Source organism: Pseudoalteromonas sp. NS-SX12 (assembly GCF_057367955.1).
Map to the genome: position 1 here is coordinate 403699 of NZ_CM170634.1, position 115343 is coordinate 519041.

Consider the following 115343-nt stretch of genomic DNA (forward strand, 5'->3'; position numbering starts at 1 on the left):
AATCGGTGAGCATTTCCGTACCTTTAAACTAATGCCTAAGCAATTTGACCGCATGGTTAAAAACATGCGCGACATGATGGACCGTATTCGCGTTCAAGAACGCATCATCATGAAGCAAGTTGTTCAAATTGCTAAAATGCCAAAGAAAACTTTCGTTAAAAACTTCGCAAATAACGAAACGGATTCGGCATGGTTAGACCGTGAAATCGCATCTGGCGAACTATACTCAAACAAACTTGCAGAAGTGAAGTTTGAAGTTGAGCGTTGTATTAACAAACTACGCCAAATGGAAGAAAGCACAGGTCTAAACCTAGAACGTATCAAAGACATCAACCGTCGCATGTCAATCGGTGAAGCAAAAGCACGCCGTGCGAAGAAAGAAATGGTTGAAGCGAACTTACGTCTTGTAATTTCAATTGCGAAAAAATACACCAACCGTGGCTTACAATTCCTTGATCTAATCCAGGAAGGTAACATTGGTCTAATGAAAGCGGTTGATAAGTTTGAATACCGCCGTGGTTATAAGTTCTCAACTTATGCAACATGGTGGATCCGTCAGGCAATTACACGTTCAATTGCTGACCAAGCACGTACTATCCGTATTCCAGTACATATGATCGAAACGATTAACAAACTAAATCGTATTTCACGTCAAATGTTACAGGAAATGGGTCGCGAGCCGTCGCCAGAAGAGCTTGCTGAACGCATGGTAATGCCGGAAGACAAGATCCGTAAAGTACTGAAAATTGCAAAAGAGCCAATCTCAATGGAAACACCTATCGGTGATGATGAAGATTCGCACTTAGGTGATTTTATTGAGGATAGCACCATTGAATCACCGGTTGATTCAGCAACAATGGAAAGCCTCAAAAATGCAACACATGATGTACTAGCTGGCTTAACAGCGCGTGAAGCAAAAGTACTGCGTATGCGTTTCGGTATCGATATGAATACTGACCATACATTAGAAGAGGTAGGTAAGCAGTTTGACGTAACCCGTGAGCGTATTCGTCAAATCGAAGCGAAAGCACTTCGCAAGCTTCGCCACCCTTCTCGTTCAGACTTACTGAAAAGCTTCTTAGACTTTAAAGGCTAAGTAACCAGTTAAACTAAAAGGCCGCACATTGCGGCCTTTTTTCTTACAGGATAAAAATTATGGCGTGGGTACAAATCCGCATTAATAGCACCAAAGAAAATGCCGAAATCATCAGCGATGAGCTAATGGAACTAGGCTGTCCTTCGGTGACCTTTGTCGACGCAAAAGACACTCCTATTTATGAGCCAAAACTTGGCGAAGTGACACTTTGGGCTGACACAACAGTAATTGGCTTATTCGATGCCAGTGTTGATATGCAAGCAATCACCGAACACCTTGCGCAAATGCCAATATTACAAGAAAACTTTGTTTGTAAAGTAGAGCAGCTTGAAGACAAAGACTGGGAACGTGAATGGATGGATAATTTCCACCCAATTCAATTTGGCGAACGCCTTTGGATCTGTCCAAGCTGGCGCGATATTCCTGACCCAAGTGCAGTGAATGTGTTACTTGACCCAGGCCTTGCTTTTGGTACTGGCACACATAACACTACAGCACTATGTTTACGCTGGCTAGACAGTTTAGATTTAAGCGGCAAAACGGTTGTCGATTTTGGCTGTGGTTCAGGAATTTTAGGTATTGCCGCACTTAAGCTTGGTGCAAAGCGCGTTATTGGTATCGATATTGACCCACAAGCATTAGAAGCGAGCCGCGATAACGCCGAGCGTAATGGCGTGGCCGACCAGCTAGAAGTTTATCTTCCTGAAGATCAGCCTGAATTTGAAGCCGATATTTTAGTTGCCAATATTCTTGCGCAACCTTTACGTGAATTACATCAAGTTATTTTAGGCTTACTTAAATCTGGTGGCGAGTTTGCGTTGTCGGGTATTCTTGAAGAACAAGTGACGTCTGTTGAAGATATTTATCGTCAATATGCCGAGCTTGAAACAAGCCAACAAGATGGCGAGTGGATGCGTGTAGCAGGTAAAAAGCGCTAAGTAGTATCACGCTGCGCCCCTTTAAAATCCTTAGCTCAACACAATTTGAGTTAAGGATTTGTTACTTTTGCTAACAAAAATCTTCCTTTTTTTTCGCTCGATAGCCAGTTACAAAAAGTCAATATCAAAAGTTTAAAAAAAAACCACTTTTGTATAAATAATAGGCTTTGATTTTTGCAAAAAAAACCGTAAACTTAGCGCCCCTTGATTGGTGACCCAGATTTATTGTGCAGATAGGCCCTTATCAGTTAGAAAATAACCTAATGGTTGCTCCTATGGCAGGAGTAACAGATAGACCGTTTAGACAGCTTTGTCGTCGACTCGGAGCTGGTCTTGCTGTATCTGAAATGTTGTCATCCAATCCTAAGGTTTGGAAAACCGAAAAATCAATGTCTCGCATGGATCATTCCGGTGAGTCTGGTATTCGCAGTGTGCAAATTGCCGGCGCTGACCCACAACTGATGGCGGAAGCTGCTCAGTTTAATGTCAAAAACGGCGCACAAATTGTGGATATCAATATGGGTTGTCCAGCAAAAAAAGTGAATAAAAAGCTCGCAGGCTCTGCCCTTTTGCAGTACCCCGAACTGGTCACAGATATCGTTAAAGCTGTAGTTAATGCAGTAGATGTACCTGTTACCTTAAAAATCCGAACAGGATGGGATACTGACAATCGAAATGGTGTAGAGATTGCGCGCATCGCTGAACAAAATGGTATTCAGTCATTGGCGGTTCATGGCCGCACACGCTCTTGTATGTACAAGGGTGAAGCTGAATATCAAACAATTAAGGACATTAAAAGTTCAGTCTCCATTCCGGTGGTTGCTAATGGTGACATTACATCACCACAAAAAGCGAAACAGGTTTTGGAATATACGGGCGCAGATGCTTTGATGATAGGCCGTGCAGCACAAGGTCGCCCTTGGATTTTTAGGGAGATAAACCATTATCTCACCACTGGAGAATTACTACCGGAGCCAGCAATGGACGAGGTACAAAGTATTCTTATGGAACACTTAGTAAATCTTCACGCATTTTATGGTGATGTAATGGGTGTGCGAATTGCGCGTAAGCATGTCTCATGGTATTTGCAGGCTCATGACCGTGAAGGTCAATTTAGGCGAGTATTTAATGCTATCGACTCTCAGCAAGAGCAAATCGATACGTTAGAAAAGTACTTTGAAACACTAGCAGATAATTAACAAAGAGTAAGAAAGACGATGTTCGAACAAAACGTGACTTCTCCATTTATTACTAACGCACATGTTCAGTCTCAAGAGAAACCACAACCATTACGCGACGCTTGTAAAAAAGCAGTGCACAACTACTTAAAGCAACTTAATGGTCAAGATGTACAAGATGTTTACGAGCTAGTTCTTTCAGAACTTGAAGCGCCGTTACTTGAAGAAGTAATGACATATACTCGCGGTAACCAAACTCGCGCAGCAATCTTACTAGGTATCAACCGTGGTACTCTTCGTAAGAAGCTTAAAAAGTACGGTATGAACTAATTAGCACCTTACGGTGCAATAAAAAGCACCCTTGGGAATCCTCGGGTGCTTTTTTGTTTTTCTAACCCCGAAAAACACACTAAATTAAATTCACGTTCAAATTTAATTTAGGTAAAGACCAGCGCTACAGGTCTTGTTTATAAAAGCGACAAATGGTCGTCGAGTTATAAGCAAAAGTAAGTTAAAATATTCGTTTAAATTAAGTGTTTTCTCGCACTATCAATCAAATTTTGAGGTAATCAAAACTACCATGGATACATTACGTCCAATTCGTCGCGCTTTATTAAGCGTTTCAGACAAAACCGGTATTGTAGAATTTGCTCGCGCGCTTTCTGAGAAAGGCGTTGAACTTCTTTCAACTGGCGGTACATGTAAGCTACTTGCAGACAACGGCATCGCAGTAACAGAAGTTTCAGACCACACAGGTCACCCTGAGATCATGGATGGTCGTGTTAAAACATTACACCCAAAAATTCACGGCGGCATTTTAGCGCGTCGCGGTACTGACGAAGGTGTAATGGAAGCAAATAATATTTCTGCAATCGACATGGTAGTTGTTAACCTTTACCCATTCGCACAAACCGTTGCAAAAGAAGGCTGTTCACTTGAAGACGCTATCGAAAACATCGATATCGGCGGCCCAACAATGGTACGCGCTGCGGCTAAAAACAATAAAGACGTAACCATTATTGTAAATGCCGGCGATTACGACCGCGTTATCGCTGAAATGAATGCAAACAACGGTGCAACAACGTATGAAACACGTTTTGACCTAGCAATTGCTGCATTTGAGCATACTGCACAGTACGATGGCATGATCGCGAACTATTTCGGTACGCAAGTACCAGATTACAGCGAAAATGCTGCGGAAACTGAAGAGTCTAAGTTCCCACGCACTATCAACTTCCAATTCACTAAAAAGCAAGATATGCGTTACGGTGAAAACTCGCACCAAGATGCTGCATTCTATGTTGAAAACGACATTGAAGAAGCATCAGTTGCGACGGCAAAACAGTTACAAGGCAAAGCGCTTTCGTACAATAACATTGCAGACACAGACGCAGCACTTGAGTGTGTTAAAGAATTTGACGCGCCAGCATGTGTAATCGTTAAGCACGCTAACCCGTGTGGTGTGTCAATTGGCGACAACCTACTTGACGCATACGACCGCGCTTTCAAAACTGATCCGACGTCAGCGTTTGGTGGCATCATTGCATTTAACCGTGAACTAGATGCTGATACAGCAGAAGCAATCGTGTCACGCCAGTTTGTTGAAGTTATCATTGCACCAAGCGTATCAGATGCAGCGGCACAAATTGTGTCAGCAAAACAAAACGTACGTTTACTTGAGTGCGGCCAGTGGTCAAACAAAACAACGGGCGTTGATATCAAACGTGTTAACGGCGGTATCTTAGTACAAGACCGTGACCAAGGCATGGTTGATATGGGCGACCTACGCGTAGTATCTAAAAAACAGCCTACTGAGCAAGAATTAAAAGACTTAATGTTCTGCTGGAAAGTGGCTAAATTTGTTAAATCAAATGCAATTGTATATGCAAAAGACAGCATGACAATTGGTGTAGGCGCAGGCCAAATGAGCCGCGTTTACTCTGCAAAAATTGCGGGCATTAAAGCTGCCGATGAAAACCTAGAAGTAGCAGGTTCTGTAATGGCATCTGACGCTTTCTTCCCATTCCGTGACGGTATCGACGCGGCTGCTGAAGCGGGTATTACTGCGGTAATTCAGCCAGGTGGTTCAATGCGCGATGAAGAAGTTATCGCTGCTGCAGATGAGCACGGCATGGCAATGGTATTTACTGGCATGCGTCATTTCCGCCATTAATATTTACTTGCAAACTTATTAGTGCAAGCACTTTTCTCGCTTGCACTAAGCTGTTAATTTTACTTAATGTTGCTTAATAAAAATAAAAACTAGGAAGAAAATGAAATTCACAGTAAAAGCCTTAGTAACTGCCCTGTCGCTTACTTTAGCTGGATGTGCATCGACCGATATCGATACATTACTTACCAAAACTGCGACTGCTGAAAATCGTTCAAACGATAATAAAGCGCGCGATCAATACCGTCACCCAAAAGAAACATTGGAATTTTTTGGCCTACAGCCAGAGATGACCGTTGTTGAAGTATGGCCTGGTGGCGGTTGGTATACTGAAATACTGGCGCCAGTATTACAGCAAAATGGTCAGTATTTCGCAGCTCATTTTCCTTCCGATTCAGAAGTAAAATACTATCAACGCTCGCTTAATCAATTCCAAGATAAATTAGCAAGCGATGATGTATATGAAAACGTTACACTTTCTGAGTTTTATCCTGGCACCCACCATAACATTGCGCCTGCCGAAAGCGCTGATATGGTACTGACCTTTCGCAATTTACATAACTGGTATATGCAAAAAGACATTGAAGGCATTAACGAAGCCTTTAAAGCATTTTACAGCGCATTAAAACCAGGCGGCATTCTTGGCGTTGTTGATCATCGCCTACCAGAAAACCGCGATAGCGCAAAAGCCAAGCGTTCTGGTTATGTAAAACAAAGCTGGGTTATTGAGTATGCCGAAAAAGCAGGGTTTGTTTTAGAAGCCGTAAGTGAAGTTAACGCCAATCCATTAGATACAGCCGATCACGAAAAAGGTGTTTGGACCTTACCACCACGCTTAGCCTTGGGCGAAAAAGATATCGCCAAGTACCAAGCAATTGGTGAAAGTGATCGTATGACATTAAAGTTTAGAAAACCTCAATAGGTAGGATAGTCCAATGAACGTATTAGTAATTGGTAGTGGTGGTCGCGAACACGCTCTTGCGTTTAAAGCGGCGCAGTCAGCGAAAGTAAACACGGTATTTGTAGCTCCAGGTAACGCAGGTACAGCGCTTGAGCCTAAGCTTGAGAACATCGCAATTGGCGTAGAAGACATTGATGCACTTGTGGCATTTGCTAAAGAGAACAATGTTGAACTGACCATTGTTGGCCCAGAAGCACCGCTTGTAATTGGTGTGGTTGATAAGTTCCGTGAAGAAGGTCTTGCGATTTTCGGCCCAACAGCCGCAGCTGCACAGCTTGAAGGTTCTAAGTCTTTCACTAAAGATTTCTTAGCACGCCATAAAATCCCAACAGCGGATTATCAAACGTTTGAACAAATCGAACCAGCACTTGCATACCTAAAAGAAAAAGGCGCGCCAATTGTTGTTAAAGCCGACGGCTTAGCAGCTGGTAAAGGTGTAATCGTTGCCATGACTGAGCAAGAAGCTGAAGATGCAATTCGCGATATGCTTGCAGGCAATGCGTTTGGCGATGCAGGTAGCCGCGTAGTAATTGAAGAATTCTTAGAAGGTGAAGAAGCATCATTTATCGTAATGGTAGATGGCGAAAACGTACTTCCGTTTGCTACCTCTCAAGATCATAAGCGCGCTTATAACGAAGACAAAGGCCCAAATACTGGCGGCATGGGTGCATATTCACCAGCACCAGTTGTTACCGCTGAAATCCACCAGCGTATTATGGACGAAGTAATCTACCCTACTGTTAAAGGTATGAGTGATGAAGGCCACCCTTACACTGGTTTCTTATACGCAGGTTTAATGATTACTGCGGATGGCACGCCTAAAGTAATTGAATATAACTGTCGTTTTGGCGATCCTGAAACACAGCCTATTATGCTTCGTTTACAATCAGACTTAGTTGAATTGATTGAAGCTGCTAACCGTGTTGAACTTGATAAAACTGACATTCAGTTTGATTCTCGCGCAGCTGTAGGTGTAGTACTAGCAGCCGCTGGCTACCCTGGCTCTTACCCGAAAGGCGACGCTATCTCTGGTTTACGTGTTGATTATGCAGAAGGTACAAAAGTATTCCACGCAGGCACGAAACAAGATGGCGACAATGTTGTTACTGCAGGTGGTCGCGTATTATGTGCCACAGCACTTGGTAACACAGTAACAGAAGCGCAGCAAAACGCTTATAAACTGGTTGATGAAATTAACTGGCAAGGTGTTGAGTTCCGTACCGATATCGCTTACCGCGCTATTGCTCGCGAAAATAACAGCTAATAGCCGCTATTCACGAGTTTAAAAAATCAACCTACACTGAGTAGGTTGATTTTTTTTGTCTTAAAAGCACACAACAGTCACGCTAAATTGGTATTATTCGCTACCTATTTAATTAAAATTCATCTAACCTTTAAAAAGCCTTAAATATCAAGGAAGCCCATGAATCAGTTAAAGCCTATTTTTTTGTTTATAGCATGTTTGCTATTTATGGCTTTATCCTTAGTAATAGGCTCATTACTTTTTAATATTGGCGACCCAACAACCAACTCAATTGAGCGTACCCATGCGATTTATTTAAACTCATCGTATTGGATTGATGAGCAGAGCAACGCCACGCTTGATGATGCCTTAAAACAAAAATTTCAAAATTCAGAAATTGCCGATATTCCGTGGCAATTTGGCACGCAGAGTTACTGGGTAAAAGTAGCAGTAACCAATCGTACCGATGCAACAGAGATCCTCACTGCACATTTTGACAACCCAATGCTTGACCAACTTGAGGTTTGGCAACTTGATGAAAATAATCGGGTCATAAATCATAAGCAACTAGGTGATACAGTTGCCAATTTAAATATTCACCAGCAAGCATTCCCACACCTTGAATTTTCCCTTGCAGCGAAAGGCAATACCAGCGTTTTGGCGCGTATTAAAACCAGCGGAATTAGCAAAACCCCCATTTACATCTATCAAGTAGATAATTTTCAAAGCGTACGAAAGTTTAGCTATTTGATCTGGGGGCTATTTATCGGCGTAGCCGTAATGATTGCGCTGTATAACCTAATTTTGTTTATCAGTATTCGCGACAGTGTTTATCTCGCGTATATTGGCTATATCATTTCTACCTTGATGATGATGGGCTCGGTGTTAGGGTTTGGCTATTATATTTGGCCGACTTCTATGCAATATCTATTGCAAAAATACGTGGTAACCAGCAACTTTAGTGTGGCTATCTGCGCGTTGATTTTCGGCTCGTTGTTTTTACGCTATGCCACCATTAAAACAAAACTCAATACACTGATCCGTGGCACCTTAGTTATTTTATGTCTTGGCGCACTAGCCAGCTTAGTATTACCTGAATACCAAGCCGCACCGGTATTTTTTGTATGTATGGTACCGCTTTATATCACTATCGTACTTATCGTATTTAACCGCTTGCTTACCGACTTTGTGTGGGCAAAGTACTACTTCTTTTCTTGGTTACCACTCATTATTAGCGGTGCAATGCAGCCTCTTGTTTTAGTAGGCGTGCTCGAACACACCTTCTTAACTCGTCATGCATTCTTAATTGGCGTACTGCTTGAAGTACTGTTAATGGCAATGGCATTAGCTGATAAGTTCTCACACCAACAGCGTGAAAGCTACTTTAAAGCCACTCACGATTCGAGCTCGCAGCTGCCTAATGAAACCCTGTACAAATACAAAATCACCCAGTTGATTGAACAGCAACACAACTTTATTACCTGCTTTATTGAGCTGAAAAACTTTGGCCAGTTTATCCCTTATATGGCCCCTAAAGCGAAGAAAGATTTAGTTAATCAGGTGTGTTCTTCGCTGCAACCTATTTTAAAAAATCATTCCAGTGTTTTAACCATTGAAGAGCAAGGCCTAAACACAGTAAAGCTCGCTTATTTACGTGATGGTGTATTTGCGCTACTGCTCAACCATGGCACTAACCGTGAAGCGTTAAATAAACACTTACAGAATATTCAAGCGCATATCCCGTCATCGCTTATGATTGATGGTATTTTGCTTAATTTATCCAGCCATATTGCCACGTGTTCGAGTATTTATAGCAACCAACGTAGCGGTTTATTGCTGCGTAAAACATGGCAAACGCTGTTTCAGGCAAAACAGCAAGGCGTTGCGCTATTACACTATAAAAAAGAAAGCGGCACGGATATTGGGCAACAATTCAATCTTGCCTCAGAGTTACACAACGCCATAGAACAAAAACAGCTAACATTAAGTTTCACTCCGGTCTATCACGTAAAAAATAAAAAACTAGTGTCAGTCAGTTGCCAGTTTGCTTGGCCGCATGAAGAGTTTGGCGAAATTAGCCAACAAGAAATTATAAAACTCGCGATTGATACCGGTTTAAATGTACACCTTAATCGCTGGTTATTTTCAGAGCTGTTTGATGCGATATCAACATTAAAAGACAGCCATTTAAACTGTCAGTTGTCGCTTACCTTGTCACTTAGTCAACTAAACCATAGCGGCTTTGTAGGTTGGTTATCTGAAAAGGTAACGCATATTGATACTGAAAATATCATGATCTACACCCAACAACCGATCAACAGTGAAATGAGCCAGTTAAAAGAGACACTGCAAAAACTCACTGATTTAGGCTTCAAATTCGGTTTAGACAATTTCCACGGTGACCTAGACCGCTTGTTCGAAGCGCCAGACTCAGGCTTTAGTGACGTCAGAATTGGTCACTTATTTACCAAAGGTAATATGCAAGGCCATAAACTTACCCTATTACTTAGCGCAATGGTTGAAGTTGCCAAAGGGCTAGATTTAACCGTAACCGCCATCGATGTTGATAACCAAGAATTTGCCGATATTGTCAATCAGTGTCAATGTGACTTTATGCAAGGTGAGTTGCTTGCACCAACCATGAACTTTAGAGTTTTAAACTCATTTCTGCTGACGCAACAATCTCGCATTGGTAATCTCAGCGAGCTTTGATACGATAGCCTTTTTTGCTTGATTAGGGGCTATAAATGCAAGCAACACCAATAACCGGCACTTTGCGTAAAATGCAAAGCAGTCTTACTTCGCCGATCAGTTACCAATTACCGGTGGGCGATCAAACCGTTGACTTAAACGCCTTAATTGGCAAATCCATCACCCTGACCTACAACGGTAATATCTTTTGCAGTAACTGTGGCAAAAAAACCAAAAAGAGTTATTCACAAGGCCATTGCTTTGTTTGTATGCGCAAACTCGCTAGTTGCGATATGTGTATTATGAAGCCAGAAACCTGCCACTTCGACCAAGGCACCTGTCGCGAGCCAGAGTGGGGCGAAGAAAACTGCATGATCCCGCACTATGTGTATCTTGCAAATACGACTGCGATTAAAGTAGGTATTACGCGCCATACGCAAATTCCAACGCGTTGGATTGACCAAGGTGCAACTCAAGCTTTACCTATTTTTAAAGTGGCAACACGTCATCAATCAGGTTTATTAGAAGTTGCTTTAGCTGAGTTTATCGCCGATAAAACCAATTGGCGCAATATGCTCAAAGGGAATGGCGAAGTAATCGACTTAAAGAGCCAAGGCGCAGCGCTTATCGAGCAAATTAGGCCAAAGCTAACAGAATTAAGCGAACTCTTTGGCGCAACGGCCATCACTGAACTCGACGAAGAGGTAGTTGAACTGGATTTCCCTATATCAGAGTTCCCAAGCAAAATTAGCTCGTTTAATTTTGACAAGAACCCTGAAGTAACAGGCGTATTAAAAGGCATTAAAGGCCAATACCTAATCTTCGATACTGGCGTGATTAATATTCGAAAATTTACCTCGTACGAAGTTACTGTGAGTTATTAGAACTCAAATCCATTTGCTGTTTTGCTGGGCGATGCGCCTCGCAAAACAGCTCAAATTGCTGTGCCGTAAGCGGTTTACTAAAGAAATACCCCTGAATTGCATGACAATCTAGTTCTTGTAAAAAAGCCAGCTGATGGGCTTGTTCCACCCCTTCTGCGACAAGGTTTAATTCTAAACTATGTGCCATTGCCACAATCGCTTTCACTATTTGGCTATTACCGTATTCGTCTGGTACTTTGGCAATAAAGCTGGCATCTATTTTTAACGTATCAATCGGTAAACGGGCTAAATAGCTCAGCGCCGAATAACCTGTACCAAAGTCATCCAACGATAAGCTCACACCAAGTTTTTTTAGTGCTTTAAGCACTTTTTTCGCGTCTTCTAACGAGCGAATAAAGCTACTTTCGGTTATTTCAATTTCAAGAAAACGCCCATCCACCTGCCAGATACTCAGTGCATTTTTCACTGTTTGTGCCAAATCACCTTGCGTAAAGTGAAGCGCCGATACGTTCACGGAAATACGTTTATCAAAAAGGCCATTTTTTTGCCAAATTTGAATTTGTTTACACGCAGCATTAATTACCCAAATATCAATATCCACAATTAAACCTAGCTCTTCCGCTAAAGGGATAAAGTTTGCAGGCGAGATAAAACCTAACTCATTATCATGCCAACGCAATAAGGCTTCTGCGCCTACTACGTGATGAGTAAAACTGTCTATTTTAGGTTGGTAATAGAGACTGAATTCATTATTGATTAGGGCATGCTTTAGTTTGCTCTCAATTGCCATCCGCTCTAATGAGCGCGCATTCATCGCAGGTTTATACAGTTGAAATGAGTTGCGACCAATTTCTTTTGAGCGATACATGGCAATATCAGCATGCTTTAATAGCGTTTCTGCGTCTTCACCATCGTCGGGATAAACCGCCCCACCAATAGAGGTAGTGATCACAATTTCCGTATTACCCACTTGAATTGGCGCTTTTAATGCTTCAATTAAATTGGCGGCACAGCGATGGATGTTTTTCACCTCATCAATTTCAGTAAGTAATAAAGTGAACTCATCACCACCTAAGCGCGCCAGCGTATCGCCTTCATGCATGCAACTTTGTAAACGTTTTGCCACTTGTTTAAGTAATAAGTCACCAGCGCTGTGGCCTAATGTGTCATTAACTTGCTTAAAATGATCGAGGTCGAGAAACATCACCGCTATTTTTGTGTCATCGCGATGTGCCGTTGCCAACGCCATCTCTAAGCGGTCGTTAAACAAGCGGCGGTTGGGTAAGTGAGTTAACTCATCAAAATAAGCGAGCGTTTTAATGCGTTTTTCATTGCGCTTTCGCTCGGTAATATCACTAAAAATTGCCGCGTATAGCGCCTCTTCTTCATCGCTTTCGCGAATACAGATAATTGTTAGCCATTCTAAATAGGTTTCACCATTGCGCTTGCGATTGTAAATCTCTCCTTGCCACACCCCTTTTTGCCTTAATTGCGCCCACATTTTATCGTAAAAGTTTTTGTCATGACGGCCAGAGCTCAGCATTGACGGTTTTTGACCGAGCACTTCCTGCTCGCTGTAACCAGTAAGTTGGGTGAAGGCTGGATTGACTTGCAAAATGGTGTTGCGCGAATCCGTAATCATAATGCCATCAGGCGATGCATTGATGATTTGCTCGGCTAAGTACAAGTTCTTTTGTGACTTTTGCAACGCTCTGTCGCGTTGATGTAATACCGTTTCTAGCTCCTGCATATACGCAGATTCAATTTCGCTGAGAATATTACGAAGCGCTAATACGCCCAGTATTTTGCCATTGTCATCTTCGACAATTAGATGACGTATTTGCTTTAGCTTGAGAATTTGATAAGCCTTATAAAGGCTTGTTTGATAATGTACCGTTAAAAGAGGCCAGCTCGCATAATACCACGCTTGCTGGTCAACTTGTTGACGACTAAGCATAGTAAGTAAGTCGCGCTCTGTAATAATGCCGGTTTGACCTACCGCGGGATTATCCAATAAAACAAAATTAGAATGGCGCTGACGCATAATTTCGCTAATCTGGGCAATTGGTAAATCACTTCTCGCAATAGGTACTTCTGATACGTAGCTACTTTCTATGGTTTTAAAGTGAAGATAATGCTCAAGACCCTGACTACGCACAACATCACTTAAACTAATAACACCTACAGGTTCACTGCCCCCACCTTTCATCACTAATAAATGACGAAAACCATAACTATGGAACAGAACAGTTACTTCAGATAACTGAGTTAGATGATCAACCGTTTTAACTGGTGATGTCATATGCGCTTTAACTGGCTGATGAAAAATGCTTGGATCCGAAAAATCCACTTTAGCGCAATCCCCTTCGGTCCACACCCCAATGATCTTGCCATCGTGTTTAACAAAAATAGAGCTTACATTATCGTTTCGCATGCGGCATGCACAATTGGCGAGGCTTTGCTCGGGGTCGCATACCAGGAGCTCAGTTGACATAACATCTTCAACACGCAACTTTTTGCTTGATTGGGGCATAGTAGAAACCAATTAAACTTTGTCAGGTAATGGGATTCTACGTGGAATTACTGAGATTAAATTTGATACAGAACAAGTAACGCCAATTTTATAAATTATACAGCGATTGCGTAATAGAAAGGTGTACCTAACTAGGGTCTATAAGTTGAGAGATTAGAGTTCAGCCAACGCCTTAACATGCGTGGCAACAGAACGTCCGAGTGCTGAATTATTGTAGCCGCCTTCCAGCATCGAAATAATCCCCTTGCAGTTTACTTGCTTACATAACGATACCACTTGTTCGGTAAACCAAGCGTAGTCACTTTCAACAAGCTGTAAGCCACCCATATCATCTTCGTAATGGGCATCAAACCCTGCGCTGATAAAAATAAGCTCAGGCTCAAACTGCTTTAACTTTGGAAACCACGTATCCAAAAGTGCACGTTCAAAATCATCCCCCGCCATACCGGCAGTCATGGGGGTATTAATCACATGCTCATTACTGTCAATTGCGGTATTAGGGTAAAATGGATGCTGGAAAATAGAACAAAACAACACATCCATATCGTCGATAAAAATATCTTGTGTGCCATTGCCGTGGTGTACATCAATATCAAGTATCGCAATGCGCTTGATGCCCTGTTGCTGAGCATAACGTACCGCAACCGCAACATTATTAAAGATGCAAAAGCCAGACGAGGTTGTTTTGGTCGCATGATGACCTGGCGGTCTTACTGCACAAAATGCTGCATCTAACTCACCTGCTAAAATCTTATCAACGGCTAACAAACCAGAGCCCGCTGCTCGTTTTGCCGCAAGCAAACTATCAGGACAGAGCCAAGTATCACCATCAAGATCAACCAACCCTTGCTCTGGAATTTTATCTTCTACAGATTTAATCAGGCTTTCGCTGTGTGCCATCAATAATTGTTGGCGCTCAACCAGTGGTGCATCTAAGTGCGTTAAAGCGATATCTATACCAGCAGCTAAAATACGATCATTGATTGCATCAAGCCTTGAAGCACACTCTGGGTGGTCTTCAATCATCTTATGCTTTCGACAGTCTGTATGTGAAATTATCGCGGTGCGCATGCTGGTCTCCAAACCTTATGTCGCGGCTCAGTGTAGCAAAGTCAGGTTATCCCGACTTTGCTACTTTGGTCGGTTAAGACTTGTCGCTTTTGACTGGCGTAAGGTGCAGATTATGAAAATCAAAACTGAAGTCAGTTACGCTTGGTGCTACAGCGTGCATTTTTGCGCTACGCACTTGATTTGTTGGGCTCATTTCAAACTCAATAAATGCATCAGCTTCAAGTAGTTTTTCCTGCCAACGTACAATAAAGGTATTACCGTTAAAGTGTTCTAGCGTACCTTTTAAACGTGCTGAATGGGTAAAGTCGATTGTCAGCTTGCCATTTTGCTCTGCAATCACAATATCGCCATACCAATTATCGTTGTACCTTGTGGCATACGCTGACAATGGTAAGGCTTTTTGAATCTGCTTTGGCTGTTCTACTTCCGCTTTTTCGTACGCTTTCTTTTTACGTTCAAAATGCTTTTTAGCAAGATCTTCAACCCAATCTTTATTTGGTAAATCAAGCGCATCTTCTAGTACTTCGTGAGTAATTGCACTTAAAGCACTAAACGCTTGTTGGTTCGACAACACAACGATACCTAATTGCTTCTCTGGCACTAACGTAACTTGTGACACCATACCTAAAATACCGCCGCCATGGCCGACTTTTTTATAGCCTTGATAGTCTTCAATAGACCAACCTAAGCCGTAACCGCGAAATTGTTGACGATAGTCATTAAACGCATTTTTTGATGCCATGCTTGTAATATGCGGATGCCACATTTGTGCTTGCTGTTTTTCAGTAAACAGCACCTTACCAGATGGCATTTCACCACCCGCTAATTGTGTTTTTAGCCAATTAGCCATTTCATCAACATTTGATGCAATTGCCCCTGCCCCTCTAAAATCTTCAAGATAATTAACAAAGAATGGGTGTAGTTTTCCGTCCATCGGAATATGGCCGGTTGCCCAATTTTTATTAGATTTTGGAATTCGTGAAAAGCCCGCTTTTGAAAGCGGCATACCAAGCGGGGCTAGCATTTCTTGCTCAATAAATTCTTGCCACGATTTTCCCGATACACGTGCAACAACTTCACCGGCAGTTACAAACATTAAGTTGTTATAGGTATACTTACTGCGAAAGCTTGAAACTGGCTTTAAATAGCGAATGCCATGAATTACGTCTTCCACGGGTTTGTCGGTATCTGGCCAAATGGTTAAATCACCCGCCCCTAAACCTAGTCCGGCACGGTGACTTAACAAATCGCGAATGGTCGCTTCACGTGTTGCATATGGGTCGTACATACGAAACTCGGGTAGGTGATCAATTACTTTGTCATCCCAGTTTAATTTGCCTTGGTCAACAAGCATTGCAAGGGCTGCAGCGGTAAATGCTTTGGTGTTTGACGCTATACCAAATAAAGTATGCTTATCTACCTTTTCACCTGTGGTTAAGTGTCTAACACCAAACCCTTTAGAAAATACCACTTCACCATTTTCTACAACAGCAACCGCCATACCCGGTACATCAAAGCGCGTCATTGACTGTGTAATGGTCTGTTCAAGCTGCTTACTATCAATTGCCGCGTACACCTGACTCGACGCGATTACGCTAAGAGCTAGGGTTAATTTACTCACTAATTTTTTCATAATGTTCTTATTTATATATTGAAAATTCACGTTCTGCGCGCGCGGAATCGGTATCTGTTTGTGTTGCTTGCGCGCGAATATTGTCGATGTATTGCTGCGGTAGTTTTGCCTCTAAGGCTCCGGTTAATACATGTTTTAAATACCAGTCATACGGTAAGTGTTGCTGGCACAGCGTATTGGCAACATAGCAATATGCATTAAATTGCTTACCACATTCATTGGTTACAACGATTTGCTGGTTGTCGTAACGCGGCCCTTCTATTTCATCAAGAATCGCTTTTTCATCACTGTTAATTTGATACAGCACACCGTATAACACATCATCGTGATTATCGGTTTTCAGCGCATTACATTTACCCGAGCCGTCAAACCCTTGCTTATCAAATGTTAAGGTAAATCCTGTTACAGTAGATACACCAATACGGGTAGCATTAGGCAGCCTTGCTAATAGCCGGTTGAGCGACATATTGGAACCATACGCTAGGTTGTAATAAATCATACCCACACCACTCTAATTGCCAAACCAATTAACACCACGCCGATACCGCGATCAAACCAATGCCCCGCACGTAAGAAAAACGCACGCACCTTTGAGCGACTCAAAATAATGGATAAAAAGCTAAACCACACTAAAGTTGCAACAGCCATATATAATCCATAGCCCACTTGCACTGTAATCGGTGTTTCGACACTGATTACCAAGGTAAATAAACTTAAGAAAAACAAGGTTGCTTTCGGATTAAGTGCATTAACTAAAAAACCACGGCTAAACGCTTTAACCATGGATTCGGCCTGTGTATTACTTGGTACCTGCTGCGCTTGCTGATCTGCAGGCTTCGCTCGCAACGCCATGACACCAATATACGCTAAGTACGCCGCCGCCAAATATTTAAGTGCTGCAAACACGGTAGGTGATTGCGAAATCACAATCGCCACACCGAGCACACAATAACTTACATGCACTAAAATCCCTGTTGCGATGCCCGCGCTTGTTACAAGCGCATTGTTTCGCCCCTTTTGAATGCTCTGCTTGAGCACGAGCGCAAAATCAGGGCCTGGACTTGCGACTGCAAAAAAGTGACTAATTGCAATTAGTAAAAATTCGTCGAGATAGTTCACTTAACCTCCGTTAATGCGATCAGCATTGGATTTGCCGATTGCTCTATAGTGTTCTCTAATTGTTTATTTGCACGCTTTAACATGGCACGTAGATGCGGCTTCAAGTGCGATGAAATATGCGATAACGGTAATTTTTTGGCCTTTAACAACAAAGCCAAAATATAAATTAGCTCAGATTCATTCAAGGTCGCACTGCGATTGGCATACGGGTTGTAACACGAACCACAGCCACCACGAAATTGATACGCCGTATTTGCCATCATCACACCAAAGCCCATAAAGCACGACAACAAATCAACCGCTTGTGGCACAAATTCCTGACCGCCTGGTGGCAAGCTTCGATTTTGCAACACATTGATATGCGCTAACGATTGTGAAAAAGACGCGATTAAGTCTTGCGGCTGATTTATTTGATTGGGATTGAAAGATATATTTAATGAACCGCTTGCAGCGATCAGCTCTGCGCTTTCACCGCGTTTAACATTGGCAAATTCTAAACGTGGAAAACTTTGTTCTGATATTTGATGTGGCGCCACCAGCTGAATAGGCCAAGCCTGCATACCGGCATACTGTTTTACCTGAGTAAAAACATAGCTGGCCATTTGCTCAATACTACTGACCTGCTCGGGGAAAAACTCAGCATTTGGTAAAACAAAACGCATATCGTTTAACAGCACATCACCATCAAATTCTTGATATACCCATAAAAATGTATCCAAGATCCATGCTTCGCTGTGCTGATCCACCACAGGTTGGGTTTTAATAATATTGAGTAGTGTATTTTTGAATCCAGAAATCATAGCGTACAACGTTTTAAAACCTAGTTATTCATATTAATCCAGCCTCACCGCGAAAATAAACCTTTTACGACAAACAGGCTGAAATTTTATTCAAAAGCGTATACTCTTCATTACGTTGAGTATTTTTAGGAATAGGAAATCAGATGCGCGCTAAGCTTTCACTCGCCACTATTTTGCTCGCTTTGAGTTTTTCGAGCACCGCCGACATTGCCATAGCAGGTTATTATGGCCAATTGTTAAGCCAAGAATTAGAAACAGAAAACGGCACAAAGATAGACATTAAAGACGATGCTAACTTTGGCTTTAGCCTTGATAAACATGATGGTATTTCTAAATACGGTTTATATTACTCGCGCATGTCGAGCAGTCAGCGAAATGCAGCTAACTATGAGCTAGACCTAAATTATTTATTATTTCAAAGCGCAGTTGTTTTACCTGTTAATAAACAGCTTTCAAGTTACCTTGGTGCGCAATTGGGTGTTAATCATATTTCATCTAACTTTTCCGATTCAGATAGCTTTTTTGCCACCGGTTTATATGGCGGCTTAGAGTATAAAATTACCGACAACATCATTGCATTAGGAGAAGCCCGTTGGTTAGCCACTATTTTAAAAAATGATTCAACCACCGTATGCCAAATCGACCCAAACGGCACACAATGTGATTGGTATTTTGATGGTGAGGTACTAAACCAATTCCAGTTTAATTTAGGCTTGATGTACCGCTTCTAAAAATAGACAAAAAAGGGGCTTAGGCCCCTTTTCTTTTAATCATAGTCTTTGCGCATTCGTTTGATATCGACTTGCGGCGATTCATAACCTGTAAACAACAACCACTGTTTAGTTGGCACAAAACTCATGCCGCGCGAGCGCGAGAATGCACGCTCAGGCACACGCAATACGTCTTTGTCTTGATTACTAGCAAAGTCATAAAAACTTAAACGATAATCATGGCCACGCACTTTAAAGTAATAAATCCCTTGTTCAGTAACATGCCAACCTGTGCTATTTGCCAACTTTAAATTCTTAATCAATGGCTGTTCGTCAATTAATTCGCCGTTAATTGATACCTGCCATAATCCTTTACCTTCTTTGTAAACAATCAATTGATTTTCTTTTACTTCTATTGCATGCGCCCCGCGAGTAATTCGTGTCGCAATACCAGACTCAATTTCAATGCGATAGATGTCCCCAACCGATGCCGAATACAGCGCGCTACCATCTTGCGACCAACGTGCTTTACCATAATAATTAAGCTCTGTTTTGATTTGCTTTAGCTGACTGGTTAGCGCATCAAGTACATACAACCGGCTTTCTTGACCATTGTTTGCGGTAAATGCGATTTTCTTACCGTCGGGTGACCAAATAGGATTACGAGCATGAAATTTTAACTGAGTTAACTGCTTGCGCTGGGTACCATCAAGACTTGATGTCCACACTTCATCAAAACCTGACTCATTAGAAATAAACGCTAACTTGTCTGCAGCTTGAGAGTAATCGGGATAACGAAAATCGAACTCAGATTGAATTAGCGGAAATGGAGACGCAGCAACATCACTATCAAGCTCCAAACGCATAATTGAGGTATCTATTTTCCAATCGTGATAATAAAGGTTACCTGCTCTATCAAATGCCGGATAGCTAAACCCTTCAACATTTAAATTGGTTTTTTGTTTGCCAGTTAAGTCCAACTCAAACCCATGGCGGTTGCCATGCATTATGGCTGAAAATACAATTTTCTCAGCACCAGGTTGCCATGCTAAACCACGAATATCAGGGAGCCCGGTCACTACTCGCTGCTCTGTTTTAGTTTCTAGATCGTAGATAAAAATATCTTCGTTACCATTTGCCAAATTACGCGAGATAGCTAATCGCGTGCTATCGGGGCTAAAATCAATTGCTTCGCTTTCCCCCGATTCACAATTGTTACAACGAATACGTCTTGCGGGCTCATTTAAATCAAGTTGTTTAATGTACACACCACGCGTGGTGTTTTCAGGGTCAACACCCACATAAGCGAGCAATTTACCATCTGGCGATACCGCCACATCATTTGATGAATTTGAACATTCGCCATGTTTTTCAATAGCAAAATCACTCATATTGACGCTTAGTACTTCGCAGCGTGAGCTTAGTCTTCGGTAATAATAGAGTTTTGAATCATCATGGGCCCATACTGAGCGAGACTCACTGCCGGGAGTATGTGTTATTTTTGTGTGTTTAAGATCTGGCTGTTGTAGGTCTTTACGATAAAGGTCTATTTTTCGGTCCATTTGTCGCCAAGAATAAACCAGGTAGCGGCCATCATTTGATACGCTAGGAAATAGCTCTCGCCCGGGATACTGAGTTATCAACTCAGGTTGTTGATACACTTTTTGTTGTGGTTCAGGCCAAAGTAGCCACGCAAAAACGATACTCAGTACAAAACCAATAAATAAGCCTAGCTGCTTAATATTGCGAGAAGATATTTGCAGAAAAACAGTATCTTGCTGCTCAGCAAATACTGGCGCTACCAGCAGTCGATAACCTGACTTTCGCACTGTTTCAATAAACTCTTGTTCGCTATCGAGCTCTTTTAGTGCTTTTCGCAGGTGCCAAATCGCATTGGTAAGCGCTTTTTCACCAACGTAATTATTACCATCCCACACATGATCAATAATTTGCTGACGCGTCAATAGCTCAGGCTGTTGCTCTGCCAAATAGCAAAGTAACTCTATAAACTTTGGTTGCAATGAAATGATTCGTTCATCACGCACTAAAGTGTGTTCTAACGGGTTAACTTCTACCCGACCTAAAAAATATGGCGCAGCGCTATTCATTATCGATTTAATCTTCGTTTTTATGCATTCAAGCTTACCTAAAAATACTGTTTAGTTGCAAAATTATTGCGTCTAACTGCATATTTTATGTCTGTTTCCAAATCAATTACACACCACAAAAATAAAACTAACCATCTGTTATAAATAGAAAATATTCAAATAGATATTAAATAGACATTAAAAAGTGGAAGAATAGAGAGCCTGAGTATTGAGCTCAGATAACCGCTGTTTTAAAACCATGATAAGCCTCCTTGGCCCACTCAAATCATTTATGTAGCGCAAATGTTTTGAGCTGACTAGTAACAGCAGCATCACAGTTAACAGCAACGATATGCTGTTACTAGTCAAATTTTACAATAACTAAAATGATTGCTCTGGCAAACAGGGCGAACAAATCCTCAAGGGGAAATCAACGTGGGAATTAATACTAAAAAATGCTCAATTGCAGCAGCAATTGCATTTGCTATCTCTGGCAATGCATGGGCTGATGCAGAGGTAGAGCGTCAAGCTGTTGCACAATCAAATAATGTGCCACAACAAACCAGCGAAAAAGACGCACCAGAAAAAATTACCGTTACTGGTTCACGTATTAAACGTGATAGCTTTTCAGTTGCAACACCATTGGTAACAATGGATAAAGCAGCAATTGAAGACACAGGTCTTGGTAGCTTAGCTGAAATTCTTGTTGAGAATATGCCAGCGATTAACGCCACATTAAGTAATACTACGACTCAATCAAGCGTAACAGGAACAGGTTTATCAACCATTGACTTACGTGATCTTGGTACCGACCGTACACTAACCTTGATCGATGGACGCCGAGTAGTTTCAAACAGTTATAATGGTAATTACGTTAGTTTGAGCACCATACCAAGTAGCATGGTTGAGCGAGTTGAGGTAATTACTGGTGGTGCTTCAGCAACATATGGTTCGGATGCGATTGCGGGTGTTGTTAACATCATTACCGAAAAAGACAAAGTTGGTACCTCATTCTCTGTAAAATCAGGTCAATCTACTGATGGTGGCGCAGAAGAATTGTCATTCGATTTTGATCATGGCAGCACATTTGCCAATGAAAAAGGCTACGTATTCTTTAGTTCATCTTACGACCGTGATTTTGGTTTATCGTTCTATGACCGTAAACGTGCACAAGTAGAAGATTCATATTTATACGACTTCGATGAAATGTGTAACACCATGCTAACTGCTGACGGTCGTGAGTGTATGCGCGATATTACACAAGCTGATTGGGTAAGCAAAAGTGATGGTACATTAGGTGGTGTTTTCTTAGAAAACAGCCGTAACGACAAACAATTTTGGTACGACGGTCAAACATTACGTGATGACTGGAAAGGCAATGAAGAAATCTATGGTTTAAATACACAGCAATACGTTCAACTAAAAGTACCACAAGATAACTTATCGGCGGCAGTTAAAGTAGATTTTGAAATTACAGATGAAACAAAAGCCTATGCGCAAGTTCATTACAGCCGCAGCGAAACGTTCAATCTAAAATCACCAGAAGATGACTACGAAGGCGCAGCCGTTTCAGTACTAGATCCTGAAACAGGCGACCCAGCGGGCTTTGTAAGCCCTGGTTATATTCCAATTGATAACCCTTATGTGCCGCAAGAAATTCTTGATAGCAACCCGTATCGCGACCGTATTTATTGGGACCGCCGCTTTGCTGAAGTTGGCCCGGTATCAACCGATAATACCCGTGAAACTATTCGTACTTGGGCTGGCTTACAAGGCTATGCGTTTAATGGCGAATGGGAATGGGATATTTCGGTAGGTTACGGTAAATTTCACCAAAACCAAGTACGCTTAAATGAACTTGATATCTTCAAAGTAAAAGAAGCGTTAAATGCAGAGCAACTTGCTGACGGCACAATTCAATGTAAAAACCCAGACGCACGCGCTGATGGATGTGTTGCACTGAATCTATTTGGTGAAGGTTCAATTACCCCAGAAATGGCAGACTACATTCGCGTAAACCCAACGCTTGATAACTACAACGAGCAAATGAATGCCATGGGTTATATTACGGGTGATTTGTTTGAGTTACCTGCCGGCGCTGTTTCTGCAGTATTTGGGGCAGAATATAGAAAAGACACCCAAGAAATGAAAACTGACGCAGCAATGAAGCGCGGCGGTATTACTTGGAACGTTGTACCTGCGTTTAAAGGCAGTGTTGATGTGCGAGAAGCATTTGCAGAATTCTCTGTACCGCTTTTACGTGACCAATTTGCAGCTAAAAACCTATCTGCAGATGTATCAGCTCGTTTTGCTGATTACAGCTGGTCAAACACAGGGTTAGTACAAAGTTATAAAGTTGGCTTAATCTATGAGCCGTTCGATGGTTATATGTTGCGCGCAAATTGGGCAACAGCTCAACGCGCTCCTTCAATTACAGAATTGCTTTCACCTGAACGTGGTGACTATGACTCGTTTGACGATATCTGTGAGGGATTAACAGCAACATCAACTGCACCAGGTCACGATGCATGTCGTCAAGAACCTACTATTGCAGCACAGTTAGCTGAAAACCCTGATTTTGAATTTGAAGATGAAAATAGTGGTTATTCACCAAACGTGGGTAACGACCAATTAAAAGAAGAAAGTGCGACAACTATTACTTATGGTTTAACACTGAGCCCTGAGTTTTTAGGTGGCGTTCGCTTGGCAGCTGATTACTACGACATTACCGTTGAAGACGTAATTTCAGTATTAAGTAATGAGCGTATTTTAGAGCTTTGCTACGACTCAAGCATTCCTTGGGGCGGCGACAATACCTATTGTAACGATGTAAGTCGAGACTCTGAAGGTCAAATTCAGAAAATTGTACAACGTGAATATAACCTCAATGAGTTAACTTCTCGCGGTGTTGATTTCTCAGCAGCTTATAAGTTTGATTTGAATGATTTTGGCTCACTATCATTTAAAGCAGATTACACCCAAGTTATTGAAAATGCTTTAACTAATGAAACGTCAGCAGGTATTGTAACTGACCATTATGCTGGCTTCGGTTCACCAGACAAAAAAGGCTCAGCATCACTAACTTGGCGCTATAATGACTTACGTGTTCGTTGGAGTACGAAGTACCTTGGTGAGTTCAAAATGAGCCAGTCTCTCGAAGAGGATTACCAAGAAGCGTTACTAGCAAATACAGAGGCGTGCTCAAATCAAGCTGACTCATGTATTGCTAATCCAGAAGCACTTGCTTTCCAAGATTATGGTTCGTATGTTCGTCACGATCTATCAGTATCATATAAGCTGGATTTAGGTGGTTCGGAAGTACGTGTATACGGTGGTGTGAACAACCTAGCAAATAATTATGGTCGCTTCACGCCAAGTGGACGTGGTAACTACTATAGCCAATACGGCGGTGGTCGCGGTCGCTTCGTTTACTTAGGTGCACAATACAGCTTCTAATTTAACATTTCCCAATGTTTGTTGCTTAAAAGCCAGTAAAGCTAAGCTTTACTGGCTTTTTTTATATCTCTGCGTATACTCCCGCTATTATTTTTGGTTCCGTAATAAGCACTGCCATGACGATTAAATTCCCTTGCCGCCTTGATAAATTTTTAAGCCATTTTGCCGAAGTGCCGCGCTCAAAAGCAAAGATAGGTATTAAAAGAAAACACGCAACAATTAATGGCGAAGTGATTATCAAAGCCGATACACAAGTAACTCGCGATGACGCTGTGACTTGGTATGGTGAAGAGATCACCGCAGTGGGTGAGCGCTATTACATGCTGAATAAACCGGAAGACTTTATTTGCGCCAATAGCGATGAAATGCATCAAACCGTCTTTGATCTACTCGATGAACCTATGATGGATAAACTCCATGTTGCAGGGCGACTTGATATCGATACGACAGGGCTTGTGTTAATTACATCAGACGGCGACTGGAGCCACAAAATCACTTCACCGCGCCATCAAAAATACAAAGTGTATTTAATTGAAACAGAGCAGCCAATTACAGACGAAATGTGCGAACAACTAACTGATGGCGTGATGTTACATGGTGAAAAAAGTGCAACAAAGCCAGCTATCGTTGAAAAAATCGCTGATTATTCTATGCGCCTTTCAATTTATGAAGGTAAATATCACCAAGTTAAACGCATGCTAGCTGCTGTTGATAACCGCGTAGTGGCGCTTCATCGTGAAAAAATTGGCACTGTGGCGCTTGATCCAAACTTAGCACCTGGTGAATATCGCCCACTAACTCAGCACGAAATTGAAACAATTTCCAGTTAGTAACACTACTTTGGGAACATGAAATTTAACCATCGATTAACGCTTGATTAAACATTAACGAGCAGTTAGTGTTTAATCAAACGGTATCTAAGAATTGATTAAATAAAAATTAAACTTCAACAAAATTAATCAATTCCTCTCTCACTTTGCATACCACAACAGGATGGCGCTAACAGCAGCTTAGCGACAGCGCTATGATGTACCACTTATAAAGGTAGATGTGAGGAAACGCCTATGAATTCACTAACCTTAAAGAATAAAATAGTCATTTTTACGGTTGTTTTATTTCTCTCGCTAATTTCACTTGCAGGGCTAGGTTTAAAAGCCTTACGACAAGCCAGTGAAATGGACAATATCGCACGTATTAACCAGCTGATGAAAAGCACAGTTAATATCGTCAACCAATTTGAACTCGCCAGCAAAAATGGCACGCTCAATGAAGAGCAAGCAAAACAACTCGCCACTCAAATGCTCAGAGAAAACAAATACCACGACTCTGAATACGTTTATGTGGTAGATAAACAACTCAATTTCGTAGCCACGCCACACGACCCTCAACTACACGGTACAAGCTTTAACGACTTTAAAGATGCCAGCGGTGGCAGTATTGGCGCTATGGTAGAACGTTTAGTTGGCAATAAAACCGGACAAATCATTACCTACCATTGGGATTCTGAGCGCGAAGGCGAAGTGGTCGATTTAACGTCTGTAGTACAAAAAACAAAAGATTGGGGCTGGTACATAGGTACCGGAATTAGCTACAAAGAAGTAGACGAGCGATACTGGCAAACGGCAAGTTGGCTACTTACACTGTCAATTTTCATAGCCGTTGTGCTATCAGTCGTACTTGCCAAATTTGGCCTAGATTTAAATAAATCTTTGGGTGGTGAAATTAACCATGTTCAATCCGCCGTAATGAGCGCCTCTCGCGGTAACTTAAAAACGACCCATGCATTTCAAAGCGCAGATGAAAACAGTGTCGCCGGCGCAATTAACTATATGCAACTCGGTTTGCAAGAAGTGGTTGGTGGTATCAAAAATGTATCTGATGCGCTGCAAGATGAAGTGCGCGCTTCTGAAACACGTTCGCAAGAGCTCGATCAGCTCACAAATTCACTGAGTAAAGAAACCCATGTGGTTGCTTCTGCAATTACCGAACTAACTGCATCAGCCGCAACGGTCGCCGACCACGCTGAGCAAGCTGCGTATTCAGTAAAAGAAGCTGAAGAACAAGGTAAAAGCGCGAATATTCTTACTAAAGAAGCAGCCAAAACAATTGAGCTGCTCGAAAAGCAAATTGAAAATGCAGGCGATAATATTCAAACCTTAGATGACGAAGTAAATAATATCGAAAGCGTGTTAAGTGTTATCCAAGGCATTGCTGAGCAAACCAACTTACTTGCCCTTAATGCCGCAATTGAGGCAGCCCGTGCAGGCGACCAAGGACGCGGTTTTGCGGTTGTTGCTGACGAAGTACGTCAGCTAGCCCAGCGTACCCAAGCCAGCACTGAAGAAATTCAACAAATGATTGCTAAACTACAATCGGCAACCAAAGATGCCAAATCATCGGTAACGCAAAGTATTAGCACCAGTGAGGAAACCGTTACCAAATCACAAAAAGCCGCCGAAGAACTTACGCGTATTGCTGAGTCGCTCTCGGCGATTACGGAAATGAGCCATCAGATCTCTGTTGCAGCAAAAGAGCAGCTGCAAGCAGGTGAAGATACAGCGCAGCGAGTAGTGCATATTTCTGATACCGCTGAAAATACTGCGCGCGTTTCACTCGATGCGCATAAAGCCACAGATCAAATTAAATCATTTACTAAAAATCTGGAAAAAGAAATCGCCAAATTTGAAGTATGACGTTAATTCAAAGCCGAAAGCACTAATTGCTTTCGGCTTGTAATGAGGTAATCAGATTATACAAACCCGTTAAGCAGTTAACTTGATAGGTAGCACCTACCGTATCTAATTCTTTTTCACCCGCATGATTAATCCAGCAAGTATCAAGGCCCGCATTTTTACCACCTAAAATATCTGAACTCAACGTATCACCTACCATCAACACGTTTGATTTATCTGGATTGCCAAACAGCTGCAGCGCATGGTCGAAAATCGCAATATTCGGTTTTGCCACACCCACTTGCTCAGAGATAATGACATGCTCAAAAAAGTGCGTTAACTCAGTGCGAGCTAGGCGCACCTGCTGCAGTGCGGTAAAGCCGTTAGTGATAATCGCAAGCTTTGCTTTACCATGCAGTAACTCAAGTAATTTACGCGCCCCCGGCAAACACTGACAAATATCAGCCATGGCTTCAATAAATTGTTGATTAAGTAATTCAGGTGCCACGTCTAACGTTTCACCCCAACGTGTGAAACGCTTTATTTGTAATTCTTTAGCGGTAATTGTGCCATTTTGATAATCCACCCAAAGCGGCTTATTAACGGCTTGAAACTCATCAAAATCAGACTTTTCAAATACGATATCGTAGTTTGAAAATAGCTGTTTTAAACCTGCAAATGCATCAAAATGAAACAAGGTTTCATCGGCATCAAAAACGATCCATTGGTACTTCATTAATTATCCAATTTACAATTTAAACAGTTGTTGATTAACAAATGGTGCAAGCGCTGTAGTAATCGCCATGGTGTAAACGCTCTCTCGGGTGACTGAGTTATTCGTTAACAACGCCATTGCCCCGCCCTTTTGTTTAATATTCTCAGTGTCAAATAACCTATCCATTACATGACCCAGCTCTTCACCGTCGCAAAGCGCAGAATAAACCACATTTGGCATAGGTAAATTGCTACTGCGGCCAACTTGCACATGCTGTTTGTTATCAATCACAATGTAAGCAAAGGTCGCAGGACCATAACTAAAGTTATCTACACCGCCCTCTATCGCAACATACCAATCCGCCTGAAAATGCGCTTTTGTGTAAGCAACTCGGTTTTTTGCACCAAGTAAGGTTTCTTCTGCGGTCATTGGTTGGTCTGCCACCTCGGATGGTGCAAATACACCTTCACAGGTAAATTCAATGTTTGGAAACATGGCAGAAAATGCATTGCTTACTGCATTTATTTTTACGGGATTAGTCGACCCAACAATAATTTTTTGGCTTTCTTTACTCATTTCTTACAATTCTTTGTCAATTAAAAGTCGCCTATCGCTTTCTAAATGCGCTGCGAGTTTTTATAATATCGCCATTGTGCTGACTGCCTACTGAATTAGCAAGTCGGTGGTTTAGCGAAACTTATGTTTTAGGAAAGATTATGAGCCAAGCTCGTGGTAATTTGTTTATTTTGTCAGCACCTTCTGGTGCAGGTAAATCAAGCCTTATCAACGCACTGTTAGAACGCCATAGCGATATGAAAGTATCGGTATCACACACCACACGCTCACCTCGTCCGGGTGAAGAAAACGGCGTGCACTATCATTTTGTAACGCAAGATGAATTTAAACAAGTCATTGCTGATGATGGCTTTTTTGAATGGGCACAAGTGTTTGATAACTACTATGGTACGTCAAAACAAAGCATTGAAACGCAATTAGCGAATGGCATCGATGTTTTTTTAGATATTGATTGGCAAGGCGCGCGCCAAGTAAGAGAGCTTGTTTCAGATGTACGCACTATTTTTATTTTGCCACCATCAAAGCAAGAACTTGAAGCGCGTTTAAATAGCCGAGGTCAAGACAGCGCCGAAGTCATCGCGAGCCGTATGGCAAAAGCACAATCAGAAACCTCTCATTACAATGAATACGATTATCTCATTGTGAATGATGATTTTGATACGGCACTTTACCAGTTGGAAACCATTGTCTTTGCCTCGCGCTTGGCACAAACCAACCAAACGCATAAGCACCAGCAATTGCTGAACGACTTATTAGCGGATTAAATTAATCCAAGTATTGGCTATTTTCTTCGCATCAAGTAAACTACGCTTTTGCGAATAATAAATTTTTGGAGTGCCTGATGGCTCGAGTAACTGTTGAAGATGCAGTAGATAAGATTGGTAACCGTTTTGACCTTATTTTAGTTGCGGCTCGCCGTGCGCGCCAAATCGCAACTGGTGGCAAAGATCCTATGGTTGATGCTGAAAACGACAAGCCAACTGTAATCGCACTACGTGAAATTGAAAAAGGTTTCATCACCAATGATTCTTTAGATTCACTAGAGCGCGAAGATCAGCAAAACCAAGAAGCGGCTGAGCTAGCTGCGGTTGCTGCTATCGTTGGTGGTGGTCACCAATAAGCAATAATTATTGCTCCCTACTCACGCTTTCCTTAGCTGAGTAGCTTTTCCAGCGACTGTTCGACTTTTTAATAAGAAACAGTCGTTGGCAATCCCTTCCAATTCATCGTATATTGTTATCAATTCCCCTCTATAGCTAGTATTGGAGCATCAATGTATCTTTTTGAAGGTCTTAAAAAGAACATCTCAGAATATTTAACGCCAGAGCAAGTTGAACTTGTGCAAAAGGCCTATGTGGTTGCGCGTGACGCACATGAAGGTCAAACACGTTCAAGTGGTGAACCCTATATCACCCACCCTGTTGAGGTGACACAAATACTTGCCAATATGCGCTTAGATCACGAAACCTTAATGGCTGCATTAATGCATGACGTGATTGAAGATACCGATTTCAGCCAACAAGACCTTGCTGAAATTTTTGGCGATACCGTTGCCGAACTGGTTGAGGGTGTGTCAAAGCTCGATAAACTCAGCTTTAAAGATCAAAAAGAATTCCAAGCGGAAAACTATCGCAAAATGATTATGGCAATGACGCAAGATATTCGCGTTATTCTTATCAAGCTTGCAGACCGCACACACAATATGCGAACACTTGGCGCACTGCGTCCTGAAAAACGTCGTCGCATTGCCCGTGAAACACTTGAGATTTTTGCCCCAATAGCCAACCGTCTTGGTATTCATGACATTAAAAATGAATTGGAAGATTTAGGTTTTCAAGCGCTTTACCCAATGCGTCACCGCGCGCTAAAAAACGAAGTCACTAAAGCACGTGGCAACCGTAAAGAGATTATTCAAAATATTCAAAATGAAATTATCTCGCGCATTGAAGAATCGGGCATTGAAGTTGAAGTATCAGGCCGCGAAAAACACCTTTATAGCATTTACCGTAAAATGCTAAACAAAGAGCTGATGTTTAACGAAGTAATGGATATTTACGCGTTTCGCATTGTCGCCAATTCAATGGACACCTGCTACCGCGTACTTGGGGTTGTGCACAACCTATACAAACCAATCGAAACGCGCTTTAAAGACTACATCGCCGTACCAAAAACCAATGGCTATCAGTCTTTGCATACCTCGCTTGTAGGTCCTCATGGTATTCCCGTTGAAATTCAAATTCGCACCCATGAAATGGATCAAATGGCTGATAAAGGGGTTGCCGCACACTGGCTTTACAAAAAAGCGGGTGATAGTGCGGGTAATACGGCGCAACAACGCGCTCGCCAGTGGATGCAAAGCTTACTTGAATTACAACAAAGCGCAGGCTCATCATTCGAATTTGTTGAAAACGTTAAAACAGAACTTTTCCCTGAAGAGATTTATGTATTCACGCCAGATGGTCGCATAATTGAATTACCAATGGGCGCCACAGCGGTCGATTTTGCCTACGCAGTTCACACCGATGTTGGTAACACTTGTGTTGGCGTGCGGGTGAACAGAAAGCCTTACCCACTAAATGCGGCGCTTGATACCGGCCAAACGGTTGAGGTTATTACTAGCTCAGGTGCTCACCCTAACGCGACTTGGCTTAACTTTATTGTTACCGCAAAAGCACGTATGGGCGTGCAAAAATACCTTAAGAAGCAAGAGCACGAAGAAGCACTGCAATTAGGGCGTCGCCTTTTAGATTCAGCACTTGGCGAGCACCATTTAAGCGATGTAAGTGAAGAAGCGCTGGCACGCACAGTGGAAGAACATAATGTTGATTCACTTGATAAATTATTAATAGAAATTGGTTCAGGTAACATTTTAAGCCTACTGGTCGCAAAGCGTTTGCTACAAGAACAAGGCGAAGATGTCGGCGAACTAAACCACAACAAAAAAGCGGCCATTATTGGTACTGAAGGGATGTTAATTAACTACTCTAAGTGCTGCCGCCCTGTTCCTGGCGATGAAATTGTTGCGCATATTAGCCAAGGTAAAGGCCTTACTGTTCATCGCCAAGAATGTAAGAACATTCGCGGTTGGCAGCAAGAACGCTCTAAATATTTTGTTGTGAAATGGGAAGACAACCCAGAAAAAGAATATATTGCAGCACTACGTGTTGAAATTATAAACCACCAAGGCGCACTCGCTAAATTAACGAATTTAGTATCAACGACCGCGGCAAACATTGTTGAAATTAGTACCGAAGAAAAAGAGAGTAACTTATACCTAATCGATCTAGGTATCACAGTGAAAGACCGCATCCATGTCGCTAACATAATGCGCCGAATTCGAGTAATGCCAGATGTACAAAAAGTATATCGCCGAAAATAATTAAGAAGATAAATTATGACAAAATCAATTATTAGCACTGATACAGCACCTGCAGCAATTGGCACCTATAGCCAAGCAGTAAAAGTAGGTACAACGGTTTACCTTTCAGGCCAAATTCCACTGGTTCCTGAAACCATGGAAATGGTATCAGACGATTTCACTGAACAAACACACCAAGTATTTAAAAATCTCGTGTCTGTATGTCAGGCTGCTGGCGGCGAAATTCAAAACATGGTTAAAGTAAATATTTTCCTAACCGACCTATCTAACTTCGCAACCGTAAATGAAGTGATGAGCCAGTATTTTAACGAACCGTATCCAGCGCGCGCTGCGATTGGCGTTGCTGAACTGCCAAAAGGTTCACAAATCGAAATTGATGGCATTTTAGAGTTACCATCAACTAATTAATTTAATTCATTAATAAAATAATGAAAAAATTAAATATAAAGGGCTGTTATGCCCTTTTTTTTATGCTAAAAAAACATGTATAGTTTGTTAATCATAATGGCCTAGGAGCTTAAGTGTTTACTCTTAATAACGAAAATCAAGTTGTACTGACAGTTTCTGAGCAAACGCCCATGCCGCCGAGTGCTGACTTTGTCTTTCAAGCACTCGCTAACTCTGAATTCGCCGATTGTTATGTTTTAACAAAAGAAGTGAAAGAGGCTTTTCGCGATCCCGACTTTGACGAACTGATTGTTGCGGAAAAACACGATGCAACACTGACAGTGTCGGTCAGTGAAGACAAAATGGCTGCAACCGCCGTGTTAACCACTGCCTATGGCGGTGAATTGATGAGCATGGAACAGGCCGTTGAAATCATTAAACAAGCCAACATCACCCGAGGTTACAAACAAGTTTGGTTAGAGTCGTTACTAGGTAAGCAATTTGAGGCAATGCCAGGCAAAGAGCTTTCGAGCGTAATTGCCAAAGGGCAAATTCCTGTTGCCGGTAAAAACGGTTCGCTTGAAAAGAATGTACAAACTCTTGCCGACCGCGTGCGTCAACCGAAGCGCCGCGAAGATGGTTCTGTAGATATGCGTGATTTTGGCGCACTCGCCAGTGTAAAACCCGGTGATACCCTAATGACGCACCACTTTGCCACATTAGGCAAAGACGGATTTAACGTACTTGGTGAAACACTAAAAGCCAAACCGGGCGATGAAGTAAAATTAATTGCAGGTGACGGCACTGAACTAAGTGGCACCGACGATAAGTACCTAGTTGCTACTATTGCCGGCGTTCCTGTTGATGACAAATACGGTATGCGCGTTGACGATGTATTTACCATTCCTAATGTAGACGTAAAATCAGGCCATATTGATTTTGACGGTTCAGTAATCATTACCGAGAATATTGAACCGGGTATGAAAGTAACCGCAAAAGGCGACATTACCGTATTTGGTAGCGTTGAATCTGCGGAGCTAAACGCCACAGGCAGCATAGAAATTAAAGAAGGCTGTTTAGGCCACCACAAAGAGAACGATGAGCTTTCGAATAAAATTAGCTGTGAAGGCAACTTAACCATCAGCTACGCACAATATACGTACTTATCTGGCAATCAGGTTAAAATTAAAAGCCAGGCAAGCCACTGCCACATTAAAGCGAAAAACGAGCTAATGATCGGCAACCCTGAAAAAGGGGATGGTAAACTCATTGGCGGTAAAGTGCTTGATGCTAAAACCATGATCTGTGGTGAAGTGGGCACCGACAAAGGTGCGCATACAGAAATTCACTTAGGTCATGCAGCTGTATTATTGAAAAACCGCACCGACGAAATTTTTGAACAAGTGCGCTTATGTAATCAGCAGCTAGAAGCGCTCGAGTCTGAGTTTGATAAAGCACTGTCTATCGAAGATGCCGATAAACAACAAAATCTATTAATTGAAATCTCTGATAAGCAAAACCTAAACGAACAGCTAATTGAGTTACTGCCAAATAAAGCCGCCAAGCTAGAACGTGCCATTCATATGCTCCGTGATTACTGCTATCTCGAAGTACAAAAAGCACTACACTCGAACGTAGAGCTGCGTATTTTTAACAAAGTACTCAAAACGGCGCGCACTTACCCACCCCTTACTGCACGTATTGATAAAAACAAAATCGAATTAGAGTTTAAAACAACCTAACCAAAATTATGACCCAATACAAAATGGATAATCTCGACAAATCGATTCTGCACGCGTTGATGGATAACGCGCGCGTGCCTTATGCTGAGCTAGCAAAAAAGTTTGAAGTCAGTGCTGGCACAATTCACGTACGTGTTGAGAAAATGAAACAAGCCAATATTATTACCGGCACAAAAGTTTCTATTAACGAAAAAAATCTAGGTTACGACGTATGTTGTTTTATTGGTATTAACTTAAAAAATGCCAAAGATTATCCCGACACTATCAAGCGCTTAGAAGCGTTAGAAGAAGTGGTAGAAGCCTATTACACCACAGGTAATTACAGTATTTTTATTAAGGTTGTGACACGTTCAATTGATCACCTGCAAGACGTGCTAATCAATAAAATACAAGCTATTGATGTAATCCAATCAACCGAGACCTTAATCTCCTTACAAAACCCAATTAACCGAGATGTAACGCCATAACATTTCACTGCGATGCAGAATAATTGCGAGAGACACACCAGCTAGGTATAATCGCCGCGAATTTTCCGGAGAATAACCATGGCCGACAACCGTTACAAACGCGTAAAATCTGTACTCGACAAACGTCAAATTGATTTAACTGTGTGCTTAGACGAAGTGCACAAACATCATAATTTATCAGCAATTGTTAGAACCGCTGACGCTGTTGGTTGTCACCATGTCCATGCGGTTTGGCCAAGAGAACAGCGCCGTTTAACTAATAATACATCGGGTGGCAGTAAAAACTGGGTAGAAACCCATATGCACGATGATATTGATGATGCGGTAAAAGCACTTCGTGAACAAATTCCAGGCGTGCAAATTTTAGCGACCAACCTATCAGATAGCGCCGTTGATTTTCGTGAAATCGATTACACTAAGCCAACTGCCGTTATTGTTGGCCAAGAGCGCGATGGTATTTCCGACAAAGCACTCGCTCATGCAGACCAGCATATTATCATTCCAATGGAAGGCATGGTGCAGTCATTAAATGTATCCGTTGCCGCAGCGTTAATTCTGTATGAAGCACAGCGTCAGCGTGAAAACGCAGACATGTATCAACCTAATGACCACTTAGATAAAAACACCAAGCACACATTACTATTTGAAGGCTGCCACCCTATTATCGCGCAACAATGCCGACAAAAAGGCCTAGCTTACCCAAAACTCGATGATGAGGGTGAAATTGTCGCTGACGAAGCGTTTTGGAATACCCTACGCTTTGTCAAAAAAGCTTAAGCCAAACACTGGTTATTTTTACAGTTATCTATTGCAACTTTAAACTTAACCTGTTAAAAACCAAGGACGGTAAAAACGAAAGGATAGCTATGGCAATTGATCTTGCCTCATACCCCATCACTGAACTGAAAGGTGCTGGGCCTAAAATTGCAGAGCGTTTAGCAAAGCTGCATATTTTTACCGTACAAGACTTACTCTTTCATTTACCGCTGCGCTATGAAGATCGCACTCGCATTTACCCTATTTGCGAGCTGCAAGCGCACTATCATGTCAGCATTGAAGCGACTATTGAAAATACCAATATCAGCTTTGGTAAACGCCGCATGCTTAATTGCCAAGTTAACGATGGCACAGGCAGACTAACCTTACGCTTTTTCACTTTTACCGCTGCGCAAAAAAATAATTTAACTGCGGGCAGTAAAATACGCTGTTTTGGAGAAATTCGCCGTGGTAGGAACGGCTATGAAATGGCTCATCCCGAGTATAAAATCATCGATGAGCATGCGACAAGCCAAGTTGAAGAATCACTTACGCCCGTTTACCCAACAACGGAAGGCTTAAAGCAGCTGTCGTTACGCAAACTAAGTAGCCAAGCCGTAGCTTTACTAGAGCGCTATGATATTCAAGAACTCTTGCCAGCTCAGTATCAACCACAAGGGTACAGTTTACAAAAAGCCTTACTAACGCTTCACAAACCAAGTCCTGAGGAAAGTACGCTATTGCTTGAACAAGGGCTTCACCCTGCTCAGCAACGACTCGCATTTGAAGAAATACTGGCACAAAATTTAAGCCTTTTAAAACTGCGTGCCAAAGGGCAAGTGCATCATGCGGTAACCTTGCCACCAACAAATTCTCTTGAGCCACAGCTACTTGCCCAGCTACCTTTCACACCAACTAATGCGCAACAGCGTGTAGTGGCAGAAATTAAACACGATCTGACTCAGCCCTACCCTATGATGCGATTAGTACAAGGCGATGTTGGTTCGGGCAAAACGTTAGTGGCAGCAATGTCAGCACTTACGGCAATTAGCCAAGGTTATCAAGTTGCCCTAATGGCACCTACCGAGATTTTAGCCGAGCAGCACGCTAACGCTTTTCGAACTTGGTTTGAGCCGTTAGGGATTAAAATTGCGTGGTTAGCGGGTAAAACTAAAGGCAAAGAACGCACTGTAGCACTTGAGCAAATAGCCTCCGGCGAAGCACAAATGATTGTCGGCACCCATGCGTTATTCCAAGAACAAGTGAGCTTTAATAATCTCGCACTGATTATTATTGATGAACAACACCGCTTTGGCGTACACCAACGTTTAGAATTACGTGAAAAAGGTCGTAATGGCAATTGCTATCCACACCAGTTAGTTATGACCGCAACCCCTATTCCACGCACCTTAGCAATGACCGCCTATGCCGATTTAGAAACATCGATTATTGACGAATTACCACCGGGCAGAACACCTATTACAACGGTGGCTATACCAGATACCCGCCGCCAAGACATTATTAACCGTGTACAGCAGTCGGTGCTACAAGACAAGCGTCAGGTTTATTGGGTGTGTACGCTAATAGAAGAATCTGAGGCATTGCAATGTCAAGCTGCGGAGGATAGCGCAAAAGAATTAGCTAAAGCGCTACCTGACGTTGCTATCGAATTGGTACACGGCCGCATGAAACCAAGTGAAAAGCAGTTCATCATGTCGGAGTTTAAAGCGGGCAAAATAGACGTACTGGTTGCTACAACCGTAATAGAAGTTGGGGTAGATGTACCTAACGCTAGCTTAATTATTATTGAAAACCCAGAACGTTTAGGGCTTGCCCAATTACACCAGTTACGCGGCCGTGTTGGCCGTGGCTCAGTTGCATCGCATTGCGTACTACTGTATCACCCTCCACTATCTAACACAGGTCAGAAACGCTTAGGAGTGCTGCGCGATAGCAATGACGGCTTTGTCATTGCAGAGCGAGATTTGGAGATCCGTGGGCCCGGCGAAGTGCTTGGTACAAAGCAGACGGGACTTGCAGAATTTAGAATTGCTGATCTTGTGCGAGACAAGGCCCTAGTAGAACAAGTTAGGCCCGTCGCTAAACGCTTTTTAACTGAATATAGCGACCTTGCTGAGCAAATTATTGCCCGTTGGCTGCCCGATAAAGAGCAGTTCGCACAAGCATAATCGTTAAGTTACATGGCGTTCTATTTTTTGGCGCGAGCTAAGGCGCTCGGTGGCATTTTTTCAGCGAGCAATGCCAGCTTTTTCGCGACTTCTTGATGGCGCTTTTTATCGTAAATTAAAGCGCTATTAAGCCAGCGGTATGCATCTTCAAAATCACGAGGGCTACCAAGCCCCGCGTTAAACAAATCAACAAGCCTAATTTGTGCATTTAAATTACCAAGCGATGCGGCCTCGCGTAGATAAATAATGGCTTTATTGATATCGCGCTGCACTAATTGACCTACATGGTAATAGCGACCAAGTTGCTCTAGTGCCGCCGCTAAACCCTGATCTGCCGCTTCGCGCATGTAATACACGCCAAGATCAACATCGCGTTCTACACATACTGCATACGCCAACATATCGCCATATAAAAACTGGTATGCAGGGATTTTCATTTTACTTGCACGCGCTTCGATATCTTGCACAAGTTGGCAATCATCGAGCTTTACTCGTGTTAAATGTTCATTTTTATTTATGAGTTTAATGAGTTCATCTTGGCTGTAGATTTGCACTGCTTGAAGTTCAGGGTTTTCGGCAAGTACATTTGCAGAGCTAAAAAGTAGCCCTGTTGCAGCAAAGGTTTGACACAATGTTCGCATAAATAAACGCATAATAATTCTCAGATATTCGAGGCTAATTAAGTCAATCCACTTAACTAGTTAATCATTCAGTGAGCTAACTACCGCGCTACACTTATAATTAGCGCGATAAACGTGTTCAAATATTTAATACCAATTCACTCAAATAGCTGATCATCTCAGCGGGCTAAATATCATGCTAACTGCGTTAGAATTTATCAATGTATAACAACTACATAAGAAAAATTCCGCCTTGTTACCATTTCATTTATCCAACGCTATCCCTGATCACATACTTAACAGAATTGGTATAACAGAACTGGAGCTCATACCAATTTAAAATAATTGATACAAAATATATACCAACCTTTGAATTTTAGGCATAAAAAAAGCTGCAAACTGCAGCTTTTTTCTAGAAACTAAATTTACTCACCAAATGGGTTACGTACAATCATTGTTTCTACACGATCTGGGCCAGTCGAAATGATATCGATTGGTACACCAGTGATTTCTTCTAAACGCTTGATGTAGTTACGTGCTGCTTGCGGTAAGCCTTCGTAAGTTGTTACACCGAACGTATTTTCGCTCCAACCTGGCATCTCTTCGTATACTGGTGTTACTTTCTCGTAACCTTCAGCAGCAAGTGGTGTTACGTTTGTAACTGCGCCATCTTCAAGCTGGTAACCTGTACAGATTTTGATTGTTTCTAAACCGTCTAATACGTCTAGTTTAGTTAAACAGAAGCCTGTAATAGAGTTAATTTGTACCGCACGACGCATTGCAACAGCATCGAACCAACCTGTACGACGTAAACGACCCGTTGTTGCACCAAACTCGTGACCTTTGTCACCTAAGTGTTTGCCAACAGGGTCTTGCTTATCTAAACCGTCATAAAGTTCCGTTGGGAAAGGACCTGAACCAACACGTGTTGTGTATGCTTTCACGATACCTAATACGTAATCTAGGTTTAATGGACCAAAACCAGCACCCGTTGCAACACCGCCAGCCGTTGTATTTGAAGACGTAACATATGGGTATGTACCGTGGTCGATATCAAGTAGCGTACCTTGTGCACCTTCAAATAAGATGTGCTCGCCATTAGTGCGTGCTTGGTCAAGTAACTCAGTAACGTCAACAACCATAGACTTAAGAATGTCAGCAACAGCCATTGCTGCATCTAATGTTTCTTGGTAATCAACTGGATCAACTTTGTAGTAATTAACTAGTGTAAAGTTATGATACTCAAGTACTTCTTTTAGTTTTTCAGCGAATAACTCTGGGTTAAATAAATCGCCAACACGTAAGCCACGACGCGCCACTTTATCTTCGTAAGCTGGACCAATACCACGACCTGTAGTACCGATAGCTTTAGCGCCACGTGCTTCTTCACGAGCCATGTCTAATGCTACGTGATACGGTAGGATTAGTGGACATGCTTCAGAAATTAATAAACGCTCTCTAACCGGAACACCACGCTCTTCAAGCATGCCGATTTCGCGCATAAGTGCATCTGGTGCTAATACTACACCGTTACCGATTACACATTTAACATTGTCACGTAGAACACCTGATGGGATAAGGTGAAGAACTGTTTTCTCACCGTTAATAACGAGTGTGTGACCTGCGTTGTGACCACCTTGATAACGTACAACTAAAGACGCTTTATCTGTTAGTAGGTCAACAACCTTACCTTTACCTTCGTCACCCCATTGGGTGCCTAATACAACGACGTTTTTACCCATTGTAACTTCACTTAAAGAAAATTAGGCGCAGATTCTATCAAAAAATGGGGGCAAAGATCACCCCGTTTAGCAGCTTTTTTCATCATTTTATCTAAATAACTTCAATTAAATTGGTATATACAAGCTCATTAAGCACTGTTGTTTTTAGATAATTTACTAATAAATTTAATTTTTATTTAATCTCTTGGTTGTTTTTTATTTTATGGTTTTAGCCACATAAAAAGCAGCCAACCAATCAAGATTAAAGCAACGCCTATCATCCGCAATTGCGGATCAGCTAATTGCGCTATTTCGCGTAAATACTCGCGCCATTTCGCTGGAAATAAAGCAGGCCCAAGCCCTTCAAAAATTAACAACAAAGCAAACGCCAATAGCAATACATCAAAGCTCATTATTTTCTCCATAAAAAAGCCCTGCAAGTGCAGGGCTTTCAATATTATATTGCAACTGGGTAATTTACTTACCGGTTTGCTTCATATATTTAAAGAAGTCACTATCAGGGCTAAGCACCATAACGTCTTCTTTGTTTTTAAAGGTTGCTTTGTAAGCATCTAAGCTGCGTAAGAAGCTATAGAATTCAGCGTCTTTGTTGTACGCATCAGCATAAATTTTTGCTGCTAACGCATCACCTTCACCACGTACACTTCGTGCATTACGCTCTGCATCAGCAAGCATAACCGTTACACGACGGTCTACGTCAGCGCGAATTTCTTCAGCCTTCTCCATACCTTCCGAACGGTGTTCTTTCGCTACAGCAGAACGCTCAGCGCGCATACGTTGGAAAATTGAATTACTTACTTCTGTCGGTAAATTAATTTTCTTCACACGTACGTCAAGCACTTCAATACCTAACTCAGCAGCACTTTCAGAAGCTTGCGATAATGCCTCTTCCATTAGTGCGCTACGCTCACCTGACACAATCTCGCGAATTGTGCGCGAACCAAAGTTAGTTCTTAAACCATTGTTCACCTTTTGCTTAAGTAGTGTTTCAGCATATTGCTTATCACCACGTGCACGCAGGTAAAACTTACTGAAGTCTTTAACACGCCATTTAACATACGAATCAACAATTAAGTCTTTCTTTTCGCTTGTTACAAAGCGATCTGGTGAACCGTCTAGTGTTTGAATACGCGAATCTAGCTTACGTACTTGAGAGATAAACGGCATTTTAAATTGCAGACCTGGCTCATACACAACCGGGTTACCTTCGCTATCTTTCTTAACTTTACTAAACTCTAATACAATTGCCTTTTGACCTTCTGGCACCACAAACAGACCAGAAAAACTAAGCATCGCTAGAATAACAACAATAACTAAACCAAAGTTTTTCATTGATTGTATCTCCCAGAGTTATAACGGTCGCTAGAGTAGCGGTCATTCGCCGAATTTAGCTGACTGTTTTTCGTTGTACCTAGTTGCTGTCTTAAATTATCAACGTCATTGCGTTGACGAGCAGGTGTTGCATTTTCTTTCGATTGCTGAATAATTTTATCAAGCGGTAAATACATCATATTGTTACCACCTTCTACATCAACAATTACCTTTGACGTATTACCTAATACTTCTTCCATCGCATCGATATAAAGACGCTGACGCGTTACTTCTTTAGCAGCTTGGTATTCTGGTAATAGACGCTCAAAACGTGCGATTTCACCTTGCGCTTCAAGCGTTACACGCTCTTTATACGCTTCTGCTTCTTGCGTCATACGTGTTACACGACCACGCGCAGTTGGTTCAATCTCACGTTGATATGCTTCAGCTTCACGAATAAAACGCTCTTCATCTTCTTGTGCAGCAATTGCATCATCAAACGCATCTTTAACTTCTGCCGGTGGACGCGCATCTTTAAAGTTAACGTCTGTCAGTACGATACCTAAGTTATATGGCGTGATAATTTTCTCGAGCTCCTGCCAAGTGTCTTGACGCACCTGCTCACGGCCTTTCGTTAACACATCATCCATTTTTGCATGACCAACAACATAACGCAGTGCACTATCAAGCGCTTGCTGTAAGCTGTGATCTGCATCCGTTACGCTGAAGCGGTATAAATATGCATCGGTAACACGGTACTGAACCACGAACTCAACACTTACTACGTTCTCATCTTCGGTAAGCATAAAGCCTGATGCAGAAAGTGAACGCACTGCTTCAATATCTACAGGGATGACACGGTCAACAAACGTCATTTTCCAACGAAGACCTGGCATAGCAACTTCATGGAACTGACCGAAGCGTAATACAACACCACGCTCTGCTTCTTTCACCGTGTAAAAACCACTGATAGCCCAAACAGTAATAGCGATAATTAAAACAAATACCAGTGCAGGGCCACTTAAACCGCCGTTGCTTGATCCTTTTTTGCCGCCAAATAAGCCACCAAAGCGGTCGCCGTATTTGCGGAACACTTCATCTAAATCAGGTGGACCCTGATCTCGACCGCCCTTGTTATTCCATGGGTCTTTGTCGTTGCCATTGTTACCCGGCTCGTTCCAGGCCATAGCGTCACTCCAATATTAATAATTAAAATTAAACTTTGGTAAATTTACCAAAACCTTAGGGGATTTTCTAATTTTTACGGTAAACAAATATTTTTGAAAAGTTAAACCACTAATTCTTGTATTTGCTCACCGAACTCTTTTTTCAAGCGCTGCCAGTCTGACATAGGTAACCTGACATCTAATAGCCAATTCCCCAGCTCATCAAAGTTTTCAGCTTGCACCGCATTTAATCGATAAAGCGCACCTTGTAAGCGACCTAATTGCGGTGGAATGCGCATATTTTCATGGAACATTTGTTCCGCTAAGCATTCGCCAATCGCTTCAAGCAATAGTTCACAACCTACCCCAGTTTGTGCCGATAACCAAACGCGAATAGGTCGACCTTCATCATTGCGATCAATACGTGGAGACACCTCTTCCACTAAATCGATTTTGTTGTAAACCAATAACTGCGGTACTTCATCAGCATCGATTTCTCTCAGTACATCTTGTACTTGTTCGATATTTTCTTGACGCCTTGCATCTGCGACATCAATCACGTGAAGTTGTAAATCCGCTTCACGGGTCTCAGCTAACGTTGATTTAAACGCAGCGACTAAGTCATGCGGTAAATGCCTAATAAAACCAACAGTATCGGCAAGAATTGTTGGTCCCAAATCTGGCACTTCAATTTTACGAAGTGTTGGGTCAAGCGTCGCAAACAACTGATCCGCCGCATATACATCACTGTCGGTGATGCGATTAAACAAGGTTGATTTACCCGCATTGGTATAGCCAACTAATGATACGGTTGGAATTTCATTTCGGTTTCGTGCGCGGCGTCCTTGTTCACGTTGTTTAGCTACTTTTTCTAAGCGCTTTAAAATATTTTTAATTTTGCCACGAATTAAACGGCGGTCGGTTTCAAGCTGGGTTTCACCCGGACCTCGTAAACCTATGCCCCCTTTTTGCCTTTCAAGGTGAGTCCAACCTCGAATCAATCGGGTAGAAATATGGCGTAATTGCGCAAGTTCTACTTGTAGCTTACCTTCATGAGTACGCGCTCTTTGCGCAAAGATATCAAGAATCAAACTCGTTCTATCAAGCACGCGACATTTACATATCGCCTCTAAGTTACGTTCTTGTGAGGGGGATAATTCGTGATTAAAGATGATTACATCTGCATCATGGATTTTGACAATCTCAGCAATTTCCTCAGCTTTACCGCTTCCGACGAAGTATTTGGCATGCGGTGATTGACGACTGCCTTGCACAATCGTCAATGCATTTACACCAGCTGAAGAAACGAGCATTTCCAATTCTTGCAAATCTTCACGATCGCCTTCATTTGGAAATTCGATATGAACTAAGACTGCCTGTTCACCGGCTTCATAACGGTCAAACAAGCATTAAACTCCTATTAATTAGTAGTTACCGCTCTCGTCTTCTGCACCGCCCTGAGTTGCTTGGAAATTAACAGCTCGCGCAGGTACAACAGTTGAAATAGCGTGTTTGTAAACCATTTGGTTTACAGTGTTTTCTAGTAAAATTACAAATTGGTCAAATGACTGAATTTTGCCTTGTAGCTTGATGCCGTTAACTAAATAAATTGCTACAGGAATACGTTCACGGCGTAACGCGTTCAAAAATGGGTCTTGTAATGATTGGCCTTTTGCCATTGTTATTTTCCTTAGTTCTAGGTGTTCTTATAAAATTCGATAACTCTAACGAATTCAATTATTTTTACTGCACCACTTTACTAGCTTAGCGAACTTAACACGCGTTGCAAGTTTTCTTCATCGCCTGATTCTAGCCAAGTAATATTTTGCCAGCCACGTAACCAAGTCAACTGACGTTTAGCAAGCTGACGCGTAGCAGCTATGCCCTTAAAAACCATTTCATCATAATCATCCTCGCCCGCGAGATAATCCCACATTTGACGATAACCTACACAGCGAATAGACGGTAGGTCTGGATGTAAGTCCTTTCTTGTATATAAGGCCAGAACTTCTTTTTCAAACCCCATATCGAGCATTATTTTAAATCTTTTTTCAATACGTTGGTGTAACACAGCGCGATCGCTCGGTGCAATCGCAAACTGTAAAACATCAAAAGGTAACGGTTCTGACTTAACCTTTTGTAGCTCACTCATTGGTTTACCCGTTAAACGGTATACCTCTAAAGCGCGATTAATGCGCTGTGAGTCATTTTCATTAATTTTTGCAGCTGCAACTGGATCGACCTGTGTCAGTTCTTGATGCAGTGCAGGCCAGCCTTTCACTTGCGCTTCTTGCTCAAGTTCAGCACGAATTGCTTGGTCTGCATTTGGTAAGGGTGACAAGCCTTCAAGTAACGCTTTGAAATACATCATAGTGCCACCCACCAAGAGCGGAATTTTGCCTTGGCTATGCAACTGGGCAATATTATCTAGCGCATCACGACGAAAGTCAGCTGCAGAATAACTATCAGCAGGATCGATTAAATCGATAAGTCGATGCGGTGCTAATGCCAACTCTTCAGCATTCGGCTTCGCGGAACCAATATCCATGCCTTTGTATACCAACGCAGAGTCGACGCTTATTACTTCGGTATTTAAATGCTGACAAAGTTGAATAGCTAAGTCGGTTTTACCGGAAGCAGTCGGTCCCATTAAGCAAATAATTGGCAATTGTTGCAACGTTTTTCCTTGCTAAACTAAAAATTAATCGGTTAGTCAAAAAGACTGTTTTCTATGTCAATTTTAACAGTTTTCGTTTTAAAACTGGCAATTAATTCAGGCTTTTTTACCACTAACTCGACTAATTGCTTAGTAATTGTGTAGCCCAGAGGCTGAACTAAGGCAATATTTTTCAGCCAAGTCAGCCAAAACGTCAGATCGGTTTTTTCATTTTGTCGCAATGCATGGTCAAACAAGTTATCTAAGATTTGATTAACATCCACTGAATATAAAACCTCAGGTAATTTTTTTACTAACAAAAACTGAGAGTTGACAGCAATATCAAAACCAAGAATTCCTAACCATGAAAGGTTGTCTTGCACTTTATCAAGCAAGTCTGACGATAAATTGATACGTACAGGTAACAGCAAACTTTTACTTTCAAGTTGCCCTTGTTGTTCAACATGCGTTTGCCAAAGGGTAAGGATTGCAGGCGTAAGATCGATCAACTGTGGCTCACCATTTACACTGCGCAGTGCTTTTCCTTGGCGTAACGGCAATAACTCAATGCATTCTGCGCTATTAGTTGATTGCGGCATATCATTAAGCGTGTGATGCACTGCGGATTCAATGACCTGATCGGCGACTCCCTGATAGAAGGCATTTACCGAATGCTGTTTTACGCTATCAGGTACTTGATGATGCTGCATTAGCGGCTTTTTGTAACCCGAACTACCACTAGACCCAGAAAAAGAGGCACTTTGTTCACGCACTTGCGGCGTACTCGCCGCGCTGGGTTCATGCTCAGCATCAAATTGATGCATTTGCTGTAGTAGGTAATCACTAGTCTCATTGCTTGGCGCGAGATCAAGCGGCTGTTCAAAACTAATCGCTTGCCTCACTGCTTGTACAATAAAATCATGCACTAAACGCCCTTGATGAAAGCGTACTTCGTGTTTCGCTGGGTGTACATTCACATCGACTTGGCGCGGCTCTATTTCAAGGTAAATAACAAAACCCGGAATATCATAGCCTGAAGCATATTCTTCAAATGTTTGACGAATAGCGTGAAAAATTAACTTATCACGCATCATTCGACCATTAACATAAGTGTACTGCGGCTCTGTTTTATCACCAACGGGTAATACCCAGCCATACAGGCGTAAGCGCTCATCACCAGAATCGACATAGACAGCCTGCTGTTCAAAGACTTTTCCCGCAACTTGGGCTACGCGCTTGACGTAATTTTCTTGCTGCATTTGCGCACGATATTGACGCACAGTTTTACCGTTATGCTTAAGCGTAATTGCCACATCAAAACGCGACAATGCAATACGCTTCAGCAATTCATCAATATGGTGAAATTCGGTTTTTTCCGTACGTAAAAATTTGCGTCGAGCAGGTGTATTAAAAAACAGGTCTACAACTTCTATTGTTGTGCCATTGGGATGCGAGGCAGGCGTAATTTGTACCGCCATATCTCGCCCTTCGGCATAAGCTTGCCACGCTTCGCTTTGTGCCTCAGTTTTAGAGGTCAATGTTAAACGCGATACTGAGCTAATTGACGCCAAGGCTTCGCCACGAAAACCTAAAGATGCGATTTGCTCTAAGTCATCAAGTGACTTTATTTTGCTGGTTGCATGGCGTGACAACGCTAAAGTGAGTTGGTCTTTGTCGATACCAAAGCCATTATCGCGAATACGTATTAGTTTGTGACCACCGCGTTCAATATCAATTTGAATGCGCGTCGCACCCGCATCTAAACTGTTTTCCACCAGCTCTTTAACCACTGATGCGGGGCGTTCTACTACTTCACCAGCAGCTATTTGGTTGGCAAGACGCGCGGGTAATATTTGTATAGACATAATTACAAGTTCTAAAATCGAGGCACTATTAGCTACGTGGAATAGCTAAATTTTGCCCGATGTATAACGTATTCGACGATAACTTATTAGCCTTTTTCAAAGAGCTAACCGTTACCCCATAACGACTCGCAAGCACACTAAGAGATTCGCCTGAACGTACCTTATGAAAACGCGGTTGATCTTTTTTCAGCTTGGCAAAATATGAATCTTCAGGAGGATTATTTCTAAAATATGCCTTTACCGATTTAAAAATTGCCGTCGCGAGCTTTTCTTGGTGGTCTCTGGTTTTTAGCAAACGCTCTTCGGTTGGGTTAGATATAAAGCCTGTCTCAACCAAAATAGAGGGAATATCAGGTGATTTTAATACAGCCAAACTCGCAGCCTGCGGCACTTTTTTATGCATGCGTGTGACTTTTCGCATTTCACTAATTACATCTTCAGCCACTTCAAAGCCGGTTTTCATTGAGTGATCCATCGACATATCGAGCAATGCTTGCGCCAAATAACGCTCTTGCTGAGTATCTTTTAACACATCTGCCGCACCACCTAATAGCTCAGAGTGTTGTTCTCGATTTTCTATCCATTTACCAATTTCTGAATTAGCACGTCTTAGTGAAAGTACCCAAACAGAGCCTCCGCGAGGTTGCGGCGACGTAAATGCATCAGCATGAATAGAAATAAAGAAATCCGCTTTTTTGGTTCGAGCGCGCTGAGTACGCGTATTGTATTTTACGTAGTAATCACCGGTACGCGGCATAATTGCCGACATACCTTTTTCTGCGTTGATCTTAGCTGCCAAACGTTTTGCTATTTGTAATGTAATCGTTTTTTCATAAGTACCAGATGGGCCAATAGAGCCTGGGTCCTCACCACCGTGCCCTGCATCGATTGCAACAACAATGTCTCTATCACTGCTAATATCGCGGCTTTTTACAACGGTTTGCGCTTTCGGTTTTTCTTTACTGTATAAATCGAATACAAGTCGGTCGCTATACGGGCCTGTTGGTGCGAGTGAAAAGATAACCGGTTTAACCGGTGCTAACAGTTCAAATACTAGGCGCGTATCAGATTTTCGCTTTGGTGTGCTGTAGCGAATTTTTTTAATTAATTGATGTTTTTTATCAATTTTTGGAAATGTTGCTGCGCGCCCTGGTGTTGATTTTATATCAACCACCAAGCGCAATGGATTTTTCAAAAAGAAGTAGCTGTATTCAGGCTTCTCTTTCATATCGAGTACCACACGGGTGCTTTCGGGAGACGGCCAAACACGCACACTGTCAATTTTGTTTGCTGCGTATAAGTTAACACTCACAAACATCATGACAATTGTAATTACTCGAAACAGAGATTTAATATTGTACCAATCGCTAGTCATTCTTCAGCTTATTTATTATTGTTTTGCCACTTTGACTGTTCGCCATTATGGTTATTCTACGCGCATTATCGACATATTCCATTGTAATCTCTAGATCTGCCTGTGCAAGCATTCCAGCGCCTTTTTCTGGCCATTCAATTAAACACACTGAATTATTTTCAAAGTAGTCTCGAATGCCCATAAACTCCAATTCTTCGGGATCTGCAAGGCGATATAAATCGAAGTGATAAACATTTTGTGAAGCTAATTCGTAGGGTTCAACCAAGGTATAGGTTGGACTTTTTACTTTACCGGTATGACCAAAGCCTTGTACAACGCCGCGTGTAAGCGTCGTTTTGCCCGCACCTAAGTCGCCATGTAAAAAGATAACAGCACCTTCATGTATGCATGAAGACAATTTACTGCCCATGGCAACTGTTTCAGTTTCATCGGCCAAAAAGCAATTAAAAACCCCATCTTGCTGATCCATTTACTTCTCCACTAATCAACCAGTTTTCTAATTAAAGGGTACAGATCTGAGACTAACATGCCACGCTTACCCTGTTGCTCTGCAATTTCCGCTGCGCGGCCGTGAATATTAACAGCCAATTGAACAGCTTCAAAATTCGGCATGCCCTGCGCAATTAAGCCAGCGATTATACCAGATAAACAATCGCCCATCCCAGCACTTGCCATACTAACGCTGCCCGACGTATTAATTACCGTATGATGACTATTAGCAACTAAGCTGCCCGCCCCTTTCAATAGAGCTATTGCGTTATATTGCTTTGCTAATTTAGAGACTGAATCAAAACGATTAAGTTCAATTTCAGAGCTTGGTATACCCAGTAATCTTGAAGCCTCTCCGCTGTGAGGGGTAATAATCATGTGCGCTAGGTTAATTGGTTTTTGAGCTAACAAGTTAAGCCCATCCGCATCAATAATAATTGGTTTATTGACCTTCTCGATTGCCTGCCATACGGTCTTGCTCCAATTTGACAAGCCGAGGCCTGGACCAATCACACACACATCGGCTTTTTCAATTAGTGGTTGCAACTCTGTTGCGTGCTCGACGGCGTGTACCATAAGTTCATAACGCCCTTGGACCACAATGGCACGATTTTCTGGATGCGTCGCTACACTGACAAGCCCAGCACCTGCACGCAGACAGGACTCAGCCGCAATGCGAATAGCCCCCGGCATAGGTTTATCGCCACCAATTAATAAAACATGACCAAGTTGTTGTTTATAACTATTGATGTGACGAACCGGCAGTGATGCTTTTAACGCATCATAATTTACTAACTTAGAGAGTGGTTCAACATGTTCAATAAAAGCATCGGCTAATCCGAGTCCTGCAAAATATAAATTGCCTACATGCTGCTTAGCATTACCGCTTAATAACCCTTGCTTAAGAGCAATAAAGCTCACTGTATAATTAGCATTGATACAGGCTTTTGCCACTTCGCCTGTTGTCGCATTCAGACCTGAAGGTAAATCTACCGCAATAATAGGTTTATTCTGTTGGTTAATGTGATTGATAACATCTGAATATTCACTACTTAACTCACCGCAAAAACCGATGCCCAACAGTGCATCAATATATACGTCAGCACTGGTATCTAAGCTATCAACTACTTCGCCGCCTTGTTTTATGTAATCTAAGTAAGCGCGCTTAGCGTCACCGGCTAACTGATTTACATCCTTAACACTGAATACCGTAACATCAAGCTCATGCTGCAAGGCATAATTAGCCACCCAGTAACCATCACCTCCATTGTTACCACCACCAGCAATCACTTGAACTTTATCGCAATTACCATATTTCAACATCAGTAACTGAAAAACCGATGCGGCAGCCTGTTGCATCAGCGCGTACATCTCAACATTTTGCTGCGATGCAACTATCGCTTCATTGTCTTTTACTTGTTGGGCGCTATATGCAAACTGTGGTAAATTAGTGGTTAATTCTGGCGTCATTTATTTCACCTACTGGTATGTCTACTCTTAACTATCCGAATTTGGTAGAAAAAATCAAGCTTTGGGCAAAAGAGCTTGGTTTTGATCAAGTGAGTATCACCGATATTGACCTATCTCAGCACGAAGCACAATTACAACGATGGTTAGATGCGGGCTACCATGGCGAAATGGAGTATATGGCTGCACACGGCATGAAGCGCGCACGCCCTGCTGAACTTGTGCCAGGCACACAAAGAGTTATCTCTGTGCGCATGAATTACCTACCACCAGATGCGAGTTTTGCTAAAGATTTAAAAAACAAACAAACCGCATATATAAGTCGTTATGCCCTAGGCCGCGATTATCATAAATTAATGCGTAATCGCTTAAAGCAACTCGGCAAAAAGTTAGAACAAGAACTAGAACAGCATCAAATTACCTTAGGGTTTAGACCCTTTGTTGATTCAGCCCCCGTATTAGAGCGCCAACTAGCTGAAAAAGCAGGACTCGGTTGGACCGGAAAACACACGCTAATACTGAATCAAGAAGCGGGATCTTGGTTTTTCTTAGGTGAATTATTTGTGGATTTACCGCTACCGGTAAACGAAGAGTCGGTAGAGAACAAATGCGGAAGCTGCGTGGCATGCATTACCTCGTGCCCTACTGGCGCAATTGTTGAGCCTTATGTAGTTGATGCAAGACGCTGTATTTCATACTTAACAATTGAAAAACAAGGCGCTATTCCCGAGGAATTTCGTTCGCTATTAGGCAACCGTATTTACGGTTGCGATGATTGCCAGTTAGTGTGTCCGTGGAACCGCTACGGACAGCTTACAGCCGAAGATGACTTCCATATTCGTAAGCAGTTAAAAAGTCAGGACTTACTTACGCTTTTTGCATGGGACGAAGCAACCTTTCTAAAAAATACCGAAGGCAGCGCTATTCGCCGTATTGGTATTGAGCGCTGGCGACGTAATATCGCAGTAGCGCTAGGAAATGCAGATGCAAACAGCGATATTATAAACGCATTAGAGAGCGCACAAAGCGGTGCTTCTGAAATGCTGCTTGAGCACATTCATTGGGCACTCGCACAACAACACAATAAAACAGCGCAAAGAGACAACAAAACAAAACGCTTAATTCGTATTATTGAGAAGGGCTTACCAAGAGACGCTTAACCCTTGGTAAGTAACCTCAGATATAAATCGCAAATCTGCCTCTAGCAGTTGCTGTTCTTAAACTTAAGTAATTTCGCTATCTCTTATTCAAAACTAAAGTTAAGTAATTGAAGTTGAAATACAGAGCGTTTACTTCAGCATAACACTTAGATCATTTTCAAGCTCAGTAAAGGCGCGTGTTATATCTTGCAATAAGTCTTCGCGAGCAACCGACTTTTGAATTGTGTCATCCACTTTTTTGTAAATATATTGCTCCTGATCTTCATCTAAACCCATCAGTGGAATCCGATCTTCAAACTCTTCCTGTAACTCCCTAAAAATTGCCTCATTCATTTCATGACTGAGATTGAGTACACCCACTAAATCTTCAAATTTATCGCGAACCATTGAGAATGCTTGTCGCAACTTAAGCTTTTGGTTGCCTAGTTGCTTACGGGTCAAAATGGCATCAAGTTGATGCTCTGTTACGCCCACCACAAAACAAATATTATCGCGAATACGTCCTAGTTTTTCAGGGTCATCACTTGGTAAGTTCATAATGAGTAGGCTAACCCTTGGGTAATTTACTAAGATTCTCGGCATAAACTCATATAAACGCCCTTTATTTTGCAACAGCTCAAATAGCTCGACCACCATAGGTGAGCAAATCCCCTCCGAACTGTATTGAGAGCGATTATTTTTGGTACGAAACTCAATACTGGTTTTAAGGCCAAAACCACGCATGCAATTAATGAGCGCTTGCGCGAGCTCTTCTTTTTCATCAATTTTGCCGATTTGCTCTACATACTGCACTATACTGCCCATTTCACTGCTATTGGCCATTGCATTAAACGCAGTGTCCGTAGCATCTTGCAGCTGTTGTTCTAGCATACGTTTGTTTTCGACTACCTTAAACAAGGTGTCTAATTTGCCTTGTAACTCTTGCTGACCAAACGGTTTAACTATGTAGTCTTCGGCGCCAACGTTATAACCCTCAATGCGCTCTTCAACAGAGCCTCTGGCAGAGACAAACATCACGGTAATGTCTGAGGTTTCAGGGTCTTCTTTTAAGCGTCGACACACCTCATAACCATCCATATCGGGCATGCTTACGTCTAGCAAAATAACACTTGGGTTGATTTTTTGAACTACCTCTAGGCATTCAGGACCGCTTGCTACACAATGCAGATCGTAATGATCTTCCAGTATTTCCTCGATTATTTCCAAATTAAACGGTTCGTCATCAACAGCAAGTACTGTGTTTGAATTCATGACTTACTCCTTGTTTTCCATTAATTTATACTGAACTAGATTTAGCTTAGTCAAAAGTATTAGAAACTGGCAAACTAACAAATACACTTGCACCTTTCTCAAAGTTATTTTCGGCCCAAATACGGCCGTGGTGTAAATCAATAAACTCTTTACAAATCGCTAGACCAAGCCCTGTACCACCTGCCCCACGATTGGTTTTACTACTTTGTTCAAACTTGTTAAATATTGTTTCTAACTCTTCATCTGGAATGCCTAATCCACTGTCGCGCACAGCTAATTGCACCATGTCATTGTGATGGTCTATTACGACTTCAATTTCACTGTGTTCATCGCTAAATTTAATAGCATTGCCTAGTAAATTTCGGATCACTTGCGCGATTTGATCACAATCACAATCGACAAAAAACGGGTCTTTTTCTGGGACAAAATGCACATTAATTGTTTTTGCCAATAATGCACCCGACATATCGTCGATGCTGGTTCGCACTAGTTGATTCAAATTGTGCTTACTGGGATTAAACGGAAACTTACCCGCATCTAATTTAGATAGGTCGAGTAAATTGTTTAATAAAGACAGAAGTCGCTGCCCTGAGCTTTCGATACGAGAAAGGTATTTTTGCAGTTTATCTTTGGGAATTGGCTCACTATTAAGTTTATCCAAGCCAAATTGAGAAAAACTTAAAATCGAATGCATTGGCGTACGCAATTCATGAGACATATTTGCCAAAAGTTCCGACTTACTTTTGTTAGCAAACTCCGCTTGGTTTTTCGCAGCCTCAAGTTCTTGAGTACGAATATTTACTTTTTCTTCAAGTAATTGCTTTGCTTCTTCTAGTAGCTGTTGTTTGCGCTTAAGATGCGCAATATTTTTTAAAATAACCGCAGTGGATGGCTCGCCATGCACGTCAATCTCACTAAACGAGCCTGAAAACGGTACAATGTCATCTTTTGCTGTTGTAACCACAAACTCAAAATTAAACTGAGGTTGAAAGCTGGCAATATTGTTTTTTATTTCATTTGAAATAGTGCTGTCTAACAATTCAAAAAATGATAAGTCATGAATTTCATCTTGCTCTCGGGCAAATAAACTTAAAAACGCATCATTCGCCTCTAAAATCGCGCCGTCGTTGCTAAAAATAGCAATCGCATCTGGTGTATTTTTATAGATAACACGCAATAAACTATCTTTTTCGATAAGTGCATCAACGGTATCTTGTAGCCGAGATACCAGCTCTTGGTTGCTTTGCTCCAGCTGTTCATTGTGCCAAAGCTTATAGATTGCTTGTAACAACACACTTTCATCAAGTGGTTTTTCAAGTACATCATCCACTCCTAACCGCACCGCTTCGATTAACGCACTTTGGTGTGGCTTTGATGTGATGAGTATGCAGCGACAATCTTGGTTGATAGATTTTATTTGCCTAAATATATCTATGCCAGAGAGATCTCCCATATTAAAATCACTTACAAGTAAATCAATTTGGTGTAGCGCTGCACGCCCAATTGCTGAGAATTCATTATCAGCGGTGATAACATCAAAATGTGCGCCTTTTAAGCTCGACTCTAAGCGGCTTAGGCGACTTTCGTTATCGTCAACCAATAAAATTTTAGGTAGCTTTATATCAAGGCTTGCAGCGCCTATCGATAACCCTTCTTCGAGTAAGCCTATCACTTCCTTATTGTTATAGAACGGATGAATGACTAAGGCGCGAGGCAGCGCATTAACCAGTTTTGTAAAGCTGTCACTGAGTTTACTGCCCTCAACATTAGGGGCCAGTAAAAATACATGTACATCACCGTATAATTGTTGGGTTTGCAGCACTAACTTCTCGGGAACACCTGAGGCAAAAACAATTGCTTCATAAAATGTGGGTTCGCTGCTTGGTTCAAAGTCGCTGTAATGATGTAAGTCTACTTGGCACGTCAATAACTCCAGTAAAACTTTTAAGCGCATTGCCAAAACACTTGAGTTATCTAGAATTAAAATCCTTTTTTGCATGTTGTTTTTGCTGTTTTCGCTGTTGACATAAATTAAGCGTAGTTCGCTTTTGCGATAAACTCATACTCGACCAAGATAAAATCTCTTCTAACGTACGAAAACAGCCCAAACATACGTCATCTTCATTTAAGCAACAATTTTCAACACACGGACTTTTAACTGTTTGTTGCGACATAAAATTTAGTTTATTTTCATATTTTTGCTTAGCTAGAGTTTAGAACATTGCGATATACTCGCGGTAAATAACGCGAATAATTGCGGAGAAATCATGAAAAAAGCACTGTTACTAGCGACGGCTTTCGCCACTACTTTAACAGCCTGTGATCTTGCAGAAGATCCTAAGAAGGCATTGGAACGTCAATATTTTGCAGAGCATCAAGAGTTACAAGAAGTAATTGAAGCGATCCGTGCTCAAGGCATTGAAGCCGTTAAACAAGGCTCTGAGGCTGGCTCAGTTGCCGCATGTGTTGCTGGTAAGCTAGATGCAGACCCAATGGGCGCATTAGTTGAGGTAGAAGGTGCGTTGCAGGATTCAATGGGTTTATCTCAATTCATTGAAACGCTGTCAAACCTATCTGAACAAGAACTTTCCCTCGAAAGCCTGCCAGATCTTATCCGCCAAGGTGGCGATGTATTAACTTACGTAAAGCATATGCTATCGCAGTACGATGTTGCTGAAATTCAACAGCAAGCCTCAGAGTTAGTTGCAAGTGGCAAAACAAAAACACAAGATTTAGGGCAGCACCTACGTTCGCTTGTGGAACAATGTGAATAGGGATTGTTGTATCTTGCTTTAAGATCACTAAATATTAGTGACGCTAATTCAAGTAAAATAAAAAAATGGTCAGCAATTGCTGACCATTTTTTTATTGATTAGTTATTATCTGGGTCGTCTTCAGGTTTTGTTTTAAATACCTTTTCCGGAGGTGGCTTAGGCGCCCAATCAGGATCGAGCTGTAAGTTAGAAAATGGTGACGATTTTCCGCTGTCATTTTTATCAGCGTCACTTGCTTGATCAGTCTTGTTAAATTCATCGTCAATTTCATCATTTACTTGTTCTTTTAACGCACGCCAGCTTGATTTAGGTTGTTCATCTTGCGATTCACTTTCTACTGAAGGCGGTAAAATCTCATCGTCAGATTGCTCATCCATTTGCGCCTTAATTGCACGCCAACCGCCTTGATTTAGATCGCTACTATCATTCTCTGTACTTTCAACGCTATCACTGATAGTCGACTGATTATCAACTACGTCTTGCTTTAGTGAATTGATATCAAAATCATTAAGATCTTGTTGTAAGCTTGTGTCATGCTGCTCAAGAAGATCGTTATCAGCTGATAAATTAGCCATCTCTTGATCTAATTTGGTTTCAACTTGATCTAACATATCCGCATCATCGCGCGCTGGTAATTTTGGCTCTTCATCAAGAGCATCATCTTTTTGCTCTAACCCCGACAAAAACCCCTTACCCGCAGCAAGGCTTTGCGCCAACTCTTCTTCAAGCGAATATTCATTATCTGCTTGCTCGTCGTTTTCCGCTGATTTGTCGTAGTGATTTAAATAATCAAACATGCCGTCATCAACTGCACGTTTTGCCGCGCGGCGTTTAAACTCAGAGTGAGGAACCATATTTTCAGGCGCATCGTCATCAGCTGACTTAAAATAATCGGGGTCAGTATATGCTGTAGCAGGTTCACTGCTATCTGGTCGCAATAAGCTATCATCATCTTGAGATTGAACCTCAGGTTGACCTAATTCATCCTGTAATGCGTTGGATTGTGTAAGCGTTGCACTGTCATCCATTGGTTCATTATCGAACGTATTTCTCGTTGAGTCGCCATTATCCAAACCTGATGCACTAGCATGCTGTGTAGAGGCTTCGTTAAATGGCATATCGAATGATTCATCAAATGAAAGTGATTGCGTTGTTTTTTCGATTTCTGCATTGGTATCAGGCGTAAAGTCATTAGATAAATCGCTCTTCCCTGACTCTAAAATACTTTCGTCCGAAGTTGACGGCGCGCTTGGTTGCTCAACTTCATTATTTAATGACTCATCGCTCTGAGCGCTTAGTGTCGGAGGTTGCGTTTCATCATCGCTAGTTTTCGGAGTTGCACTGCTAATATCGTCTAGCTTTTCAGTAAACTGTTTTGCTTTATTGAGAATTGCATCAAGCTCTGCAATATGATCAACCGCGGGCTTATCAGCATCTTCTACACGATGAACATCTTGATTATCAGGAGCAATCTCAGAGACTGAGTTTTCATATGAGCCTGGTTCTGGGTAAACCGTTTCTTGCTGCTTTTCTTGCATTTCTTGTTCGGCGACTTCCGCTGGCGATGGCGCTGTAGTATCAAATTTAGGCTCATTGTGACGATTCATATTCTCTTCGCGTTGACGCTCTTCAGCGCGTTTTTTCTCTTCTCGCTTCGCTTCGTTGTGGCTATCAATCAACGCCATCCATTCATCAACTTGCTGGTCGCTAAATCTCAGCTCTTTAAAGCCTAGAATGTATGGATTCACTTGTTTTTTATGCATCACTACAATTGGAAATTGTGATTTAAATACCGCCATATCGTTAAACGCGACAATCGGCTCTATTTCATCATTTAATCCTAAAATCTGCGCAACGGCGTGACAGCATTGATTCACTACTTGTAATGGGCTTTCAAAACCAATAAGCTCTTCCCCAACTTGCTCTTTCCACTCTGGTAAGGTTGCACTACCGATAATTGCGCCGCGCTGCTTTTGCGGCAGTACAACGAAAATGCCGTATTGCGATGCAATAACACTGTCTAATACTACTTCTTGACCATTTGCGAGTGTGACTTCAACGCGTTGACGACGGAAGTATAAATCTGGGTCGAGTGCGCCCTTTGGTAACTTGTTCTTTTTCTTTTCAGCAACTTTTGAACCCATTGCAGCAATGTCTTTTGACATTTCTTGGGCTTTTTCTTTGGCTTTCTCTTTAATTTCGTCCATGCGTGAACGTACAAATTTCACATAAACAAATATGGCAACCAACACGACAAGCAATAAAATAATCGGTAGCATCATCGCTTCTAATAAGCTTGATTCTTCTACTGGAATATCATTTTGCCAGGTGACAGGTGCTCTTTTAACTGGCGCAGCAGGTTGAGCTTTAGGCGTTTCTTTTACTTCGCTTTGCGTTTTTGAGTCAATTTCAACGGTCTGCTGTTCGTTACTATTGGTTACTTCTCCGTTGTTAGTTAAATCATCACTAGCATCTTCTTTGGTTTCAACAGTTTGTTGTTCTTGCTGCTTAGCTTCAATAGCTTCAAATCGCTCTTGTGCTAAACGCTTTTCTTCTTCGCTTAAACTCGTTTGTTGCGTTTTTGCGCTTTCTGTTGCTTTATCTTCAACTACTTCAGGTTGATTACACAGGCGTTCGTAGTCACGCTGAGCTCGGCGATAGGTTGGGTGGGTTTTGCTATGCTGATAATTGCTCATTTGTTGTTTCAGCAATATACAAGCAGCTGAATTGGCATTACTTTCTGACGAAAAAAATGCACAAAATAACACAATAGAAAGTAATAAAACTCTAACTTTACCCATCGACTATGTAACCAAACTTTAACCAAATTAACGACTTGTTATAAGCTTACGCATTTCACGCATTATTGCCAATATATCCGTTCGCAAATTTATCTAATTAAAGCAATATTTTTGATTTAAGTTCAGATATATAACCCATGAGTAGTTCAAATTAAACAATAAAAGCTTTTTAGAACGCTTGGTTATACAAAAAATAAAGGAGGGTTTACGAATTAACAGCTGTCGTTGACTTAACTAAAAACAATATCAAAGGTAGCTAATGATTTGTCACAATTACGCTACTCAAGACCGAATTTTTTATTGTACTGTTCAAGTGCTACCTGTACGCGATTAACAATTTCTTTGTCGGTTTTTTTACTGAAGGCTATGCATGCTGAACGATCACTTACATTTGCCACTTCGAGGCTTCGCACAACTTCTGTATATTGCCGCTCAACTCCCTTTAACGATTCAGACATTTCCCATTCAGATTGCACCAAAAAATCCACTCGCCCTGCAAGAAACTTTCTTAATTCGGCGCTAGGATCAGCTGACACATCCAAATGTTGCCCTTCAATAAAACCTTTTTCGAGTAAGGTTTCATGGCTACGGGCATTTCGCCCTACTGAAATAACGTAGTTTTTTGCATCGTCAAGTGACGTAACGTTAATATCATCACGCGTCGCAAGGTGAAACAAATACACTTTCACAGGAGCCATAAGCGGACATGCCCATTGGTATTTATGCTCTCGCTCTGGCGTTCTAAAAATCGAATAGATAAGTGTATTTTCGTCGTTTTCAGCCATCCTCATGGCACGCGTCCAAGGGTAGCTTCGAATATCATATTTGTATCCCAAGCTATCGAGTATTGCTTTTACTTTTGTTGTTGAGCGGCCAACGATAACGCCGTTATCGTCGGTATAATTAAATGGTCGCCACTCTTCAGTGACAACCGCCAACGCAACCTCATCAGAGGCTTTCAGTTCATAACAAAATAGTAAAAGTAATACTGCCGCAATTGAACGCACTAGCCAGTAGCTCCTTGCTTTATGTTGCCGCTTGGTTAGCTTGCGACTCTTTTAAAATAGACATTTTCGGCGGTTGTAGCGCAATAACAGAGTCGCCCTCCTCCGGTTTTTGTTCACCGCCAATTTGCACTGGTTCGATAAATTTTTGCTGACGCCAAATAAACAACGGAATTGCGTCTTTATTTACTTCCAAATAATCTTCCCAAGTAAATGCGTCAGCAATACGCGTTGCACTGACTTTACCGCCTTTTGCTATCACACCTGAAAGACGCGCAAACGTAGCATCTTGTGCAAATAAATTCTGGCGCGACAAGAAAGTCGCACTGTCTTTGTTTGCTTTCGCGTGCACATCAGATGATTTTAATGAAAACACTTTATCCTCACCGATTAAATGCGCGAAATGTTGAATACCTAATGCGTTGTAAAGGCGGTTTGGCGATAAGCCTAGCACTTTACTAATGTCAGTTAACGGCAAATAACGCTCAGCATGCTCTGATTGCGGGTTACCGTAATAACAAGGGAAGCCATCCATGCGCGCCATTTTGCAGTTTTCCCATGCAGGATCTGAAAGGTAAACACTCACACCGATATCTTTAAGGCCCCTTGCCACTTCGCGTGCCACATGGTTTGCACCAATAATCAGTACTGTTGCTGGTTCAGGCTGGCGCAGCTTTAACAACTTGGTAAGTGGCACAGCGGTTAAACTTTGCAAAACAACCGTCACAATAATAACGGTAAAGATAAGCGGTACTAACTTCTCAGAAGTAGGCACACCGGCCTTAACCATACTAAGCGCAAATACCGAACCTACTGCGGCAGCAACAATACCACGGGGCGCAATCCAGCTAAGTAATGCACGGGCGCGATAATTAAGGTCTGACCCAAATGTTGACAACAAAATCGATAGCGGACGTGCCGCAAACAACACAAATGCCATAAAAATAAGAACATTAGCACCAAGTTGTTTAATATCGTCAACGTGTAATCGCGCTGCGAGTAAAATAAACAAGCTTGAAATTAAGATCATTGATAAATCTTCTTTAAATTCAAGCACAGCATCAATTTCTAAGTCATCTTGGTTCGCCAGCCAAATACCAAAAACGGTTACAGCAAGTAACCCCGATTCGTGGCTCAGGTAATTTGAAACACTGAAGGTTGCTAATACCAACGCTAAAATACCAAATTTATGCAATTCATACGGCAGCCACTGACGGCGAATTAATAAACTCGTAAACCAACCCGCAAAGAGACCCAGCGATAAGCCCACCACTAATGTCATAAATAATGCGCCAAGTGTGTGGTTAAAAATACTTTCTTGGCCTGTCAACATTACCGCTTCGAATACTAGTACGGCGAATAAAGCACCAATAGGATCAATTACGATGCCTTCCCAACGTAATACTTTATCAATGTCTTTATGCGGCCTCATGGCATTTAATAACGGTGCGATAACCGTTGGGCCGGTTACAACTAACACTGCACCAAGTACGGCAGCCACACGCCAATCGAGGTCTAACACAAAATAAGCTGCGCAGCCGATCACCACAAACGATGCCAACATACCGATGGAGCACAGGTTGCGCACGACTTTTTCGAGCCCTTTTAATTCTCTAAAATGGAGGGTAAGTGCACCTTCAAATAAAATAACGGCAACGGCTAAGGAAATTATCGGAAACAGTAAGTCACCAAATAACGCATCTGGATCAATTACATTAAAACCAGGCCCTAATAAAAGACCGGTAACAAGTAGGAATAAAATAGCTGGTACTTTAAAAATCCATGCTAACCACTGCGCTGCTACTGAAAACAAAGCAACCAGTGCAATATATACCGCTGACATTGAGAATTCACAAATTTATAAATTGAATATTACAATAGTATATCTTGGATAATTAATTCTATAGCTTTTTCACAATAAAATTTTATTTCAAATCAAGTGTATTAACGTTTGTTTCCCACACCAACACTTGCATTCTAAAACACTCTCACGCTACAGTAATCGCAACAATTTAAGCCGTATTTTCAGCCAAATATTTCATGTTAAGCGCCAGCGAAAAAGAAAAAATTGAACTAGAGCATCAAGCAGCCAAGCTCTTTTTACGCCTGTATGAAAAACAATTTAATTTACCCATGCGCCATATTTGGCATAACCAACCGAGCAAACCTGATGTAAGCTGTTACCAAGGCGAAGATAAGCTCGACATTGAAATTGCCCACCTCTATGGCAGCGAGAAAGAAGCAATGGCAATTCTGCACCGAGAACTCAGCAGCGAAACCAAAGAAAACCTAAAAGCGCTTCTACTCGAGCCAATAGAAACTCGTTTAACCAAAGCTCTGCAGCGTATTTTAGCTAACAAAGCATTAAAACATTACGATTCTAAACGCGTGTGGCTGGTGATCCGCAACGCAAATCCATTTTGGCGTAATGACGATATTCAAGCCCTGCAACATCATTTTGCTATGCCAACCCCACACCCATTCGAGCAAGTTTGGATTATTGGCGATATGCAAGGGCACTCTGGTTTAACCCAAGTTTATCCCTAGGGATTGTTGATCGTTACAATTTTATTTTTGCTCTCTTTGAGCGTTTTTGTTGCTGCGTTCAATATGCGGTTAAGCAATTTAGGCAAATGTAAAGCAAAAGTGCGTATCCCTCTCACGCCCCTAATTGACATTCACCTAGCTAACAATGAGAAAAGCGTACGCGAGAGCACCTTTAGAAAACACTTAATTGACCAATGTAAATTAATTTGTTGTAATCATTTTAAGTTGAAATTGAATACAATATACCAATGAGAAAATTAGCACTGTTATCCAGCTTTTTATTTACAACTTATGCCTGTGCAGCCACGCCCAGTGTGAACGACGTTTTGGTCAATGTGAAAAATTGCAGTAAAACCATCGTACTGCGTCATCAAGCGCTTAGCAAAGAACAAGAAAACGCTGCATGTAAAATGCTGTCTGCACAAGAAGCACGTTTTCATAGTGTTTTTAATACTCAACATAAGCCTGTAGCGAATGATAATAATCACCGCTTGCGAGCCAATATTTATCAAGATCGCGATGCCTATGTGCAGTATGTAACTGGACACTTTGATGTTCCAAGCGATAATGGCGGCATGTATCTGGAAGGTTTACCGCATTTACCCAATAACTCAGCTGAATTCGTCGCTTACCAAAAGAAAGGTCAAATTTGGAATTTAAGCCATGAGTATGTGCATTACCTAGATGGCCGCTTTAATATGTATGGTGACTTTTGCGCTAACCTACACGACTCTCATTCGGGCCCAGAATACTGCCCAAAACCAGCACCGTTATTACCTCATTTAGTATGGTGGAGTGAAGGTATTGCTGAGTACATCGCAAAAGGTAAAGATAACGAACGCGCAGTAAAAGCAGCAAAAAAACAAATCATTCATCTAAGTGAACTATTTAACACCAGTTATGAGCAAAATGGTGGTTCTGAACGCGTTTATGTTTGGGGTTATTTAGCATCGCGCTATATGATGGAAAAACAGCGCGACAAAGTTGAACAAATGCTGGCACTAACGCGCAAAGGTCAATATACCCGCTACCAAGCGCTGGTAAAACAATGGGGTAAATCAATGGATAATGATTTTAGCCAATGGCTTGCTGAGCTTAAGTAGTAACTTCTCTAAGCTATCCCTAGGGTCTGTTGACCTTTCAAGTTCGTTTTTGCAGCAGTTTAATTGGGTTTTATACAAGGCAGAGGCTGCGTGGCATAGTTATTCTATGTGAGTCAGCCGATAACACAGTAGAAAGCCCAATCAAGCGCTGCCGAATGGTTCTTTTGAGCGCACTTTTCTCATTGTTGCTCGATATTCGCTTAGATTGCTAGGCCACATATCGAGCGCCGCGATAAAAGCACGCTCAAGCAGAACAAAAATAGAACAGCAAAGATCAACAGACCCTAACAAACGCTTTAATGTTAAATATTAAAGCCTTTTTTAAACTTAATTTTCATCTACTCGCTTACCTAAAATCGTTAAGCTGTATTCTTTATTATCCATTTTTGCCACATTTGGTAGCTCACCCCATACGGCAAAATCATTTTTAATAAAAAGTCGCATGCTGGGTGTATTGTGGCTAAAAATAAATGCCAACAAACTTTTGATTTGAAGCTTAGGTGCAAGAGACTCTGCAAACTGCAATAACGTTTGCCCAATCTGCTTACCGCGCTGATTGCTGTCAACATAAATGGCAATTTCAACTGTACCATTATATGCAGGGCGACCGTAAAACGACTTAAAGCTTAACCAAGCAACCACCCGTTCATTATCTTCAACAACATAAATTGGCCGAGTGTCAGTATGGCTATCAAACCATGCTTGTTTACTTGCCACTGATTGTGGTTCGGTATCCGCGGTTACCATTCGACTGTCTATCGTTTGGTTATAAATGTCGACTATTGCGGGTAAATCGATTTGTTTTGCTATACGCGTTTTCATTTTAAGTTCTAAATAAAATTGTCACTGCCAAGCCATAGTATCACTCGCCAAGACCTGATATAAATAACTAAATTTCATATTAAGCGAGAGCTACTTATGCAACTTTATGGTTCGCTAACCTCCCCTTATGTACGCCGCCTTCGCGCACTGGCTATCGAAAAAGATATCGAATTCGACTTTTTAAACCTTAATATTTTTGCAGAGAAAGACCGAGAAACCTTAGTTAAACTCAACCCAACGCGAAAAATTCCTATGTTGGTCGACGGTGAACAGGTGATTTTTGATTCAAACGTTATTTACCGTTACTTGGCCCAAAAATTGGATTTCACCCCGTTAAGCTGGAACCAAGAAAATACTCTGACTCTAATTAACTCTGCGAACGATTCTTTGGTTGAGCTTTTAATTTGTCAGCGCTCAGAATTCGACACCAATGACGACAAACTGTTTTTCAATTTACAACGTGAGCGCATAAACGGCGTTTTATCAGTGTTAAATGATGCCGCTGAACAAGGTGCATTTAGCGATTATAACTACGTTGCTATATCACTATTTTGCTTACTGGATTGGATTATCTTCAGAAACTTAACCGATTTGACTCGCTATAGTGCGCTTCAAGTATTCCATTCAGAGCATAAAAATCGCGCTTCGAGCATCGAAACAGCACCAAGAGATTAGACACTATGAGCGAACATTTAGAACGCATTGATGACTTTGTAAACCAGTTAAAACAGTCACAACAAGCATTTGTGCTATCAAGTGAAAGTGGTTTACTAATCGCGCAATCAGAATTTAATAATGAGCGCGATGCACTATTAATTTGGGCATCATCAGAAATGGCGCAACAACAGTGCCAAGGCGAGTGGCAACACTTTAACGTTATCGAAATCAACTTTGATGATATTTTAGATTTGTTACCGCACCTTAAAGAAGATGAATTACTTGTTGGTTTAGATTTAAGTGACGAACAAATCGCAATTGAGCTAGAAGCCGATTCATTGCTTGAAGCACTTTCAAATGATTAAAATTATCCCTCTTGGTGAACAGTATTATCAGCAAGCGATTGCACTTGCTAATTTAGTTCACGGTGACAACTACCTTGATTTAGCAAACTTAATGGAAATGCAAAACAAGGCTAACAAAAATGGTATCAATGCCAACTTTATTGCATTAGAAGATGATAACGTCGTGGGCCTGCGCTTAAGTTATGCAGCCAATCAATGGCCACTTGATGAATGGTGCAGCCCGTCTTTATGGCCTTGCCAACAAGATAAAATGGCGTACTTTAAATGCATTGCCGTTGATCCTAATCAACAGGGTAAAGGCATTGGCCCTAAGCTATTAAATGCCTCAATCGAAGCACTTAAGCAACAAGGTGCCAAAGCGGGTATTGGCCACTTATGGCAACAAAGCCCTGGCAATGGTGCGGTAAAATATTTTACTAATGCAGGCGGAAAATTGATTAAAGAGCACAAAAACCGCTGGTATAACTACAGCATTGAAGAGAATTATCACTGTACTATTTGCGGCGTACCTTGCTACTGCAGCGCGGCAGAAATGGTGATTGAATTTTCATGAGCCAGTTATACGATCCGCTACAACATCCTCACTGCCAAGGACAAGCCTTTGCCCCTAGTTATTGGGCCAGCACTATTGATTTGCCAACAGCTAAATCAAGCGTCACCAGTCAACAGCAGTTTGATGTTGTAATAATTGGCGGCGGTTATTCGGGACTTTTAACTGCATATCATTTAGCAACTGAACATCACTTAGATGTATGCGTACTTGAAGCCAATCAGGTAGGTTTTGGTGCCAGTGCGCGAAATGCAGGTTTTGTACTTAAAGGCTCAGGTCGCCTAAGTTACCCTCAAATGACCGAGAAATGGGGAGTCGATGTTAGCAAAGGGATTTATGCCGAATTCAGTGATGCTGTAAATCGCGTCGAGCAACTTATTGCAAAACATGATATTGCATGTGATAAACAAGAAAATGGTTATTTAAAAATTGCACACAATCAAAATGCACTGCAAACCTTAAATGCCCAAGCTGAATATATTCAAACACACTTGCAAAGCTCAAGCACAGCGCCTTGCCAATGGCTGAGCCAAGACGAGCTCAGTGCGCACTACATGAAAAATCAACAAGCCTATGGCGCACTGCGCTACAGCGATAGTTTTGGTGTGAATCCATTAAAGTTATTACTTGGCTATCGTACTGCTATGCTTGAGAGCGGTGTCACCCTGTTTGAAAACGCGTTAGTTGACAATATAACGGAAACAGCAAGTGGCTTTCAGTTATCCGTTAATGGCTGCCAACTAAGCTGCAATAAATTAGTTATCGCGGGCAATGCATACAATAGCAAACTAACGCATAAGGCTATTAACAACCGATATCTGCCTATTTTAAGCAGTATATTTGTCTCTAAGCCACTTACAGCACAACAATTAGCAGAATCAGGCCTGCAAACCAACCAAGTATGTATGGACACGCGAACACTAAAATACTATTACCGATTATTGCCAGACAACCGGCTTTTATTCGGTGGTCGCGGGGCTGTTTATGCCAAACATCAAAATAAATCGGTGTATTTAACCAACTTAAAAAAGGGCCTAAGCGATTGTTTTCCAAGCCTTGGTAATATCGAGCATGATTATTACTGGAATGGTTTTATTGCTGCTGCTCTCGATGATATGCCGCATATTAATTTTGACGGTAAGCTTGGCTTTATACTGGGTTATTGTGGTGCAGGCGTGTCGTTTAGTGCACAGGCAGGCTATCGCATGGCACAAATGGTAGCAGGTAAAACCGTACCAAACTTACCTCTTTACAACACTCCTCTACCCTACTTACCTTTTCCGCATTTTAGACGGTTAGGACAGTTTGCTTATTATCAATATGCACAAGTGAAAGACCGCTTTTATTAAATGGTGCGCTTATGCGCATTATTTAACGATTTCACTTAGTAACAACCTAAGCTCTAGTTATTCCACCAATATTTGCTAAAATAGTCGCTAACTCATTCATTTATTGGATATTCAGTGAAAACCCATTTAGGCCGCCGCCCGTTTACTAATATGGAAATTCATACCTTATTCAAAGGGTATATTTATGGCGACCACAAAATGCCGCGAGAACAAGCTAAGCATTGGCACTTTTGGCTGCCATTAATAAGCTATTACACCGGCACATTTAGTGACGAAATTGGTCAACTCACACTGGATGATGTAACGAAGCAAGATGGTCATTACTTTTTTGACTTTCATACCAACAACAAAATAAAACCACGTCGTATTCCTGTACACCCCATGCTTATTGAGCATGGTTTTTTAGACTACCTTCACTTTTTAAAGCAACAAGGACAGCAACGCTTAATGTTCGACTTGCCTGCAAAGTCTGGCCGTTACAGTGAAAAAGTGCGCATATGGTTCTCTGGTGAAGGCGAACGTGCGGGTTACTTGCAAAAATGCCATATCCCTAATATTGATTTAGATGGCAGAAAAGCGGCAATAAGCTCGTTTCGATTGAACTTTGAAGCGCAAATTCGCATTTCATCTATTCAAGCAGGTAGCAAAGATGCATTTAATTATTTAATGGGGTTTAAGGACTACGCATACTCTGAATTCGAAAACAGCAAATTATTGTGGCAGATTATCCGTGGTGTGAGAGCGCTGCCAGGCAGTATTTCATGGCAACGCTTTTGTGATAGGCACTAGGCGCGACTTTTAACCCCAAAAAACTAACTTCTATCACAAACAAAAGCCAATAACTCAGTTTCTTTTTGATATTTTAATCGGGTAACTTTATGTTCGCAGTGTGCACTTAAATCAAGCCATTTGCTTGGCTTTTTAGCACTGTTTAATGACCAACGATAAATTACATTGCCTTTCCCATAAATCAGCGCATCATCACCCTGCCATGCATAATAATCAACACCTTCGGGCAGCTGTAATACAGGTTTAAATGAATGATCTTCGCTATTAAATAACGTAACCCACTGCTGATTATTTTTATATTGGCTAAACGAGTACACATTTAGCGTTTGATTAAACGCTAAAGTACGACCTATATTGCCAGCAACAAGTTTACCAGTTTGTTTTTGTGTATTACCAAAATAAAGGGAATGTGGGTCTCCAAGCACAAAGGTAATTAAATCGTAATTTCTTCCCCAAGCGTGATAGCCAATTTTGCCTACTTCCTTACGCAATAATTTGGCAGGCTTTGGCTTATTTAAACCGTATTGCCACAATTCTTGGCTACCATCATGTCCTTCTAAAATAACTGAAAAACTGTCTTCATTTGGCACTTTTGTTGGCGAATATTCACTAACTTTGGTATTGGTTAAATTCGTTGTTTGTTTGGTTTTGAAATCGTAAAGCATTACGTCTGTTTGCCACGATTCTCCCGTCTGTAGCCCTGCGGTATAAAGCAAACCACCATCAATAAAGTTAGGTTGATTATCGTATCCAAGACGGTTAGAGATATTTTGAGCGCTAACGAGTTTATTGTTGTTGAGTTTAACTAAAAACACATCGGTATTAGGTAAACTCGATGCCGTATTACTAGCAAAAACAGTGCTACATACAGATACCAAAAAAGCAAAGATCACGGTTTTTTTCATTATTATTTTCAAACTATTATGCGTATTTTTTCCATTAATATCACAGCTATTGTAATAAAGACAAACTTGACCAATCACTGCCGCCCAGATATAAACACATAAACAACTAAAAATAGTGTGCTCTATGTCAGCCAAACACCCCATTATTGCAATCACAGGTTCATCCGGTGCAGGAACGACCACATCAACCAATGCAATTAAACACATCTTCCGTAGTTTAAATATTAATGCGGCATTTGTTGAGGGGGATAGCTTTCACCGCTATACACGCCCTGAAATGGATAAGCGTATTCGCGAAGCGCATCAAGAAGGCAAGCATATTAGCTATTTTGGTACAGAGGCCAACGATCTTGCATCGTTAGAACAGTTATTTACTGACTACGGCAATACTGGTTCGGGTAAAAGCCGTCGCTATTTGCATACCTTTGACGAAGCTGTTCCTTACAACCAGTTACCCGGCACTTTTACGCCGTGGCAAGACCTTGAAAATGACACTGATATTTTATTCTATGAAGGATTACATGGCGGCGCAGTAGACAACGATGTTGATGTTGCACGCCATGTTGATTTGCTAATCGGCATGGTTCCTATCATTAACCTTGAATGGATCCAAAAACTTATTCGCGATACACAAGACCGAGGCCATTCACATGAGGCTGTAATGGGCTCTATCGTGCGTTCTATGGATGATTATATTAACCATATTACACCGCAGTTTTCTCGCACCCATATTAACTTTCAACGTGTGCCAACGGTTGATACATCAAACCCATTTAGCGCAAAAGATATCCCATCACTTGATGAAAGCTTTGTGGTTATTCGTTTTCGCGGTATTGGTGATGTAGATTTTCCGTACTATTTGCAGATGATCAATGGCGCGTTTATGTCACGGATGAATACCATGGTGGTACCTGGTGGAAAAATGGGCTTAGCAATGGAGCTGATCCTGCGACCGCTTATTGAAGATATCATTAATAAAAAACGTGCTTTGCAAGATTTAAGGCAAGACTCTTTGCCAATTTAAAGCTAGATTTGAGATTTCTAAAAAATTTAGATTAGATTTCTGAACCCTGAAATCTTTAAATCTAATTTCTACACAAACAAAAATAAAGTTAGAATTTGGGGTGCTGAAGCTTAGACCTTTACGGTTAATTTTTCAGGATTTACTTGAAGAAAAATTGGAGCGAGTAATGAGGTTTGAGATCTTGATATTAAAGTTCGACCTTGGCGATTAATTTATCTGAACTCACTTGAAGAAGAGTTGGAGCGAGTAACGAGGTTCGAACTCGTGACCTCGACCTTGGCAAGGTCGCGCTCTACCAGCTGAGCTATACTCGCGTCACTATATGCATTTTAGTATTTTTGGAGGAGTAACACTATCCAAAATTTTGGAGCGAGTAACGAGGTTCGAACTCGTGACCTCGACCTTGGCAAGGTCGCGCTCTACCAGCTGAGCTATACTCGCATTCCATGTAAACCGTTTTTTAACTTGGCCTTAGCGCGACTTGTCGCACCTATCACCTCGAGCAGCTTAACTATACTCGCATTACATAATGCATTTTTGAATGATTGGAGCGAGTAACGAGGTTCGAACTCGTGACCTCGACCTTGGCAAGGTCGCGCTCTACCAGCTGAGCTATACTCGCATAATCATGCAGATGTAAGATTAAAACGTTCTGGTTGCCTTAATCTATTGTATTTGGAACGAGTAACTAGGATTGAACTCTCGATATTAAAGTTCGACCTTGGCATAACCAAGTGCCTATTAACACTTTCCAAAAAATTGGAGCGAGTAACGAGGTTCGAACTCGTGACCTCGACCTTGGCAAGGTCGCGCTCTACCAGCTGAGCTATACTCGCATTCCATACCAACCGTTTTTTAACTTAGCTTTAGCGCAACCTTAGTCGCGTCTATCACTTCGAGCAGCTGAACTGTACTCGCATACCAATGCTTAAAGTCTTTTATCGTCTAAGCGGGGCGTGATTTTACATAAAGAATTTAGCTTTGCAAGCAGCAAAGCTAAAATTTTTTAAATTTTGAAGATATTTTGGCGATAAACACGTAATTCGGCGATTGATTCACGAATATCATCAAGCGCTAAGTGTGTGCCTTGCTTTTTAACAAGGTTAAGCATGTCTGGCGACCAACGTCTTACTAGCTCTTTAATTGAGCTAACGTCAATGTTGCGATAGTGAAAGTAATCTTCCAATTCGCGCATATACACGTTTAAAAAGCGTCGATCTTGTCCAATTGAGTTGCCACACATTGGCGAAACACCTTTTGGCACCCACTTTTCGAGAAATGCGATGGTTTCGCGAATTGCCATTTCTTCGCTGTGCTTACTTTTGCGAACACGCTCAGTTAAACCCGAGTTACCGTGTTGATTGGTGCACCACTCGTCCATACCGGCCAGTACTTCGTCTGACTGATGGACTGCAATTACAGGGCCTTCAGCTAAAACATTAAGCTCAGAGTCTGTTACTACTGTAGCAATTTCTAAGATGCGATCTTGGCTTGGCTCTAATCCGGTCATTTCCAAATCAAGCCAAATTAAATTAGATTCATGAAAAGCCATAACTACCTAGCGGTGCTTTCCTTTCGATTTAATGAATTTGGATATATCATATTATGCTTCTTCAATAGATAAAACGCTTTTTTTAAGTGTTATTTAAGTTATAGGCTAAAAGTGGCAAAACGGAAAAAACTCAGCAAAGGTCAATCTCGCAGAATTAGCGCAAACCATCAAAAGCGTTTAAAGCAGGCTAAAGGTAATCAGCAGACTGAAGAGCAATCTTGGCAAAGCGATAATCTTGGTCCGCAACAAAACGCCAGAGTGATCAGCCGCTTTGGTCAACATGCTGATATTGAAACAGCTGACGGCGAGATCCTACGCTGTAATATTCGCCGTACGATTAAAAGCCTTGTTTGCGGTGACAACGTTATTTTTCGTCCAGCAAAAGTAAGCGAAGGTGATTTAGCAGGGGTAATTGAACTTGTTGAAGAACGCACCAGCCAGCTTACGCGCCCTGACTTTTACGACGGTGTAAAAGTAGTTGCCGCCAATATTGACCAAATTTTAATGGTATCGGCCGTATTACCGGAATTTACTCCCAACATCATCGACCGCTACTTAGTTGCCTGCGAAGATATGGGAATAGAGCCAATTTTAGTGCTTAACAAAGTTGATTTACTCGATAACGAAGGCATTGAATACTTAGATGAAGTACTCGATATTTATCGCGATATTGGCTACCAAGTATATTTCATTAGTAATAAAACAGGCCAAGGCGTCGAAGAACTTAAAGCATTATTAAAAGATAAAAGCAGCATATTTGTTGGCCAGTCAGGTGTTGGTAAGTCAACATTAGTGAACAGCCTATTACCCGACGCGAATATCTTAACCCAAGAAGTATCTGAAGTTTCAGGCTTAGGTCAGCACACTACAACGGTTTCAACACTGCACCATTTAGCCTCGGGTGGTGATTTAATCGACTCACCTGGAATTCGAGAGTTTGGCTTATGGCATTTAGAAAATGATCGCGTAACTTGGTGCTTTAAAGAGTTTCGTGAGTTTATTGGTGGCTGTAAGTTTAGAGACTGCAAACACCTAGATGACCCGGGTTGCATTATTCGTGAAGCCGTTGACGAAGGTAAAATCAGCGAATTACGCTTTGATAGCTATCATCGCATTTTAGAATCAATGGAAGATGGTCGTGCAGGTGCGCGCAATCCAAGAGTATAGAGTCATTCAACAACTTGATGTAAAATACGAAAAATTTTTTAGGGATACGACCTCGTGAGTTTAGATAAATTCAAAATTGGCGCGCAGTACGCCATGCCAAAACACCTTATATCTCGCTTAGTGGGTAAATTAGCAGCAGCACAAGCAGGCAAGCTAACCACCAGCTTAATTAAAGGCTTTATTAAGCAATACGGCATAGATATGAGCGAAGCCAAATACGAAGATCCGGCTCACTATAAAACCTTTAACGAATTTTTCACTCGTCCATTAAAAGACGGCCTGCGCCCAATTGCGGAAGATAAAGACATTATCGCTCACCCTGTAGACGGTAAAATTTCGCAACTTGGTGATGTAGTTGATGATCGCTTGATTCAAGCAAAAGGCCACGACTTTAGCTTACAAGAATTACTTGGCGGTGATGAAAATGTAGCTGCGCCGTTTCAAGGCGGTAAATTTGCAACGATTTACCTAGCACCAAAAGACTACCACCGCATTCATATGCCAATTGGCGGTAAACTGCGTAAAATGGTGTATGTACCGGGTGATTTATTCTCGGTAAACCCACTTACCGCTGAAAATGTACCAAACTTATTCTCACGCAATGAGCGTGTAGTTGCTATTTTTGATACTGAAATTGGCCCTCTTGCTATGGTTTTAGTGGGTGCAACCATTGTAGCTAGCATCGAAACTATTTGGGCTGGCACAGTAACACCACCAGCAGGTAAAGACGTATTCACATGGGATTACCCTGAAAATGGCCATAATCAACTTATTTTAAATAAAGGTGATGAAATGGGCCGCTTTAAATTGGGCTCTACGGTTATTTTGGCCTGGGGTTCTGAAGTAGCAGACTTCCTTGATGGTGAAGTTGCTGGCACAGTAACCCGCATGGGTACGCCATTTGCGAAAATCAAAAATAAAGAAGAGCAAAGCGAACCAGCTGAAACCCCTACTGAAGATTAATCAGTATTAAAGTCAAAAAAGGGAGCAACCGCTCCCTTTTTTAATGTTTTACGCGCTGTCTTCTTATCAATGCGCCAGCAGTAAGAATAAACAACATTAACCATGAGCTACTGCCAGAAGACTCTTTTTTAACGTCATCTGGCATCTCTGGAAGAGGCACGGGATCTGGTTCTGCCTCAACTTGTAAATCAAACTCATAACGCGCCGCTTGCTCATGTTCATCAGTTACTACTAACTCAACTTTATAGCTGCCTGATTGAGAGAAGTTATGCGAGAATACCATGCCACTCGCCGATGCGTCTTCCGCTTTCCAAGCATAGCTTAACGTGTTGCTATCAGCATCTGTACTAAGCGATGCATCAAACTCACACGCTAAATAGTTACACCGATGTGAAGCAACTACTTCTGGCGCAAATAACTCTGTAACATTAAAGTCTATAGCTAAGCTATTTGACACACCAATAGAGTTAGTCACAACAAGGGTTGCTGAATAGTCACCAAGTGAAGGCAATATATGTGTCGCCTCTTCCCCTTCGAGCACATCACCGCCAGACAGTTGCCATTTGTAGTTGAAGCCACTTACTGGGTTTTCCACATTAAATTGGCATTTAGCACCTGAACACACAACCTTGCCTGCGACACTTGGCGGATTCGTATCAATGCTTTGTGCCGTAATCGTGCCCCAATAGCCATCACTATCCTGCGCTTGCATATACACAATTGCTTTTTTGTCGATTAGTTGATTGTTGTTAATCACAATCTCAAACTGCTCAGTGATGCTATCTGCATTACCATCACTAAACATCGCCAGCTGTTGATTGTCATCTGACACCAGCTGATTAACCGCATACCTTACCTTAGTAATATTTTGCATTGGCCAGGAGCTATTGCTTTTAAAGCGTGTATCCGTTGCGTTCGCTTTTAAAACTATTTGCTGCTGCGCATTCAACGCCAAATTTATATCAGCAATATCTGGGCCTTGTGTTAACTGATAAGGCGCTTTTGTTACCTTAGCTGCATAAAGTAGTGCCTTTAAGTTATCTGGCTTGATTAACGCACCATAATAACCACACGATTGGAAAAACGCGGTACCTAATTCAAAGGTAATATGCGCAATACCAAGTTCACCATAAGCTAAATTATCTGAAGTACCATCGGTCGGATATAAACCTACCGATTGCATTGGCCGATAGTCATTAAAATACGCAAGTTTTCGACCTAACGATTCTAACCCTTTGGCATTTGGCGCAGCATCATAACTGCCACCCCAAGGCCATAAAATAAGCTGACTGTAGCTGTGAATGTCTAAATACAAGCCTTGAGTATTTTCAGGCGCAGCATCGCTAATATTTGGCCCGCGTTGATCGGGGAAAATACTACGAACATAACTCTCAACTGCGGCCACTTCAGGCTCTGAACCTGGGCTATCACCTCGATATGTTGCAGAGCACGCATCACCACTAGAGCCACCATCAACCGAGCCCCAGCCAAAGCTAAAGTTACGATTTAAATCAACACCAACATTGGCCTCTAAACAATGATTTTCGTTAACATTTTTACGTTGTGAAACGCCTGTTTCCGCAATTTTTCGTCCATCAGGATTTGTTTGAAAGAGAATATGAATTTGCTGTGTTTCTAAAATCCAGTTGATATCAGCATTGGTTTCACGCTCTGCTAATAACTGTTTGGCAAAATCTAATGTCAGCGCGGCTGTTGCTAATTCGCGCGCATGCATAGCGCTTTGAATAAATAAAATTGGCGGGTTAACTAAATCTTTTTTACCGATTTTTAAAACTCTTAAATCGTAGCCTTCGCCTTTATTTTGCTTTTGCCATGAATCACCAATATCCACAAGTTCAGTATATTCAGGGTGAGCGGCAACTAAGTCATCTACTTGCTGAAAAGTTTCTTCTACCGTTGCGTAACAGCTAAAACCGGGTATTCCTGTGCTGTTGCTAGTCAGCTTATCAAAAATATTTTGTTGCTTAGTTAAAAACTGCTTTGCCAGATTATCTGCTGGTTGCAAGGTTGCACCAAAACGCTTTAGTAAGGATTGTTCTTCATTGGAGAGTGTAAACAACACACCATTTGGACGATCGCCAATTAAGTTATGATGCAAACTTATTTTTGCTTTATTTTCAATGTCCGTATTTGGAAAAGTGACTAAAAAATGTTGTGATTGCTGCGCATGCGCATTTGCCGCACAAAGCATTGCAGCTGAAATTAATAATGGTCTTAGCATATTCCCTCCAATTAGTTAAACTAAAATACCTAATTTGGGTAAAAATACAAACACCATAACGTTGGGAAATGTAAATGAAAGGTAGTTTTACGTAGAATCGTATCGCTTTTATCTAGATACTTATTTAGCTTAACGTTTGTTACACACTGTACAGGTTTTTGACTTTGTAAATGCAAAAGCACTTTGCTTAAAGCTCTGCGCATCAAATTGTAAAAACTGCGGTAAGTTACCTTCCCCCAACAGTAAAAGTATTGCTGCAATTGCCTGCTGCGCACCTATTACACCAAGCAACGGGCTGATAACGCCCAAGGTATCACAGTTTTGCGCATTCCTTACACCTTGGTTGGCAAACAAGCATTCATAGCAAGGTGCGTTATCATCTTTGTTATCGACAATACACAATTGCCCCTGCCAGCCCATTGCTGCTCCCGAAACAAGCGGTTTAGTAAACTGTTTAGCAAGGCGATTCACTAAGTAACGTGTTTTAAAGTTATCACTGCAATCGAGTACCAAATCACAATTTTCGATAAGCGCCTTGGCATTGTGCTCATTCAGCTTTTGCGAAAGCGTCGATATTGATATTTGATTATTCAGTGCTTGCAGCGTTTTGCCCGCGGCTTTACTTTTACTTTGCCCTATATGACTAATTTTATAGAGAATCTGCCGCTGCAAGTTAGACAGCTCAACCTCATCATGATCGACCAACGTTAGCTGCCCGATACCCGAAGCTGCTAAATAGAACGCTGCAGGTGAGCCAAGCCCACCCAAACCAATAATTAATACGCGCGCCGCTTTTAATTTAAGTTGCGCATTCTCATCAATTTCTGGCAATAGTAACTGGCGAGAATAACGAATTAATTCTTGGTTCGATAACGATGACATGATTACTTCAATACACTCTGAAGCTCAACAATGGCCGCTTCCGGGTCAGCTGCTTCTGTAATTGCGCGCACAACAGCAATACTGCCAACGCCAGTTTTTGCAACCTCTTCAGCGCGGGCTAAGTCTATGCCACCAATAGCCACTACAGGGTAATCATGCATTAGTGGTACAAAGTGTTTTAACTTTTCAAGCCCTTGAATTTGCCCGGTCATATCTTTAGTTGTGGTTGGATAAATTGCACCAAAGGCTAAATAGCTTGGGCGATAATTATGCGCGCGCAGCATCTCATAAAAACCATGGGTAGATACGCCTAAGCGAATGCCTGCTTGCTTAATTTCAGCCAAATTAGCGACCGAAATATCTTCTTGGCCAAGGTGAATACCGTAAGCGCCATGTTTTATCGCTAATTGCCAGTAGTCATTAATAAATAAACGCGCGTCGTATTTTTTACCAAGGGTAATCGCGGTTGCAATTTTCTCTTCAAGATCAGCATCGCTGCTATCTTTGACACGAAGCTGAATGGTTTTAATGCCCGCTTTTAAGCAGCGCTCAATCCAATCAACGGAATCAACCACAGGATAAATGCCTAAATTACGCGTTTCTATTTTTGCAAAATCACGGGCGCTAACTTGTTCTGAACCCATTTCTAGATCTAGTTCCTGACCTAGCCACGAATCCGCTTCAATTACTTCTGGGTAATCATTGATATCGTGGGGGAAACCACAATGAGCCACTGGGCCGATACCTTGACCAAAGCGTGTTGCATGTTTTAACCCTTGATTAATATAGGCTTTAGCAAGAATAAAGGCATCTTTCAGCGGATAGTCTTTCGCGAGATTGGCTGCAACACTGGACGCAAAAGAACACCCTGTACCATGACTGTGCGGTGTGTTAATTGCTTTATTGCCTAGCCAATACTCTTCACCTTGATGAGCACCATAATCGATGCAATAGCCTTTTGGATAATCCCAATGTCCGCCTTTTATCAGCACACTTGGTACACCTAATTCATTGAACGCTTTCGCTGCATCTTGCACTGCGCTTGGGCCAATTAAATACACCCCGGTAAGAACTTGGGTTTCTTGAGTATTTGGGGTGATCACATCTACGTGTGGCAACAAGTGGGTTTTAATTACCGGTAGAATATCTTCTTCGGTTAAGCTATCACCGCTTGAAGCTACCGCGACTGGGTCGTAAACAACAATTGGCGGCGTTTGCCATGTGGTTTTGTAGCGTTTAAGCGTATTAGCAATAAACTCAACCTGTTGTTCATTAGCAAGCATACCAATTTTAATCACTTTAGGTTGTACATCTTGCTCAAGGGCATCGAGCTGGGATTCAATCACCTTGATTGCAACGCCATTAATCTCTTCAACACCCATGCTATTTTGCGCAGTAAGTGCCGTAATTACACTACATGCATGCACACCAAAACTTTGCGCTGCTTTTATATCAGCTTGAATACCCGCGCCGCCACCAGCGTCAGAGCCAGCAATAGTCCAAATTAAATTACCCATTAGATCCCAATTTTAAACTGATTTATGTTGTGCGATTTACTGCTGATGCCAAAAGGGCATGCCCATTGTCGGGGTTGACGGTTTAGCCACCTCTTTTTCTGGCATTGCTTTGGCCTCATAAGCAACTCTGCCTGCTTCTACCGCAAGTGAAAAAGCCTTTGCCATAGCAATTGGGTCGCCCGCTTGCGCTACCGCACTATTTAATAGTACCGCATCATACCCCATTTCCATTGCCGTTGCTGCGTGTGAAGGTAAGCCAAGACCTGCATCCACAAGCAATGTGGTATTAGGTAAACGCTCACGAATGGTTTTTAACGCATACGGATTTAACAACCCTTTACCAGTACCAATTGGCGCGCCCCATGGCATTAGCACTTCACAACCTAAATCGACTAATTTTTGGCAAATAACTAAGTCGTCGGTGCAATAAGGTAATACTTCAAAACCGTCATCAATTAGTTGTTTTGTTGCTTCCAATAAACCAATCGGGTCGGGCTGTAAGTTGTACTCATCGCCAATAAGTTCAAGTTTTATCCAATTAGTTTGAAACACTTCGCGACACATTTTGGCAAGCGTTACGGCTTCTTGCACACTATGGCACCCTGCGGTATTGGGTAATACTTTAAGGCCGGTATCTTTAATTAATTGCCAAAAGTCATTACCAGCTTCAAGAGTACCTTGCCTGCGCAACGATACCGTCACCACCTCTGCACCCGATGCCTTAATTGACTGCTGCATTACTGCAGGAGATGGGTACAAGGCTGAGCCAATAAATAAACGGCTCGACAGCGTTTGACCATAAATAGTTAACGGCTTATCCATTAGCCCCCCTGTATTGGCGAAAGAATTTCAATCTGATCGCCATCAGCCAAAGTGATGCCTTCGCATTGTTCACGCGGCACAAAGCTTTGATTTACCGCCACCGCGTAAGGTTCACTCGCACCAAGCTGCGATAGCAAAGCAAGCAAGGTCGTATTGCTTTCAACTTCGCGCTTTTCACCATTAATTATTAAATTCATTTTGCACTCTTAGTTCATCTGCTCAAGCGCCATTTCAACCACTTTTGGCGCCAGTAAATAACCATGTCTATACAAGCCATTAATCACAATACGCTTGCCTTGCTTTTCAACCAGTGGACGGTTATCCGGCAAGCTTGGCCTTAGCCCTGCTTGCATTTCCAGTATTTCGGCCTCAGCAAAGCCACTGTGCACTGTGTATGCAGCTGACAACAACTCCATTGCTGAGCGCAGCGTCATTGGCTTTGTTGATTGCGATTCAATTTCTGTCGCGCCAATCACAAACTCATGATTCGGCTTTGGCACAATATAGATTGGATAGCGCGGGTGCATTAAGCGCACAGGGCGATTAAGCGTCACTTCTGGCGCATATAAGCGCACCACTTCACCGCGCACACCGCGAAGGTTATTAAGGACAGGTTTAGCGCCTAAGCCTCGGCAATCCAAAATCACATCAAAGTGATTTTCGTTAATATTGCCTGAAAACGACTCAAAGAAAGTGACCTTGTCTTTTACTTGTTGGTAACTTGCCGCATAAAACGCACGATTATCAAGCTGCCCCTCACACGGTAAATAAATACCTTGGTGAAAACACCCGGCAAGTGCGGGTTCCAACTCGGCAAGCTGCGCACTATTGAGCTGCTTAGCACTTTGCTCTGCCAGCGGCTTTAAGCGATTGCCAAACGACTCTAAATCGCCTTTATCTTGCTGATGTGCAACCACTAAGCTGCCGTGTTGTTGAAAAAACACCGGCTCATCTAACAACTCAAGGACCGACTGCCACAGCGGTATCGCCTGCAAGCCAAGCTCGGCTAAATCAGCTTCACATAATACCGATTCAGCCAACGGCGCAAGCATGGCTGCGGCAACAAAACCTGCACTTTGCTCACCGCTCACTTTACCTGACTCAAATACCGATACCTGATGCTGCTGATAAAGCTGTAATGCCGCTAAGCGCCCCGTTAAACCGTACCCTAAAATCGCTATTTTTTTTCGCTGTGAAGTTGCTGTCATAATACGCCCAAGCAGTTAAATAGGTGTCAGAATTCAGCACGTTTAGTTACTGAATTCTGACTACTTATTGCTGATTTACACTTTCTGATAAATCTCAGAACCAGCCGATTTGAACTCTTCTGATTTCGCTTTCATTTCTGCTTCAACGTCAATCATTTTGATTTCAATTGCATTCGCATCAGAAATATCTACACCCTGACTTTCTAAGTCTTTCGCGTAATCACGCACTTCTTGGGTGATTTTCATCGAACAGAATTTAGGACCACACATTGAACAAAAATGTGCAACTTTACCTGACTCTTGCGGAAGGGTTTCATCGTGATACTCAAGCGCACGTTCAGGGTCTAATCCAAGGTTAAACTGATCGTGCCAACGGAACTCAAAACGTGCTTTAGAAAGTGCGTTATCGCGAATTTGCGCACCTGGGTGACCTTTTGCCAAATCCGCTGCATGCGCTGCAATTTTATAAGTAATAAGGCCTTCTTTAACATCATCTTTATTCGGTAAACCTAAATGCTCTTTTGGCGTTACATAACAAAGCATTGCTGTGCCGTACCAAGCAATTTGCGCTGCCCCAATGCCTGATGTGAAGTGATCATAACCCGGTGCAATATCGGTTGTTAGTGGACCTAAGGTATAAAATGGAGCTTCATGACAATGTTTAAGCTGCTCGTCCATATTGGCTTTGATCATGTGCATTGGCACGTGACCTGGGCCTTCGATGAATACCTGCACATCGTGTTTCCAAGCAATTTGAGTTAGCTCACCTAATGTACGTAACTCTGAAAATTGCGCCTCGTCGTTTGCATCAGCCACAGAGCCTGGGCGCAGGCCATCACCGAGTGAGAAGCACACATCGTATTGCTTTAAAATTTCACAGATTTCTTCAAAGTGAGTGTATAAGAAGTTTTCTTTATGGTGCGCTAAACACCATTTCGCCATAATTGAACCACCACGTGACACAATACCTGTGACACGTTTAGCCGTCATTGGTACGTAACGAAGCAGCACTCCCGCGTGAATAGTAAAGTAATCCACCCCTTGCTCAGCTTGTTCAATTAGCGTATCGCGGAAGATTTCCCAAGTTAGGTCTTCTGCTACACCGTTTACTTTTTCAAGCGCTTGGTAAATTGGTACGGTACCAATTGGTACTGGCGAGTTACGCACAATCCATTCACGTGTTTCGTGAATATAACGGCCTGTCGATAAATCCATTACCGTATCTGCGCCCCAGCGTGTTGACCATACAAGCTTTTCAACTTCTTCTTCAATTGAGCTTGATACTGACGAGTTACCAATGTTTGAATTTACTTTAACCAAGAAATTACGGCCAATAATCATCGGCTCAGATTCAGGGTGGTTAATATTATTTGGTAATACCGCACGGCCGCGTGCAATTTCATCACGGACAAATTCTGGCGTAATAAAATCTGGCAGTTCTGCACCAAACGATTCGCCTTTGTGTTGCTGTGCTAAAATTTCTTCACGAATTTTTTCACGGCCCATATTTTCGCGAATCGCAACGTATTCCATTTCTGGTGTGATAATGCCCTGACGCGCATAATGCATTTGCGTGACGTTTTTACCCGCTTTAGCACAGCGCACTTTTGGTAGGTTTTCAAAACGTAAGTGGTCTAACCCTTCATCAGCCATACGCTGCTGAGTGTATTGTGAGGTTACCGACTCTAGCTCTTCGGTATCATCACGACCTTCAATCCACGCTTGGCGGAACTTTGGTAAACCAACTTCAACATTAAGCTCGGCATTCGGATCGGTATAAGGGCCCGATGTGTCGTAAACGCGCACTGGCTCATTCTTTTCAAAAATTGGGTTTTCTTCTGTACCACCAGCGAAAGTATCGCTTAGCGTGATTTCGCGCATACCAACGCGTACGCCCGGGTTTTCACCTTCCACATAAATTTTCTGTGAATTAGGAAATGGCTGGGTTTTAAGGTTGTATATATAATCAGATGCCGCTTGTCGCGCTTCGCGACGGCTCATTTGATTTGCTGGCTTAATATTACTTTGTGACATGACGCACCTTTAAATAATTAAATCGAGTGACGGTCTTGCCAAAGTTCGTGATGATTGAAGCGCACACAGCGCCTAGGAGGCAGTTCTTAATATAATTAAGACAACAGTGAAAAGGTTTTTTGCCAAATGGCAAACAAACGCTTGCCACCAAGCTGCTTGTTTCCTACGTAGATGCTAATCTATTCAGGTTCACGGATCCCGCTAATGCGATCTCAGCCTTAGTTTTACTTAAAAAGTAAAAGGCACTCCGACAAGTAACGATTGAATTCTATGTGTTTATACTAAGCGACGCAATAAAAGATTACGCTGATAAGACCAATGGAGAAGTAATTGACGCAGCCAAATAAGAATTGGCGCTCTCGCTAGGGATCGAACCTAGAACTCGGCCTCCGGAGGGCCACGTGATATCCATTTCACCACGAGAGCACGGCGACAATAATAATGGCTAAACTACCTAATTACCAGCAAATGAAACCTCACTTGGCTAATATATCAACAAGATAGTTACAATTAAGTTGTAATTTACTCGCATTTTTTAATAAAAAACGCTTTAATTAAAAGATTCACTTGAAGCATGCCTAAGTATTAGGAGAACAAAATGGCATTAATGACTACAGAACAAGTTGCAGAATTTCTTGGCGTAAAAGAAGAACGCGTCCGTCGTTTAGAGCGTGAAAGCTTGTTAATTGCGGCTGAAAAAGACGATGCTGGCAACGCAAAATTCAACGAAGATGACGTTAAACGCTATAAAGAATTAGCAGAACGTATTGGTGGTATTTAATCGTTTATAAACGGTTTTAGCGCTTGAGCATGGCTTGTAAAGCCATGCTTTAAATACCACAAATAACAAATTAAATTGTAAAGCTGCTGATATAAATCTAGCTTTTCTAATTGCTGTGACGACACGCTTGGTAGCTTAAAATAGCAGGCTAACAAATATTTTTTGTCACTGAGGTTAAGTGCTAGTGAGCTACAAAGCGCCGCCAAATCAAAGTAAACATCATTAAGTCCCACATACTCAAAATCGATTAACCAACTCGTTTTATTTGAAAATATTAGATTTTCTCGCACTAAGTCGTTATGACACACGCCAAGTTCATATGGGTAATTTTTTAACTTCGCAAGTAATTGATTAATTGTTGTTTGATAGTTTTTATATTCTGCTAGCTCAGTGTAACTACTAAAAAGTGTACTTAGATTTATCTCTTCATAATCGTAATCACTATTCAAATTATGTAAAACAACTAACTTTGCTACTAACGATTGAAGGTGGAGCGGTTTATTAAACTCTACGCTTTCAATAAATTGATAAGCAATCAGCTTATGTTTTTCACTAGTCGCTATAACGTTTGGCACAACATCATTTTTTGCTAAATGCTGCTCAACTAAAGTCACTTTAAAGTTATTTTCACGATCAAAATGCTTTAATAGCAGAGTTTTTCCACACTGGGTTTCAACCCGAAAACAGGTGTTATTAACGCCTTGAGTAAGATAAAGCGCTTTTTTAGCTACAAACTCTAACTCAAGTTTAACTAGATAGTCTTGGCATTGATTAAGCAAAAGCCTGCTCTCTTTGCAGCTGAAAATGCTGGCGCCATTGCAAATAGCCCCAAATCACCATACCGGTATAAATCGCAAATAGTACAACTGTTGGGTAATACCCTTTTTGTAGATACAGATAAATAGATGCCGCATCAATCACTAGCCAGTAAAGCCAGTTTTCAAGTACCTTTTTGGCAACTAAGTAAGTAGTCATTACCGCGAAACAGGTAGTAAAGGAGTCTAGGTAAGCAAAATCTGCATGCGTGTAGTTATCCATCACATAACCCAAGGCTAGTGCAATTAAACTGGTTACTGTGATAATGATAAGGTGGGTATTAAACTGCCAACTTGAGATGGGTAATTCTTTTTTTTCTTTACCATTTTTCCAACAATAGAAACCATAAACCGCCATTGCCAAATAATAAAAATTCAGCAATGACTCCATTAATAAAGCACCGTTCCAAAATAGCAGAGTGTAAATAAAGGTACTTACAAAGGCACAGGGCCAAGCCCACAAGCTTTCTTTCATCACAAACACTAAGTAAGCAAGGCCAAGCGCTACCGCGATATATTCCCAATAGCTCATTGCTGTAAAACCGCTTAAGGCTTGTGATAAAAATTCCATTTACACCTCTTTATTAGGTGATAAATCACCACCAATAAATTTACACACAAAAATTGCCTTACCAAATTCTTGGTGAGAACGTTTAATTTCACTCGTTACTGCGTTCATTACCTCATCGTAGTCACCAAACACCTGCGTAGACATGGTGTTAGTAATCACTTCTAGGTTTGCGTTCGCGTTTAAACGGTCAATAAACCCTTTGATAAATGGAATATAATCTTGGTGCAACGGGTATTTACTAATTTCTACAGATAATTTCATAGCTTTTGGTTTCAGGTTTCAGGTTTCAGGTTTCAGGTTTCAGGTTTCAGGTTTCAGGTTTCAGGTTTCAGGTTTCAGGTTTCAGGTTTCAGGTTTCAGAAGAGCTTAACGGCCGCATCTGAAACCCAAACACATTACTTATAATTGAATTAATACTGATAGGTAAAACTTACACCTGCCATACGCGGCTCAGCAAATTGCACATAAGTATGGATTTCATCGTAATTGTACGGATCATTACCAAATTCAAAACCGCGCGTGGCATAGTCTTGATTAAACATATTGCGCACCCATGCACTGACTTCCCATGAGTCTCGGGCGTAACCAACTTTAGCATTCACCAAGTTTACACTGTCGGCTTTTGCGTCATGGCTATCTGAGAAATAGTAATCGTCTTTACCTTCAATGCCTAAATTAACATACAGGTTTTCAGTGGCATCGAAACGTGCCGAGAACGCGTAGTTGTAACGCGGAGCCTGCGCTTGTTCGCGACCGTCTTTGCTTTCGCCATCAGCATTCGCAAAATCATCCATGCGGGTACGTAAGTAACCAACAGCGCCATTTAAACTAATACGCTCGCTAAGTTGGTAACGACCATCAATTTCCAAACCATAATTGCGACCACTACCCGCATTACCTAAATAGCTTACGAATATGGGGGTTGAATTTTCCGTCGCTTTATACCCTTTGTAAGCTTTAACCTGCATATTATCGCGGTACATGTAAAATGCGGCCAATCTAAGTACTAAGCGCTGATCTTTAGACATTCCCTTAACGCCAAATTCACCACTCCATAAATACTCGGGGTCAAAATATTTAATGGTTTCAAAGAAACTTTGATCTACGCCTTCATCTCGAGCTTTTGCAAGTGCTTCACCATTGAAACCACCCACTTTGTAACCACTTGTGAGGCTGGTATAGATCATCGCTTGCTGGTTTACTTGGTGCTCAAGTGCAAGTTTTCCGCCTACCATTGAATCATCACCTGATTCTGAAAAGCCATTGTTATCAAAGTAATCATCTTGGTAATTTTCGGCACGCACGCCCGTAATCAAAACCGTACGATCATCAATGCGTGTTTCCAATTGACCAAATACAGCAATATTATCTATTTGATAATTTGACTCAAAGTCTTGTACTTGCCATGTATAGGCGCGTGTTAAATCAACGTCTTTGCTTTGATAATACACCCCAGCAATCCAGCTGCCATCTTTACTTTGCAGGTTTAACTCAGCGGAGCGGTGTTGACGATCTCGTAAATAGGCATCGGTTGAACTGTAGCCGTCTGGGTGAAGACCTGCACGGCATACCTCGGGCTTTTTAACATCTTTACACACCCAGTCTTCATCAAAACTATAGAGGGTGTCTGCATTTAATGCCGTTACATTAAAGTTGATATCAAAACTATCAAAACCTGAAAAATTATTACGCCAGCTAACACCGTAACTTTCTTGATTATCTTGCCCTGGCTGATCAGCTACTGATTTACGTGAGTTATCGAGGGTAAAGGCATCATAACCATTTTCAATATCGATATAATGTAAATTCAATTCACTGACAAACACATCGCTGAAATCTGTTTTTGCTTTAAAACGTGCAACCAGTTCATCTTGATCTTGGGTAGACTCATTTAAGTAAATGTTATCAACATAACCATCTGAGCTATTTTGGTACACGCTAGCACGCATACCAACAACATCATCAATACCGCCACCAGCAGCAATACCGAGGTTATAGGAGTTGTAATTTCCTGCACCGAGCTGCAACTTGGCGCGCGCATCTGTCGTAGCTTCGCTTGTATCAATGTGGATCATGCCTGCCAGAGCATCTGCACCAAAGCGTGTTCCCTGAGGGCCACGGTAAATCTCAGCTTGCTGTGTATCAAACAACAACGCCGCACCGCCTAAACCAGAATAATTAATACCATCAATTAATAACCCTACTGATGGATTAATCGGGTCAACAAATTGCGAACGTAAACCGATACCACGAATTTGAATAAAACGTCCGCGCGATGCGCCAGACGTATAATTAACGTTAGCAGCCGTATTTAGCATTTCATCCAAATGCACGGCATTACGCATTGCAATATCTTGCTCACCAAGTACATGCACACTTGCGCTTAACGTTTGAATACTTTCTTTTTTAAAGTCACCAGTAACAGTAATAACTTCAATATTGTCTGATTCTTGATTAGCAACACTGGTTGCTGAAATTGACGCGAGAATAGCTGCAGAAACGAGTTTTAAGCTGGTTTTCACTTTGGCATCCCATCTTTGATACATAGTAATTGCCGCATAGTTTATAAGAAGTTAATTGTGTAAGCGAGAAAAGTTCGTATTTGAGAGCATAAGTCATACCTCTTTAATCAAAGATTTAGGTAAACTGCTAAAAAAGATTTTGAGTACCAATTTATGACCTTTCGAATAGAACTAAAAGTAAGAGATTACGAATGTGATTTACAAGGCATTGTAAATAACGGTGTGTATTTTAATTACCTAGAACATGCACGCCACGAGTTTTTATATGCAAACAATGTCGATTTTGCCAAACTAGCAGCCGATAAAATTAACTTGGTGGTAATACGCAGTGAAATTGATTTTAAAACTTCATTGCAACCGGGCGACGAGTTTTATGTTGAAGTGAGCCCAGAACGCATTTCAAAACTAAAATTTGGTTTTCGTCAACGTGTAGTGAGAAAAAAAGATAACAAAGTAGCCGTAGAGGCACTTGTTATTGGCACATCAGTAAATGAAAAGGGCAGGCCATTTTTACCAAATGAGATCAATGACTTGTTCCCTTTAAGTGGTAGCAAGTAATCGTCATTAAAAAAGGATGCATAAGCATCCTTTTTTAATTAGTTGTCAGCGTAGCCATTGGGATTTTGACTTTGCCAACGCCATGCATCGACCATCATATCGTCTAGTCCGCGCTCTGCTACCCAACCTAATTCTTTTTTAGCTTTTTCAGGGTTTGCATAACTCATCGCGATATCTCCCGAACGACGTGACTTTATTTCAAACTTAACGGTTCTTTTTGATGCTTGTTCAAACGCTTTAATCATCTCAAGTACAGAGAAACCATTACCAGTGCCTAGGTTATACACTAACGCCCCATTAGCTGACTCTAACTTGCTAAGCGCTTTCAGATGGCCAAGTGCAAGGTCAACCACATGAATATAGTCACGTACACCTGTACCATCGGGCGTATTGTAGTCATCACCGAAGACGCCTAAACAAGCTAATTTACCGATAGCGACTTGTGAAATGTAAGGCAACAAATTGTTTGGAATATCGTTAGGATCTTCACCAATCAGGCCTGATTTATGCGCACCTACTGGGTTGAAATAACGTAAAATTGCAAAACGCCATTTTTCATTTGATGCGGCTAAATCTTGTAAAATACGTTCAACCATGTATTTAGATGTTCCGTAAGGGTTACTTGTTCCCCCTACCGGAGCGGTTTCAACGACAGGTAGTGATTCTGGCGTACCATAAACATTTGCAGACGAGCTAAAGACTAATTTGTTAACACCTGCTCTATCCATTGCTGCGAGCAGATTGAGCGTGCCTTGAACGTTATTCTCATAATACTTATGCGGCATGGTAATAGACTCATTCACAGACTTTAGCCCTGCAAAATGAACAACACTATCAATACTATGCTTAGTAAAAATTGAATCTAACAGGTCAGAATCTAAAATATCACCTTGATAAAATGTTACTGACTTATCTGTGATGTGCTGAACACGCTTTAACGCTTCTTCGGATGAATTTGATAAGTTATCAATTACCACAACATCAAAATTCGTTTGCAAAAACTCAACTACAGTATGCGAACCAATATACCCCGCCCCACCAGTAACCAGTACCGTCATTTGTTAAATCCTTAAACGTTATGAGTAATAATCGCCAAATACTTGATAAAATCGTGTGAGTTCACTTTCACTTAGTTGGTTTATTCCAGCTGCTGCTGCTCGCCCACCACCGGTCGCAAATTGAGTGACTACTTTATCTGCACCTTGTTTATTATTTAATGGCGCCCTAATACTCACAGTATAGCCCGACTCTTTATGGTGAGTGAGTACCGCATGCGCTTTATTTGGTGATTGATTTGCGAGCTCATTACCTAAAACACCGCTAACACGCCTCGCCCATGGTGCATCTTCCAATAAAATAACTTTGACCGCATCACTTTCATACATCACTTGAGCAGCTTGCGCCTTTGCCATGTCGGCTTCATATAACGATTCTAATTGGTAAAAAATCGAGTCTTTCTGCTCTATAACTTGCAAAGGTGATGGATAATCAAGCAATAGTTCAAACAACGCTTCTGGGTGAAAATGTAAATCCTCAATCGAACTACCATAACCGTTATAGTTAATATAAATCCCTAACGCTTTTAGCTTGTCTTTTTGCTCTTGTGTTAATCCGAGTTTATCGGCCTCTGCATCTGCGGTGGCAATCATATTATCACCGTACGCTGCAGTAATAGCCCAAAGATGAAATTGCTTTTCGAGTAAATTACTGACAATTAAGCTAGTACAGGTATTTGCATCCAAATCAATATGGGCTTTTAGTTTATCATTTTGCGGAATATCACCTGCGCGATGATGATCGACATAAAAGACATTTGCACCAACATCTAAGCACTTATTAAGCGCTTCCATGTTTTTTTCCATTGAGATATCAAGTACACGAATTTTATCATCTGGCTTAACATCTACCTGTTTAAGCAATTGAATATCGCGTTTTACACCGGTGATTTTTTTACTTTCAAAAGGGTTTGCAAGCTGCAATTGAAGAAGAGCGATAATGCCATCGGCATCACCGTTAAATACGTCGTAGTTCAAAGATGAATCTCGAATAAATCATTAATTATTACGATCATTTATCAATTTTTGTGAGAAAGCAAATAACGATTTATTTGAACATATAAACGAAAAAAGTTCAGATTGAATAATTAATGCAAAAAGAAGATTGTAACGTAATTGAACTACTAGCTTCTTTAATCATTAACTTAATAGTGCATCAATAATACGTGCACAGCCTTTTCCATCGCCATAAGGGTTATGGGCAAAGCTCATTTTGTTATATGCCTCTTTAGAATCTATCAATTCTGAAACTGAATTCACGATTAGTTCTACATCTGTGCCAACAAGCTTAACTGTACCTGCTTCAATCGCTTCAGGGCGTTCAGTGGTTTCACGCATTACTAAAACTGGTTTGCCTAGTGATGGCGCTTCTTCTTGAATACCACCTGAGTCAGTTAAAATAATATGCGCATTATCCATAAGATAAACAAAAGGCAAATATTCTTGCGGCTCAATTAACATAACGTTTGTATGTTCAGCTAACAAGCGGTTTACCGGTTCTTGTACATTCGGATTTAAATGCACTGGATATACAAAATTGTGTTCAGGATATTTATCAGCAAGTGTTGCTATCGCTTGACAAATACGTTCAAAACCGCCGCCAAAACTTTCACGGCGATGACCCGTGATCAACACATAAGGTTTAGAGCTAAAAGCTGAGAATTTGGCATCAAACTCGGCTTTGATATTCTCATCAGTAAGCACGTCATTTTTAATTTGTAATAGTGCATCAATTACCGTGTTACCTGTAACCACTATATTTTCAGGTTTAACATGTTCGCGCAGTAAGTTATTTGCAGCCCCCTCAGTTGGTGCAAAATGCTTTTCTGTAATAACCCCTGTAATTGTGCGGTTTGCTTCTTCTGGCCAAGGGCTATACAAATTACCTGTACGCAAACCAGCTTCCACATGACCAATTTTTATCTGTTGATAAAATGCAGCAAGTGATGCAGCCATAGTGGTTGTAGTATCGCCTTGTACTAGGATCCAGTCTGGCTTATATTCAGCCAAAACGGGCTTTAAGCCTTTTAAAATACTACACGTAATATCAGTTAAATCTTGACCAGTTCGCATAACGTTTAGGTCATAATCGGGAGTGATATTGAAAAGAGCCAGCACTTGATCAAGCATTTCTCGATGCTGTGCGGTAACGCAAACTTTGCTTTCAATTTCCGACTCATTTCTCAGAGCCTTTACTAATGGCGCCATTTTTATTGCTTCAGGGCGCGTACCAAACACAGTTAATACTTTCATAGCAATACTTTACACAATACCACGACTGTCAATCACAACTTTATTTGCCCACATTTCAGTCCTAACAGCTCTAAACTCCGTATGATCAACTAAAACTGCCATCACCTTAGCTTGTTCGAATGCTTGCTCTAAGGAGACTAATTTAGCGTTCGTCCCCTCAAACTCTAGTGGTAAAGCGTCAATATTAGGTTCGACCACCAAAACTTCAAAATTACTTTGCTTGGCTAGAGAAAGCGTAATATCAAGCGCTGGGCTTTCACGTAAATCATCTATATCTGCTTTAAAAGCAAGGCCGAAACAAGCTACAACGGGGCGTTTAAACTCATCAGCTTCTGTTAAAATCTTATTTAAAACATAGCTTGGTTTAGCGTCATTAACTAATCGAGCTTGCTTAATCAGCTTAGATTCTTCAGGCGCTGAACTCACTATAAACCAAGGATCAACCGCTATACAGTGTCCACCAACACCAGGGCCTGGATTTAATATGTTTACACGAGGGTGGCGATTAGCAAGCTTTATGAGCTCCCAAACATTAATACTCAACTTATCACAAATAAGTGACAGCTCATTGGCAAATGCAATATTTACATCACGAAATGAGTTTTCAGTTAACTTAGCCATTTCTGCAGTACGAGCATTAGTAATTAAACACTCACCTTTAACAAAAGTTTTATAAAGAGCAACTGCTTTTTCAGAACACCCCGGTGACATACCACCAATAACACGGTCATTTTCAACTAATTCTCGTATCACATGCCCAGGAAGAACCCTCTCAGGACAATGAGCCACATTAACATCTGGGTTAATTGGGTCTTGTTGCGGAAAAATAAGGTCTGGACGAGCTTCAGCTAACCATTTAGCCATTTGCTCTGTAGCTCCAACAGGTGATGTAGACTCAAGTATCACCAAATTGCCAGGCCTTAGGGTTGGAGCTATTAACTCTACAGCTGATTGAATAAACGAAAGGTCCGCATTAAGTTTATTATCTAGCGGGGTTGGAACAGTAACAAGAAATGCATCAGATTCTTTAGCTTGCCTAGAAGCAGTTAATTTACCAACAGCCACAACACTTTTGACAATAATATCAAGATCAGGCTCTACAATGTGCACTTTACCTTCATTTACAGTATCAACTGTTTCAGGATTTATATCGACACCAGTTACATTGATACCACGAGAAGCAATAACCGCAGCTGTTGGTAAACCAATATAACCCAAACCAACTACTGAAATATTACTAAAAATCATAATTTATCTATCGCTAGGTGCCAAAAACGGCTTAAGATAACATGTTCTGCAATGAGCAAACAATTATAGTTTCACTATAAATCGTTTTTAAGGTAGCGAAAAAAGAAATTTAACAACTTAAATTGACGCTTTATTCTGGTAGGTTGTCTTAACAAACGATATAGCCACTCTAAATGCCACAATCGCCAAACTTTTGGGGCTCGTTTCACTTTTCCAACGAAGACATCATAAGTACCACCAACGCCCATATAAAAAGCAGAAATACCGCTACTTTTTAATTTTTCTATTAGCAGTTCCTGTTTAGGTGACCCCATAGCAATCGTAATTATATCTGGCTTTGTTGCTTTAATATTAGCGATAAGCGCTTCATAGTCAGAAAAGTAACCACTCTCAGAGCCTACCACATTGACCTGATACCTTTGTTGTAATTTATTGCGGCACTTTACCAGAGTCTCGTCAGTTGAACCAATTAAGAATACTCTGGATTGCTCTAGGCCTGCTTGTTTCATTACAGCTTGCCATAGATCAACACCAGCAATTCTTGCTAGCTTTTGCCCCGTCTTTCTTTCAAGCACTTTTACTACACCAATCCCATCAGCGTAAGGGATAGTTGCATTTAATACGGAGTTTCGCGCTTGAATATCATTTTCACAAGTTAATACTTTTTCTGGGTTAATTGCGATAGCAATACCTGGAACGACTCTATTCTCAAAAAAAATTTGAGATAAAACATGCTCAATATTAGAAAAAGGCTTAACTTTAATTTGACCTACGGATATGCTTTCAAGACGGCAGTTAGAACTCATTTATTTAGTAATTCTCTATAAACACTGATTACTTTGTTAGCAACAACAGAGAGTTTCTGCTGCTGGCCGCACAATATAGCATTTTCAGACAAAGATTTATAATCATTATTATTCAGTATTTTTTGAAGGCTAGCAGCCCAGTCATTAGCTGAAAACTTAGAAACACACGGTAATAAGTATCCATTTTTAGATTCTTTAACTTGCGCGTTACCACCATCCGTTGCAGTAGCAATAACTGGCACTCCGCAAGCCATTGCCTCTGTTAGTACTAAACCAAATGACTCGTTTGCGCTTAAATTTATTAAGTAACGACTTTTTGCATACAACTCAATTAAGCTCTTTTGTTCAACATAGCCGAATAACGTGATCCTATGACTCGATTGGTTAGCGCTCTTTATAGAATCTTGCTTTAAAGGCCCCTCTCCAGCAATAGCGATATTTAAAGAAGTATTTTGTACAGAATCCAATATGTCAAAGAGCCTCTGAATACCTTTATTTTCATCTAACGTCCCTACAAAAATAAGGTCAAACTCTTTATTGCTTCCAATAGGAGCAAATTCATCAGCAATACCTGCGCTTATAATTGACATACTCTTCGCTTTCAAAGCACAGCGCTGCATTAATGGCTCACTAACAAAAATTGCATGATCTAACTTACTAAATAAAAAGCGATAAGCCTTATTTGGTGGTTCATAGTGATACACATCACTACCGTGAAAAGTCGCTACCAATTTCACTTTGGGGTTACGAAATAGTTTATAGCAATATGCCAGCACTATCGTAGGAAAGAAAAAGTGAACATGAATAATATCAAACGTTTTTCGGCTAAAAATAAAACCTTTAAAAAAAGCCAATAAAAACAGTACATAACGCTTTAAAAAGCTCCCAGCATCACGAGCTTCTTTGGGCATTTCAAAATAACTAACATCCAAATTTTTTGAGTTTTTTATAGCTGAAACTTGGTTGCGAACAAACTTTCCTTGATAAGGATTCTCTTTTGAAGCGCACATATTTGTAATAACTAAAATATTCATAAACTCTTCAACAAACTATTACTTCTGTTTTACTTCAAGAAAGCCAAGATCAAATGTATTCTAAGTAAATTAGTCTTCATAAAATTCATCTATTTAAAATACCGCTTTTGAAAGGATGGACACCTATTGGAAAAACATTTAGCCCAATGGCCAAAAAATTGATAGAAGCCCACTAGTGAAAGTTAAGAATTATGCATTGCAGTTCGTTCAAAAATCAAGAGAGGATTGCCTATTAGCCGATAGTAGCTAGAAATTTCTGTCATCAAGATACAATTAATAAAAAGAAATGTCGGTATTCGAAGTTATAAACGCTTCATACTACTAATTTTTCCTTTGAATCATTAATAGTATGAACATACGTTTCAATATAAATACTCTTATTTAATTTAGCCGAACACTTCTCCGAGCAATGATGAAACCCATAATAAATAGTAAGAATAGAAACATTGAACCACCCGATGAAGCTGTTTCTTCACCTCGATTCTCTAAAACTGTACGGCTATTATCTAATGGGTAGGCATCCGCGCCATCAGCAACTCCATCGTTATCATCATCAGTATCTGCATTATTGCCAATACCATCACCATCTGTATCTAAGGCTTCTGTCGGATCTAATGGGAAGGCATCTTCATCGTCAGGAACCCCATCATTATCATCATCCATATCAGCATTATTGCCAATACCATCTCCATCTGTATCAACTGATTCAGTTGCATCTAATGGAAAAGCATCTTCATCGTCAGGAACACCATCGTTGTCATCATCCGTATCATCATTATTACCAATCCCATCACCATCGGTATCTAATATTATTTGGATTGGAAATTTGATCGTCGATAAAGCTTGACCTTGAGTAACTACAACTTCAACTTCGAATGTTTGCTCAGCAGAGCCAACTGGTGCCTTAGCAGTGATAACACCCGACAGTAAATCAATTGCAAGCCACTCAGGACCTTTTTGAATCGAAAAATTGAAAGATTCTTTTACACCACTGAAAGCTTTAACCAAAATACGTTGATTTTCTCCTGTAAGGAAATCTACCGGTTCAATATCTTCAATAACTATTGTTTGAGCACTCTCATGAGGTAGTGCCATTAAAAACTCTTCTCCGAGTTCTTTCCCTTGCCAAACAAGATCAGCATGAACGAAGAGCATTTCTCTATTATGCCCAGCTGTATTTAAGTAGTGTGCATCACTCAAACGATATTGTTCATTAAAATATAAAATATCATCTGAATTATTGGATTGCACATCTAAATATTTTAAAGAGCTATCTGATAAAAGTGCTAAGCCACTATTATGGTCCGATATTTCATAAACGTTCTTATCTGAGTGAATTTTTTGTAACACTTCATCGTGATGCGAATAGACTCCATCATTAGCACTGATGAAATAAGTAGCATTATTTAGTGGTACAAAATCAGCAACAGAGAGATTTTCTGATAGCAAGCCATCATAACCTTCGGCAATATTTTGAATGCTGCCATTTTTGTAGACCCAAACATCCGACGGATATAACTCCGGTGAATGAGCACTATAATGGCGATGAAAATAAATACTCTCTTGATTTTTGAACAGTATTTGAGAAAGAGGCTCACAATAGGAACTTGTCCTCCATTCCATCATCGGATTCACACCAACAATAGCAAGGTTACTATCGCAGTAACGCTCCCATGTATAGGTGTAAGCTACACCTAAATTAGTGACTTGATAGTCACCGGGAATTTCTCCGTAATGAGAGGCTGCGATCATACTGACCCCTTGAGATCGATCTAATGACATAACTGCAGAGCCGCTTTCAATATCACTTGTGCTCCCCCATCCCGTTACATTTGATGCAATAAAATATAAAATATCGTTTTCTATTTTAAAGTTTTTGGGTTCCGTTATTCGACTATGCTCTGCTATATACGGGTATAGTGACTTGACTCGTTGATTTGATTTACTTTCTAAATCATAAACCCAAAACTCTGCATTTAAACCAGAATAGAAAATCGCATTATTATAAATAGCAAACTCTTGACTTCCGTTACTCACTGATTCGATCAACATAGAAGCATGTGTATCTGGGTGATATTGCCATATGGTCATATTAGAGTTTTCGGGACTAGTAGCGGAAAAATAAAGCACATCATTAAAGACATTTAAAAACGTAATTTTTTCATTTGAGTATTCTGCATAGCTGAAAACTAGATTATTTAAACGTGTAATTCGATCAAAGTAATAAATTGCTACACCAGTAGAGGGAGATGTTGCAACATAATACAAACCAGTATCACTCTCAGCAAATAATGCTTTTGTGCCCGAACTGCCCTCTACGCCAGGTTCTACGTCCAAAGGAATAAAGTCGTAATTCCCACTTTTCAAGACAGGTAATGATTGAAAAATATCTAACATCACATCTTCATTTATATGATAATCTGAAAGCGACAATTGACTGTTTAACACTCCTTTCTCATATGAAATAAACACTTTTTCATTATCAAGATTAAATCTATTCGCAGCGAACTTTTCTATTTCATCTATTGTTGTGTCCCCTGACACATCAATTACAGATATTTGATTCTGATACTTTAGTGATATCTCTATAGCTTTGACGGATAGAGATAGAAATAGAGATAGAGAACAAAATAATAGCAAGGTGTGAATACGCACTTAAAACTCCTTTTAATGATAAAGGTTCCTAATAATTTAGTTACTATAAAAAGTCGTCTGTTCCGTGAATATCAACTTGAACTGAGTTGACATTGTTTTTTATAGACTTTCTTTTGAGGCTACACTATTCGCCAATAAAGTTCTATAAAATTAGAATTACCTCCAACTCTGGTACCACCCCTTATTGTTCTGTAAAAATATGTTCTGTGTTTTATAAAAGTGTTTTGAGGGATAAATCATCAACTATTTGATAAAAACAAAAAGCACTTAGAGACAAACACTTAAGCTTTAAGTAAGAAGGTAATTAATATTCCTTCAACTTGGTTTAATTTGAGATAAGTAACTTCGCAGTTTATAGTTTATTAGACCAAACCTAATCGACATTAATAAATAATAAATCGAAACTCTCTCGCCACTTGTAACCTTTTTTCTAAATTCTTGATTAGCTATATTTCTATTAGACATTAAGTGTTTGTGCTTATTATAAAACAATGTAAAGCCTAAGCGCTTTTTGTTTTTGTCTGAGCTTATCCGATAGCTATCATGATCTGCCTTAACAATATAAGTAGGGGTATTAATTCGGTATCCATCGCCAAACATGTTTAATAACCTTACCCAGCAGTCATAGTCTTGAAAAGAAGGTAGATTTTCATCAAACCCTCCAATAGCACGTAAATACTCTGTTTTAGTTAATACTTGATTAGATGCAGAGTTGATATCAAGCATATCTGACAAGGTAACAACACCATCACTGCAAAAGAGTCTTTTTGTTTTGTTAGGCATTTGCCAATAATAGCCCGAGCAAACAAAGCTATAGTTTTTTAGATTCGCGACTAGTAGCTCTATGCGGTTATGAATAAATTCATCGTCATCATCAATACCAGTTATTAGTTCACCTTTCGCATGCTTTATAGCTGTATTTCTCGCTGCACAGGCTCCTAAAGGCTTCTCATGATGATAAACTCTTACTCTTTTATCTCTCTCAACTATCGACTCAAGAATGGTAGCTGTATTATCACTAGAACCATCATTAACAACAATCAGCTCTAAATTAGAATATGTTTGAAAAAGAACAGAATCTACTGCTTTAAGCAATTGCTCACTACGGTTATGTGTTGGCATGTATACTGAAACTAACATTAAAGCCCTTTTCTTTTAGCTTCTGCATGCTCTCTGCCATAGTTTCCACCGGGCAATAAGTGCAACTTCACTCTATTAAAAAAGTGTACATATGGAATAAGAAAAGCAGGCCAACTAGGCTTAAACCCAGTTTCAGTTCTCACTTCTTTAAAGCGAGTTGGCACATTTTCCCATACGCTTTCAATAAATTTATAATTGGCACTGTCTATCAGGTTATTTGATAAGAACGCATGAAAAATATTAAGCTCAGTAAATACAGGAATTACTGTAAATAATTGCCCACAAGTTATGTTGCCTCCGTTTATGATATAGCGTCCACCTCTTCCATATACAAACTCATAATATGTTAATTTCGCAAACTCATCAGAAGTCTTTAAATTTCCTGTGCGGGCCCTATAATCATCTAATAAAAGAGATAGCTCTCCCTTTGTTAAAGAGGGGTATCGCTTTTGTAAAATATCTTCAGCGGAGAAAATTTTAGTTCTATAAAGAATTGGGAATAGTTTAAAAAGCTCACCTACCACGCCTGAAAACTTCAAATATGCACCTCTTTGCAACACATCGCCTAAATACCCATCAAAGAAAACATGCGTAGAAGGTGACTGCTGTTTCGCATAATAATAAGCAGATAATAAGCGATAAGCCCATGAAGAAGCCCCACTAAACATCAATTCACACAGTTTTTCTTCTGATGCTAATTTTGGTGGCTTTAGGTAACTAAACTCATCATATTTATCGACATCTTTAGCAAACTGACGTGCAACAGGCCTATCTCCTGTATCTTCAGGTCCATAGGTATAGCCAAATGCATACTCCCCACAAGCAAGTATGAGGCGAGAGTCCATACCTCCGCTTATGGCTATTGATTTTTCTTCTTTTGGCCAATAACTACTTAATTGTTTAACAAACTCAATCACGTCATTTAATGGCGTTTTACTTTCGAAGTCAGGCGAGTAGTATTTAGTCGTACGACTCAAAGTTGTACAGGCACCAGGCTCTAAACGATAAATTGAATAATATGCAGTGTAATTACCAAAAAGACTACCGTGTTTTTCTAGAATACTTTGATATGCTGTATCCGGTTTTTTATTATCAAAACATTGAAGAGACGGTGCTACCGTTAAATTATCAGAGCGTTGGTCAATATAATGGGTAGATAAACCTAACGGATCAGTGAAAACTTTTACTTCTGCCCTAGTGATATAAGCAAGCGTAAACATACCCGCTGAAATTTGCTTAAAACAATTTAAACCTTCTGCATCATATGCTTTAGTTAACCCCTCAAGGTCATTTTTAATACCGTTAAAAATGAACCAGCCATAACAAAACCACCTACCATTCTCAGAATCAATTACAGGTTTATTTGGCCACTCACTCTTATCGTATTTTAGGCAAATTTTTTGGTTGTGAATTTCAGTAACAATAAGACCTGAATAGTCATTTATAGATTCGAATTCATTATATAATTTATCAATAGAAGCATTTAAATAAAGACCTCTCATAGCAACCTAAACTCCCGCTTCATTTGACTTTCTAATAAATAATTTCTAACAACAATACTCAGTAGCATTACAATATAAAAACAATAAACAAAAATTTCACTTGATCCATTCAATTCTTTGAATAGAGCAAAAACAATCACACTAACCGTCAGCAGAGAAAAATAAACTGCATTAAATTTTAAAGTGAACTCATTTTTATGAAGTAATGTCATAACGGTACTTGTAATCAAATTTCTCTGTGAAACAAGTAACACCAACGAAGCGAATAAGTTAATTAGTAATACTTCTTGCCAGAATTCTTCAAATTTACTCATCGTAAAAAAAGAATAAAGAGTTGTTAACACGGATATTAAAGGTAAAAGGAATAACAAGACCCATTTAAGGTTATTATTTATTTTATCTATCGCAGTTCTACTTCTTAACTCTACAGCGTTATTTAACTTTTCTAGTTGTAAATTTAAATAGGTTCTAGGTAACAAGGTAATAAGACCCAACAAGAAAGATAAACTAGAAATAATCACAACTTGATGTGGCAGAAACAAATACTCTGACACCTTAGGCATTACCCAAATAACCCCTCCAGTTAGAAAGTTACTTGCACCAATATATAGAGCTTGTGAAAATATATTACCAAACCCACTGAATGTGATTTTTTTCGTACAAAACTTAAAAGCCTCAAACAGAGAACAGCAAACCAACAAACTAGAAAATAATACATACATTGATTTAGGTGTAATACTATCTAAATAAAACAGTACTAAACTACCAATAAGAAACCCAATTAATAAAAGTACTTCAGCGACAACGGCACTTTTAAACAGCTGTTGTCTAATCCATTTATGACGTAAGTTTTGATAACCAACCAAACCACAAAAAAGGGTTAAACTAGGTATAAAATAATGCAGTACACCTGCTTGATATATTGAAAATAATATAATTACCGCAGGAAAAATTGATAGGTAACTACCCAGTAGAGTTTGAAGTTCCTTATCTTCGTATTGTGCTTTTAATAAAAGAAGAGAAAAACCTTGGGAAAGCACCATGCTTAAGCCTATTACAAATGCAAAATCTGTCAGTACATTCACGCTATTTTCCGAGCCAAACACAATCCCTAGAACTGTTGCAAATAATAAGCGAGAAAGCCCAGGTGCACCTGTAGCAAATAAAGCCAGAAACTTATTTAGCATCGGGCGATGTATCCCTGCGGCCATTCACAAGTGCAACTAAGATAATAGGAAATAAGATCGAAGAGTAAGCATTCATAAAAATTGGATTTACCAAACTATATGTAGCAATCAACAAGAAAAACGCTAATACTCCATATTTCAATTCGCCTGATTGCTTCATGAAATAACGATAAAAGCGATAAAAAGTAAAAATGAATAAGAACAAGCCTAAATATCCGTATTCGCCTAAAATCGACGAAAAGTTTGAATCATATATTCCATCAGTTTCTAAAAAGAAACGTGAGGTAGCTAGCCCTATTTTCCCATAAACCCAACTACCTTCAGATAACACCGTCCCATAGGATGCAGCACCAGTGCCAAATGGAAAATACTCAAAAGACAGTGCAAATGCGAAGTAAATCATAATACCGCGAATATAAGCAGAAGCGACAGGATCATCCAACCAGTCAAAATTAGCAACAGTGATCTCCCAATTTTTGATAAGGATCTCTTGTAATCCAAAGTTTAGGCCAACCCCAACCACTATTGCAGTAACTATAAAGCCTGCAAAAAGTATTTTGGGTGATTTAGCAATTGCTCCAATAGTCGAATATACAATAGATATAAAAGGAGTTCGCACACTTGAAAGCACACCAAAAACTAGCATTGTTAATGTAGCTAAGCAAAACTTAGCAATTGTTACAACGCCTTTTCTAAACATATAGAATAAAAAACAGAATGCAGCCATTGAACCTAGATTTCCAGTATCAGCTTGAAACCCAACAGGCCTGAGTTCTCCTAAGCGATATTGTACTCTCGCGCCTACCCAATCATTCATTGTATCACCGAGCGCAAGGTTTAATAAAAAGCCTAATATAGTTAAAGCAAAAAGAACGTGTACAAGAGAAGAGCATTTCCTCCCATCTAATATCACGATGAAAAAAACCAAAAAAATAAAAAATTTGAGGTGAATGATTGATTGTAGAACAATCATCCATATTGGACGGAGACCAAATGAATTAAAAGAAGTCACAACAAAAATAAAAAATAGAAAAATAAGCAACCCTCTTAATGCTCTAAGCTCCTTGTCTTCAATTTTTTTTATTGCCAAATAAACTATAGCGACTAAAAGAAAAACTTCATCTAACATTGAGAAAAGAGGTGAAACAGCCCCAGCTAGTGCTGTTTGAAAAAAGGTTGCTATGCCAAAAAGATATACCAGCGCCAATTTTCCACCTAACTCGCTTTTAGCTTATCAGCAAACTCAGAGGTAAATAAACGTATAAAAGGATACGAAATGAAAAGTAATGCCCCAAACAAAGTAATTCCAACACAAATCATTGCTCTCTTAGGACCGCTTTTTCTCTCAACAACTATTGCTGGCTCAATGGTTTTCAAAGCATATTCATCACGAATATTTGCCAACATCAAGGTCTTTTTGTTTTCTGTAATTAAGTTATACGAGAGCTGGTTTAGCTCTACAATATTATTTTTTGCTATTTCTTTTTCTAAATAGGCAATACTTTTCTGTGCTTCTGCAATATCTTCACTCCGAACCTTTTCATTAAATTCTAGAATTAAGTTAGTAACAACATCACGTGTAAAATAAGGAGAGTAAAAGTTGGCACGAACTGTAATCAAAGAGGATTTTTTTTCATATTCGAAACTCACTACACGTCTAAAAGCTTCATACAGCTCCCAATCTGACGGAGGGTTTGTGAATGGATAAACTACTTTCCGAGTCCATGCTTTGTTATCTACATCATATACTTCAGGGTCAAACTTTAACTCTTTTGAGCTAATATCCCACCCATTAGCAGCAATAAGAGCGGGCGCTAGTTCATATTTTTCAATAAAAGGGAGAATGAATGCTTTGGACTTGAGTAACTCACTATAATAAAAGCTTTTATCAGTTTTACCACCTAAGTTAACTCCCGCCATTGATGCTAAACTTCCTAACCCACCAGCCATTGATGCTAAGCTACTTGTTTTATCTTGTTCAGCTAAAGTAAGTTTCGCTATAGAGGAGTACTTATTTGGAATAGATAGAGCAATCCAAACAGAGAACCCTGCACTTAATAAAGTACCTAGCAATGTTAAGTATTTGAATTTCCACATTAGCTTCAAAGCACTTAATAAATCCAATTCACCAAGTGCTTTTTTATCATTAACAACAGCTTCCACTTATCGTTTCCTATCTAGATTGACAAAGCCGCCCAATTCTACACTATTCAAATTTCAAAAGTAATGTGAATAATTCACATCTTTTATCTATTTGTGCTAACATCTACGCCCTTTTAAAGCTATTTACACCAACATTATGACTGAAATTGTACGAATTCTGGACTGCCCTTGTTATCCCGTAACCGAGGATGAGGCACGCCAAAAAATAAAAGAATTTGTAGATAATCAGTCAACTGGTTATTCGGTTGCAATTAATGCCGAAAAGCTAAGCAAATACAAAGAAGATGCCAAGCTTAGAGAGATCATCGATAACTCACTTTACCCTTACCCTGATGGCGCAGGTGCGGTTATTGGTGCGAAATGGCTTCATAAAAAGCACTCTGCAAAAATCAACTTTCCGATTATGACACTAGAAGAATGCAATAAGTATGGCTGGGCATTATTTATTGTGGGTGCAAAAGAAGAAACACATAACAAAGCAATCGAGATTATTAAGCAGCGATATCCTAACATTAATCTTGTAGGCAATATGCATGGCTACCATGAGCAACAAGACGTTATTGATGCAATTGCAAAAATAAAACCTCAAGTTGTAATGATCGCGATGGGCTCCCCAAGGCAAGAGTATTTTGCCCATAAACTAACAAATCAAGTAAGCAATGTTTTTGCTACAGGCTGTGGTGGAGCGTTAGATATTATTGCAGGAAATTTAAAACGGGCGCCAGAATTTTACATCAATAACAATTTAGAGTGGCTTTACCGCTTAGTACAAGAGCCTTGGCGCTGGAAGCGTCAGCTAGTATTACCGGTATACTTCTCTAAACTGTTCAAAGCCAAGTTATTTGGAAAATAAAAAAAGCCGCATATGCGGCTTTTTTTATTTATGCTTATTAATAATTAAGCAATTCATCAATTATTTTCTGAGAAGCTTTACCGTCACCGTAAACTTGTTCAAGTGACGAAATATCTTTAGCCTGCGCTCGTTTAACAGCCGCAATTATCGCACCATAATCAGCACCGACAAGTTCATTAGCACCGATTTCAATGGTTTCAACCCATTCAGTCTCATCGCGCATTGTTACACATGGTGCATAGTTGAAGTAAGCTTCTTTCTGTACACCACCTGAGTCGGTTAGAACTAACTGTGCAGACATCTCTAATCGTAACATTTCTAGGTAAGAGATTGGCTCAATAATTTTGATATTACCCAATTGTTCTTCAAGACCTTGAGACTCAATAATATTACGAGTTCTAGGGTGTAAAGGTAGAACAACGTCTGTCGTTTTTGCTATTTCAGCTAATGCTTTAATAATATTACTTAAACGCTCAGGGCAATTGGTATTTTCTGCACGGTGAACTGTCGATAGTATGTAACCTTTTTCAGAAACATCAAACTGCTCCAAAGTTACTTTTTCTTTCGCAATATTTTGATAATGCAAAGTCACATCAAACATTACATCACCCACATTGCACACACCGTTGGTGATACCTTCTTTTGCTAAGTTTTCTACCGCTACATTTGTAGGGCAAAACAGTAAACTAGAAACGTTATCAGAAAGAATACGATTAACCTCTTCAGGCATTTTCATATTAAACGAACGCAGCCCTGCCTCAACATGCGCTACTTTAATATGCAACTTAGATGCAGCAAGTGCACCTGCCAAGGTAGAATTTGTATCACCATAAATCAACACCCAATCTGGCTTTTCTTCTAGCAATACCTTTTCAACTTCAATTAGCATTTTGCCAGTCATTTCACCGTGGTTACCACCTGAAATGCTAAGATTGTACTTTGGCTTTTTTATACCTAACTCTTCAAAGAATACATCAGACATATTGGCATCAAAATGCTGCCCAGTATGCACTAAAATTTCTTCGATGTGTTTATTGCCGTCAACTTGATTGTGTGACTCAATGGCATTCGAAAGAGCCGCAGCTTTAATAAACTGAGGACGAGCGCCAAGAATGGTAATTATCTTCATATTAAAAACTATTGATTGCGTTTATTACTTTTTGAGCATCTTCTTCGCTCATATATGGGTGCATTGGTAAACTAAATACATTTTTACTCAACTTAGCACTGATAGCTAAGTCGCTTGAGCTATAAGTTAAGTGTGAAAAAGCAGTCTGCAAATGCATAGGTGTGGCGTAGTATACCATGCTTGGAATACCGTGTTGCTTTAAATGTGCCATCACAGTGTCTCTCTCTTCATGCTGCAAAGTATATTGCGCCCATGAACTAGATTGATTTGCAGGCACAAACGGTTTAATAAATTCAGATTTAATATTTTCTGAATAAAAATCTGCTAATTTATTGCGAGCAATAAGCTCTTCATCAAAAATAGCCAACTTCTCCAGCAGTATCGCTGCCTGAATCGTATCTAAGCGACTATTTAGGCCAATACGTACATTATCGTATTTATCTTGCCCTTTGCCATGTACTTTTAATGACTTAACCATTTCGGCAAGCTTTACATCATTAGTAAATACCGCACCACCATCACCATAACAGCCAAGAGGTTTAGCAGGAAAAAAGCTTGTCGTTGCAATATCACCAAAGCCACCTGCTTTTCTACCATTTAGCGTACCGCCAAAGCCTTGCGCAGCATCTTCAACAATCTTTAAATCATATTTTTGTGCTAACCTTGACAAAGCTTCATAATCAGCTGGCAAACCAAATAAATCAACAGCGATTACTGCCTTTGGTCTAAGCTTGCCTTTTGAAATCGTATCATTCAGCTGTTTTTCTAGGCTATTAATACAAAGATTAAAAGTACGCGCATCTACATCAACAAATACAGGGGTCGCACCTACAAGACTTACAACTTCTGCAGATGCAAAGAAAGTAAATGAAGGCACAAAAACAGCGTCGCCCTCGCCAACATTTAATGCCATAAGGGCCAACTGAAGTGCATCTGTACCATTTGCAACACCAATAGCATGCTCAACACCGACATAAGCAGCTAACTTGGCTTCTAATTCTTTACACTCATCGCCCATAATATATTGACCTGAGTCTAAAACATTATTGATGCGAGAGTTAATTTTATCCTGCAAATGATTATATTGGGCTTTTAAGTCTATAAACTGCATTACTTAGCTTTCCTTGATTACGACATCATTTTTCAAAATATAACGGGCATTGGTGTGCTTGCATTTTACCTCAGCTGAACCTGACAGGGGCAAATCTAATTGTTCACCAAATTCACTCATCCAACCTATTTGTTTAGCAGGAACACCTACAACCAAGGCATAATTTGGTACATCTTTATTTACAACTGCCCCTGCCCCCACGAACGAGAACTGCCCTATAGTCACACCACATACAATAGTGCAATTAGCACCTAACGTAGCGCCTTTCTTAACAAGGGTATCAAGGTATTCAGACTTTCTTTCGATTAATGAGCGAGGGTTGTAAACATTGGTAAAAACCATACTTGGGCCACAAAAAACACCATCTTCAAGAGTCACGTTATCGTATACAGAAACATTGTTTTGTATTTTAACATCGTTCCCTATAGTAACCTTGTTGCCAACAAAGACATTCTGCCCAAGAGACACACCTTTTCCAATTTTTGCACCGCCACACACATGCACAAAGTGCCAAACACGAGAGTCATCACCAATTTCAGCTCCATTATCAACGATCGCTGAGTCATGTTTAAAATATGTCATTCTAAGATCCAAAAAAATGAGGCTTTCACCTCATTTTAAATTATTTAACTTTAGCTAAAAGTGGGTGTGCCTTATCTGGGCTATCCACAATATCCAGCGTTCTAATCGCTTCTACTGTTTCTATTGCAACTCTATTCTCTTCGAGGCCAAATCCATTACCTTTCAATATTTCCTCGTAACTGCGGGTATGCAGGTCCGTAAAACCTCCTGAGAACTCTAACTCTTCTTCACCAATAGTAATACTTCTATAAGTGCGTTTGCCTTCTTTGATGGCAATATCTGGAAGGTTGTTTGCATCGATTGATAAGAACCACTTGACGCGCGCTTTTTCATATTCAAGGTAACCCGATGCAGTTTTTTCATCCCTATGATGAACTTCATTTGCTTTTAAATCACCAAAAACAAAATGTAACATATCGTAAAAATGCACACCTATATTGGTAGCTACGCCACCAGACATATGATCATAACCTTTCCATGAAGTCATATACCACTTACCACGTGATGTCATATAAGTTAGGTCAACATCAAACACTTCATCAGGTGCAGAATTAGCTACTTTTTCTTTAAGGGCAATAATTGAAGGGTGTAAGCGCAGTTGTAAAATAGTGCTTACCTTAGTGCCATAAATTTCTTCATATTGCTTTAACACATCAATTTCTTGTGAGTTAAGTACAAGTGGTTTTTCACATATTACATCAACACCTGAACGCAAAGCATATTGCATGTGAGGGTAATGAAGGTGGTTAGGCGAACAAATCGAAATATAGTCTAATTTGTTCCCTTTAAGCGCTTCATTTTCAACATATAGTGCAAACTTCTCAAATTCTGTAAAAAATTCAGCATCAGGTGAATGACTATCGATAATACCGACCGAGTCATTAATATCCATTGCTGCTACGAGCTCGTTACCTGTTTCAGTAATTGCTTTCATATGGCGCGGTGCAATATAACCTGCGGCACCTATTAGCGCGAATTTTTTCATTCTTTACCTAAGCCTTAATAACATTATTGAATGACTGAGTATATTTACCACGTGTATCGATAATCACCTGGCTGTGTTGTTGTAAAAGCTCATAATCAAAGTCGTCGTGATCTGTAGCAAGAATTACAGCATCATAAGTATCTAGAGATTGCGGAGTAAGCTCAACACTCGAAAGGTCAAAGCTGTGCTCTCTCATTTTAGGAAACTTTAACACATGGGGATCAGAGTAATGAACAATAGCCCCTTTCTCTCGCAGGATTTCCATAAGCTCAACCGAAGGAGACTCTCGCATATCATCAACATTTTTCTTATATGCAATGCCAAGCACTAATACTCGGCTACCTTTTACTGACTTTTCACGCGAATTCAAAGCATCAACTGTTTTATTAATAACCCACTCAGGCATAGCTGTATTCACTTCACCAGCAAGCTCAATAAAACGAGTATGAAGACCAAACTCTCTCGCTTTCCATGTCAAGTAAAATGGGTCAATTGGAATACAGTGACCACCTAAACCAGGCCCCGGATAATAAGGTGTAAAGCCAAAAGGTTTAGTCGCAGCTGCTTTAATAACTTCATGAATATCTATACCCATTTTATCTGCTACAACTTTCATCTCGTTCACTAAACCAATATTGACGGCTCGATGAATATTCTCAAGTAGTTTAGTCATTTCTGCCGCTTTTGTTGAACTAACTGGCACTACTTGATCAATTGCTGGTGAGTAGAGCGCAATACCAACATCTGCACAGTTTTCCGTATGACCGCCACACACTTTAGGTATTGTGCGAGTTTCAAAATTTGGATTACCTGGGTCTTCGCGTTCTGGAGAATAAATTAAAAAGAAATCATCACCTACGCTTAGATTTGCTGATTCTACTCGAGGTAACAACTCTTCTTCTGTGGTACCTGGGTAAGTAGTACTTTCAAGTGATAGAATTTGACCTTTTCTTAAATAAGGTACAATAGCTTCAGTTGTATCGATAACATAGCTTAAATCAGGTTCGCGGTACTTATTTAAAGGAGTTGGGACACATAAAATAAGTGCATCAGCTTCAGATGCCCTTGAAAAATCAGTAGTTGCCTCAAATCCACTCTCTAAGGCAGACTTAATACGGTCTGAGTGAATATGTTCAATATAGCTATTACCATTATTAACAGCATCTACCTTGTTGGTATCAATATCAATTCCAATAACTTTGAAGCCAATTTCAGCGTATCTAAGTACAAGAGGGAGTCCAACATAGCCGAGACCTAAAATACCAATAACCGCCTGTTTGCTTTCGAGCTTTTCTAACAAACCCTGTTTATGCTGACTCATTTTTTACCTTTTAGATTGTCGCAAAATCTTTAAACAAACAATTACAGCCTGTTTAATAAAATACTGGATGCGCATTTTATAGTTAATACTTTACAGATGCAATTTAGAGACTAGTTCTTCGCAAGTTGATTTGTAGTAGACTTCTTTTGCTTGCCGATACGAAGCACTCTCCTAATTTTTACCGTAACACGCCAAATGCTACTCATTATTCGATAATAAGCATACTGAATAACTAAAAAAGCAAAGAACATTATGTACTCAGGCACATTATAAACTTCAGATATAACACCGACTGCAGCGAGCAAACTTCCCATAGAACAAATTACAAATAGTGTTTTTTTGGGACCAATACCAAGTCTTTGCATTATATGATGTAAGTGCTCTCGATCAGGCTTGAACGGCGATTGTCCTTTTTTAATTCGGCGACATATCGTCGATACAGCATCCATAATCGGTAACGCACATATCCATAATGCTGTTACGGGGCTTAAAGCGATGACTTCACCTTGGGAACCTTCTAGTAGCAGCCAAATAACAGTAAAACCAATAACGGTGCTCCCAGCATCTCCCATAAATATTTTAAAACGCTGCCCTAAAGGAATGCCTAAATTCATTAGAATATAAGGAATTGTTGCTATCACTATCGTTACAGAAAATGACAATAACTCCTTATTACCTGATAAATAAAATAATATAGACATCGCAGTGAACGTAACCGTTGCTAAACCTCCAAGTAAACCGTCAATTCCATCTACCATATTAAATGCGTTTATCGCACCAACAACTGCAATTATCGTCACTAAGTAACCAAAATAAGATAAGTTTAGGTCAAACGGCCCGAGCATTTGCCCGACATTAGTCAGCACTAAACCAGCATAGGCCATCATCACAGCTGATATACCTACTTGTAGTGCTAGACGCAGTTTAAAGCTAATATCCAGTAAGTCATCTAGCACACCAACTGCGAGCAAAATTCCAGCACACGCTAAATAAAGATAGGGGGATGTAATTGTTTCAGGGAAGACATATAAATAGCTAAAAACAACAACAAAAATAGCCAAACCACCAACTAGCGGCACTTTACCATTATGAATCTTGCGTTCATTTGGCACATCAACTAAATTGATTGCATGAGCTAACTTTCTAAAAAAGAACAAGCTCAAAAACGAGCCAAAGAAAATCCCTACGCTACTTAGTATCACCTTAAAGAAAACCCATACTCGTTTATGCTAGTTGATATATAACCAGCTTATGAAGAAAATTTTGAAATACGAAAAACGTCGTTGATATTATATATTGTTAATAACAAACTCAACTTAACTGGCGCTATTTTAGCTTAAATAGCTTAAATCGCCATAGAAAATGTTAGGAAATTTGTAATCTGTATCAATTATTTTAAATTAATGCAGTATAGGAGTATTATACCCATTATCTCAACCGTCAGGTGCCGGCATGCTGTCATTTAAAAAAAAACTATTAAATCAATTGCCAAAGAAACTTAGACTACTTATTTCAAAAGTAAAATTATTTATAAAAAGCCCTCGTTTAATTTTTGTCTCGGGTTCTTCTTTCAACCAAACATCAACGCCTGTATGCATTATTTCATTCCCTAGAGCGGGGTCTAGTTGGGTTGGTTCTATTTTGGGCTCTGCTGTTAATGCTAGATATCTTAGAGAGCCTATAACAACAGCTTTTTTTTATAAAAAGAAACAAAGCGCTAGTGTCTTTAGCAAAGCGAAATGTGAGGACTGGTGTGCCTACTCGAAATTAATTTCGGATTCATTAAACGCAAAACTACCTGAAATAGATAAAGTAGTTCCCTTTCCCAATCAATGGTATACGCCAAATCAAGCCAAACTGACAGTAATAAAAGAAATCAACCCACTAATAATAAAAGACCTTTTAGAATTAGGAATTGAGCCAATTTACTTGATTCGGCACCCTTTTTCAGTTGCAAAAAGTTACAAAGCGCTAGGCTGGGATAGAAAAAATCAATTTGAGACTCGCTTTTCAAAAGAAGAAATTTCTCGCCTTTTGACTAACCAACCAGACTTACTTGAACAGGGCTATTTTTATCAAATAGGCTTTTTGCAGGGTCTGATAGAAGCACAGTGCCGCTCAATTGAGTTAGCACCCATCATCTATGAAAACCTTGTAGAGAACCCTATTTTAAGTTTTTCTGAAATTTTCAAAAAGCTACAGCTTAATTTTAATGATAGCATAGAGCAACGCTTAATGAGCTCTCTTACTTTAAGCAAAGATGTAAAACCTGGTGACTTTGGATTAGTGCGTAAACAGAAAGAGTTATGCACAATAAAAGTCAGCGAAGATGAATATCAAGATTTCATTGAAACTATTGACGGCTATTTAACAGGGTTTAAATTAACTTACACTTCAGTACTTCCAACTTATTCAAACGTTATTAGAGTTTCTTTTACAGAATTTGAGGAGAATTTATGAATTGGCGACAAAGTGCTGTTAATTCGGCCGTGCTAATTCTCGAAAAAGCCTTATCATTATCATCTGGATTGTTGTTAACAATCCTCATTGCACGTAATTATAGCCAACAAGACTTCGGTAAGTTCGCATTTATCTTAGCTACGGTAGCCATTTTTTTACCACTTTCAAGAATGGGGATGAGCAACATTATTTCTCGCTTATTCACCAAATACCCCTTAAATACTAAAAACATCCTGTCAAACGCCATTAGAATTAGATTATTTGGAGCTGTTATAGGTTTGACTCTAAGTACCACTTATCTTTACTACATAAACTCAAATGAAATATACCTCATCTTGCTTTGTCTGTTTTTTAGTAGCTTCGTCGCTTTCAATGTATCTGAATTTTATTTTTTAGCAAAAAACAAAATTCTAACGACAGCCAAAGTAAAAGTTGCTATTCAACTACTTTTTCTGACCCTGAAGATAAGTTACATTTTAAATCAAAGTAATATTGAAAGCGTTGTTTTACTTCACTGCTTGGAGCACGTTGTAGTTGGCATTATTTTGTATGTTCTCGCGAACTTTAATATATCAATGCAACCAAAGTTGCAAAAAAAGAAATTTTCTAGGTCTTTAGCAAAAAAAGGAGGCTGGCTTCTTCTATCTGCAACAGCATCCGTTTTATACTTAAAGATTGACCAATTAATGATTCACGAAATTCTCGGGGCTGAGTCGCTAGCTCTTTATTCTGCTGCAACAAAATTGAGCGAGCTGTGGTTTATTTTTCCTGTATTGATAGCAAATGGATGTCAGCCTCTATTAGTAAAAATATACAATAACAAGAAGCACTACAATGAAGTGATTTTAAAGATATTAAGTATTTTTACGTTTGCCAGTTTATTAATAATTAGCTTTACATTACTATTTGGTGATGAATTGATTGTTCTTATTTTTGGAAGTAATTTTATACATTCAGGGAACATACTATCCATTCATATTCTTGCGACCCCTTTTATTTTCCACAGAGCTATTTTCAGTAAATGGCTTATTAATGAGAAGTTTTATAAATTCAGTTTAGCAAGCCACTTATCTGGCGCTTTAGTCAATATTGCTCTTAACTTGCTTTTGATTCCAGCATATGGAATTCAAGGTGCTGCATGGTCTAGTGTGATAGCATACTGCACAAGTGGACTTTTAATTTTATTTATCACTAAAAAAACTAGAGAGTTCTCGGTGATAAATTTAACAGCGTATTATGCTTGGGTTAAAATTTTGCCTAACAGCATTTTAAAAATATATAAGTACAAAGAGAATTTATTTGACAAGTAATTCCTTCAGATATGATATCAACAGCTTGAGAGCGCTCGCGGTTATCGCCGTTGTCATATATCATTTTAATGAATCGATATTACCCGCTGGATTTATTGGTGTAGACATCTTTTTTGTCATATCAGGGTTTCTGATGACTAAAATAATTTACGTTAAGTTTCAAAGTGGAAATTTTTCACTTCTTGAGTTTTATACTTCAAGAGCGAAGAGGATCTTACCTGCACTCACCATACTTTGCTTCGTGCTAGTTATATTTGGTTGGTTTAGTTTATTACCAAGTGATTATTCGCTGCTTTCTAAACATATTCTGAGCAGTCTTACATTTACATCGAATATTATTTATTGGACGGAGGCCGGTTATTTCGATCTAGCAGCAAAAGAAAAGTGGTTACTTCATACTTGGTCACTATCTGTTGAATGGCAATTTTATTTGGTATTTCCAGTTATTTTCTTTGTCCTGCTGCGCTCACTTAAACTACCAAAAATTAAAATTACATTAGTTGCAAGTTTTATAGCCCTATTTACCATGAGCGTCGTTGTTACCAATATAAAACCATCAATAGGATTTTATATTTTGCCTACAAGAGCATGGGAGTTATTGGCTGGTTCATTAGCATTTTTCTACCCTCTTACTCTAAATAAAAAGCAAACTAATACAGCGGCATTTATTTTAATCTCTCTGACCATCGCTTGCTTGTTTTTGCTAAATCAGGAAGTAGTTTGGCCATCATTTTCAACACTAATTCCAGTATCTGCAACAGCAGCTCTCATTGCATTAAATATTAATTTAAACTTCACAAAGTCCACTATTATTAACTTTTTTGGGAACATATCTTACTCACTGTACTTATGGCATTGGCCTATCTCTGTTTACCTAGCCTTTTCTGGCACTCATAAACAACTACTCAACATATTAATAGCCATTAGCTTAGCAATTGCCTTTGCATATTTATCATATAAGTATATAGAAACCCCTTACCGATTAACCAAACACAAATTTTACAAACTATTTGTAGGTTACTTGCTTATATTACTGTTAGCTTCCGTTGTTTATAAAAGTGATGGTGCGGTAACAAGTTTCCGCGGTATTAGCACCGGCAATAAAGCTGAATTTGTCAATAAATACAAAAATTACAAAATTGATCCTGATGGCTACTGGCATAAATGCAACACTAAGCTAAACCATGAAAAAACAGGGCTATTTGAGGTAGATAAAAGTTGTTTAAGAACAGCTTCAGAAGCAGTATTTCTGTGGGGTGACTCTCATGCAGGCGCCTTATCACCGGGGATTAGAAGTATTTTAAAAAACAATCGTCAATTTAGTCAGCTAGCGTCTTCGGGTTGCCACCCATACTTTCCCAGTTTTAAACAGAAGCACTTAAAAAACAATGGTGAAAAAGCATGCAATATAAGCAATCAATTAGCTTTTGAGTACATAAAAAACACCCCCCCAAAAACAGTTATCCTTACACAAGCAAAAAGCTTCCTAGATTATAATTGGGCAACGCTTGCCAAGGAATTACTAAAGATGGGGGTGCAAGAAGTTATACTCATAGGTCCAACACCACAATGGCAGCCAAATTTAGTAACGGCTATAGCAAATAGGCATTGGCAAAATTATTCTGGTTATATCACTGACACAGCGCTAGATAAAACAACTATCATTTTGGATAAAAAACTAAGAGAGAAATACAACAACAATAAATATTTAACTTATATTTCTCCAATTACAACACTCTGTAAACAAGAAAGGAAAACAATGTGTAAAGCCTTATTGTTTGATAAAAACAATAAAATCCCACTAGTTTTTGATTATGGTCATCTAACAAAAGAAGGGGCAATTGACATTGCTGAAAACGCCATAAAACCGTATATTGCACACATGTAACACTTTGAATAATCGATTTATGAACAAAGAAGAATTAAAAAAGCTCCCACTGACAGCATTTAACGAAACAAGTTGGTTAAAACCTTCGCTAATAATATTTGCCAATCTTATATTTATGGCGAAAGGGCTTCTGCTGTTTATTGCATCAATTGCCTCTAGAGATGGTGGTGCTAAGGTTTTAAATTTAATATACCCAGAACAATCTCAGCTATATATTGCCATAGCATTGTCAGTTATTCCTTTGGTGACTTTGGTAATGCTTACTATTGGCGAAGTTGAAGACTACTTAAAAATAAAAAAAGCTCTTTTTATTGCATGCTCAATGCAACTTGCTGCTGAGCTTTCATTTTTAGTTTCACAGATTCTTAACATGAAGCACTTTTTGAATTCATCACAGTTAAAAGTTTTTATTTTGCAAGCAGTTTTAATAATTTTAGTATTATTATCAAAAAGAAGCATGGCCTACTTTGAGCAACTATCAAAAGAAAAGGCGCTATTAAAAGAAGATAGCTAGCTATCTTCTTTTAATAGCTCATCAAGCATTTCAATACTTTTACCTATATCTTCATTCAAATCAGTATACATAAACTCTTTGTTGCTTTTAAGCCAACTAAGAGGTTTGTCATACCACTTTAATTTTTCTAATCTTTCAATAATACTTACTGGGAACCTATGTTTTATTAATTTTGCCGAGTTACCAACATACACACCATAAGGCTCTAATTTTTTCCTAGGGGGTATAACTGCTCTAGCGCCAACAACGCAGCCATTACCAATAGTTACACCACCCATCACAAAAACCTGATCCCCAAACCAGATATCATTACCAAGTATGGTATCTCCTAGGATTTCTACTGGTTGACTTTCTAAACCTGGAATAGTGCCCAAAACAGCTAAAGAAGGTGTGTTTGTGTTATGCATTCCATTTAATACAAACCTACACTCACTGCCACAAGCAAAATAATTACCTAACACAATTTTTTGAATGTTATTGTCAAACTTGATTTTTGAGCCGAAGCCTATACCGGATTGAATCCCAATATGTATATTTCCATACTCAGGGCTCACTCCCTGCCAGTTAATAAACGCATCTTTAGGAAATGAGCTTTTTCTCCCATCTTTATAATTTATATGATAAAAACCAGCACTCTCCGTTATATTTTCATGTAATTCTTTGTGAATAATAGTTAAATTCGGCATTTTTATAGTCACAATACGGTAAAAAGAAATATAATACCTTATCCTCTACGCTAAAAGAAAATACACATGAACAAAAAAATTTTAGTAACAGAGCCTTATTTACCAAATAAACAAACTTTTAATCAGTGTCTTGAAAGTATTTATCAGAATAAGTGGCTTACTAACAATGGCCCTCTTTATCAAGAGTTCTCTTCGGAGCTAAAGAAACTATTTAAGAGTGAACATTTACTCTTAGTTAGTAATGGTACCCTTGCTCTACAAGTTGCCTATAAACTTAAAAACCTTACAAACAAAAAAGTAATAACAACCCCTTTTACATTTGCAGCAACAACGACAGCTCTCGCTTGGGAAAATATTGAATTTGAGTTTTGTGATATAGACAAACACACTTGGAACCTTTGCCCAAACAAAACTGAAGACAGATTAAAACAAGGCTCTATTGATGCGATTGTTCCTGTCAATATTTTTGGCATGCCTTGTGATATGGAAGCGTTTGATTTCTTATCAAGAAAATATGGCGTACCTATTATTTACGATTCTGCCCATGCTCCTTTTTCAACCTATAAAGAACGCTCTATCTTT

101 protein-coding genes, 5 tRNA genes and 1 riboswitch (2 of these 107 only partly in view) are annotated in these 115343 nt (G+C 40.4%); of the genes, 41 read left to right on the forward strand and 65 right to left on the reverse strand.

The features are described 5' to 3' along the window. The 9 genes from rpoD to AC2IOM_RS01990 form a co-directional block, all read left to right on the forward strand. Positions 1 to 1096, forward strand: the 3' portion of a protein-coding gene (gene rpoD, locus AC2IOM_RS01950; RefSeq protein ID WP_010561027.1) for an RNA polymerase sigma factor RpoD. It extends 749 nt beyond the left edge of the window; only the last 1096 of its 1845 coding nucleotides appear in the window; the start codon falls outside the window, past its left edge; its stop codon occupies positions 1094 to 1096. A 59-nt stretch (positions 1097 to 1155) separates the two neighbouring features. Next, the gene (prmA, locus tag AC2IOM_RS01955) at positions 1156 to 2034 is read left to right on the forward strand and encodes a 50S ribosomal protein L11 methyltransferase (RefSeq protein WP_100912656.1); all 879 of its coding nucleotides are present in this window, start codon (positions 1156 to 1158) and stop codon (positions 2032 to 2034) included. A 227-nt stretch (positions 2035 to 2261) separates the two neighbouring features. Continuing rightward, positions 2262 to 3233 carry a tRNA dihydrouridine synthase DusB gene (gene dusB / locus AC2IOM_RS01960; protein ID WP_021033041.1) on the forward strand — a complete coding sequence of 324 codons (972 nt, stop codon included), beginning with the start codon at positions 2262 to 2264 and terminating at the stop codon, positions 3231 to 3233. Between the two features lie 18 nt (positions 3234 to 3251). Continuing rightward, positions 3252 to 3542, forward strand: a complete 291-nt coding sequence (gene fis / locus AC2IOM_RS01965) for a DNA-binding transcriptional regulator Fis (RefSeq protein WP_010561030.1) — start codon at positions 3252 to 3254, stop codon at positions 3540 to 3542. A 250-nt stretch (positions 3543 to 3792) separates the two neighbouring features. Further along, on the forward strand, positions 3793 to 5385 hold the full coding sequence (gene purH / locus AC2IOM_RS01970; protein ID WP_486358953.1) for a bifunctional phosphoribosylaminoimidazolecarboxamide formyltransferase/IMP cyclohydrolase: 1593 nt from the start codon (positions 3793 to 3795) through the stop codon (positions 5383 to 5385). A 100-nt stretch (positions 5386 to 5485) separates the two neighbouring features. Continuing rightward, positions 5486 to 6304, forward strand: a complete 819-nt coding sequence (locus AC2IOM_RS01975; RefSeq protein ID WP_054979108.1) for a class I SAM-dependent methyltransferase — start codon at positions 5486 to 5488, stop codon at positions 6302 to 6304. A 13-nt stretch (positions 6305 to 6317) separates the two neighbouring features. Next, positions 6318 to 7607 carry a phosphoribosylamine--glycine ligase gene (gene purD, locus AC2IOM_RS01980; RefSeq protein ID WP_100912654.1) on the forward strand — a complete coding sequence of 430 codons (1290 nt, stop codon included), beginning with the start codon at positions 6318 to 6320 and terminating at the stop codon, positions 7605 to 7607. Positions 7608 to 7814: 207 nt separating this feature from the next. Further along, positions 7815 to 10298: an EAL domain-containing protein gene (locus AC2IOM_RS01985; protein WP_486358954.1), complete on the forward strand. Its 2484-nt coding sequence runs from the start codon at positions 7815 to 7817 to the stop codon at positions 10296 to 10298. 50 nt (positions 10299 to 10348) lie between these two features. Next, positions 10349 to 11161: a DUF2797 domain-containing protein gene (locus AC2IOM_RS01990; protein ID WP_486359569.1), complete on the forward strand. Its 813-nt coding sequence runs from the start codon at positions 10349 to 10351 to the stop codon at positions 11159 to 11161. Here the strand turns inward: AC2IOM_RS01990 and AC2IOM_RS01995 are convergent. The 6 genes from AC2IOM_RS01995 to AC2IOM_RS02020 all read right to left on the reverse strand — a co-directional run bounded on the left by AC2IOM_RS01995 (position 11145) and on the right by AC2IOM_RS02020 (position 18317). Continuing rightward, positions 11145 to 13694 (reverse strand): EAL domain-containing protein, encoded by a 2550-nt coding sequence (locus AC2IOM_RS01995; protein ID WP_486358955.1) that lies wholly within the window; start codon positions 13692 to 13694, stop codon positions 11145 to 11147. The two genes, AC2IOM_RS01990 and AC2IOM_RS01995, sit on opposite strands and share 17 nt — an antisense overlap. A gap of 153 nt (positions 13695 to 13847) precedes the next feature. Continuing rightward, the gene (locus AC2IOM_RS02000; protein ID WP_010561037.1) at positions 13848 to 14765 is read right to left on the reverse strand and encodes a histone deacetylase family protein; all 918 of its coding nucleotides are present in this window, start codon (positions 14763 to 14765) and stop codon (positions 13848 to 13850) included. A gap of 73 nt (positions 14766 to 14838) precedes the next feature. After that, positions 14839 to 16398: a serine hydrolase gene (locus AC2IOM_RS02005; RefSeq protein WP_486358956.1), complete on the reverse strand. Its 1560-nt coding sequence runs from the start codon at positions 16396 to 16398 to the stop codon at positions 14839 to 14841. 7 nt (positions 16399 to 16405) lie between these two features. Next, positions 16406 to 16897, reverse strand: coding sequence for a gamma-glutamylcyclotransferase family protein (locus AC2IOM_RS02010; RefSeq protein WP_010561039.1), 492 nt, complete (start codon positions 16895 to 16897; stop codon positions 16406 to 16408). After that, positions 16894 to 17517 (reverse strand): LysE family transporter, encoded by a 624-nt coding sequence (locus AC2IOM_RS02015; RefSeq protein WP_486358957.1) that lies wholly within the window; start codon positions 17515 to 17517, stop codon positions 16894 to 16896. The genes AC2IOM_RS02010 and AC2IOM_RS02015 overlap by 4 nt, the downstream gene beginning before the upstream one ends. Next, positions 17514 to 18317 carry a hypothetical protein gene (locus AC2IOM_RS02020; protein ID WP_486358958.1) on the reverse strand — a complete coding sequence of 268 codons (804 nt, stop codon included), beginning with the start codon at positions 18315 to 18317 and terminating at the stop codon, positions 17514 to 17516. Before AC2IOM_RS02020 ends, AC2IOM_RS02015 begins: the two co-directional genes overlap by 4 nt. 143 nt (positions 18318 to 18460) lie before the next feature. On the opposite strand from AC2IOM_RS02020, the gene AC2IOM_RS02025 reads away from it, so the two are divergent. Beyond that, positions 18461 to 19048: an outer membrane beta-barrel protein gene (locus AC2IOM_RS02025; RefSeq protein WP_486358959.1), complete on the forward strand. Its 588-nt coding sequence runs from the start codon at positions 18461 to 18463 to the stop codon at positions 19046 to 19048. A 35-nt stretch (positions 19049 to 19083) separates the two neighbouring features. On the opposite strand, the gene AC2IOM_RS02030 is transcribed toward AC2IOM_RS02025, so the two are convergent. Then, a complete protein-coding gene (locus AC2IOM_RS02030; RefSeq protein WP_486358960.1) occupies positions 19084 to 21135 on the reverse strand; it encodes a winged helix-turn-helix domain-containing protein in 2052 nt (683 codons plus the stop codon). A gap of 414 nt (positions 21136 to 21549) precedes the next feature. Between AC2IOM_RS02030 and AC2IOM_RS02035 the strand changes: the two genes are divergently transcribed. From AC2IOM_RS02035 to AC2IOM_RS02045, 3 genes are all read left to right on the forward strand, one after another. Next, positions 21550 to 24570, forward strand: a complete 3021-nt coding sequence (locus AC2IOM_RS02035; RefSeq protein WP_486358961.1) for a TonB-dependent receptor domain-containing protein — start codon at positions 21550 to 21552, stop codon at positions 24568 to 24570. Between the two features lie 122 nt (positions 24571 to 24692). Next, a complete protein-coding gene (gene rsuA / locus AC2IOM_RS02040; RefSeq protein WP_100914486.1) occupies positions 24693 to 25400 on the forward strand; it encodes a 16S rRNA pseudouridine(516) synthase RsuA in 708 nt (235 codons plus the stop codon). Positions 25401 to 25634: 234 nt separating this feature from the next. After that, positions 25635 to 27263: a methyl-accepting chemotaxis protein gene (locus AC2IOM_RS02045; RefSeq protein ID WP_486358962.1), complete on the forward strand. Its 1629-nt coding sequence runs from the start codon at positions 25635 to 25637 to the stop codon at positions 27261 to 27263. A gap of 22 nt (positions 27264 to 27285) precedes the next feature. Here the strand turns inward: AC2IOM_RS02045 and yjjG are convergent, their stop codons facing one another. Further along, positions 27286 to 27978, reverse strand: coding sequence for a pyrimidine 5'-nucleotidase (gene yjjG, locus AC2IOM_RS02050; RefSeq protein WP_486358963.1), 693 nt, complete (start codon positions 27976 to 27978; stop codon positions 27286 to 27288). A gap of 12 nt (positions 27979 to 27990) precedes the next feature. After that, positions 27991 to 28533 (reverse strand): inosine/xanthosine triphosphatase, encoded by a 543-nt coding sequence (gene yjjX, locus AC2IOM_RS02055; RefSeq protein ID WP_486358964.1) that lies wholly within the window; start codon positions 28531 to 28533, stop codon positions 27991 to 27993. Between the two features lie 140 nt (positions 28534 to 28673). Here yjjX and gmk point away from each other — a divergent pair, with 140 nt between their 5' ends. The 8 genes from gmk (at position 28674) to recG (ending at position 37453) form a co-directional block, all read left to right on the forward strand. Next, the gene (gene gmk / locus AC2IOM_RS02060) at positions 28674 to 29297 is read left to right on the forward strand and encodes a guanylate kinase (protein ID WP_010561049.1); all 624 of its coding nucleotides are present in this window, start codon (positions 28674 to 28676) and stop codon (positions 29295 to 29297) included. A gap of 77 nt (positions 29298 to 29374) precedes the next feature. Continuing rightward, entirely contained in the window at positions 29375 to 29653 is a 279-nt protein-coding gene (gene rpoZ / locus AC2IOM_RS02065) for a DNA-directed RNA polymerase subunit omega (RefSeq protein WP_010561050.1), read from the forward strand. Positions 29654 to 29806: 153 nt separating this feature from the next. Then, positions 29807 to 31912 carry a bifunctional GTP diphosphokinase/guanosine-3',5'-bis pyrophosphate 3'-pyrophosphohydrolase gene (spoT, locus tag AC2IOM_RS02070; protein ID WP_486358965.1) on the forward strand — a complete coding sequence of 702 codons (2106 nt, stop codon included), beginning with the start codon at positions 29807 to 29809 and terminating at the stop codon, positions 31910 to 31912. A 15-nt stretch (positions 31913 to 31927) separates the two neighbouring features. Next, positions 31928 to 32320, forward strand: coding sequence for a RidA family protein (locus AC2IOM_RS02075; protein WP_010561052.1), 393 nt, complete (start codon positions 31928 to 31930; stop codon positions 32318 to 32320). Positions 32321 to 32433: 113 nt separating this feature from the next. Continuing rightward, positions 32434 to 34041: a DUF342 domain-containing protein gene (locus tag AC2IOM_RS02080; protein WP_486358966.1), complete on the forward strand. Its 1608-nt coding sequence runs from the start codon at positions 32434 to 32436 to the stop codon at positions 34039 to 34041. A gap of 8 nt (positions 34042 to 34049) precedes the next feature. Next, on the forward strand, positions 34050 to 34508 hold the full coding sequence (gene asnC, locus AC2IOM_RS02085) for a transcriptional regulator AsnC (RefSeq protein WP_010561054.1): 459 nt from the start codon (positions 34050 to 34052) through the stop codon (positions 34506 to 34508). 78 nt (positions 34509 to 34586) lie between these two features. Continuing rightward, positions 34587 to 35285 (forward strand): tRNA (guanosine(18)-2'-O)-methyltransferase TrmH, encoded by a 699-nt coding sequence (gene trmH, locus AC2IOM_RS02090; protein WP_486358967.1) that lies wholly within the window; start codon positions 34587 to 34589, stop codon positions 35283 to 35285. 83 nt (positions 35286 to 35368) lie between these two features. Next, positions 35369 to 37453, forward strand: coding sequence for an ATP-dependent DNA helicase RecG (recG, locus tag AC2IOM_RS02095; RefSeq protein ID WP_486359570.1), 2085 nt, complete (start codon positions 35369 to 35371; stop codon positions 37451 to 37453). 20 nt (positions 37454 to 37473) lie between these two features. Here recG and AC2IOM_RS02100 read toward each other — a convergent pair whose 3' ends face one another. The 12 genes from AC2IOM_RS02100 to AC2IOM_RS02155 form a co-directional block, all read right to left on the reverse strand. Continuing rightward, the gene (locus AC2IOM_RS02100; RefSeq protein WP_486358968.1) at positions 37474 to 38106 is read right to left on the reverse strand and encodes a tetratricopeptide repeat protein; all 633 of its coding nucleotides are present in this window, start codon (positions 38104 to 38106) and stop codon (positions 37474 to 37476) included. Between the two features lie 392 nt (positions 38107 to 38498). Then, positions 38499 to 39815: an adenylosuccinate synthase gene (locus AC2IOM_RS02105; RefSeq protein ID WP_486358969.1), complete on the reverse strand. Its 1317-nt coding sequence runs from the start codon at positions 39813 to 39815 to the stop codon at positions 38499 to 38501. A gap of 200 nt (positions 39816 to 40015) precedes the next feature. Further along, on the reverse strand, positions 40016 to 40207 hold the full coding sequence (locus AC2IOM_RS02110) for a DUF2065 domain-containing protein (protein WP_010561059.1): 192 nt from the start codon (positions 40205 to 40207) through the stop codon (positions 40016 to 40018). A gap of 64 nt (positions 40208 to 40271) precedes the next feature. After that, entirely contained in the window at positions 40272 to 41147 is an 876-nt protein-coding gene (hflC, locus tag AC2IOM_RS02115) for a protease modulator HflC (protein WP_054979086.1), read from the reverse strand. Further along, a complete protein-coding gene (gene hflK, locus AC2IOM_RS02120; RefSeq protein WP_054979085.1) occupies positions 41144 to 42313 on the reverse strand; it encodes an FtsH protease activity modulator HflK in 1170 nt (389 codons plus the stop codon). The genes hflC and hflK overlap by 4 nt, the downstream gene beginning before the upstream one ends. 101 nt (positions 42314 to 42414) lie before the next feature. Next, positions 42415 to 43698 (reverse strand): ribosome rescue GTPase HflX, encoded by a 1284-nt coding sequence (gene hflX, locus AC2IOM_RS02125; RefSeq protein ID WP_100912634.1) that lies wholly within the window; start codon positions 43696 to 43698, stop codon positions 42415 to 42417. 18 nt (positions 43699 to 43716) lie between these two features. After that, complete coding sequence (hfq, locus tag AC2IOM_RS02130; RefSeq protein ID WP_010561063.1) at positions 43717 to 43971, reverse strand: RNA chaperone Hfq; 255 nt, start codon at positions 43969 to 43971, stop codon at positions 43717 to 43719. Between the two features lie 80 nt (positions 43972 to 44051). Beyond that, the gene (gene miaA / locus AC2IOM_RS02135) at positions 44052 to 44969 is read right to left on the reverse strand and encodes a tRNA (adenosine(37)-N6)-dimethylallyltransferase MiaA (protein ID WP_100912633.1); all 918 of its coding nucleotides are present in this window, start codon (positions 44967 to 44969) and stop codon (positions 44052 to 44054) included. A 32-nt stretch (positions 44970 to 45001) separates the two neighbouring features. Beyond that, positions 45002 to 46813, reverse strand: a complete 1812-nt coding sequence (gene mutL, locus AC2IOM_RS02140; RefSeq protein WP_486358970.1) for a DNA mismatch repair endonuclease MutL — start codon at positions 46811 to 46813, stop codon at positions 45002 to 45004. 28 nt (positions 46814 to 46841) lie between these two features. Continuing rightward, a complete protein-coding gene (locus AC2IOM_RS02145; RefSeq protein ID WP_198521131.1) occupies positions 46842 to 48134 on the reverse strand; it encodes an N-acetylmuramoyl-L-alanine amidase in 1293 nt (430 codons plus the stop codon). Positions 48135 to 48180: 46 nt separating this feature from the next. After that, on the reverse strand, positions 48181 to 48657 hold the full coding sequence (tsaE, locus tag AC2IOM_RS02150) for a tRNA (adenosine(37)-N6)-threonylcarbamoyltransferase complex ATPase subunit type 1 TsaE (protein WP_054979081.1): 477 nt from the start codon (positions 48655 to 48657) through the stop codon (positions 48181 to 48183). Between the two features lie 11 nt (positions 48658 to 48668). After that, a complete protein-coding gene (locus tag AC2IOM_RS02155; RefSeq protein ID WP_486358971.1) occupies positions 48669 to 50147 on the reverse strand; it encodes an NAD(P)H-hydrate dehydratase in 1479 nt (492 codons plus the stop codon). Positions 50148 to 50164: 17 nt separating this feature from the next. Here AC2IOM_RS02155 and queG point away from each other — a divergent pair, with 17 nt between their 5' ends. Continuing rightward, positions 50165 to 51304, forward strand: coding sequence for a tRNA epoxyqueuosine(34) reductase QueG (queG, locus tag AC2IOM_RS02160; protein WP_486358972.1), 1140 nt, complete (start codon positions 50165 to 50167; stop codon positions 51302 to 51304). 129 nt (positions 51305 to 51433) lie between these two features. On the opposite strand, the gene AC2IOM_RS02165 is transcribed toward queG, so the two are convergent. From AC2IOM_RS02165 to AC2IOM_RS02175, 3 genes are read right to left on the reverse strand one after another with little or no spacing between them, the layout of a single operon-like run. After that, the gene (locus tag AC2IOM_RS02165) at positions 51434 to 52555 is read right to left on the reverse strand and encodes a response regulator (RefSeq protein ID WP_486358973.1); all 1122 of its coding nucleotides are present in this window, start codon (positions 52553 to 52555) and stop codon (positions 51434 to 51436) included. A gap of 46 nt (positions 52556 to 52601) precedes the next feature. Then, the gene (locus tag AC2IOM_RS02170) at positions 52602 to 54554 is read right to left on the reverse strand and encodes a PAS domain-containing sensor histidine kinase (protein ID WP_486358974.1); all 1953 of its coding nucleotides are present in this window, start codon (positions 54552 to 54554) and stop codon (positions 52602 to 52604) included. Then, on the reverse strand, positions 54526 to 54729 hold the full coding sequence (locus AC2IOM_RS02175) for a DUF1289 domain-containing protein (RefSeq protein WP_054979076.1): 204 nt from the start codon (positions 54727 to 54729) through the stop codon (positions 54526 to 54528). The genes AC2IOM_RS02170 and AC2IOM_RS02175 overlap by 29 nt, the downstream gene beginning before the upstream one ends. 93 nt (positions 54730 to 54822) lie before the next feature. Here AC2IOM_RS02175 and AC2IOM_RS02180 point away from each other — a divergent pair, with 93 nt between their 5' ends. Then, complete coding sequence (locus tag AC2IOM_RS02180) at positions 54823 to 55329, forward strand: hypothetical protein (protein WP_486358975.1); 507 nt, start codon at positions 54823 to 54825, stop codon at positions 55327 to 55329. A gap of 98 nt (positions 55330 to 55427) precedes the next feature. Here the strand turns inward: AC2IOM_RS02180 and AC2IOM_RS02185 are convergent, their stop codons facing one another. The 3 genes from AC2IOM_RS02185 to AC2IOM_RS02195 form a co-directional block, all read right to left on the reverse strand. Next, the gene (locus tag AC2IOM_RS02185) at positions 55428 to 58025 is read right to left on the reverse strand and encodes a hypothetical protein (RefSeq protein WP_486358976.1); all 2598 of its coding nucleotides are present in this window, start codon (positions 58023 to 58025) and stop codon (positions 55428 to 55430) included. A gap of 383 nt (positions 58026 to 58408) precedes the next feature. Continuing rightward, positions 58409 to 59137, reverse strand: a complete 729-nt coding sequence (locus AC2IOM_RS02190) for a substrate-binding periplasmic protein (RefSeq protein ID WP_486358977.1) — start codon at positions 59135 to 59137, stop codon at positions 58409 to 58411. A gap of 19 nt (positions 59138 to 59156) precedes the next feature. Next, positions 59157 to 60977 (reverse strand): cation:proton antiporter, encoded by a 1821-nt coding sequence (locus AC2IOM_RS02195; RefSeq protein ID WP_486358978.1) that lies wholly within the window; start codon positions 60975 to 60977, stop codon positions 59157 to 59159. Positions 60978 to 61174: 197 nt separating this feature from the next. Here AC2IOM_RS02195 and AC2IOM_RS02200 point away from each other — a divergent pair, with 197 nt between their 5' ends. Together AC2IOM_RS02200 and AC2IOM_RS02205 are read left to right on the forward strand one after the other, a co-directional pair. After that, the gene (locus AC2IOM_RS02200; RefSeq protein WP_486358979.1) at positions 61175 to 61681 is read left to right on the forward strand and encodes a hypothetical protein; all 507 of its coding nucleotides are present in this window, start codon (positions 61175 to 61177) and stop codon (positions 61679 to 61681) included. A gap of 248 nt (positions 61682 to 61929) precedes the next feature. After that, positions 61930 to 62784, forward strand: coding sequence for a collagenase (locus tag AC2IOM_RS02205; protein ID WP_486358980.1), 855 nt, complete (start codon positions 61930 to 61932; stop codon positions 62782 to 62784). Between the two features lie 327 nt (positions 62785 to 63111). Here the strand turns inward: AC2IOM_RS02205 and AC2IOM_RS02210 are convergent, their stop codons facing one another. Beyond that, positions 63112 to 63606 (reverse strand): GNAT family N-acetyltransferase, encoded by a 495-nt coding sequence (locus AC2IOM_RS02210; protein ID WP_486358981.1) that lies wholly within the window; start codon positions 63604 to 63606, stop codon positions 63112 to 63114. Positions 63607 to 63702: 96 nt separating this feature from the next. Here AC2IOM_RS02210 and AC2IOM_RS02215 point away from each other — a divergent pair, with 96 nt between their 5' ends. The 5 genes from AC2IOM_RS02215 to AC2IOM_RS02235 all read left to right on the forward strand — a co-directional run bounded on the left by AC2IOM_RS02215 (position 63703) and on the right by AC2IOM_RS02235 (position 67316). After that, positions 63703 to 64281 carry a glutathione S-transferase family protein gene (locus tag AC2IOM_RS02215; protein ID WP_486358982.1) on the forward strand — a complete coding sequence of 193 codons (579 nt, stop codon included), beginning with the start codon at positions 63703 to 63705 and terminating at the stop codon, positions 64279 to 64281. A gap of 5 nt (positions 64282 to 64286) precedes the next feature. Further along, entirely contained in the window at positions 64287 to 64628 is a 342-nt protein-coding gene (locus tag AC2IOM_RS02220) for a DUF2750 domain-containing protein (protein ID WP_486358983.1), read from the forward strand. After that, positions 64621 to 65181, forward strand: coding sequence for a GNAT family N-acetyltransferase (locus AC2IOM_RS02225; protein ID WP_486358984.1), 561 nt, complete (start codon positions 64621 to 64623; stop codon positions 65179 to 65181). The genes AC2IOM_RS02220 and AC2IOM_RS02225 overlap by 8 nt, the downstream gene beginning before the upstream one ends. Next, positions 65178 to 66527, forward strand: coding sequence for an NAD(P)/FAD-dependent oxidoreductase (locus AC2IOM_RS02230; protein WP_486358985.1), 1350 nt, complete (start codon positions 65178 to 65180; stop codon positions 66525 to 66527). The genes AC2IOM_RS02225 and AC2IOM_RS02230 overlap by 4 nt, the downstream gene beginning before the upstream one ends. A gap of 114 nt (positions 66528 to 66641) precedes the next feature. Then, positions 66642 to 67316: a site-specific integrase gene (locus AC2IOM_RS02235; protein WP_486358986.1), complete on the forward strand. Its 675-nt coding sequence runs from the start codon at positions 66642 to 66644 to the stop codon at positions 67314 to 67316. Between the two features lie 23 nt (positions 67317 to 67339). Here AC2IOM_RS02235 and AC2IOM_RS02240 read toward each other — a convergent pair whose 3' ends face one another. Then, positions 67340 to 68221, reverse strand: coding sequence for a hypothetical protein (locus AC2IOM_RS02240; RefSeq protein ID WP_486358987.1), 882 nt, complete (start codon positions 68219 to 68221; stop codon positions 67340 to 67342). A gap of 124 nt (positions 68222 to 68345) precedes the next feature. Here AC2IOM_RS02240 and AC2IOM_RS02245 point away from each other — a divergent pair, with 124 nt between their 5' ends. Then, a complete protein-coding gene (locus AC2IOM_RS02245; protein WP_486358988.1) occupies positions 68346 to 69245 on the forward strand; it encodes a phosphoribulokinase in 900 nt (299 codons plus the stop codon). Positions 69246 to 69483: 238 nt separating this feature from the next. On the opposite strand, the gene AC2IOM_RS02250 is transcribed toward AC2IOM_RS02245, so the two are convergent. From AC2IOM_RS02250 to orn, 5 genes are all read right to left on the reverse strand, one after another. Continuing rightward, positions 69484 to 69559, reverse strand: a tRNA-Gly gene (locus AC2IOM_RS02250). Positions 69560 to 69610: 51 nt separating this feature from the next. Further along, positions 69611 to 69686: transfer RNA gene (locus AC2IOM_RS02255), tRNA-Gly, on the reverse strand. A 105-nt stretch (positions 69687 to 69791) separates the two neighbouring features. Continuing rightward, positions 69792 to 69867: transfer RNA gene (locus tag AC2IOM_RS02260), tRNA-Gly, on the reverse strand. A 138-nt stretch (positions 69868 to 70005) separates the two neighbouring features. Continuing rightward, a tRNA-Gly gene (locus AC2IOM_RS02265) sits at positions 70006 to 70081 on the reverse strand. A 170-nt stretch (positions 70082 to 70251) separates the two neighbouring features. Beyond that, the gene (orn, locus tag AC2IOM_RS02270) at positions 70252 to 70797 is read right to left on the reverse strand and encodes an oligoribonuclease (protein WP_010561087.1); all 546 of its coding nucleotides are present in this window, start codon (positions 70795 to 70797) and stop codon (positions 70252 to 70254) included. Between the two features lie 111 nt (positions 70798 to 70908). Here orn and rsgA point away from each other — a divergent pair, with 111 nt between their 5' ends. Together rsgA and asd are read left to right on the forward strand one after the other, a co-directional pair. Beyond that, complete coding sequence (rsgA, locus tag AC2IOM_RS02275) at positions 70909 to 71964, forward strand: small ribosomal subunit biogenesis GTPase RsgA (protein ID WP_486358989.1); 1056 nt, start codon at positions 70909 to 70911, stop codon at positions 71962 to 71964. Positions 71965 to 72018: 54 nt separating this feature from the next. Next, entirely contained in the window at positions 72019 to 72927 is a 909-nt protein-coding gene (gene asd / locus AC2IOM_RS02280; protein ID WP_105170994.1) for an archaetidylserine decarboxylase, read from the forward strand. Positions 72928 to 72967: 40 nt separating this feature from the next. Here asd and AC2IOM_RS02285 read toward each other — a convergent pair whose 3' ends face one another. The 8 genes from AC2IOM_RS02285 to AC2IOM_RS02320 form a co-directional block, all read right to left on the reverse strand. Further along, positions 72968 to 75169 (reverse strand): M14 family zinc carboxypeptidase, encoded by a 2202-nt coding sequence (locus AC2IOM_RS02285; protein WP_486358990.1) that lies wholly within the window; start codon positions 75167 to 75169, stop codon positions 72968 to 72970. Between the two features lie 129 nt (positions 75170 to 75298). Further along, positions 75299 to 76051: a HesA/MoeB/ThiF family protein gene (locus tag AC2IOM_RS02290; RefSeq protein WP_486358991.1), complete on the reverse strand. Its 753-nt coding sequence runs from the start codon at positions 76049 to 76051 to the stop codon at positions 75299 to 75301. 2 nt (positions 76052 to 76053) lie between these two features. Continuing rightward, complete coding sequence (thiE, locus tag AC2IOM_RS02295) at positions 76054 to 77568, reverse strand: thiamine phosphate synthase (protein ID WP_486358992.1); 1515 nt, start codon at positions 77566 to 77568, stop codon at positions 76054 to 76056. Between the two features lie 36 nt (positions 77569 to 77604). Next, complete coding sequence (locus AC2IOM_RS02300) at positions 77605 to 78390, reverse strand: thiazole synthase (RefSeq protein WP_486358993.1); 786 nt, start codon at positions 78388 to 78390, stop codon at positions 77605 to 77607. After that, positions 78390 to 78587 (reverse strand): sulfur carrier protein ThiS, encoded by a 198-nt coding sequence (gene thiS, locus AC2IOM_RS02305; protein ID WP_395390391.1) that lies wholly within the window; start codon positions 78585 to 78587, stop codon positions 78390 to 78392. The genes AC2IOM_RS02300 and thiS overlap by 1 nt, the downstream gene beginning before the upstream one ends. Positions 78588 to 78596: 9 nt before the next feature. Beyond that, a complete protein-coding gene (locus tag AC2IOM_RS02310; protein ID WP_486358994.1) occupies positions 78597 to 79598 on the reverse strand; it encodes an FAD-dependent oxidoreductase in 1002 nt (333 codons plus the stop codon). 75 nt (positions 79599 to 79673) lie between these two features. Next, complete coding sequence (thiC, locus tag AC2IOM_RS02315; protein WP_486358995.1) at positions 79674 to 81632, reverse strand: phosphomethylpyrimidine synthase ThiC; 1959 nt, start codon at positions 81630 to 81632, stop codon at positions 79674 to 79676. Between the two features lie 143 nt (positions 81633 to 81775). Then, a riboswitch (TPP riboswitch) is annotated at positions 81776 to 81892 on the reverse strand. Between the two features lie 91 nt (positions 81893 to 81983). Next, positions 81984 to 82058 (reverse strand) — tRNA-Arg (locus tag AC2IOM_RS02320). Between the two features lie 172 nt (positions 82059 to 82230). Here AC2IOM_RS02320 and AC2IOM_RS02325 point away from each other — a divergent pair. After that, positions 82231 to 82413 carry a helix-turn-helix domain-containing protein gene (locus AC2IOM_RS02325; RefSeq protein ID WP_010561097.1) on the forward strand — a complete coding sequence of 61 codons (183 nt, stop codon included), beginning with the start codon at positions 82231 to 82233 and terminating at the stop codon, positions 82411 to 82413. On the opposite strand, the gene AC2IOM_RS02330 is transcribed toward AC2IOM_RS02325, so the two are convergent. The 4 genes from AC2IOM_RS02330 to AC2IOM_RS02345 all read right to left on the reverse strand — a co-directional run bounded on the left by AC2IOM_RS02330 (position 82410) and on the right by AC2IOM_RS02345 (position 86345). After that, the gene (locus AC2IOM_RS02330; RefSeq protein WP_486358996.1) at positions 82410 to 83192 is read right to left on the reverse strand and encodes a phosphotransferase; all 783 of its coding nucleotides are present in this window, start codon (positions 83190 to 83192) and stop codon (positions 82410 to 82412) included. The two genes, AC2IOM_RS02325 and AC2IOM_RS02330, sit on opposite strands and share 4 nt — an antisense overlap. Further along, on the reverse strand, positions 83185 to 83799 hold the full coding sequence (gene pnuC / locus AC2IOM_RS02335) for a nicotinamide riboside transporter PnuC (RefSeq protein ID WP_486358997.1): 615 nt from the start codon (positions 83797 to 83799) through the stop codon (positions 83185 to 83187). Before pnuC ends, AC2IOM_RS02330 begins: the two co-directional genes overlap by 8 nt. Continuing rightward, entirely contained in the window at positions 83800 to 84060 is a 261-nt protein-coding gene (locus AC2IOM_RS02340) for a YkoF family thiamine/hydroxymethylpyrimidine-binding protein (protein WP_100912601.1), read from the reverse strand. A 149-nt stretch (positions 84061 to 84209) separates the two neighbouring features. Further along, positions 84210 to 86345 (reverse strand): TonB-dependent receptor, encoded by a 2136-nt coding sequence (locus AC2IOM_RS02345; protein ID WP_486358998.1) that lies wholly within the window; start codon positions 86343 to 86345, stop codon positions 84210 to 84212. A 129-nt stretch (positions 86346 to 86474) separates the two neighbouring features. Here AC2IOM_RS02345 and AC2IOM_RS02350 point away from each other — a divergent pair, with 129 nt between their 5' ends. Next, the gene (locus AC2IOM_RS02350; RefSeq protein ID WP_054979048.1) at positions 86475 to 86879 is read left to right on the forward strand and encodes an acyl-CoA thioesterase; all 405 of its coding nucleotides are present in this window, start codon (positions 86475 to 86477) and stop codon (positions 86877 to 86879) included. A gap of 38 nt (positions 86880 to 86917) precedes the next feature. Here the strand turns inward: AC2IOM_RS02350 and galE are convergent, their stop codons facing one another. The 12 genes from galE to AC2IOM_RS02410 all read right to left on the reverse strand — a co-directional run bounded on the left by galE (position 86918) and on the right by AC2IOM_RS02410 (position 101922). Next, positions 86918 to 87937 carry a UDP-glucose 4-epimerase GalE gene (gene galE / locus AC2IOM_RS02355; protein ID WP_486358999.1) on the reverse strand — a complete coding sequence of 340 codons (1020 nt, stop codon included), beginning with the start codon at positions 87935 to 87937 and terminating at the stop codon, positions 86918 to 86920. Between the two features lie 18 nt (positions 87938 to 87955). Next, the gene (locus AC2IOM_RS02360; RefSeq protein ID WP_486359000.1) at positions 87956 to 88912 is read right to left on the reverse strand and encodes a DHH family phosphoesterase; all 957 of its coding nucleotides are present in this window, start codon (positions 88910 to 88912) and stop codon (positions 87956 to 87958) included. A 162-nt stretch (positions 88913 to 89074) separates the two neighbouring features. Continuing rightward, entirely contained in the window at positions 89075 to 90187 is a 1113-nt protein-coding gene (gene wecB / locus AC2IOM_RS02365) for a non-hydrolyzing UDP-N-acetylglucosamine 2-epimerase (protein WP_486359001.1), read from the reverse strand. A 9-nt stretch (positions 90188 to 90196) separates the two neighbouring features. Beyond that, positions 90197 to 91435 (reverse strand): UDP-N-acetyl-D-mannosamine dehydrogenase, encoded by a 1239-nt coding sequence (gene wecC / locus AC2IOM_RS02370; RefSeq protein WP_486359002.1) that lies wholly within the window; start codon positions 91433 to 91435, stop codon positions 90197 to 90199. 74 nt (positions 91436 to 91509) lie between these two features. Continuing rightward, positions 91510 to 92241, reverse strand: coding sequence for a WecB/TagA/CpsF family glycosyltransferase (locus AC2IOM_RS02375; RefSeq protein WP_486359003.1), 732 nt, complete (start codon positions 92239 to 92241; stop codon positions 91510 to 91512). Further along, the gene (locus AC2IOM_RS02380) at positions 92238 to 93275 is read right to left on the reverse strand and encodes a glycosyltransferase family 4 protein (protein WP_486359004.1); all 1038 of its coding nucleotides are present in this window, start codon (positions 93273 to 93275) and stop codon (positions 92238 to 92240) included. Before AC2IOM_RS02380 ends, AC2IOM_RS02375 begins: the two co-directional genes overlap by 4 nt. Positions 93276 to 93656: 381 nt before the next feature. Continuing rightward, positions 93657 to 95930: a hypothetical protein gene (locus AC2IOM_RS02385; protein WP_486359005.1), complete on the reverse strand. Its 2274-nt coding sequence runs from the start codon at positions 95928 to 95930 to the stop codon at positions 93657 to 93659. 315 nt (positions 95931 to 96245) lie between these two features. Beyond that, positions 96246 to 97070 (reverse strand): glycosyltransferase family 2 protein, encoded by an 825-nt coding sequence (locus AC2IOM_RS02390; protein ID WP_486359006.1) that lies wholly within the window; start codon positions 97068 to 97070, stop codon positions 96246 to 96248. Next, complete coding sequence (locus AC2IOM_RS02395; RefSeq protein WP_486359007.1) at positions 97070 to 98572, reverse strand: hypothetical protein; 1503 nt, start codon at positions 98570 to 98572, stop codon at positions 97070 to 97072. Before AC2IOM_RS02395 ends, AC2IOM_RS02390 begins: the two co-directional genes overlap by 1 nt. After that, positions 98569 to 99783, reverse strand: a complete 1215-nt coding sequence (locus AC2IOM_RS02400; protein WP_486359008.1) for a hypothetical protein — start codon at positions 99781 to 99783, stop codon at positions 98569 to 98571. The genes AC2IOM_RS02395 and AC2IOM_RS02400 overlap by 4 nt, the downstream gene beginning before the upstream one ends. Continuing rightward, positions 99749 to 100966 (reverse strand): hypothetical protein, encoded by a 1218-nt coding sequence (locus AC2IOM_RS02405; RefSeq protein ID WP_486359009.1) that lies wholly within the window; start codon positions 100964 to 100966, stop codon positions 99749 to 99751. The genes AC2IOM_RS02400 and AC2IOM_RS02405 overlap by 35 nt, the downstream gene beginning before the upstream one ends. An 8-nt stretch (positions 100967 to 100974) precedes the next feature. Then, positions 100975 to 101922, reverse strand: a complete 948-nt coding sequence (locus AC2IOM_RS02410; RefSeq protein WP_486359010.1) for a Wzz/FepE/Etk N-terminal domain-containing protein — start codon at positions 101920 to 101922, stop codon at positions 100975 to 100977. Between the two features lie 136 nt (positions 101923 to 102058). Here AC2IOM_RS02410 and AC2IOM_RS02415 point away from each other — a divergent pair, with 136 nt between their 5' ends. Further along, positions 102059 to 102775, forward strand: a complete 717-nt coding sequence (locus tag AC2IOM_RS02415) for a WecB/TagA/CpsF family glycosyltransferase (protein ID WP_486359011.1) — start codon at positions 102059 to 102061, stop codon at positions 102773 to 102775. 37 nt (positions 102776 to 102812) lie between these two features. Here the strand turns inward: AC2IOM_RS02415 and wecB (AC2IOM_RS02420) are convergent, their stop codons facing one another. From wecB (AC2IOM_RS02420) to wecA, 6 genes are all read right to left on the reverse strand, one after another. Then, positions 102813 to 103904, reverse strand: a complete 1092-nt coding sequence (wecB, locus tag AC2IOM_RS02420; RefSeq protein WP_486359012.1) for a non-hydrolyzing UDP-N-acetylglucosamine 2-epimerase — start codon at positions 103902 to 103904, stop codon at positions 102813 to 102815. A gap of 1 nt (position 103905) precedes the next feature. Then, complete coding sequence (locus AC2IOM_RS02425; RefSeq protein ID WP_486359013.1) at positions 103906 to 105015, reverse strand: DegT/DnrJ/EryC1/StrS family aminotransferase; 1110 nt, start codon at positions 105013 to 105015, stop codon at positions 103906 to 103908. Between the two features lie 3 nt (positions 105016 to 105018). Continuing rightward, the gene (locus tag AC2IOM_RS02430; protein WP_486359014.1) at positions 105019 to 105597 is read right to left on the reverse strand and encodes an acyltransferase; all 579 of its coding nucleotides are present in this window, start codon (positions 105595 to 105597) and stop codon (positions 105019 to 105021) included. 40 nt (positions 105598 to 105637) lie between these two features. Continuing rightward, positions 105638 to 106582, reverse strand: a complete 945-nt coding sequence (locus tag AC2IOM_RS02435; protein ID WP_486359015.1) for a Gfo/Idh/MocA family oxidoreductase — start codon at positions 106580 to 106582, stop codon at positions 105638 to 105640. A 7-nt stretch (positions 106583 to 106589) separates the two neighbouring features. Continuing rightward, positions 106590 to 107903, reverse strand: a complete 1314-nt coding sequence (locus AC2IOM_RS02440; protein WP_486359016.1) for a nucleotide sugar dehydrogenase — start codon at positions 107901 to 107903, stop codon at positions 106590 to 106592. Positions 107904 to 108013: 110 nt separating this feature from the next. Then, positions 108014 to 109105, reverse strand: coding sequence for a UDP-N-acetylglucosamine--undecaprenyl-phosphate N-acetylglucosaminephosphotransferase (gene wecA / locus AC2IOM_RS02445; RefSeq protein WP_486359017.1), 1092 nt, complete (start codon positions 109103 to 109105; stop codon positions 108014 to 108016). Positions 109106 to 109355: 250 nt separating this feature from the next. On the opposite strand from wecA, the gene AC2IOM_RS02450 reads away from it, so the two are divergent. The 4 genes from AC2IOM_RS02450 to AC2IOM_RS02465 are packed head-to-tail and all read left to right on the forward strand — an operon-like array spanning position 109356 to position 114075. Then, positions 109356 to 110363, forward strand: a complete 1008-nt coding sequence (locus AC2IOM_RS02450) for a hypothetical protein (protein WP_486359018.1) — start codon at positions 109356 to 109358, stop codon at positions 110361 to 110363. Next, positions 110360 to 111673, forward strand: coding sequence for a flippase (locus AC2IOM_RS02455; protein ID WP_486359019.1), 1314 nt, complete (start codon positions 110360 to 110362; stop codon positions 111671 to 111673). The genes AC2IOM_RS02450 and AC2IOM_RS02455 overlap by 4 nt, the downstream gene beginning before the upstream one ends. Beyond that, on the forward strand, positions 111663 to 113561 hold the full coding sequence (locus AC2IOM_RS02460) for an acyltransferase family protein (RefSeq protein ID WP_486359020.1): 1899 nt from the start codon (positions 111663 to 111665) through the stop codon (positions 113559 to 113561). Before AC2IOM_RS02455 ends, AC2IOM_RS02460 begins: the two co-directional genes overlap by 11 nt. Positions 113562 to 113580: 19 nt before the next feature. Further along, positions 113581 to 114075, forward strand: a complete 495-nt coding sequence (locus tag AC2IOM_RS02465) for a DUF2919 family protein (RefSeq protein ID WP_486359021.1) — start codon at positions 113581 to 113583, stop codon at positions 114073 to 114075. Here the strand turns inward: AC2IOM_RS02465 and AC2IOM_RS02470 are convergent. Further along, positions 114072 to 114761 (reverse strand): LbetaH domain-containing protein, encoded by a 690-nt coding sequence (locus tag AC2IOM_RS02470; protein WP_486359022.1) that lies wholly within the window; start codon positions 114759 to 114761, stop codon positions 114072 to 114074. The genes AC2IOM_RS02465 and AC2IOM_RS02470 overlap by 4 nt on opposite strands. 66 nt (positions 114762 to 114827) lie before the next feature. Between AC2IOM_RS02470 and AC2IOM_RS02475 the strand changes: the two genes are divergently transcribed. Continuing rightward, positions 114828 to 115343, forward strand: partial view of a DegT/DnrJ/EryC1/StrS family aminotransferase gene (locus AC2IOM_RS02475; protein WP_486359023.1) — the 5' end (the start) only. Its footprint extends 564 nt past the window's final position; only the first 516 of its 1080 coding nucleotides appear in the window; it begins with the start codon at positions 114828 to 114830; its stop codon lies off the right edge, out of view.

Excerpts from the sequence above, each read along its gene's own strand:
- prmA (WP_100912656.1), top strand. The coding sequence starts at position 1,156 with ATGGCGTGGGTACAAATCCGCATTAATAGCACCAAAGAAAATGCCGAA.
- fis (WP_010561030.1), top strand. The coding sequence starts at position 3,252 with ATGTTCGAACAAAACGTGACTTCTCCATTTATTACTAACGCACATGTT.
- purH (WP_486358953.1), top strand. The coding sequence starts at position 3,793 with ATGGATACATTACGTCCAATTCGTCGCGCTTTATTAAGCGTTTCAGAC.
- AC2IOM_RS01975 (WP_054979108.1), top strand. The coding sequence starts at position 5,486 with ATGAAATTCACAGTAAAAGCCTTAGTAACTGCCCTGTCGCTTACTTTA.
- purD (WP_100912654.1), top strand. The coding sequence starts at position 6,318 with ATGAACGTATTAGTAATTGGTAGTGGTGGTCGCGAACACGCTCTTGCG.
- AC2IOM_RS01985 (WP_486358954.1), top strand. The coding sequence starts at position 7,815 with ATGGCTTTATCCTTAGTAATAGGCTCATTACTTTTTAATATTGGCGAC.
- AC2IOM_RS01995 (WP_486358955.1), bottom strand. The coding sequence starts at position 13,694 with ATGCCCCAATCAAGCAAAAAGTTGCGTGTTGAAGATGTTATGTCAACT.
- AC2IOM_RS02000 (WP_010561037.1), bottom strand. The coding sequence starts at position 14,765 with ATGCGCACCGCGATAATTTCACATACAGACTGTCGAAAGCATAAGATG.
- AC2IOM_RS02005 (WP_486358956.1), bottom strand. The coding sequence starts at position 16,398 with ATGAAAAAATTAGTGAGTAAATTAACCCTAGCTCTTAGCGTAATCGCG.
- AC2IOM_RS02010 (WP_010561039.1), bottom strand. The coding sequence starts at position 16,897 with ATGATTTATTACAACCTAGCGTATGGTTCCAATATGTCGCTCAACCGG.
- AC2IOM_RS02020 (WP_486358958.1), bottom strand. The coding sequence starts at position 18,317 with ATGATTTCTGGATTCAAAAATACACTACTCAATATTATTAAAACCCAA.
- AC2IOM_RS02025 (WP_486358959.1), top strand. The coding sequence starts at position 18,461 with ATGCGCGCTAAGCTTTCACTCGCCACTATTTTGCTCGCTTTGAGTTTT.
- AC2IOM_RS02030 (WP_486358960.1), bottom strand. The coding sequence starts at position 21,135 with ATGAATAGCGCTGCGCCATATTTTTTAGGTCGGGTAGAAGTTAACCCG.
- AC2IOM_RS02045 (WP_486358962.1), top strand. The coding sequence starts at position 25,635 with ATGAATTCACTAACCTTAAAGAATAAAATAGTCATTTTTACGGTTGTT.
- yjjG (WP_486358963.1), bottom strand. The coding sequence starts at position 27,978 with ATGAAGTACCAATGGATCGTTTTTGATGCCGATGAAACCTTGTTTCAT.
- yjjX (WP_486358964.1), bottom strand. The coding sequence starts at position 28,533 with ATGAGTAAAGAAAGCCAAAAAATTATTGTTGGGTCGACTAATCCCGTA.
- gmk (WP_010561049.1), top strand. The coding sequence starts at position 28,674 with ATGAGCCAAGCTCGTGGTAATTTGTTTATTTTGTCAGCACCTTCTGGT.
- rpoZ (WP_010561050.1), top strand. The coding sequence starts at position 29,375 with ATGGCTCGAGTAACTGTTGAAGATGCAGTAGATAAGATTGGTAACCGT.
- spoT (WP_486358965.1), top strand. The coding sequence starts at position 29,807 with ATGTATCTTTTTGAAGGTCTTAAAAAGAACATCTCAGAATATTTAACG.
- AC2IOM_RS02075 (WP_010561052.1), top strand. The coding sequence starts at position 31,928 with ATGACAAAATCAATTATTAGCACTGATACAGCACCTGCAGCAATTGGC.
- asnC (WP_010561054.1), top strand. The coding sequence starts at position 34,050 with ATGACCCAATACAAAATGGATAATCTCGACAAATCGATTCTGCACGCG.
- trmH (WP_486358967.1), top strand. The coding sequence starts at position 34,587 with ATGGCCGACAACCGTTACAAACGCGTAAAATCTGTACTCGACAAACGT.
- AC2IOM_RS02100 (WP_486358968.1), bottom strand. The coding sequence starts at position 38,106 with ATGCGTTTATTTATGCGAACATTGTGTCAAACCTTTGCTGCAACAGGG.
- AC2IOM_RS02105 (WP_486358969.1), bottom strand. The coding sequence starts at position 39,815 with ATGGGTAAAAACGTCGTTGTATTAGGCACCCAATGGGGTGACGAAGGT.
- AC2IOM_RS02110 (WP_010561059.1), bottom strand. The coding sequence starts at position 40,207 with ATGAGCTTTGATGTATTGCTATTGGCGTTTGCTTTGTTGTTAATTTTT.
- hflC (WP_054979086.1), bottom strand. The coding sequence starts at position 41,147 with ATGAAAAACTTTGGTTTAGTTATTGTTGTTATTCTAGCGATGCTTAGT.
- hflK (WP_054979085.1), bottom strand. The coding sequence starts at position 42,313 with ATGGCCTGGAACGAGCCGGGTAACAATGGCAACGACAAAGACCCATGG.
- hfq (WP_010561063.1), bottom strand. The coding sequence starts at position 43,971 with ATGGCAAAAGGCCAATCATTACAAGACCCATTTTTGAACGCGTTACGC.
- mutL (WP_486358970.1), bottom strand. The coding sequence starts at position 46,813 with ATGTCTATACAAATATTACCCGCGCGTCTTGCCAACCAAATAGCTGCT.
- AC2IOM_RS02145 (WP_198521131.1), bottom strand. The coding sequence starts at position 48,134 with ATGATGTTTGTGAGTGTTAACTTATACGCAGCAAACAAAATTGACAGT.
- tsaE (WP_054979081.1), bottom strand. The coding sequence starts at position 48,657 with ATGGATCAGCAAGATGGGGTTTTTAATTGCTTTTTGGCCGATGAAACT.
- AC2IOM_RS02155 (WP_486358971.1), bottom strand. The coding sequence starts at position 50,147 with ATGACGCCAGAATTAACCACTAATTTACCACAGTTTGCATATAGCGCC.
- queG (WP_486358972.1), top strand. The coding sequence starts at position 50,165 with ATGTCTACTCTTAACTATCCGAATTTGGTAGAAAAAATCAAGCTTTGG.
- AC2IOM_RS02165 (WP_486358973.1), bottom strand. The coding sequence starts at position 52,555 with ATGAATTCAAACACAGTACTTGCTGTTGATGACGAACCGTTTAATTTG.
- AC2IOM_RS02170 (WP_486358974.1), bottom strand. The coding sequence starts at position 54,554 with ATGCAAAAAAGGATTTTAATTCTAGATAACTCAAGTGTTTTGGCAATG.
- AC2IOM_RS02175 (WP_054979076.1), bottom strand. The coding sequence starts at position 54,729 with ATGTCGCAACAAACAGTTAAAAGTCCGTGTGTTGAAAATTGTTGCTTA.
- AC2IOM_RS02180 (WP_486358975.1), top strand. The coding sequence starts at position 54,823 with ATGAAAAAAGCACTGTTACTAGCGACGGCTTTCGCCACTACTTTAACA.
- AC2IOM_RS02185 (WP_486358976.1), bottom strand. The coding sequence starts at position 58,025 with ATGAGCAATTATCAGCATAGCAAAACCCACCCAACCTATCGCCGAGCT.
- AC2IOM_RS02195 (WP_486358978.1), bottom strand. The coding sequence starts at position 60,977 with ATGTCAGCGGTATATATTGCACTGGTTGCTTTGTTTTCAGTAGCAGCG.
- AC2IOM_RS02200 (WP_486358979.1), top strand. The coding sequence starts at position 61,175 with ATGTTAAGCGCCAGCGAAAAAGAAAAAATTGAACTAGAGCATCAAGCA.
- AC2IOM_RS02205 (WP_486358980.1), top strand. The coding sequence starts at position 61,930 with ATGAGAAAATTAGCACTGTTATCCAGCTTTTTATTTACAACTTATGCC.
- AC2IOM_RS02210 (WP_486358981.1), bottom strand. The coding sequence starts at position 63,606 with ATGAAAACGCGTATAGCAAAACAAATCGATTTACCCGCAATAGTCGAC.
- AC2IOM_RS02215 (WP_486358982.1), top strand. The coding sequence starts at position 63,703 with ATGCAACTTTATGGTTCGCTAACCTCCCCTTATGTACGCCGCCTTCGC.
- AC2IOM_RS02220 (WP_486358983.1), top strand. The coding sequence starts at position 64,287 with ATGAGCGAACATTTAGAACGCATTGATGACTTTGTAAACCAGTTAAAA.
- AC2IOM_RS02225 (WP_486358984.1), top strand. The coding sequence starts at position 64,621 with ATGATTAAAATTATCCCTCTTGGTGAACAGTATTATCAGCAAGCGATT.
- AC2IOM_RS02230 (WP_486358985.1), top strand. The coding sequence starts at position 65,178 with ATGAGCCAGTTATACGATCCGCTACAACATCCTCACTGCCAAGGACAA.
- AC2IOM_RS02240 (WP_486358987.1), bottom strand. The coding sequence starts at position 68,221 with ATGAAAAAAACCGTGATCTTTGCTTTTTTGGTATCTGTATGTAGCACT.
- AC2IOM_RS02245 (WP_486358988.1), top strand. The coding sequence starts at position 68,346 with ATGTCAGCCAAACACCCCATTATTGCAATCACAGGTTCATCCGGTGCA.
- orn (WP_010561087.1), bottom strand. The coding sequence starts at position 70,797 with ATGGCTTTTCATGAATCTAATTTAATTTGGCTTGATTTGGAAATGACC.
- AC2IOM_RS02285 (WP_486358990.1), bottom strand. The coding sequence starts at position 75,169 with ATGCTAAGACCATTATTAATTTCAGCTGCAATGCTTTGTGCGGCAAAT.
- AC2IOM_RS02290 (WP_486358991.1), bottom strand. The coding sequence starts at position 76,051 with ATGTCATCGTTATCGAACCAAGAATTAATTCGTTATTCTCGCCAGTTA.
- thiE (WP_486358992.1), bottom strand. The coding sequence starts at position 77,568 with ATGGGTAATTTAATTTGGACTATTGCTGGCTCTGACGCTGGTGGCGGC.
- AC2IOM_RS02300 (WP_486358993.1), bottom strand. The coding sequence starts at position 78,390 with ATGGATAAGCCGTTAACTATTTATGGTCAAACGCTGTCGAGCCGTTTA.
- thiS (WP_395390391.1), bottom strand. The coding sequence starts at position 78,587 with ATGAATTTAATAATTAATGGTGAAAAGCGCGAAGTTGAAAGCAATACG.
- AC2IOM_RS02310 (WP_486358994.1), bottom strand. The coding sequence starts at position 79,598 with ATGACAGCAACTTCACAGCGAAAAAAAATAGCGATTTTAGGGTACGGT.
- thiC (WP_486358995.1), bottom strand. The coding sequence starts at position 81,632 with ATGTCACAAAGTAATATTAAGCCAGCAAATCAAATGAGCCGTCGCGAA.
- AC2IOM_RS02325 (WP_010561097.1), top strand. The coding sequence starts at position 82,231 with ATGGCATTAATGACTACAGAACAAGTTGCAGAATTTCTTGGCGTAAAA.
- pnuC (WP_486358997.1), bottom strand. The coding sequence starts at position 83,799 with ATGGAATTTTTATCACAAGCCTTAAGCGGTTTTACAGCAATGAGCTAT.
- AC2IOM_RS02340 (WP_100912601.1), bottom strand. The coding sequence starts at position 84,060 with ATGAAATTATCTGTAGAAATTAGTAAATACCCGTTGCACCAAGATTAT.
- AC2IOM_RS02345 (WP_486358998.1), bottom strand. The coding sequence starts at position 86,345 with ATGTATCAAAGATGGGATGCCAAAGTGAAAACCAGCTTAAAACTCGTT.
- AC2IOM_RS02350 (WP_054979048.1), top strand. The coding sequence starts at position 86,475 with ATGACCTTTCGAATAGAACTAAAAGTAAGAGATTACGAATGTGATTTA.
- galE (WP_486358999.1), bottom strand. The coding sequence starts at position 87,937 with ATGACGGTACTGGTTACTGGTGGGGCGGGGTATATTGGTTCGCATACT.
- wecB (WP_486359001.1), bottom strand. The coding sequence starts at position 90,187 with ATGAAAGTATTAACTGTGTTTGGTACGCGCCCTGAAGCAATAAAAATG.
- wecC (WP_486359002.1), bottom strand. The coding sequence starts at position 91,435 with ATGATTTTTAGTAATATTTCAGTAGTTGGTTTGGGTTATATTGGTTTA.
- AC2IOM_RS02375 (WP_486359003.1), bottom strand. The coding sequence starts at position 92,241 with ATGAGTTCTAACTGCCGTCTTGAAAGCATATCCGTAGGTCAAATTAAA.
- AC2IOM_RS02380 (WP_486359004.1), bottom strand. The coding sequence starts at position 93,275 with ATGAATATTTTAGTTATTACAAATATGTGCGCTTCAAAAGAGAATCCT.
- AC2IOM_RS02390 (WP_486359006.1), bottom strand. The coding sequence starts at position 97,070 with ATGTTAGTTTCAGTATACATGCCAACACATAACCGTAGTGAGCAATTG.
- AC2IOM_RS02395 (WP_486359007.1), bottom strand. The coding sequence starts at position 98,572 with ATGAGAGGTCTTTATTTAAATGCTTCTATTGATAAATTATATAATGAA.
- AC2IOM_RS02400 (WP_486359008.1), bottom strand. The coding sequence starts at position 99,783 with ATGGCCGCAGGGATACATCGCCCGATGCTAAATAAGTTTCTGGCTTTA.
- AC2IOM_RS02415 (WP_486359011.1), top strand. The coding sequence starts at position 102,059 with ATGACTGAAATTGTACGAATTCTGGACTGCCCTTGTTATCCCGTAACC.
- wecB (WP_486359012.1), bottom strand. The coding sequence starts at position 103,904 with ATGAAGATAATTACCATTCTTGGCGCTCGTCCTCAGTTTATTAAAGCT.
- AC2IOM_RS02425 (WP_486359013.1), bottom strand. The coding sequence starts at position 105,015 with ATGCAGTTTATAGACTTAAAAGCCCAATATAATCATTTGCAGGATAAA.
- AC2IOM_RS02430 (WP_486359014.1), bottom strand. The coding sequence starts at position 105,597 with ATGACATATTTTAAACATGACTCAGCGATCGTTGATAATGGAGCTGAA.
- AC2IOM_RS02435 (WP_486359015.1), bottom strand. The coding sequence starts at position 106,582 with ATGAAAAAATTCGCGCTAATAGGTGCCGCAGGTTATATTGCACCGCGC.
- AC2IOM_RS02440 (WP_486359016.1), bottom strand. The coding sequence starts at position 107,903 with ATGAGTCAGCATAAACAGGGTTTGTTAGAAAAGCTCGAAAGCAAACAG.
- AC2IOM_RS02450 (WP_486359018.1), top strand. The coding sequence starts at position 109,356 with ATGCTGTCATTTAAAAAAAAACTATTAAATCAATTGCCAAAGAAACTT.
- AC2IOM_RS02455 (WP_486359019.1), top strand. The coding sequence starts at position 110,360 with ATGAATTGGCGACAAAGTGCTGTTAATTCGGCCGTGCTAATTCTCGAA.
- AC2IOM_RS02465 (WP_486359021.1), top strand. The coding sequence starts at position 113,581 with ATGAACAAAGAAGAATTAAAAAAGCTCCCACTGACAGCATTTAACGAA.
- AC2IOM_RS02470 (WP_486359022.1), bottom strand. The coding sequence starts at position 114,761 with ATGCCGAATTTAACTATTATTCACAAAGAATTACATGAAAATATAACG.